Genomic DNA, 115,343 nt, shown 5'->3' on the forward strand with positions numbered 1-115,343 from the left:
ATATCTACAGATTTTGATAGTTATGTTTTATTGTCTAAGACTGGAAAAATTGAGGCATTTTCCGAAAAGTATGATAAGTCATTTGAATTTTTTAAAGAGGAAACTTCTACATGGACGGATGTGGTAAAGGCAGTAAACGGTAAATCATGCATTGTCGCATTAAAACGAGATGGCACTGTATATGTAGCAGATTATAATAAAAGATATGGCAGCAGTGAAATTACATATGACAAAGTAGAGGACTGGACGGATATAGTGGATATCGCTGATGATACAGGGGACTCAATAGTTGGATTGAAATCCGATGGAACAGTAATCTGTTCCAGATATGAAATAAAAGGCCCAGATGGCAATCTGGTTAAAAATCCCCATGCCTTTCATGTATCTGGGTGGAATGACATTATAGCCATTTCCCAAAGCGGTTACAGTCTGTTGGGATTAAAGCGTGACGGAAGTGTAGTTGCTACTGGAGGAAATGCACATAAGCAGCTAGATGTTTCCAGCTGGCACGACATTGTAGCAATTGCCGCTGGAGACTGGATTTCAGTCGGGTTAAAATCCGATGGAACAGTGGTGATTGCTGGAGACTGTGGCAAGCTTGATCCGAAGGATGTGGCGGATATGAATGATCTATATGTTCCTGCAGTTAAATACTGATAGGTTCACAGTGTAAGCAATGAAATGATAAAGACACTTTATATTTCACAATATATTGGAATATAAGGTGTCTTTTTTAAAAAAAATTATATAAATAAAAATGTCAAAAACTCTTTCAAAATGCAAGCTTTTAAATCCAAATAATACACTATAATAACAGAAATGTCAAAAATCCGAAAAAAATGCAAAAGCAAAGTGTTTGTTAAGCCAGCCATCCTTGGTTTCCAGTACTTGACGAAGCGGGGAATCCATGATAAACAATAAGAAGCATAACATTTGAGGAGCCTGTAGCGGAATCTGCAAGGCAGAATTTCAAAGGACTAGACATAAGAAGAACTGTTCCATTATGAAAAATACTTTATGAAAACGGGAGAGGATGTCATGAATTCTATATTAGAAATACTTTTGACTGGCTTAATAGATCCATTCATATGGATAAAATCCATGTCATCATTAGGCTGTAAAAAGAGCAAAGTAAAATATATAGGAGCTTTTTTAGGCTATTATTTATTGTTAGTGGGAAGAGACTTATTGGTAGATTGCTTGAATGTCGATATGGTAAGGTTGATAATGAGCTGTGCCTTGGCAGTGTATATATTTACGGCAACATATGTTCTTTTTCTAGGAAAATTATTTGAAAAGATTATGAGTGTATGCGTATTTTTCTGTATTTTGTTTCTATCTGAATTACTTACATATGAATTATATATAACACTTGTGCAGGAAAATTTTTATACATCAGATTATGCTAAAATCTTAAATGTTTTTTGTGGAATTTTTGTAAAAATGTTGCAAGTGGGATTATGTTACTGGGTATTTGGAAGTAAAAATATAGGAGTTCTTTTTGAAAAAAATAAGGATATAATAGCTTTTGTAATTATAGTAGCATCAATCTTGAGTAGTGTTTTAATGATGGATACGAGTAGAAAACAAAGTAGGAATGCAGCACTGCTATTTCAGCTAATTGAAATTTTGTTTATATGGTATTTAGTATGTTCATTAGTCGAATTTAGAAAAAAGGAAAAAAGTATTCAGATTTTAAATGATGAAGTCCGTGGAATGACAGGACGGCAGAAACATATTCGAGATGTAGATCGGTTTCGACATGATTATTCAACCAATGCATTTGTTATGAAAAATTTATGGAATTACAAAGAGTACAATAAGCTGGAAAAGTATATGGATAGTGTGTTTGAAGATGTTGCTAAAGTAAAAATTCAATTTGAGCATCCAAATTTTACAATTAGAATCATAATTAGCAACTTAATGGAAATTTCAAAAAAAATAGAAATTGCTTTTGAAGCTGAAATTAGTGTGAACGAATTTAAAATGAAAAATGAAGATATATGCACTATTTTTCACGATCTTGTGATAAATGCGTTAAGGGAATCTGTAATTGTTCCAAAAGGCAAGGCACATGTACTCTTACACGTATTGGAATCAAATAACGAATATAAAATACGATGTGTAAATAATTTTATTGCTGTGGATAATTTTGATAGTACGTTGGGGCAGGAGCAGGGAAAAGATAGTTTGGAGAACATATTTGTTGAAGAGATTGTAGAAAAGTATCACGGAGTTATTAAGAGGAAATGCATTAAGTGGGATAAGAAGTTATGGCAGAATGAAGTACTGATACAAATTCCTATTTTATAGTAAAATTTAAGCGAATAGAACAGGGTTTTGTTTTAAAGACATGTAACGATATTGTTTCAAAAAAGCTACGATGTTATAATGAAAATAAGTGATATATAAATTAGGTAAGTATCGTAGATTGGAGAAATTAGAATAATAATCAGGAGAGGGTGTCATGGAATCCATAATTGAAATTTTTTTGTCTGGTTTAATTGATCCAATTATATGGATAAAGTCAATGTCAACATTAGGTTGCAATAAGAGTAAAGTAAAATATTACGGAGCATTTGGGGGGTATTATTTGCTGCTAGTTGGAAGAGATTTGGTTGGGAGATACTGCGAAATGCAAAAAATACATGGATATCTGGGAGCTGTTTTGGCAGTCTATATTTTAGTATCTAGTTTTTTTCTTTTTGGCGAAGGCTTATATGAAAAAGTTATAAGTATATGTATCTTTTTTGGTGCTTTGTTTGCGTCTGAGCTGATTGCAACGGAGTTGTGTATGGCATTAACTCATAAGGATATAGATAGTCTTATGCATGATCAGTGGCTAAGCTTGAGCTGCTTCGTGATTATAAAGACATTGCAAATGTTAATGTGTTACTGGCTTTTTAGAAGCAAGAAAAGGGTGAATTACTTTTATAGGAACAAGGAAAAAATATCAGTTATTATGTTATTAGCTATTATGTTGAGTAATTTATTGATGAAGAGATATATTGATAAGTTAAGCACAGATGCTATTCTCTTATTTCAAATGATTGAAATATTTTTGCAATGGTATATTCTGAGCTCATTATTTGTATTCAAAAAGAAAGAGAAAACTGTTTGGGAATTGAGTCAGGAAGTGAATTGTAACTTGGAGAGGGAAGAACTTGTAAATGAGATAAAACGTTTTCAACATAATTACTCCCAAAATGGTCTTATTATGAAAAATATGCTTTATTACAAAAAATATGATGAGCTTGGAAAGTATATGGAGGAAGTTTTTAAAGATGTAGAGAAAGCGGAACTATTATTTAATCATCCGAATGCAGCGGTAAGGATACTTATTAGTGAATTGATTCAATTGGCTAAAGACATGAAAATTCTGTTTTCTGTACATGTACTAGTAAAAGAATTTGGAATGGAAGATGAGGATATTTGCTCTATTTTTCAAAATCTTGTGAAAAATGCATTTGAAGCAGCTCTTAGAGTACCTCATTACAACAAGCATGTATCTTTGCAAGTGCTAGATACAGATGATGGTTACGAAATTCGCTGTATTAATGATTGTATAGGCGCAGTTGATTTTGGTAAAACAGGTAAAAGAAATAAGAAAATACATGGGTTTGGTGTAGGGATTGTAGACAAAATTGTAGCGGATCATTATGGCATAATTCAGAGAGAATATGTTAAGATAGATAATGAGGAAATGGGGCATGTTGTTGTATCCATACAATTTTGTTTATTAAAGAAAAGCTAATTGTAGATTGGCAGAAGAACAAAAGATAAAAGTTTACAAGGGGGTGAAGGTATGAAAAAAATTGAAAAGGCAATTGCAAAAGTTGCTAGACATTATGCTGATAAGAGTGTGAATCAGTTGACCTGTACCTTTTGGTGGTATCAGCTTAAAGTAACTGAGCAATTAAAAACACGACTAAAAGAAACGAGAAAGAAAGCATGATTTTAAAAGGGAGTGGTTTTACTCCCTTTTATATATAGTATGCAGAGTAAGGGGAGAATATCATGAAACCATTAAGAGTATATGTGTGTGAAGATGAGGATATTAGTTTAGGGATTAATAAGGTAGTATTAGAGAAACTTCTAAATGAAAAGAATATTGTAGCAGAGATTACCTACAGTCATAGTTATAAAGAACAGGATGCTCCGTTTCTTGCAACCATAGAACTGGCAATTTTGGATATAGATTTAGAGGGGAGTAATTTGAATGGAATACAGTTAGCTAAGAGGATTCTGAAATTGAATCCTAGTACAGTTTTTATTTTTATTACTTCTCATCATGAATTTGCACATGAAGCAACCAAAATACATCTAAGTGGATTTTTGGACAAACCATTGAATCCATATGACTTTAAGGATGCATTAGGCAGAGCAATTATGCAAGTGAACGGTTATCGTATTAAATATTCTAATAATAAAATGGCAACATTTCAGAATGAGAAAATTCTTTTGAAAGAGAGAAGCATTATTTGTATTGAAAAATTAGCAAGAACTCACGAAGTTGAAATTTTTACAACAGAAAAGAAGCTTCAGGCATATGACAGTATAAAAGAAATAGAGAAACGTTTGTCAGGTAATTTCGTCAAGTTGAATTGTTCCGTAATAGTAAATTTGTCATATATATTTAATATTGAAGGAGATATCGTTATGATGCGAGGAGGGGGAAGATATAGTATTTCAGTACGGAATAGGGAAAAAGTAAGAAAAGCATACGAAGAATATACAACAAGAATGTTAATATAAAAAACAATTATGCAAAATACCCCATCAAAATGCAAAAAAGTTGCTTTAGATACATATATTCTTTAACAGAGATGCATTTTTTACTGGAAAGAATGGGATACCTTTTGCACTTCCCACCCATCTACAGTAAACTATTCTTGTAGATAACAGAGACAGCATTGAGAGGGCAAAGGAAGCCGGATTTGCACAAAGAAAGGTATCTATCCACCTGCTAATAAAAGTCTCATACTACACATTCGTAGCATGGGATTTTTTCTGTTTTAGAATACTTTTGTTTTCTGGAGCTGTGCTCCATGTACCTGTAACATAAAAGACAGGGTGCAGGATGCACATTTAGGAAAACGGATGTGTCCAGAATCTGGTTCGGAAAAGCATTTACGCATATATGCCAGAACTTTTGGGAGCAGAATATCTACAAAACGAAAGGTATCTTTCGTATCACGTGTAAAACGGACAGCAAATGTTGACTTTATAATGGACATCCTAAGTTGACATCAAAGCCGACAAGAATAGAATTGCCTTTCGGATGGGTTTTGTCCCATTCGGAACGATCTGTAAATCAAGTGGCATATCCAGAAGCCAGAGAGCGGAACGGTTTCCAAGGATATGCCGCTCCCCCAAGAGAAAACAGGCAGAGGAGTGAAAACATGGAGAGTGAAAACTTCGTTCTACATATAGCCATTTGTGAAAATGACCAGATTATTCAGGATATGCTCTCCAGTTATGCCGTTTCATTCAGTACAGAATTAGGGCTGTCAGTCAATGTACACCAGTTTACCACAATGCCACTCAATCCCCAGGCATTTATCAGCAGATGCAGTTACATGAACCTTATCATAATCAGTACAGAGTTTGACAAAAGGGAAACTTCCTTATGGGCAAGACTCTTAAACAAAAACAAGACATTGCCAGTTATTCTGGTTTCTGATGGAAAGCCAGTTATAGAACACAGCCAGCCCCTGATTGGAATCATAAAGATTCCAGTTGCCTGCGAAAGATTCCGTATCCTGTTCCATCGGGCAGTGGGACAGCTGTTATGCCAAAGGCAGATAAAAAAAAGACATCTGGATAACCAATAGGCAAGAATCCTTTGAATACGAATCAGGCAATTCACTTAGGAAAATGGGAGAGAAAGTAGAAAGAAATGTATTCAGGATTTTGTCCATCGGATATCCAGATGAATCTGGCAGATACCAGAAAAAGCGGCAGACAGAAAGGTGCAATGTATATCGAAAGCATCAATAGAATTCTAGGATTAGAAATGGAAGCGTCCAAGTCTTCCAAAACAGGAAAAACTTCTAAGAATGACAAATATCTTGAAACGGTAATTGGGTTAGAATTATCTGTATCAGCCTAGTAAGGAAAAAGGGAATGGTTCTTACATTATTCATGAAAAGAGATGTGCACGAACGGGTAAGGAAGTTAGTCGCTAAAAAACAGCAACACCCGTTCGGCATTGCAACCAAGGTTGCATTAGCAAAGTCTGAGTTCCCTCAAGTCAATATCAGCCATGAGGGCATGCGGAACTCAAACTTTCTTCTTAAGATAAGCCATTCAGAAAACCAGGATTTAACTTAGAATAGATATAAGTATCTTTCCAGATTGGATTTCCTTGTGAATCCTTTCTAAAGTAGATGTCTTGTTTTAAATGTCCTTCCCTTACGAATCCAAGTCGCTCTAACAGCTTCCAGAAAGCTGGATTTAATGGATCGCAATTGGCTTCTAGACGATGAACACCATTTTCAAATGCATGGGTGCAGATCTGGTTTGCAGCCTCGTATGCATATCCTTTTCCCCAGAAGGAAGCGTTGAACACATATCCTAATAAGGTTCAAATGCAACGATCTTTGGATCGGACAGATATTCATATAAGTCAGAAAGATCCTTTTTGATATAATGTCTTAAGTATAAACGCTCCATTTCAAAATTAGTAAATTCCATGTTCCCCTCCCTGAAATACTATTTCTCATTCCATTTTACTTGTGGTACAAATGTTTTTATCTTTCCGTATTTCTCTTTTTTTTCTTGTTTTGCTTCTTTCATTGCCTTTTGGCAGAATGAATCTTGAGCACACAAAGCTTCTTTGCCACGACGGTCTACTTTTTCGTAAGTCCCATCGCTTTTTAGCAGATGTGCTTTTAAAGTATCAGCCAGCTGGGTTTTTAATATATTGAAAGCTTCTTGTTTTAGTTCTTCCTGTTCCACTGGGAATAAGATTTCCACTCGCTTGTCAAGATTTCGTGGCATCCAGTCGGCGCTTCCCATATACACTTCTTCAAAGCCATCGTTGTAAAAATAAAAAATTCTCGCATGCTCTAAAAAGTTGCCAACAATGGAGCGGACAGTAATGTTATCACTGATGCCTGGAATTCCAGTTCTGAGGCAACAGATTCCACGGACAATTAACTCTATGGTTACACCAGCACTGGAGGCTTCGTATAAAGCGGCAATAATTCGCTGATCACATAAGGAATTCATTTTTGCAATGATGTGAGCTTTCTTTCCGTTTTTGGCGTGAATGATTTCTCGGTGTATCAAGGATAAAAATTTATCTCGCAGCCAAAGAGGAGCGATAGATAATTTGTTCCAGAACAAAGGCTCTGAATATCCTGAGAGCATGTTAAAGACTGCAGTTGCATCTTCTCCAATTGGCTTGGATGCTGTAAGCAGTCCTAAATCTGTATACAGTTTTGCTGTGGAATCGTTGTAATTGCCAGTACCCAAATGGACATATCTTCGTATGCCATCATCTTCTCGGCGGACTACCAAGGTGATTTTGCTATGGGTTTTTAAACCAACTAATCCATAGATAACATGGCATCCAGCTTTTTCAAGTTTTCTGGCCCATATAATATTGTTTTCTTCATCAAAACGGGCTTTTAGTTCTACTAAAACCGTCACCTGCTTGCCATTTTCTGCGGCCTGGGCAAGAGAAGCGATGATTGGTGAATTGCTGCTGACACGATACAAAGTCTGTTTGATGGCGAGAACATTAGGATCTTTGGCAGCCTGCCGTACAAATTCCACTACTGCATCAAATGTCTGATATGGATGATGGAGAAGGTAATCCTGTTTCCGTATCTGCTCAAATACATTGCTGTCTAAGCAAAGTCCCGGTACTGGCTGTGGTATATAGGCAGGAGTTTTTAAATCATCAAAACCATCTAATCCATAGACTTTCATTAAGAAGGTCAGATCAAGAGGACCATTTATCTTATATATGTTATCGTCTTTTACCTGCAGTTCCTGTTTTAAGATTTTCAGTAGCCGTTTATCAATGCCATCCTCTACTTCTAAACGGATGACCTCGCCCCACTGGCGTTTTTTTAACTGTTTTTCGATTTCCATTAATAAATCAGCGGCTTCGTCTTCATCTATATCCAGATCTGCATTTCGCATGATGCGGTAAGGAAATGCAGAGATAACTTCGTAATTTAAGAAAAGCTTGTTAATATTTTTTTCAATGATTTGCTCCATGAGGATAAACGTTCGAACTTCGCTTTTGCCTGAAGGAATTTCCACCATACGAGGAAGAACATCAGGCACTTGAACAGTGGCAAAATCACAGTCAATTTCACTTTTTTTATCATGAATCAGAGCTCCTATATTTAGTGTTTTATTGCGTAGTAACGGAAATGGGCGGGAAGAATCCACTGCCATTGGTGTCAGAACAGGATATACTTCTTTTTGAAAATACATATCTACATATTTGTTTTGGTCAGCCGTAAGCTGTTCATGTGCGTGAAGCAGTTTGATTCCCTTTTGCTTTAACTGTGGCAGGAAACTGCGGTTGTATGTAGCATACTGCAGTTCTACCAGATTGTGTGTTGCAAGGCAGATTTTTTCCAGCTGTTCTTCAGCAGTCATGCCTGCAATATCTTTTTTCTTGTACTTGGCATGAACCATATCCATCAAAGAAGCAACACGTATCATAAAAAACTCATCTAGATTAGATGCTGTGATGCTTAGAAATTTAAGTCGTTCCAATAAAGGATTGGTTTTGTCTTTGGCTTCTTTTAAAATTCTTATGTTAAATTCCAGCCAGCTTAATTCCCGGTTAATGAAATATTCCGCTTTTTTAAAATTGGATTCCATTAGCTAAATCTCCTTTTTTGTTTGATATAAGGCTTTATTCCATATACCTCTTCAAAAAAAGAGGCTTTTTCCTGAAATAAGCCAGATTCTAATGTGATATCTTCCACAGTATCTGTGGTTATGGTTAATACATTTTGTCTGTATGAAATTTTTACATTTGAAAATTTTTGTTTATGGCTTTTATCAAGTGCATTTGCTATGACGAATATAGCAAAGAGCTTGGAAAGCTTAATATAGTTTTCTTTACTGGTACTGTCCATATTAAGAGAAAAGCTTGGAAAAGTCTTGGGAGTATAGCGCACTAGTTCTGCAATCATTTCTCTTTCTTTATGAGATAGTCCGATGATTTCCGTTGACAGAATAATATGATAAGAGTTTTCTCTGGAATGGGTTAAATCAATGAAATCACCACAGCTATGAAGAATAATTGCAATTTCTAAGAGAAGCCGCTCTCGCTTTCCTAAACCATGAAGTTTTCGAATACTGTCGAAAATGCTTAATGCAAGAGAATTGACATTTTCAATATGTGCCTGATTGCAATGGTAGCGGCTGGCAATTTTTCTGGCGGAACACAAAATATCGTTGGCAAAATCGTGTTCACTTTGTATTTTCTCTTTCCTCTGTGCATATTCTGCTGCAATTCCATCACACAAAGTAATCTCTGTCAGATAAATTTCTTTTGCCCGAATCTGCTTAAAGAGTTTTAGATAAATCATGGCAGTAGGAATTAATAAAGAGACTTGTTCCTTTGGAAATGAAACATGTCTTGTCAGTTCTTCTAAAGGCCTGCTTAACAAGGATTCAAATACCTGGTTAAGGGATTTGGCATTTATAGGGGCACTGCCTGCTTTTTGTGAGGTAATATGCAGAAAAAGGTTTAGCTGGTCACCAGTAGCAATGACTTGTTCTATCTTTTGTTCCTGAAGAAATAATTCTTGAAAGGTAATTAGTTCATTATCGATATATTCACTGATTAGTTTATGGAAGTTATCCGTTTTGTCTTCCATGGAAGATAAAAGTTCTTGTATGCGAAGAGAACCTAATTTAATATTATGTGTCTGGGACAGACAACCATCCTGAAATAAGGAGATCTGGATACTTCCGGAACCAACATCCACAATGGCAGTTCCATTTTGAATTATTTTTTGAAATGCTTCTACCTTTAAAGCGATTGCTTTATAACAAAGAAAGCGCTGTTCGGAGTTGCTAAGAATTTTTACTTTTATGCCAGTCCGTAATTTGATCTGATCAAGAATCAGCACGCTATTGGAAGCTTCTCGAATTGCACTAGTGGCATATGCAACATAATCTGTTATCTGGTATTCTTCCATTTTCTTCTGGAATTGTTCAAGTACTTCACATATTTCATTCACTAATTCGCTGCAGATTTTTTTGTGCTTATAGGAATAGGAGCCAAGATAAGTTGCGTGCCTAATATATTCTAATTCTTCAATGCCGTTTTTCTTTGATATCTGAAACAGTTTTAAGGATAATTCATTGGAGCCAACATCAATTGCTGCAAAAGTCGTAAACGCCATAGATTAACCTCCTTTTCATTATATTTTACTATTTTTAAGAAAAAAACACTAGGGTTTTTGAAAAAAGTATGTATAATAGGAGTTGGACAAAATTTTATTGGAGTGAAAGATATGAAAACATCAGATTTTTATTTTGATTTGCCAGAAGAACTGATTGCACAGGATCCATTAGAGGATCGTTCCAGTTCAAAACTGTTAGTTTTAAAGAAAGAAACCGGAGCTATTACCCATAAGGTATTTAAGGATATAAAAGAATATTTAAAAGCAGGAGACTGTCTGGTTCTTAATAACACAAAGGTTATTCCAGCCCGTCTGATTGGAGAAAAAGAAGGAACAGGTGCTAAAATTGAATTGTTATTGTTAAAGCGTTTTGAAGGTGATGTGTGGGAAACTCTTGTAAAGCCAGGCAAGAAAGCAAAACCGGGAACCCGTGTTATATTTGGCGGCGGCCTGCTGACTGGAGAAATTATAGAGATAGCAGAAGAAGGAAACCGTCATGTGAAATTTCATTATGAAGGGATTTTTGAGGAAATTCTTGATCAGTTAGGACAGATGCCGCTTCCTCCATATATTACGCACCAGTTACAGGACAAGAACCGTTATCAGACCGTATATGCGAAATATGAGGGTTCTGCGGCGGCACCTACAGCTGGACTTCATTTTACGAAGGAACTGTTACAGGAATTAAAGGATATGGGCGTTGAGATTGCAAGTGTTACTTTGCATGTTGGCCTTGGAACGTTCCGTCCTGTAAAAGTAGATGATGTGACCAGGCATCATATGCATTCTGAGTTTTATCAGGTATTGCCAGAGGAGGCTGAGAAAATCAATCGTGCAAAACGGGAAGGCAGAAGAATAATCTGTGTTGGAACCACAAGCTGCCGTACCATTGAATCAGCAGCCGATGAAAATGGAGTAGTACAGGCGGGCAGTGGAGATACGGAAATCTTTATTTACCCAGGATACCAGTTTAAGGTACTGGACTGTCTGATTACCAACTTCCATTTGCCAGAATCTACGTTGTTAATGCTGGTTTCTGCATTGGCTGGAAAAGAGCATATTATGGATGCGTATAAGAAAGCTGTGGAGCTTAAATATCGGTTCTTTAGTTTTGGGGATGCGATGTTTATAGAGTAGGGAATATTGAGTTTAGTGGGAAGCACCTTGTTTTTGGCAAGGTGCTTTTAAAATGGATTGTTTTAAAGGTGAGTTTTCTTAAGTTATCATTGAATATGTACAAAAAAATATTATATTATTACATTAATAGGGAAAAAGATGCATGGTAAATTAGGTTGTAGATATTGAATTGCATAATTTTAACAAAAAAAGAGACAGGTAAAATATAATGATCGTCTAGCGATTCGTAATATATTTTACGTGCCTCCACTATCTAAACATATCTTAAACCTTATTTAGTAGGAAGTCAAGAGGAAAATTATGATAAAAGGGTGTAACAATATAGATTTAGAGCGGTATGGAATAGAACCGAAATATTATTTATTCTATCAGGTTTGGAAAGAATTAACGGAACGAAAAACTTTAGATTCTTATCAGTATCATATAATGAATTCATTAGAAATATTAAATGAGCTGAACACGGTTATTGGATTAAAATTAAATGGTATTCATAATTCAGAACACAATGTGATGGATTGTAAAAGCGAGGCACAGGAAATCATTGTAGTGGTCAAGCATTATTTTTTATACTCATGCTGATAAATTAGTTCATTTTTCAATGTGTTGTAATAACGTTCCATTGGTGCATTATCATAAGGATAACCTGCCTTACTCATGATCTGAGCCACTCCCACAGATTCACAATAGCTGGTAAATGCATGAGATGTGTATTGAGATCCTTGATCGCTATGAAGAATTAGTTCCCCTTTTAGTTTGGATTGTGACTGGAGAACCTTCTTTAAAGTTCTAATTGCCAGGTCGCTTGTGATTTCTTTGTCGGTAATGCTGGAAATGATATTGCGGTCATGCAGCTCTAAAATGGCACAGTTATAACGCACGCTTCCGTCCTTTAAGAATAGGTATGTAAAATCTGTACACCAGCGTTGGTTTGCATCCGGTGCGGAGAAATTCTGGCTAATAAGATTTGGAAATACCTTATGTGCTTTATGTTTCTGGTATCCTGGCATTTTTTTGTTTCTAACTCATAATTTTTTCTTATAATAATATCCTCTCTTCCTTTGTAAGATTATATCTTATTAGGTAGAGGTGATATAACTTTAGTTTACCACAACAAAAACAGGAAGTAAGAATGTAGTAGCCAAATTATAGGAAGCATGATATGATAAGTGTATTATATTGGATGTTTTCTTAACTAAATTTTAAGATTAGAGTTAAATTATTGTGAAATATAAATATATTCATTTGTAGGAAGGTGATGTAGTATGTTTTATTCTCCATTGAGATATCCTGGAGGTAAAGGAAAATTAGAACCATTTATGGAAATTCTTATTAAGCAAACAGGGCATATTGGAGGAACATATATTGAGCCATTTGCTGGTGGGGCTGGTATAGCATTAGAGCTGTTAGAAAAAAATATTGTTAAAGAAATAGTTATTAATGATTTAGATAAAGGTATTTACTCTTTTTGGAAAGCAATATTAACTGAGACAGATAGGTTTATTGAAGATATAGGAAATGTTCCACTAAATATTGATGAGTGGAATAGGCAAAAGTCGATTCTGAAAAACAACATTAAATACAGCTATGAGTTAGGTTTTGCTACATTTTATTTAAATCGAACAAATAGATCGGGAATAATTAAAGGCGGGTTAATAGGTGGGGTTGAACAAAATGGAAAGTGGAAAATGGACGCTAGATTTAATCGAAATGCGTTGATTGAGCGTATTTCAAAAATTGCTAAACGAAAGAAGAATATTCATATTTATAATAAAGACGTAAACTCATTTGTCCAGAATTATTTACCACGATATGAAGATAATGCATTTGTATATTTTGATCCACCTTATTTTGGAAAGGGAAAGCAATTGTACTTGAATTTTTTCTCATATGAAGATCATGTTCGTATTGAAAGAATGATAAATGAGCAGGTAAATTGTGATTGGGTTATAACATATGATGATGTTCAGGAAATTGCGGATATATATCAAAATCATATTTTGAGAAGATTTGATTTGAACTATAGTGCTGCTGTAAAAAGAAAAGCAAGTGAAATTATTATTTTCAGACGACTGGATATGATACCTGGTGTTGAACAATTGCAAGAAAAAAAGATATGTGTCAACTTACGATAGGGGGAAGCTCATGTATAAATTATTAACTATAAATGACTTTAGGCAATTTAAAGATAAGGAAATTTTTTTAGGGAGAAGATTAACAGTAATTGCTGGAAAAAATTCAACAGGAAAGTCAACAATATTAGGGATATTAGCGAATAGCGGTGAATTAAAGAAAAAAGATGGAACTACATATTCGAATAGACAATTCAGAGCAGAATTTGGTGAAATTTTTCACGGGAGCAGGAATTTTGATGCATCTGGTTCTGATAGGATTCAAATTGATATAGTTGATGATAACGATCAACAAATAGATTATAGAAAGTTTCGTACTGCTTGGCAAAATGATAATGGAAAGGATAGATTTAGGGTAATTCCGTTAAAAGTTTCAGAGGATGGAAAAAAGACAGAAGCTAAAATGCAAATACCAGTGATTTACTTAGGATTATCACGATTATTTCCTATTGGAGAGGCTAATGAAGACAATATTACTACAAATAAAATAAAGTTTATCGATGATGAACAGAAAAAATGGTTTGTTGAAAAATACACAGACATATTATCTATATATGACAATATTAATGTCGTTAATAACTACTCAATTGGAGAAACTGATAGAAAGAAAGGAGTAGGAATCGAAACTGACCAATATGATTATTTAACCAACTCTTCTGGACAAGATAATCTAGGGCAGATTCTAATGTCAATATTATCATTTAAGAAGCTAAGACAAACTAGGGAACACTGGACAGGAGGGTTACTCTTAATAGATGAGATTGATGCTACCTTACATCCAGCTGCACAAAAGAGACTTATTGATTTGTTGATTAAAGAAGCAAAGTTAAATAATATTCAGGTTGTAGTGACAACCCACAGTTCAGATCTGCTGAAGCATATTTGTACAAAGACTGCATATAATAATATTTGTAAGAATAATGATGTTGAATTGTACTATTTTACAAATGCCAATAGACGGTTGGAATTAATGCGCAATCCAGATTATTCTACAATAGAAAATGATTTATTGGTGGAGTCAATGTTGCAAAATTCAAATAAGGTAAAAGTGTATTCAGAAGATGCTGAGGGTAGATGGTTCATTAAAAAATTAGTACCAGAATATTTGCTTTATGTTGAAGTATTAGATGTTAAAATCGGTTGTGATCAATTACTAAGTCTTTATTCAGGAGATGTATCATATTTTGGGAATGTTCTTATTGTTCTTGATGGGGATGTCCAGAAAAAGGACTTGGAAGTAATACCTGAACAATTAAGAAAAAGACTGAATAACATAATTAAATTACCTGGAACAACAAGACCTGAGGAAGTAATATACCAGTATATTTTATCTTTAGAGCCAGAACATCCGTATTGGGAAAATGCTAGTAAAGTTTATATGAATTGGATGTATTTTAAGGAAAATGGACCAGATTCACAAAGGTATCAGCAGGAAAAAGAACGTGAGAGATATAAAAAATGGTTTATTGAACATCAAACAATTTTTGATTCTACAAAGTTGTTTGAATTTTGGGCAAACGATAATAAGGAAGCAGTAGAAAAATTTAAAAAGGAATTTATAACTGCATATAATGCAGTTGCGAGTAGAATATTTACAATCAAGATTTAAGAATAATATATTATACGGAAAGTAGAAGTCTGATGAGATGCTATTGTTCAAAAAAGAATAGATTTGAATGAACACAAGGCATGTGAAAAGGCTGACATATATTGTACCCTTTGTCAAGGACATTTTTGAAAAGTAAGTTACCTGTTATTTAGACAATCTCATAAATGTATGTGTCCTTATTTTAAGACAAAGGGTACTTTTGTTCTCTGTTATTAAACATATTCATTTCTAATATCCTTAATAATAGGTATTCTCTCAAAAATATCATAAGAATTTATATTTATTGTTAGTTTGTTTGCTCTTTAGGCTTGCGAGAAGATGAAGCTTTCCTACAAGTATAAAAACTTCTTCAAGAAACACCAGCTAAAGAGCATAGTTCTTTTACAGAAAGCCTTCGATAACTATGATGTTTTTAAAGAGTGTCTGGTAATCAGAGAATACCATAGAAAGTATGTCTTAATAGGTGGGTGCTTGACAAACTCCTGTCCAAACTTATGAGTGCATTATATCCACCACATCTCCCATCTCAAATTCCTTTGACTTCACAACCAAACACTTCTCCCCAATTACCTCATCAATCACCCGAAGTTCAATCCTCCTCCGGCACTCCAGATGCTTAATTAAATCCTCCCCATTCTGATATCCATGCCTTTTCCCATAAGGAGACTTAGTCAGATATTCCATCATAAGAGAAAACCAGATTTCATTTCCTCTGGTATCTGCTCTTTCTTTCCGAATCTGTGCAATATTTCCGGCAATATCACTAGAATCAATATAAATCATTCTGAAATTCTTATCCCGTAATATCTCATAAGCCTGTTTGTAGAATCCAACGATTTCATCCTCTGGCATTTCATAAAACAGCATCATACATTCAATGGAATTCTGAAAAAAAGAACACTCAAACAGGTTTCCATAAGAAGAAAACAGCTCATACCGTTTCATAATGGTGTCTCGAAAGAAAGGAAAATCCACCTGTCCATCGTAGATTTCATAACTTCCAAGATGATTATGGAAACCTTCATAATCTGTTAGAATACGAGTGTATGCAACAATATAGCGGTCCTCTTCAACTTTAGTATACCGTTTGATATCCTCTGCAATGTCTGGATATTTACTGAGAACCTCCTTATATTGTTTTTCATTAAGATATCCACACCAAGCCAGCTCAACAGGAGATATGCCACCTTCCTGATAGAAATGATAATCAGGAAGCTCTTTTGCAAGTTTATTGGCAAGGGTGCTTTTCCCGCTTCCCTGTAATCCCTCAATAAATATGTTTTTTTTGTTATGATTCATAATTCCCTCTTCAAAATGCAGTTTGTATGTTCTGGCATCAATAACGTATAAGAGAGATTATAACCATAACATTATAATCTCTCTTATCATATAACCATGAATTCTATTGTATCATATCTGTCTAAGAAATAAAATATCCTGTTGGTGCGCTTTTGTCCTGGCCAGTTGCAATAAAGTTAATCGTAATGGAGGCACCAGGTGCAAGTGTAGTATCCCAGGAAGGATGCTTTACTGTAACTTTGGTTCCACTTTGTCCTTCCAGTTCTGCACCCCATAGATTAGAAATTTCGCTATTGTATTGAAAAGAAAGTTTCCAGTCTGTTAATGCCTTGTCTGAATTGTTGGTAACGATCAGTTCTCCTTGCCAGCCATTTCCCCAGTCGCTTGCTACCTTATACTGAAAGTCAATATCCTTGGAGGCCGAAGGAGCAGAGGAAGGGACGGATGGGTTTTCGGAAGGTTTAGCAGATGGTATTGGAGAAGGTGAAACGCTTGGAGCTGTACTTGGTTCTGCCTCTGTAATTTTCTCGAAAATCCATTCTTGGTTATTGTTGCCTGTTAAAGTCCATTGGCATACATTGGTACCGTCTTCCTTGCCAAAATCATATACATCCAAAGCTTTTGTCTGGCTGCTTGCACATGTTGTAATAACAAAGGAATCTGCGGTTTTTCCTTTCTGAAGCACGAATTTCTGTGCGGTTCCGTTATATGCATGGTAAATCTGCACATTTGCACCATTTTCATCAGCACCATTGGCAATGTCTAAGTTGAATTCACCAAGGGCATTTTTTAAAGCAACTGTGCCATCTTCGTAGTTGGTTAAGTACCATTTTTGCCCTTTTACACCAGTGCCTGTTCCAATTTCAACATTTTTAGCAGCAGTTCCGTCGTTATCGGTTACTTGTAAGTATTTTTGTGCAAAAACGGATTTGATATAGTACCAGCCATTTTCTAAAACACTGGAAACAACTGGTTCACTGCTTGGAGCTGTGCTAGGTTCCACAGAAGGTTTATCAGATGGAGTAATGAAAGGAGTATCCTCTGTTGGAAGTGGATCAAAGCTTAGGTATTTAATTAAAATATAAGTAAAGTTAATGGCTTTGTCACTGGTTCGTGCATTGATGGTCAGGGAACCATCTGTTACTTTTACAGTACCCTTTACAACTGCACTGCCACTTACGGAAACATTACTTGCAATAGTGGACTGTTTTGCTGTTCCATAGTTGGCGTAAATAGTAGGATTGTTGGAACAGCTCCAAGGATTGTTTAATCCGATTTCTACGGAATAGGTTCCATTTGGCATTGTGAATCCATAGTCTAAGTGGCGGGCAATGTTATTTTCATACTGGTTCTTGGTGTAACGGAAGCTGGATGCTTTGTTGACATCATCTCCAGTGTTATATTCGTCAGGCCATGTGTTAGCAGTGTAAATGCCGCTGCTCTTAGAGGAACCATTGTATTTGTCTGTGGCATCATCAATTAAGCCCCATGTATAGCCTGTGACAGCATCTTCTTTGTAAAGCTGTTCCGTAACACTGTTAAACAAGCCCATTTTATCATTGCCAGAAGCAGTAGCAGGGTTGTGGTCTCCACAGTTTACATAGTATGCAAGGCTGGAATCTACAGAATAGCTGGTGGTAACAGCATTCATATAGATAAAGTCGCAGATTCTAGCGGAATCTTTGGTATCGTTAGAGGAAAAGGTAACCGTTGTGGTGCGGTAATCAATTCCATCTATTTTTACAGATTCTACAGCACCAGTTAAGGCGGAATCTGGAATCATTAGTTTTACCTGATAGGAGTCTTGTGTGCCCTGGTAATTTAATGTCTTAGCATAAAGAATAGTTTTGCCAACTTTAATTTTAATGGATTTGCCATTGTCCGCTTTTCTAAAGGTTACGGCAAGCATACGGTATTGTGCGGATTCATCAAGAGCCATGCGGTAAGCAAAAGAACCTCCAGCTTTTGCATAACGGTATGTACCATCAGAAGTCACTCCAACGGAATTATTATCTGCCATAGCATGCAGGCTATCACTTTCATACTGTCCATAGCCAGGCTGTACAGTATCGGTTGTCTCAACAGTAGCTTGGTCCTCAGGCTCCACAGAACTGATTCCATTGCTCTTATAGTAAAGGTAAATGGCATAACGCTGTTTGTACTGTCTATAATGTGGTGTAAAGGTTAATTTCTGATCCGTGCCAGTCAGCGTAAATGTTAAAGAACGGCTGTCTTTTACTAGGAACTTGCTGATATTTTTCATAAAAGAAGCTACAGAGCCATTGTTTGGCTGAATGGTTACCGTCTCTGTATTGATTGCCTTTTTTGCAGGAATGGATACATTCATACCAGTTGTAGTCTGTGTCATATTGCTTGTGCCAAGTTCTGCACTTAAAACAACAGGGCCGTATTTGAAAGCATAAGAACTGCTGTTATCTGGCAGAGGATAAGCAGTTACAGATTCAGGGATTTTAACCGTTATTACATCTCCATTTGCAAAGGTATCTTTTACACTTGCATATCCAGCAGTCTTTGTATAACTTATTACGGAACCATTTTTGGTGATGGTCATGTTGCCAGAACACCAGTCAGGAATACGGAAACGTAACTCTAGAAGTTTACTGCCATTTCCACGAATGGTAAAGGAAGAAGTATCCCCATCAGGAATCGTACTCTTCTGGGAAATGGTAACATTCTGAGCTTTCCAGGATAAGTCGGAACTCTGGTACAGATTTACATACAAAGTATTATCTTTATGCATGTAAATGGTATCTCCTAATTTGGTCATGTTCTCCATGCCACTTCCAGTACAGCACCAGAAACTGTTGAATGGGCTGCTGTAAACTTTAAAGTATCCAGATGCCATTGGCTGGAAATAGGTTGTCATTCCAGTTTCTGGATTTTGTGAAGAAAGAATAGAGTTGTAGTAAGCCGCTTCATAATAATGCATGTATTTCACATCACCAGTTATCTGGAATAATTCTCGGGACAGCTTCAGCATGTTATAAGTGTTACAGGTTTCACAGTTACAATTGGTACGTTCTTTATCTAGGATATAATCTTCTCCAAAATGCTCCCATTCACTGTTTCCACCAGTGACATAGGTATGTCTGGAAACAACGGTATCCCAGAAGGTTTCGGCATAGGTAAGGTAATCACTTGCATTTACCTTGTTTCCGCTAATGGTCTTTCCATCAAGGATAGAATATCGTTTTAATGCACCGATAAATTTTGGAATGGTTGTATTGGCATGCAGGTTGTTAAGAGAGTTTTTGCTTCCATTTTTCACTCTGTTAAACAAATTAGTTTCATCAAAATAATGGGCGGCGATTGCATGGTTTTCTTTACCTGTAATACGGTAAAGTTCGTATAGACAGTCATTCATTCCGCCATACTCAATGGAAAGCACACGATTATGGGTGTAGTCGCTCCATCCACGGCAGCGGTTGTAAACCCAGTCGCCCAAATTAGAAGAAACGGTTTTGGCATTGTCATAGCCAGTGAGCCAATAGACGTCGTTTAGGCCAGCCATTAACTTATGTAAGGTGTACCAGGGAACCCAGGATTCTGTGATAATATTGGTTTTTCCATTTTCCACGTTATCAAATTGGGATTCTACATAATTGCCTACTTTTGGAGCGGCCCAGATAAAACCAGCTTTCCCTTTGGAATTTTTCTGGCAGACTAAAAGACCATCCACTAGATCTTTCACTTTTGCATAAAGCTGCTGTTTCTGGGTGGCGTTTAAGCCTGGATTTTGATATGCCTGAGAGACAGCAGTAAGGTAATGTCCTAAGGTATGTCCAGCAATCAGGCAGTTTTCCCATCCGTCGTAACGTTTTGCACCATAAGTACTAAGGCCAGCATTTTCGCGGAAACCAGCTAGAAGACGATTGGTGTCAAAAGACAAAAGATAAGAGACCTCTTTGGTAAATGCATTGGTACAATAACTGTCTGTCATTGTTACATCTCCAATTGCAAATGTTTCAATGGAATAGTTAGCGGCTTGTACTTTAGAAACGCCAGTATTTCCAGTGAAACCAAAAGCAGTACTAGTTGCGGCTAATGTAAGTGCTAATGTGACAGAGCATGCTTTGTGTATAAATTTCTTTTTCATTGCATAACACCTCTTTTTAATTCGTATTTAGTTACTATTTCATTATCATATATTTATAAAAGGGGAACAATATAACTTTGTGCATAATCTTGTTTCCTATTAAGTTAAAGAACAAAGTCTGAGTTCCTCAGACTCTCGCAACTGGAATGTACTAGAAGGACTCGCAGAGGACTTTCTTATCAAATAAAAAAGCAGCCATTTTATGAAAAAGGACTGCTCTTTTGATAACATTGGGGATGAGAGAATATAGGTCATATGTTACTGGCTAAGTTTCTTTAAATCTTCATAGAAGCCAGGATAGGAAATTCTTACGCATTCACTTCCTAAAATTTCGGTTACGCCTTCTGCCTGTAAAGAGGCAACAGCAAAACTCATAGCGATACGGTGATCGGATTTACTGTCAATTACTGCACCATGAAGAGGTTTTCCACCGTGGATAATCATGCCGTCATCCGTAGCCTGTATATCCACACCCATTTTAGAAAGGTTTGATACCATAACATCAATACGGTTAGATTCCTTTACTTTTAATTCCTGGGCATCCTTAATGATGGTTTCCCCTTCTGCATAAGAAGCAAGAATTGCAATAATAGGAAGTTCATCAATTAAAGCAGGAATTAATTCGCCCCCAATTACAGTGCCGTGCAGGGAACTGGAACGGACGAAAAGGTCCGCAGAAGGCTCTCCCTTGGTACTGCTGGTATTTAACAAAGTAATGTCAGCACCCATCTGTTTACATACACGTAAAATTCCGTCTCTGGTAGGGTTGGTTCCAACATTTTTAATCAGTACTTCTGAGCCTGGTACAAGCAGTGCAGCAGCAATAAAATACGCAGCAGAGGAAATGTCACCAGGAACAGAGACTTTTTGTCCTGACAGTACAGGTTCAGGCAAAACTGTGGCAGTAGTACCTTCTGTTTTGATGGTTCCACCGAAATAGGAAAGCATCAGTTCTGAATGGTTACGGGACACATAAGGTTCTGTAACAGAGGTTTCTCCGTCAGCATATAAACCAGCAAATAGGATGCAGGATTTTACCTGTGCAGAAGCAACTTTTGACTGATAATGAATTCCCTTAAGAGGTTTTCCTACGATTCTAAGAGGGGCACATCCATTTCCTGCAAGACTTTCAATCTGTGCACCCATCAAAGATAACGGCTCCATAATACGTTTCATTGGACGTTTCTGAATGGAAGCATCACCGTTAAGACTGCTTTCAAAAGGCTGTGCAGCTAAAATACCAGACATTAATCTGGTAGTAGTTCCGCTGTTTCCTACATCCAGCATGGCTTCAGGTTTTGAAAGACCGTGTAATCCCTTTCCGTGAACGAGAACGGTATCTTTATTTCTAGTAATAGAAATTCCCATGCTTTGAAAGCAGGCCATAGAAGACAGACAGTCTGCTCCTTGCAGGAAATTGGTGATTTCTGTTGTTCCTTTTGCAAGAGATCCTAGCATAATGGCTCTATGGGAAATGGATTTATCGCCAGGAATCTGAAGTTCGCCTCTTAAATGATTGGCTTTCGTAAATTTCATGGTGGTGTTCATCCTTTCTATCAAAATTCAGTATAGGTATACAATAGGATACAAACATAATCAGCATAAGCTTGTTAGCGTTCGTATATAGTATAATGATATTGACGTAACAATGCAATGGCTTGGTTCATTGCAGCTTCTTCGTACAATTCAATTCTGAGAACACCTTCTTCGAATTCACGATTATGAATAATGCCGATATTTTTAATGCTGATTGCATTGGAAGCTAAGATGGTAGCGACGGTAGCAATAGCACCCGTTTCGTCTAGCAGATCCATATATACTTCATAAACTCTGGATATGACACCGTTGGAACGTGTTGGAACAGAATCACGGTATTCTTTTGCCTGACGGAAGAAATCTATTACAGCATCTTGTTCATTGGCTGTAAGTGCTAGTTCGAATTCTTTTAATAAGTCCTGAAAAGTGTGGATGAATTTTAAAATGCTGTCCCGATTGGAAAGGCATATGCTAAGCCACATTTCAGGAGAAGAGGAAGAAATTCTAGTGATATCTTTAAACCCTCCCGCAGCTAGGCTTTTCATAGTTCCGTCTAAATCCTTTGACTGTACCATATTTACAAGAGAAGCTGAAATAACATGAGGAACATGGCTGATGGCAGCAGTCATGTCGTCGTGTTTCTGACTATCCATAATAACTGGTATGGCAGTGGTACAGGTAACAAGTTCCTTTAGAAAAGAAAGCTGTTCTTCGGTGGTATCCTCAGTAGGAGTCAATATGTAGTAAGCATTTTCCAGAAGATGGGCACTGGCATTTTCATAGCCAGTTTTCTCAGAACCAGCCATAGGATGACCGCCAATAAAATGTCTGGTTAAGCCAAGTTTTTTAACGGCATCATGCATTGCACCTTTGACACTGCCCACATCTGTAATAATGGAGGCTGGCTTTATAATGGATTTTAATCGTGACAGGTAATTGATGTTATGAAGTACCGGGCCACATAATAGAATTAAATCGCACAAGGAAAAATCTTCTTCTAGGCTGTGTGTTATTTTGGATAATGTTCCATCTTGTAAAGCAAGTGAAAGATTTACATTAACAGAGTCTGTATGATGATCGTATGCAATTAATGTAAATCCTGGATGTTTTTCTTTTATGGCTTTTGCAATGGAACCTCCAATTAATCCAAAGCCGATAAAGCCAACTGTAATATCCTCCATTCTTCTATCCTCCTAATTAAAATGTACGGTTCATAACTTTTGCAATTGGTCTTAAGTCGTTGCAAAGGTCATCAAACTGTGGAAAGGTTAGTGACTGTGGTCCATCAGATAATGCAATGGCTGGGTTTGGATGGGTTTCAATCATCAAGCCATCGGCACCTGCAGCAATAGCGGACATAGCTAGTGGTTTCACATAACTGCGTACACCAGTTGCATGGCTTGGGTCAACAATAATAGGTAAATGGCTCTTTTCCTTGATAACTGGAACTGCGCTGATGTCTAGTGTGTTTCTTGTAGCAGTTTCAAATGTACGGATGCCACGTTCACATAACACTACATTTGGATTTCCTTCTGCCATAATATATTCAGCAGCATTTAACCATTCGTCTATTGTGGCAGATAATCCTCTTTTTAGCAAAATAGGAAGACCAGTTTTTCCAGCTTCCTTTAACAAATAGAAGTTCTGCATGTTTCTAGCACCAATCTGAAGCATATCTACATATTTTACTGCACTTTCTATGGCAGCAAGACTGGTTACTTCACATACAACAGATAATCCGGTTTCTTGTCTGGCAGTTTTCATGATTTTCAAGCCTTCTTCCTCTAAACCTTGGAAAGAGTAAGGAGAAGTTCTAGGTTTGTAAGCACCGCCTCTTAAAATCTGTGCGCCAGATTTCTTGATAGCACGGGCAGTTTCCATAACCTGTTCTTCATTTTCTACTGCACATGGACCAGACATAATAATAATTTCAGAACCTCCAATCTGGGTGCTGCCTGCTTTAATGACACTAGACTCTGGGTGGAATTTACGGTTGGATAATTTGTAACTTTCGGTTACCTCTACGATTTTATCTACACCCTCTGCGATTTCTAAATTGCAGCTGCAGATTTTTTGTTTGTCTCCAATAACTCCAATGATTGTTACCTCCTCGCCAGTAGAGACGTGGGTTTCAAGACCTCTTTGCTGAATAAGTCCTAACACATTTTTTACGGATTCTTCACTTGTATTTGGTTTCATTACTATAATCATAATTCATTCTCCATTCTTTTTTATTTTATCCACAACATACCAGATTCACAATGGAACTATGTGGAAAATTCGTTCTGATTTTTTTTACTGTATGTAGTTTATCACTTTAAAACAATAATGTCAATACTTTAAAACGTAAAACTTTAAACCGTTACGCTTTAAAGTGGAAAAGCATACAAAGCAAAGAAAAGGGACAGGCAAATTGGCCAGAATGACTAGATTCTTAACATATTTGTATGAGCAGAATCGTACAATGGAACAAGGATTAAATTTTACGCACGGAATTCAAATATCCTGATTCTTGTGCGAAGGAAAGGGGCCGCATATGGATAAATGGAAAACAGAAAATATTCGGAATGTTGCAATTTTAGGACATGGGAGCTGTGGAAAAACTACACTTGTGGAGGCACTTGCTTATACAGCGGGAGTAACAGAGCGTCTGGGGAGAGTGGAAGAGGGAAACACCATAAGCGATTATGACAAAGAAGAAATCAAACGTCTATTTTCCATTCATACATCAATCGTTCCGATTCAGTGGAAGTCAATGAAAATTAATCTGTTAGATACGCCAGGATATTTTGATTTTGCAGGAGAAGTGGAAGAAGCCATGTATGCTGCAGATGCGGCTATCATCGTAGTATCAGGTAAATCGGGAGTAGAAGTGGGTACAAGAAAGGCCTGGGATTTATGTGAGCGGCTAGCAATTCCAAGAATGTTTTTTGTTACGGATATGGACGATAGCCAGACTGATTTCGGTAAAATTGTGAGAGAGCTTACGGGACTATATGGGAAAAAAATTGCTCCGTTTCATTTGCCAATCCGAGAAAATGGAGAATTCACTGGTTTTGTCAATGTAGTGAAGAGGAAGGGAAGAACATTTATAAAAAATAGTGAGTATAAAGAGCGTGAAATTCCAGAAGAAGCAGAGGAAGAATTAAATCAGTACAGAGAACTTTTATTAGAAGCTGTGGCAGAAACGGATGAAGTTCTTTTAGAGAAGTATTTTAACGGGGAGGCATTTACCCAGGAAGAAATATCCCATGCATTACGTGCCAGTGTGCATGAAAATGCCATAGTTCCGATTCTAATGGGATCGGGGGTGAAAGTACAGGGAACTACCATGCTTTTGCAGGCCATTGAAAAATATTTTCCAAAACCAGAAGCTAACCCTGTTATAGGAATTGACCAAAAGAAAAGGGAAGAATTTATAGGTGATTTTGACAGTGAAAAGCCTATGACAGCACAAGTCTTTAAAACCATAGCAGATCCCTTTATTGGCAAGTTTTCTCTTGTTAAAGTATATTCTGGCATTTTGAAATCAGATACTTCCATTTTAAATGTCAGCAAAGGAGCAGAAGAGAAACTTTCCAGACTTTATGTATTAAGAGGCAAGGAACAAATCCAAGTAGATGCATTAGAAGCTGGTGATATTGGTGCCATAGCCAAAATGTCAAGTGTGGTTACTGGTGACAGTCTGGCAGCCAAAGAGGCTCCTGTCCTATATGAACCATTTACCTTTTCCAAACCATATACTTATGTGCGGTATGAAGCGGCGAAAGAAGGGGATGATGATAAGATATCACAGGCATTGCAGAAGCTATTAGAAGAAGATAAGACCTTGAAAATAGAACATGATGTAAGCAGCCACCAGACTCTTTTATATGGTATGGGGGATCAGCATATAGAGGTGGCATTGAGCAAGCTGTTTAACCGGTATAAGGTAGAATTGAATATTTCTAAGCCTAGAGTGCCTTACAGAGAAACCATTCGGAAAAGGGTAAGCGTTCAGGGAAAATACAAAAAACAGTCAGGAGGGCATGGACAGTACGCAGATGTGCATATGGATTTTGAGCCACTAAATGATCTGGAGCAGGCATATCAGTTTGATGAGTGCATTTTTGGTGGAGCAGTTCCGAAAAACTATTTTCCAGCAGTGGAAAAGGGTGTGGTGGAAAGTCTGGCGAAAGGGCCTCTTGCTGGATATCCAGTAGTGGGGATTCATGCAACCCTGACAGACGGTTCGTACCATCCAGTAGATTCCTCTGAACTTGCTTTTAAAATGGCGGCTATTCAGGCATTCAGACAAGGTTTTATGGAGGCATCACCAGTGCTGTTAGAGCCGGTAGTCAGTTTAAAGGTAGTGGTTCCGGATAAATTTACAGGGGATGTCATGGGAGATTTAAACAAGAGAAGAGGAAAAGTTCTTGGCATTTCGCCAGTGAAGAACAAGCAGGAGATTACGGCAGATATTCCGTTGTCAGAAGTTTTCGGATATTCTGTGGCACTGCGTTCCATGACAGGAGGATATGGAGAATTCTCTTATGAATTTGCCCGATATGAACAGGCATCACAGGAAGTACAGGAGAAAGTAGTAAAAGAATCTAAAGAACAGCATGCAGTGTAGTTTGGATTTTTAAGGATTTTAAGTTGCACCCAAATGTAAAGTGTACTAAAATGAACATAAAAAATAGTACATAACTAGGAAATGAGGTGCGGCATGGGATTAAATGATACCCCCAGAGGAGAACGTTTACATATTGCAGTATTTGGAAGGAGAAATGCTGGAAAATCCAGTTTAATCAATAGCATAACCGGACAGGAATTATCCATTGTTTCTAATGTGCGAGGAACTACAACAGATCCTGTGTATAAGGCAATGGAACTGCTTCCCCTTGGTCCGGTTATGATGATTGATACGCCTGGACTTGATGATGAGGGCGAGTTAGGGCAATTAAGAGTAGAGAAAACAAGAATGGTATTAAATAAGGCAGATGTTGCATTGGTTGTAGTAGATGGCGCTTCTGTTTGTGGATCGGAGACAGATTTTTCGGTTGAACTGGAATTGTTAAACCAGATAAGAGAACGAGAACTTCCTTATAAGATTGTTTTAAATAAGAAAGAAGTCTGTCTGGATGTAGATAAGGCGATTGCCTTAATTAAGAAGAAATTTGGTACAGAGGAAGTATTCTGTGCCAGTGCAAAAAATGCGGAAGGCATTCATGAATTAAAAGAAGCATTAAGTGCGATTATACAGACAGAGGATAGTGAAAGAAGAATTGTAGGAGATTTATTAGAGCCAAATGATTTTGTAGTGCTTGTAGTCCCCATTGATTCGGCGGCACCAAAGGGAAGACTTATTCTGCCACAGCAGCAGACCATACGGGATATTTTAGAAGCAGGAGCCAATGCCATTGTAGTAAGAGATCTGGAACTTGCAGAAACTCTAAAGAGTCTTGGCAAAAGGCCAAAACTAGTGATTACAGATTCTCAAGCATTTGAGAGCGTGTCAAAAGATACGCCAGAGGATATGTTACTCACGTCTTTTTCAATTCTATTCTCCCGTTATAAAGGAAATCTTACACAGCAGGTTCAAGGGGCGAAGGCAGTGGAAACCTTAAAAGACGGGGACTGTGTTTTAATGGCTGAGGGCTGCACCCATCACCGTCAATGTGATGATATTGGAACAGTAAAAATACCTAGATGGTTAAAACAGCATACAGGAAAAGAGATTGTGTTTGAAACATCAAGTGGGACAGGTTTTCCAAAAGATTTATCCAAGTATAAGCTGATTGTCCATTGCGGCGGCTGCACTTTAAATAAGAAGGAAATGCAGTACCGGTTAGGACAGGCTAAGGAACAAGGGGTGCCGGTTGTAAATTATGGGATTCTGATTGCGTATATGAAAGGAATTCTTGGGAGAAGTCTGGAGCCGTTTGGGGAAGCATTTTATAAGAAGGAATAGTTTGCATAGTATAAATAATTACAATTTGATTGTTTTGAATTTCTAATATATGGTATACTTGTAATAAAAGTGAAGTTTATGAGGAGAAAGAGGTATGAGTTATCAGTTAAATATTGAAATGTTTGGAAAAATTAAAAAGGCAAAAGTGGAAGTGTCTCCTCTGACCTTTTTTGTTGGAGATAATAACAGTGGGAAAAGTTATTTGCTTACTTTGTTATGGGGGTTACAAACGCAAAATCTAGTTTGGGTGCTTACAAGGAATATTGAGAAGATAGATAAAAAGCATTATCAGGATGTTTATCATAGAATTAAGAAGTTTATTACAGAGACAAAAAAAATGGGTGCTGAAATCTCGTTTGATGCAAAAGAATTTGAAGCACTAATCAATCAGCTTCTTATGGAGAATCGAAATATGTTTGTGCGAAAGCTTTTTAATAGCGAAAGTATGTCAATAGGGAAATTAAGCATTGAAATAATAAAACAAAATAAGATTATTTTAAGAATGCATGAAGTTGAGCATGAAACAAGTTGTTTGGTGGATTATAAAGGTTCCAGTGCAGGGGTACGAGCACAAGGAAACGAACCGTTTGTTAATGTACTTTTGGCATTTATAGTTCAAAGAATTCTAAATGGGGGATTAAATTTTCTGTATAGAAATATATATTTTCCTGCTTCCAGAACAGGATTTTTTTTAGCAAAGGATTCTATCAATCAGACAGGACGCGAAAAGACCTTTACTCTTCAATTAGATGATGAAGAGGAGAAAATAGAGCCATTTACAATGCCAATATTGAATTTTATCAATAGACTAGATGCAGACAATATTGATAGAAAAGGGAAACGTTATGAGGAAATATGTGATTTTATTGAAAATGAGGTAGTACATGGTAAAGTCGTACGTGGTGATGATACACAAAACAAAGTCGAGTATATTCCATCATCACAGGATATTGCACTGCCTATGCGGACTTCATCTGCAATCGTTACAGAATTGGTGCCATTGCTTATAATTTTAAAGTCTTCAAGACAGATTAAGCAGTTATGTTACGAAGAACCGGAAATGTGCTTACATCCTGAATTGCAGTTACAAATGGCAAGGATTTTAATTCAATTGGCCAATCTTAAAACAAATGTTATTGCAACAACTCATAGTGATATTATTTTACAGCATGTAAACAATATGTGTCGCTTGGCAGAATTTAAGAAACCAGATGAATTAATGGAACGTTACGGACTTACAAAAAAAGACTGTATTCGTTTTAAGGATGTGTCTGTTTATCAGTTTACAAATGAGGGAGAGTACTCTTCTGTAAAAAAACTGGAACCAGATGAAGATGGTTTTCACATACCGACATTTACCAATGCATTGCTAAATATACTGGAGCAGACCACAGATATTCAAGAGTATGAAGAACAGGAGGATTAAAATGCTTCCTGTACATATAAAAGAAAAATTAAAAGATTTTTTCTTAGAAGGGGAATTTGCCATGATTGAGGCAAATGGCCAAATTACCCTGCGAGAAAAAAGCCAAGAAGGAAAAGCAGAATTAGTGTGTACTTTAGAGGAAGAAAGTATTGTGTTTTTTGGACCAGAGCGTAAAGTGCTGCCTTATCTTGATACACAAAAGTCTGGAGCAGCTTCTTGTGCTGATGCGTTTGTTTTCAAAAAGCAGAAAACAGGTGATAAATTTGACTTACATATGTTTGAATTTAAGAAGACGGTTAATACAGCCCATTATTCTAAAGCGAAACATCAATTTAAAATGGGCATATATAATGCGAGAGCGATTGCGGGTTTCTTGGGCATGGATTTAGGAGAAATTTATTTATACATCGGTTTTCGAAATGAAGATATGTTTCCAAGTAAAAATAGTTCTCTGATTGCACTGAGAGCGAACAATAATCGGCAGGGGACTGATAAGATAGAAGAATGGAAAACAGGGGAATGTTTGCTCGAAATTGATGGCAAGAAGAAAAAATTTCTTTTTAAAAAGGTGTGCTTAGACAATAATGGTTACGGCAATATAAAAGTAAATTCCTTGGAAAGATAGGACTAATGTTTACTTGACTTGCCGAATGCTTTCCCGTATAATGAGTTAGTATTTGAAAGGATAACGAAAGATTGGATTCTAGAAGAAAAGAGCGTGTAATAATGATTAAAAGCATGACTGGCTTTGGCAGATGCGAAATTGCTACAAATGAGAAAAAGATTCTGGTAGAAATAAAAGCAGTAAATCACAGGTATTGCGATATGTCTGTTAAGTTACCAAAGAAGCTGAATTTTTTGGAAGTGGCGATCAGAAATTTGATGAAAGAATATGTAGTGCGTGGCAAAGTTGACATTTTCATTACATATGAAGATTTCACCAAGGCAAAGGAATGTGTAAAATATAATGAGGATATTGCAAGAGACTACTACAACAATCTGGAAAAGATGGCAATTACCTTTAAATTGAAAAATGATTTATCAGCTCAGACATTGTCAAAGTATCCAGAGGTATTTACATTAGAAGAACAGGCCATTGATGAAGAGGAAATCTGGGGCCAGCTAGAAGAGGCAGTCCGAAAAGCTGCACAAAGCTTTCTTGACTCAAGAATAGCGGAAGGAGCTCATTTAAAACAAGACATTAATGGAAAGTTAGACAAAATGCATGAACTTGTAGAACGCATTGAGAACCGTTCTCCAAGTATAGTAGAGGAATACCGTACCCGTCTGGCTAATAAAGCAGCTGAACTGCTAGGGGATACAAAATTAGACGAAAGTGCACTTGCAACAGAAATTATTATTTATGCGGACAAAATATGTGTAGATGAAGAGACAGTTCGTTTAAAGAGCCATATAAAAAACATGAAAGCTACACTGGATTTGGAAGAAAGTGTTGGAAGAAAGCTGGATTTTATTGCACAGGAAATGAACCGTGAGGCAAATACGGTATTGTCAAAAGCGTCCGATTTGGAAATTTCCAATTATGCGATTGATTTAAAAACAGGAATTGAGAAAATCAGAGAGCAGATTCAGAATATTGAATAATTTATAGAGGCTTGGTAAAATGAGTAAATTAGTAAATATTGGATATGGCAATTTGGTAAACCTGGATAAGGTGATTGCTGTAGTAAGTCCAGATGCAGCACCAGTAAAACGCATGATACAGAGTGCAAAAGATGCTGGTTCTGCTATAGATGGTACATGCGGAAGAAAGACAAAAGCTGTTATTGTAATGGAAAACGGGAGTGTTGTCTTATCTGCTTTGCTGCCTGATACTATATGGAACCGAGTGAATAATGATATTGGTAAAGGTGAAGAATATGAGTCGTAGAGGTATTTTAACAGTTGTTTCCGGTTTTTCAGGAGCTGGAAAGGGTACAGTTATGAAGGAACTGGTAAAGAAACCTGACTATAAGCTTTCAATCTCTGCTACTACGAGACTTCCACGTGAAGGGGAAATAGATGGAAGAGAATATTTCTTTTTGACAAGAGAAAAATTTGAGAGTATGATAGAGACAGGGCAGTTTATAGAGCATGCTGAGTATGTGGGGAACTATTATGGAACTCCAAAACAATATGTAGAAGAACAGTTAGAAGCAGGATATAATGTAATTCTTGAAATTGAAATTCAAGGAGCACTGCATGTAAAGGAAGTATTTCCAGATGCACTTTTGCTTTTTATTGTGCCTCCAAGTGCAAAAACGTTAAAAGAACGTTTAATCAATCGTGGTACAGAGGATGAAGCAGCTGTTCAGAAACGAATGAACCGTGCAGTAGAAGAATCACAGTTCATGGAAAAGTATGATTACTTAGTTGTGAATGATAAGCTTAACGAATGTGTGGAAGCTGTTCATCATATCATTTTATCGCAGCGGGATAAAGTGAAATATAATACAGGATTTATATGTGAAATGCAGCGCCAGCTTAAGGCGGTCCAGGAAGGAGATTTATAATATGTTACATCCATCTTATACAGATTTAATGCAGGTTGTGAACAGTGATGTAGAACCGGGAGAACAGCCGGTTGTAAATAGCCGTTATTCTATCGTCCTTGCAACATCCAAAAGGGCGAGACAGATTATCGCAGGAGAAAGGCCTTTAGTAGATAATAAATGTCCTAAGCCTCTTTCAATTGCAGTTGAAGAACTTAATCAGGGTAAAGTTAAGATTGTCGGTGATGAAGAGGAAATTAGCGAGGATTAGTTAAAGTAAGCTGTTTCAGTATGCGCTGGAACAGCTTTTATAAAATACAAAATAATAATGGAGGTGGCGTTGTGGATAGTGAAGAACAAAAAGCAGGAGAATCAGTATCTGCAATAGATAGGAAAAAAAAGATAAAGGGGTATATCTTGGAAGGATTGTTTTATGCGGCACTGTTTTTTATTTGTGCATTTGTTTTGCCGACGTATGTTGTGCAGCGGGCAAAAGTTTCAGGACCATCCATGAAAAATACACTTCAAGATGAAGAAAATGTATTAGTAAGCAAGATTAGTTATGAGATACACAGTCCGGAGCGTTTTGATGTGGTTGTGTTCTATCCGTATAAAGGAAGAGAAGAATATAAAAATGATAAGGAAAAATTAAAAGAACATTATGTTAAAAGGGTAATTGGCATGCCAGGAGAAACCATTCAGATAAAGGGAAGTGACATTTATGTAAATGGCGAAATTCTGGAAGAACATTTTGGCAAAGACCCTATCGTTTATGCAGGAATTGCGGAAGAACCAGTTACATTAGGAAAAGATGAATATTTCTTAATGGGAGATAACAGGACAGAAAGCTTTGACTGCAGATATGCCGAAATCGGACCGATACATAAGAATGCCATTGATGGTAAAGTTGTATTGCGTATCTGGCCACTAAAGAAATTTGGAACCATTGATTAATGGCAAGTTTCAAAGAACGTACACTAAGCTGAGGATAGTACAATAAGGGAGATAGTATATGAGAGATAGTCATAGCAGAGATTTAGAAGAAAATTTTGACAAATCAAAAAACCGGGCTGATAGAATAAAAGTGGCTTTGGGGGAACTGATGATCTACGCTGTAATTTTTATACTATGCTTGTTTTTAGTACCGAAATTCATATGTTGTAAGTATACCGTAGAAGGAAAATCTATGGAGAGTAATCTTAAGCAGGGTCAACAGCTGTTAGGAGAGAAAATTTCCTATCTGGTAACAGAACCGAAGCGTTTTGATGTGGCTGTGATACAGCCATATGAAGAACAGAAAGATAATTATTTTGTTAAGCGTGTGATAGGCTTGCCAGGAGAAACGATTGAAATCCAAGGGGATGAACTGAAAATTGATGGCAAAGTCATAGAAGATGCTTATAAAAAAGAACCTATGCATGAGAACCAGTCATTTGGTCCATACAAATTAGGAAAAGATGAATATTTTGTATTGGGAGATAACCGAAACTGCAGTATAGACAGCAGGCAAGAAGATATTGGACCTATCCCGAAAGACAGATTTATAGCGAAAATCTTTATTAGAGTCTGGCCATTAGATCATTTAAATCTGATTCGCTAGAATACGCTGTGAAAAAGCACCGTATATATAATATATGGTGCTTTTTCAGTAATAGAAAATTAAGCTGCGTTCCATTGAATAACGTATTTGGAAATGGCTATGATTTGACAGTATATTTGGATTGCTTTATAATAAGTAAAAACTTTAAGTGAGACTGTTGCAAAAGGAGAGAAAGAATGAAATTTACAAAAATGCATGGCTGTGGAAATGATTATATATATGTAAACTGTATGGAAGAAGAAGTACCTAATCCAAGTAAAGTGGCACAGGTTCTAAGTGACAGGCATTTTGGAATTGGTTCTGACGGACTGATTCTGATTAAGCCATCAGAAAAAGCGGATTTTCAGATGGAAATGTATAATGCAGATGGTTCTGAAAGCCAAATGTGTGGAAACGGTGTTCGCTGCATCGCAAAATATGTGTATGACTACGGTTTGACAGATAAAACAAAAGTTGAATTAGAGACTAAGGCAGGCATTAAGCATTTAGATCTGAAAATCGAAAATGGAAAGGTTGCCATGGTAACAGTAGATATGGGATCTCCGATTTTAGAAGGGAAAAAGGTGCCAGTTGCCCTTGATATGGAAAAGGTAGTAGCAGAGCCTATTACAGTTGGCGGAAAGGAATATGAATTTACAGCGGTTTCTATGGGCAATCCACATGCTGTAGTATTTGTTGACAGCACAGAAGACGTGGAGATTGAAGAGATTGGTCCGCAATTTGAATTTCATAATATGTTCCCAGAGCGAGTAAATACAGAATTTATTCAGATTTTAGATCGGAAACGAGTAAATATGCGTGTTTGGGAAAGAGGAACTGGAGAAACTCTTGCATGTGGAACAGGTGCATGTGCAAGTGTTGTGGCATGCGTATTAAACGGTTTGACAGATAACGAAGTATTTGTTCACCTGTTAGGCGGAGAACTGCTTATAAAATACGACCAGAAGCAGAATAAAGTATTTATGACAGGGCCAGCAGCCACAGTGTTTGATGGAGAAGCCGATATTACAAATATGAAATAAGTTGACGGAATGGAAATGTGAGGTTAAGAATATGCTTTTATCAAATTTAATTCAGACAGTATCTTACGAAGTGTTGCAAAGCGATGCATCTGTGGAGATAAATCATCTGGTATATGATTCCAGAAAAGTAAACCAGGGGGATGTGTTTGTGTGCGTCAGTGGTGCAGTTTGTGATGGACACAGTTTTATTCCGCAAGTAATCGAAAAAGGTGCTAAGGCTATTATAGTAGAAAAAGAATTAGAATCTTTGGAACTTGGGGATAATAAGGAGATTGCAGTAATTCGTGTGGAAGATACAAGAGAAGCACTGGCACATATGTCAGCTGCATATTTTGGTCATCCAGCAGAAAATTTAAAGGTAATTGGGATTACTGGAACAAAAGGAAAAACCACAACTACCTACATGATTAAATCCATTTTGGAAAATGCGGGGTTTAAAACAGGATTGATTGGCACGATTGAAACTATTATTGGCAAAGAATGCATTCCAGCAAGCAATACCACTCCGGAATCCTATGTGGTACAGGAAACATTTCGTAAAATGGTGGATGCAGGATGCCAGTGTGCTGTTATGGAAGTTTCTTCACAGGGGCTTATGCTTCACCGAGTAAGTGGATTTACATTTGATTATGGTATTTTTACCAATTTAGAACCTGACCATATTGGACCAAATGAGCATAAAGATATGGAGGATTATATTGCATGTAAGAGCAAGTTGTTTTCTAAGTGTAGAGTAGGGATCTTAAATGCGGATGACAGCCATTTAGAGCAGATTCTTAGAAATCATACTTGTCAAGTTGAAACATTTGGCATGTCTGAAAATGCAGATTTACGTGCTACTGGCCTTCAATTGTGGAGAGAACAGGGAAGCTTAGGAATTGCTTATCAGTTAAGCGGTCTCTTAAATATGGATATTTCCATTGATATCCCAGGTAAATTCAGTGTATATAATTCAATGGCTGCCATTGCAATCTGCCGTCACTTTGGCGTAACGGAAGAAAATATTGCAAAGGCACTTCAGAATATCAGGGTAAAAGGAAGAGTAGAGCTTATCAAAGTATCGGACCAGTTTACCTTAATGATTGATTATGCCCATAACGCTATGGCATTAGAGAGCCTATTGACTACATTAAAAGAGTATGAGCCCAAAAGACTTGTATGTCTGTTTGGATGTGGCGGTAACCGTTCTAAGCTTCGCCGTTATGAAATGGGCGAGGTTTCTTCCAAGCTGGCAGATGTAACGGTAATTACTTCTGATAATCCAAGGGATGAAGAACCTATGGATATTATAGAAGACATTTTAACTGGTGTGAAAAAGGCAGATGGTGCCTATGTAACCATTCCAGACAGAAAAGAAGCCATTCGTTACTGCATTGAAAACGGAAAAGAAGGCGATATTATCATATTAGCTGGAAAAGGCCATGAAGATTATCAGGAGATTAAAGGGAAGAAATACAAAATGGATGAACGTGATTTAATTGCCCAGATCCTAAAGGAAAGATAGTAAAGTTAGGAGGTATAGCATATATGTATGCGGACATCATAGTGGATATTTCTCATGAGAATCTAGATAAAACATATCAGTATGCTATACCGGATTCTTTGCTGAATAAAGTAAAAGTGGGGACTTTAGTAAAAGTTCCTTTCGGAAAAGGAAACCGGTTTTTAAAGGGTTATGTGGTTGGGCTTTCGGATATTCCTAGCTGGGACCCGGAACGTATCAAACCCGTTGCTGAAGTAGAAGAAAAAGGACTTATGATAGAGTCCCAGCTGATTCAGCTGGCATACTGGATAAAGGATAATTATGGTTCTACCATGAATGATGCTTTAAAAACTGTAATTCCAGTAAAGAAAAAGGTAAAAGCAAAAGAAAAGAAACAGATAGAACTTGTAGCAGATCATAGAGTGGCTAGTCAGTATCTGGGTGAATTCAGAAGAAAGAAATATTCTGGAAAGGTACGTTTACTGGAAGCATTGCTTGAGTTTGGCATACTGGATCAGGAAATTGTAAAAAATAAGCTTTCAGTGGGAAGAGAAACGGTAAAGAGTCTGGAACGTGATGGTTTAATTCGAGTGGTAACAGAGCAGCTGTATCGTAATCCGGTAAAAAATCTTGTGCAAAGCGTGTCTCATGTCCGTTTAAATGAAACGCAGCAGCAGATTGCAGATGCAGTCATTAACGAGTACCAGAATGGAATCCGAAAGACTTATTACATTCATGGAATAACAGGAAGTGGAAAGACGGAAGTGTATATGGAGATTATTGCAAAAGTAGTTGCTGAGGGAAAACAGGTAATCATGCTGATTCCTGAAATCTCCTTAACCTATCAGACTGTGATGCGGTTTTACAGCCGTTTTGGTGACAGGGTATCTTTTCTTCATTCGAAACTATCTGGTGGAGAACGATATGACCAGTATTTTCGTGCTAAAAACGGAGAAATAGATATTATGATTGGCCCACGCTCTGCATTGTTTACACCATTTCAGAATCTTGGCTTTATTATAATTGATGAGGAACATGAAGGAAGTTATAAAAGCGAAAGTCCACCCAAATACCACGCAAGGGAAGCTGCCTTAGAACGTGCCAGACTAACGGGGAGCAGTGTGCTTCTTGGGTCTGCTACTCCATCAGTAGAGAGTTATCAAAAGGCACTATCTGGTGAATATAAGCTGTTTACTATGGACAAGAGAGCGGGGCATGCAAAACTTCCAAAGGTCTGGATTGTGGATTTACGGGAAGAACTGAAGAAACAGAATAAATCTATTTTCAGCTATAAGCTGAAAGAATTAATGGAAGACCGGCTTCTTCATAAGCAGCAGATTATGCTCTTTTTAAACCGCAGGGGCTATGCAGGTTTTGTTTCCTGCAGAAGCTGTGGGCATGTTATGAAGTGTCCTCATTGTGATGTGTCCTTAACTTCTCATAATAATGGAGCTCTCATCTGTCATTATTGTGGATATGAGGAAGTTATGCCAAAAGCATGTCCATCATGTGGTTCTAAGTTTATTGCTTCCTTTGGGACAGGAACTCAAAAGGTCGAAGAATTAGTTAGAAGAGAGTTTCCAATGGCGAGAGTTCTTAGAATGGACACAGATACTACTTCCAAGAAAGGTGGACATGAAGAAATTTTATCTGCCTTTAAAAATCAGGAAGCAGATATCTTAATTGGAACCCAGATGATTGTAAAGGGACATGATTTCCCTAATGTAACTCTGGTAGGGGTACTGGCGGCAGATTTATCTTTGTTTTCATCGGATTACCGTTCTGGGGAGCGGACGTTCCAGCTTCTTGCACAGGCTGCAGGAAGGGCAGGACGAGGTGAATTGGATGGGGAAGTTGTGATTCAGACTTACCAGCCAGAACATTATAGTATTGTAGCTGCGGCCACGGAAAATTATCAGCAGTTTTATGAACAGGAAATTGCTTACCGTACGCTGATGTCGTATCCGCCAGCGGAACATATGGTAGCAGTTATGATTGCTTCAAAAGAGGAGGAGAAAGCAAGGATTGCATCCAAAGTACTTTATAACCGTCTGGAGTATACGCAAAATGATGCAGCAGATACAGAACAAAATAAAGATGCAATTGTGAAAATAATCGGACCTGTAAAAGCTTCGGTTAGTAAAATAAATGATATCTACCGTTGGGTCATTTATCTAAAATGCAAAGAGTATGAAAAACTGAAAGAACTGAAAAATATGTTACAAGTTTATATGGAACAGGAAGAATTTTTTAAGAAATGTTCCGTCCAGTTTGATTTTGACCCAATTCATAGTTATTAGAGAGGCAAAAAGCTTCGGAAAGAGAGGAAAAGTATGGCATTAAGAAATATTAGGCAAATGGGAGATCCTGTATTATCAAAAAAATCAAAAGAAATCAAAGAGATGACGCTGAGAATTGAAGAATTAATTGAAGATATGTTTGATACAATGTATGAAGCTGGTGGGGTTGGTCTGGCTGCACCGCAGGTAGGAATCTTAAAGAGATTAGTTGTAATTGACTGTTCCCCAGAAGGAGATGAGCCTATTGTTTTAATTAATCCAGAGATCATTGAAACAAGCGGTGAACAGACAGGATATGAAGGATGCCTAAGTCTCCCAGGAAAATCAGGCATTGTTACTAGACCTAGTTATGTTAAGGTAAGAGCATTAAATGAAAATATGGAAGAAGTGGAATTAGAAGGTACAGAACTTCTTGCAAGAGCATTCTGTCATGAAATCGAACATTTAGATGGCCATATGTATGTGGAAAAAGTAGAAGGAGAATTGGTGGATGCTAGTTCTATTAAAGAGGAATTAGAAGAAGAACAGTAAAAAGGAGGATTCTGATGAAAGTTGTATTTATGGGGACACCGGATTTTTCCGTTCCTACTCTACAGAAACTGATAGAGGAAAAACATGAAGTAGCTGCTGTTGTAACACAGCCGGATAAGCCAAAGGGCAGAGGAAAAGCAGTTCAGTTTACACCAGTGAAAGAGATTGCTGTGAAATATGATATACCAGTATATCAGCCTCAAAGAATTAAGCAGAACAAAGAATTTTATGAGCAGATGAAACAGATAAATCCTGATGTAATGGTAGTTGTTGCATTTGGCCAGATTCTTCCAAAAGAGATTTTAGATTTGCCTAAGTACGGATGTGTCAATGTGCACGCTTCTCTGCTGCCAAGGTACCGTGGTGCGGCTCCAATTCAATGGGTAATCCTGGATGGAGAAAAAGAGACAGGCGTTACTACAATGATGATGGATGTAGGCCTTGATACAGGAGATATGCTTTTAAAAGAAATGATTCCTCTTGATGAAAAAGAGACAGGTGGAAGCCTGCATGATAAGCTTTCCACAATTGGAGGCGATCTTCTGATTGAAACATTAAAACAGTTAGAAGCTGGTACAATAACAAGAACTCCTCAGGGCGATGCAGAAAGCAATTATGCCAAAATGCTGACAAAAGAACTAGGTCATATTGACTTTACAAAATCAGCAGAAGAACTGGAACGATTAATCCGTGGTTTAAATCCATGGCCAAGTGCATATACTTCATTACAAGGAAAGACTTTAAAAATCTGGGATGCCAATGTTGTGGAAGGTTCACAGGATGCAAAGCCAGGTGAAGTTTTTGCAGTAGGGAAAAACAGTTTTACTGTTATGACAGGTGATAAAGCACTTGAAATTATGGAAATGCAGTTAGAAGGAAAAAAACGTATGACAACAGAAGCCTTTTTACGGGGTTATACCGTAGAAAAAGGCGAAGTACTTGCTTAGGAGGGATTGATATGTACTATCCTTATTACCGTTATTATGATCCGACATATATTCTGATTTTAGCAGGTATGGTGCTTTCTTTAATGGCATCAGGCTATGTAAGATCCACTTATGCAAAATACTCCCGTGTGTTAAGCCGTTCAGGTCTTACGGGAGCACAAGTTGCAGAACAGATTCTAAGACAGTCAGGTATATATGATGTTCGGATTGAACATGTTTCTGGCAACTTGACCGATCATTATGATCCACGTGGAAAAGCAGTTCGATTATCAGATGCTGTTTATGGTTCCACTTCAGTAGCGGCACAGGCAGTAGCAGCACATGAGTGTGGACATGTGATTCAGCATGCTACGGGGTATAGTCCTCTTGGTTTTCGGAATCTGCTAGTTCCAGTTGCGCAGTTTGGTGCAAACATTTCCTGGCCGCTTATCCTGATTGGATTTTTCTTAAATGGCCAGTTTTTAATCACGATTGGTATCTTGCTATTTTCCCTTGCAGTTTTATTTCAGGTGGTAACACTGCCAGTAGAGTTTAATGCATCTAGCCGTGCGCTGAAAATATTAGAGCAGAATGGCATTTTAGGAAATGATGAATTAAGAAGTTCTAGAAAAGTGTTAAAGGCAGCCGCCTTAACGTATGTAGCCGCTGCAGCCGCATCAATATTACAGCTTCTTAGACTGCTTCTTTTATTTAATAGAAGAAACAATGACTAAGGGCAATTTGGAGGATTTTTTATGTCAAAAGAAACCAGTACAGTAAATATTCGGGAACTAGCCATGCAGGCATTAATCATGGTTCTGGAAGAGAATAAAACAAGTAGTGAAGTTTTAAGTGGAGTACTGGAGAAATATCAATACTTGCCAAAACAAGACCGTGCCTTTTTTACAAGGCTGTGTGAAGGTACAATGGAACGTGCCATTGAATTGGATTATGTAATCAATCAGTTTTCCAGAACGAAAACAAAGAAAATGAAACCAGTCATTCGCACAATTTTAAGAATGGGAACGTATCAGATTCTTTATATGAATCAGGTTCCCGACAGTGCGACATGCAACGAGTCCGTAAAACTTGCAAAAAAGAAGGGGTTTCATACACTGACAGGATTCGTAAATGGAATTCTTCGTAATATTGGCAGAAACAAAAAAAACCTTGTTTATCCAGATAAGGAAAAAGACTTTTTGTCTTATCTAAATATCGTGTATTCCATGCCAATGTGGATTTTAGAGAAATGGAGCAAAATCTATACCAATGAGCAATTAGAAACGATGGCAGAGTATTTTGCAAAAGAGAGTAAAACCACGATTCGTGTGAATACACAGAAGATTGAGAAAAAAACATATGTCCAGCTATTGGAAGAAGCCAATATATATGTAAAAGATGGAATCTATTATGAAAATGCTTTAGTAATTAGTGGATATAACACCATTCAAGGACTTCCAGGTTATAAGGAAGGGTATTTTACTGTACAGGATGAAAGTTCCATGCTGGCAGTCCTTTGTGGAGGAATAAAACCAGGGATGCAGATTCTTGATGTATGTGCAGCACCAGGTGGAAAAACAATGTTTGCGGCTGCTTTATTAAATGGAAGTGGAAAAATAATTGCCTGTGATGTATCAGAACATAAAGTGGAAAGAATCCAAGAAAATGTATCCAGACTGGGACTTACTAACGTAGAGGCAAACGTATGGGATGCAGTGGAATTTGAACCAGAGTGGAAAGAGCAGATGGATATTGTTATTGCGGATGTTCCGTGTTCAGGATTGGGCGTCATTGGTAAAAAAAGTGATATTAAGTATAATTGCTCCCAAGAAGGAATCCATAATCTGAGAGATATACAGCGGAAAATACTTGCAAATGTATCACAGTATGTGAAACCAGGTGGTGTTCTGCTGTTTAGCACTTGTACGGTTGTCGAGGAAGAGAATAAAGAAAATGCGGAATGGTTCTCAAAGAATTTTGACTTCCAGTACGAATCGTTAGAACCATACCTGCCAGAACAACTAAAAGAATCTACCGCCAAAGACGGCTATCTGCAGTTATTACCTGGAATTCACCAGACAGATGGCTTCTTTATGGCGAGATTCAGAAAGAGATAGAGTATGAATGAAAAGAAAGATTTAAAATCCTGCAGTTACGAAGAAATTGCACAAGAGATGAAAGACATGGGGGAAAAAGCCTTTCGGGGAAAACAGATTTATGAGTGGCTTCATAAGAAATTAGTCACCGATTTTGATGAGATGAGCAATCTGTCAAAGGATCTTCGTGAAACACTAAAAGAACATTACGTTCTTTCTGGCGTTCAAATGGCAGACAGCAGGACTTCAAAGGATGGAGAAACTACAAAGTATCTGTTTCGTCTCTCGGATGACCGAGTTATCGAGAGTGTATGGATGAAATACCATCACGGAAATAGTGTCTGTATTTCATCACAAGTAGGCTGCCGAATGGGCTGTCAGTTCTGTGCCTCTACTTTAGGAGGACTAGAGCGTAATCTGTCTGCATCAGAAATGCTTAGCCAGATATATGAAATTCAAAGATTAAGTGGAGAACGAGTATCCAATGTGGTAGTTATGGGGACTGGAGAACCTCTTGACAATTACGATAATCTTGTGAAATTTATTCAGATTCTGACAGATGAACATGGGTTAAATATCAGTCAGCGGAATATTACGGTTTCTACCTGTGGACTTGTTCCTAAAATAAAAGAACTGGCAGAGAAACAGCTGCAGATTACTCTCGCAATTTCTCTCCATGCACCAAATGATGAATTAAGAAGGACATTAATGCCAGTTGCCAACAAGTATTCGGTCAAAGATGTGATGGAAGCATGTTTTTACTATTACCAGAAGACAGGCAGGAGAATAACATTTGAATATAGTTTAGTAGAAGGCATAAATGATGGAGAGCATGAAGCAAATCAGTTATGCCAGCTGATAAAGGGATTAAACTGTCATGTGAATTTGATTCCAGTGAATTCCATAAAAGAACGAAATTTCAGGCATTCTTCTATTCAGTTTATACAAAAATTTAAAAACATACTTGAAAAAAATAGAATTAATGTTACTATAAGAAGGGAAATGGGTGCGGATATTGATGCTGCCTGTGGTCAGCTAAGAAAAAGCTATATGGATGATATGCAAAAGGGGGATTGACAGTGAAGGCATTTTCCATAACAGATATTGGAATGCAAAGAAAAGTAAATCAGGATTATGTATATTGTAGCGAAGCAGCAGTAGGAAGCCTCCCGAACCTCTATATTGTAGCAGATGGCATGGGGGGGCATAAGGCTGGAGATTATGCTTCAAGGTGTTGCGTAGAATCCATGATTCGTTCAGTTACAAGCGAGGTATTAAAATCGCCAGTCAGTATACTGGAACATGCGATTCAGAATGCCAATGCTTATGTATTAGAACAATCAAAGACAAGCAAAGAGTATGAAGGAATGGGGACAACAGTTGTTGCTGCAACAATTGTTGATAATATTTTACATGTCGGAAACATAGGGGATTCACGTTTGTATTTGATAAGAGATAAGATAGAGCAGATTACAGAAGACCACTCTCTTGTAGAGACGATGGTCAGGACTGGTGAACTTATGCCAGAGGATGCCAGATTTCATCCCAACAAGAACATAATTACAAGAGCATTAGGAACGAATAAGGAAGTAAAAGCTGATTTCTTTGAAGTAAAACTGGAGAAAGCAGATACCATTCTTCTTTGTTCTGATGGATTATCCAATATGGTAGAAGATGAGGAAATCGAAAGAATAGTGAAACAGATGGATAATATAAAAGAAACATCGGAAACGCTAGTGGATCTGGCAAATAAAAATGGCGGTGCAGATAACATAGCGATTGTAATGGTACGTATATAGAACTGAAAGACACAAAGGATGACACAAGGTAATATAGTAAAAGGAGGAAAGCTATGGTTAGACCGGGGATGCTCATTAGTGACAGATATGAGATTATTGAAAAAGTCGGAACAGGTGGAATGGCTGATGTCTACAAAGCAAAATGTCACCGTCTAAACCGATTCGTCGCAATTAAGGTTTTAAAGGCAGAATATAGTGAGGATGAAAACTTTGTTGAAAAGTTTCGTGGCGAAGCCCAATCCGCTGCAGGATTATCACATCCAAATATCGTAAATGTATATGATGTTGGTGATGATGATGGATTACACTATATTGTGATGGAATTAGTTGAAGGCATTACATTAAAGAGTTTTATTGAGCGAAAAGGCAAGCTGGATGTAAAAGAAGTGCTTGGAATATCCATTCAGATAGCACAGGGCATGGAAGCCGCCCATGCAAACCATATTGTACACCGTGATATAAAACCACAGAATATTATTATTTCCAGGGAAGGAAAAGTAAAAGTTACTGACTTCGGTATTGCTAAGGCAGCAACATCCAATACCATTACTTCCAATGCAATGGGATCGGTACATTACATTTCACCAGAACAGGCAAGAGGTGGATACAGTGATGATAAAAGTGATATTTACTCATTAGGCATTACCATGTATGAAATGCTGTCAGGAAGAGTTCCATTTACTGGAGAGAATACGATTTCCGTAGCACTTCTGCATATACAGGGCGAAGCAGCATCACTAAGGGATTTAGATCCGACGATTCCTATCAGTATTGATAAAATTGTACAGAAATGCATGCAGAAAAAGCCGGAACGAAGATATCCAAATGTTTCAGAATTAATTAAGGATTTAAGATTGGCTATTACAAATCCAAATGATGATTTTGTAAAGATTCCACCGATGGTGATTGTGGATTCTCCGACGATTCATATATCTGATGACGAGATTAACCATATTAAGAGTGCGTCAAAGGAAAACCAAAACATCTATCATGATTTAGATGAGCCTGAAGAGGCAGAGGATGATAAAGAGGATGACGAGGACGATGAAGAGGATATTGATCCAAAAGTGGAAAAAATGCTGCATATTGGTGGAGCTGTGGTAGGTGTCGTTTTAGTAGGCCTGATTGTTTTTATCATATTTAAAGTGTTTATTGGGGGAAGTGGAAGCGACAAGCCTGTTCTTCCAAGTGCAGAACCTTCTGTTACACAGGAAGCAGCGCCATCCCCAGCGACAAGTGAAGCACCTTCTGTAAATGTCCCAGATGTAGTGGGCAAAAGCTTAGAAGAGGCGAAAACTTTGTTAGAAGAAGCTAAAGTGAAATACACGATTGAAAATGAATACAGTTCTTTTGTGAAAGCAGGAAATGTCATTTCCACAGATCCAAAAGCAGGTGAAGAAATTCCTTCGGACAAAGAGGTTGTAGTTACAGTAAGCAGAGGAACCCAGAAGCTGGAAGTTCCTAATGTTGCAGGCAAATCTGTAGAAGATGCAGTCCGTGAACTGGAAGCAGCTGGTTTTGCTGTAAAGAAAGATACTGCCAATAGTGATTCAGTAGAAGAAGGTAAAGTAGTTTATACAGAACCAAAAGCCGGAAGTGAAACAGAAAAAGGCGCAACAATAACTGTTTTTGAGAGTTTAGGGGCAGAAGTGAAATATGTCTATGTTCCGGATTTGACAAATCAGACACAGGCAGATGCGGAAAGCAGATTAAAGAGTTCGAATCTTGTACTTGGCAAGGTAAGATATAAAAATTCAGACACTTATAAAGAGGGAAAAGTCATTGACCAGACATACTCAGTGAATTCCAAAGTGGAAGAAGGAACTGCTATTGGTGTTACCATTAGTTTAGGACCAAAAAAGAAAGCAGTTTATAAATATTATGGCGATGCTGTGGTAACTTACAATCCATTTGATTTTGAGGATGAAAGTGGAAAAGTTGAAATAATCCTTTCTCAAAGTGGACATAGTAAGACGGTATATAGTGAGGAATGTACGTATGGTGATTTCCCGCTGCCATTATCCGATATTGAAGGATATGATGAATCAAATGGAACGCTGACGATGTATGTGGATGGGGAACAAAGAGGTGACTCTATATCCATATCGTTTACGAAAGTGGAGCAGTAAGCAGATGATTGGAAAGATAATAAAAGGAATTGCGGGCTTTTATTATGTTCATACGCCACATAATGTGGTGTATGAATGTAAGGCCAAAGGTGCATTCCGCAATAAAAAAGTAAAGCCATTGGTTGGTGATGATGTAGAAATTGATGTGCTTAGCGAAGAAATGGCTACAGGAAATATAGCAAAAGTACTGGAAAGGCATAATCAGTTAATCCGTCCAGCAGTGGCTAATGTTGATCAGGCAGTTATTATTTTTGCTGCAGCAAAGCCAGAACCAAATTTTAATTTGCTGGATCGTTTTCTTGTAATGATGGTAAGACAGGAGATTCCTTGTGTTATTTGTTTCAATAAGCAGGATGTTGCCAATGACGAGCAGCTTAGGCTGCTGGAAGAAACCTATGTAAGGTGCGGTTATAAAGTAGTGTTTACCAGTACCATTACAGGGCAGGGAATGGAAGAGTTTAAAGAACTTTTAAACAATAAAACGACTGTGCTGGCAGGACCTTCCGGTGTAGGAAAGTCCTCTATTATTAATGTCATAAAACCAGAAGCGAATATGGAGACAGGAGAAATAAGCCAGAAGATTGAGCGTGGCAGACACACGACAAGACATTCTGAACTGTTTCATGTAGCGGGAAGCACTTATATTATGGATACACCTGGATTTACTTCCTTATATATTGAAGGAATGGAAAAAGAAGAATTAAAAGATTACTTTCTGGAATTTGAAGAATATGAACCCTACTGCAGGTTTAATGGGTGTGTTCATATGGATGAGCCCGCATGTGGTGTAAAAGATGCTCTTGCAGAGGGAAAAATAAGCAAGATCCGTTATGAGAATTATAAATTCTTATATGAAGAACTAAAACAGCAGAAAAAATATTAAGGACGGGATAACATGTATAAATTAGCACCTTCGCTGCTGGCTGCGGATTTTAAGCAGCTGCACAACCAGATTGAAGCAGTGGACAAGGCAGGAGCCCATATGCTTCATATTGATGTAATGGATGGTATTTTTGTGCCAAGCATTTCTTTTGGAATGCCATTGATACAGTCTATTAGAGAAGTAACAAAGATACCTTTTGATGTACATTTAATGATTGAAGAACCTTCAAGATATGTTGAAGAATTTAAAAAATGTGGAGCAGATATTTTAACAGTTCATGCAGAGGCCTGTAAACATCTGAACCGAACTGTAATGGCAATTAAAGATGCAGGAATGAAAGCAAGTGTGGCTTTGAATCCGGCAACGCCGCTTAATGTTCTGGATTATGTATTAGAAGAACTGGATATGGTACTTATTATGAGTGTAAATCCTGGATTTGGAGGACAAACATTTATACCGAATACCTTAGCGAAGATAGAACAGTTACGTAAGATGGTGGAATTAAGAGGTCTTGCAACAGATATCCAGGTAGACGGTGGTGTCAGCATGAAAAATGCAAAGACGGTATTAGCTGCAGGAGCTAATGTACTCGTTGCAGGAACAGCCGTCTATAAGGGTGATGTGGAAAAAAACATACAAGGTTTTAAAGAGGTGTTTGCCAGTGCAGAATAATAGCAGGCATACAGAAGAAAATAAGGCGGGCCAGCTGGCTTTTGGAAAATGTAAAAATGTCTGTATTTTATCAGGTGGAGATGTGAACCATGAATTTCTTCTGGAATTTTTACAGGAGGAACCTTGTGAACAGATGATCTGTGTAGACGGAGGTCTGGCACATGCCTATGCACTTGGCTTAAAAGTGGATTATATTGTAGGAGACTTTGATACGATAGATGTTAAAGTGCTGGAATATTATAAAAAACATTCCAAAGTGCCAATCAGGGAATTTCAGCCGGAAAAGGATTATACGGATACGGATATTGCACTGGATATGGCATTATCTTTAAAGCCAAAGATTATTTATATTCTGGGAGGCATAGGGAGCCGCATGGATCATACTCTTGGGAATATCCATATACTGAAAAAAGCATTATGTTCACAGGCAAAGACGTTTCTATTAAATGAACATAACCGCATTTCTATGGCAGACCATTCATTTGCCGTAGAGCGGTCAAAAGCATTTGGGGATTATATATCCTTTTTGCCATTTACAGAAACAGTTAAGAATCTTACATTAAAGGGGTTTAAATATCCACTAGAACATTGTACAATGGTAAATGGCGAAAGTTTAGGAATCAGTAATGAAATTGTAAATGAGACAGCGTATGTTGAATTTCAAGAAGGAATTTTATTAATGATAGAGGCTAGAGATTAAAGATGCGAGAATATGAAAAGGAAAGAGGAAGAATATGAAATTAGGAATTGTTGGACTGCCTAACGTAGGCAAAAGTACATTATTTAATTCATTAACAAAAGCAGGAGCAGAATCGGCAAACTATCCATTCTGTACAATTGATCCGAATATAGGAATCGTTACTGTTCCAGATAAGAGGCTTCAGGTACTTACTGATATGTACAGCTCTCAGAAAACAGTACCAGCAACAATTGAATTCGTAGATATTGCGGGACTTGTAAAAGGTGCTTCTAAAGGAGAAGGTCTTGGTAACCAGTTCCTTGCAAATATCCGCGAAGTAGATGCAATTGTACATGTAGTACGCTGCTTTGAAGATACAAATATTATTCATGTAGATGGTTCTATTAATCCATTACGTGATATTGAAACCATTAACTTAGAGTTAGTATTTTCGGATATGGAAATGATTGAACGCCGTATTGCCCGTGCTTCTAAAGGTGCTAGAAATGATAAGACACTTGCAAAAGAAGTTGAATTCTTAAAACGCATTCAGGCGCATCTTGAAGCTGGCAATATGGCAAAGAGCTTTGAAGTAGAAGAGGAAGACGAAGCTGAATGGTTAAAAGGCTATCAGCTTTTAACAACAAAACCTGTTATTTATGCTGCAAATGTAAGTGAAGATGAGTTAGCAGATGATGCGGCTAATAATGCTCATGTTCAGAAAGTACGGGAATTTGCTGCTGGAGAAAATTCAGAAGTATTTGTTATCTGTGCTCAGATTGAACAGGAAATTGCGGAATTAGATGACGATGAAAAGGCAGAGTTTTTACAAGATTTAGGTTTAGAGGAATCAGGTCTGGAAAAATTAATTCGTGCAAGTTATCATTTATTAGGACTGATTAGTTATTTAACAGCGGGTGAAACAGAGACCAGAGCATGGACAATTACAAAAGGTACAAAAGCTCCAGGTGCTGCTGGAAAAATCCATAGTGATTTCGAAAGAGGATTTATCCGTGCAGAAGTAGTAAGTTATGATAATTTAGTAGAATGCGGTTCCATGAATGCTGCCAAAGAAAAAGGCCTTGTCCGTTCAGAAGGAAAAGAATATGTTGTACAAGACGGAGATGTTATTTTATTCCGCTTTAATGTTTAATCCTAATAGAATAAGAGGTGAATGGCTTGGCGGGATGTGAAGTGAGTTTTCCGAATCTGGGAATCTATTTTGAGAATGTTGGAAAATCTATCAGTGTATTTGGGTTTCAAATTGCTTTTTATGGAATGGTTATTACTTTAGGAATGATTTGTGGTTATCTGGCTGCAGAGTGGCAGGCGAAGAGGACTGGACAAAATCCAGAACTTTATTTGGATTTTGCCATCTATGCCATAATCTTTTCCGTAATAGGTGCTAGAATTTATTATGTAATCTTTGCCTGGGATGAATTTCGAGACAGGCCTTTTCAGGCCTTTAATATCAGGACTGGCGGATTGGCGATTTATGGTGGAGTCATTGCAGGTGTCCTGACAGCGGCTGTTTACTCCAAGATAAAGAAAGTGAATTTCTGGATGCTCACAGATACTGCAATTACAGGGTTATTGACAGGACAGATTATTGGACGCTGGGGGAATTTTTTTAACAAAGAGGCATTTGGTGCATATACTAACAATCTTTTTGCAATGAGACTTCCTTGGGACGTTGCCAGATACCATGTTTCTGCTTCATCTGTGGAAGAACTTTTGCCTCATGTAAAAGATGGATATATACAAGTGCATCCTACTTTTCTCTATGAATCAGTATGGAATCTGGTTTTGCTTGTTTTGATTCTTCTCTATACAAAGCACAAGAAATTTGATGGGGAGTTGTTCCTTCTCTATTTAGGCGGATATGGTCTGGGACGAATCTGGATTGAAGCACTTCGGACAGATCAGCTTCTTTTATGGGGAACAAATATTGCAGTTTCCCAGCTGTTAGCATTCTGCATGTTAATTTTTTCAGCCGGTGCAATTTTTTATAATCGTCGAAAGATAGTAAATAGGAACTAAATAAAGATGAAATAGTAAATAAATGTAAAAGAAATAGCAAAAGTTGCCAAATATTGGCGCAATTTATTGCTATTTTTTTTATGTTTAACTTGATCATTTTGCTTAAAAGGGTTAAAATTATTACACATGTGGCATAGAGTGGTGGAAAGTGGTGAATGAAACCTGAAAAGTGGTGCATGCTAAAAGGCAGGTGAAATCCATGTTCATGGGTGAGTATAATCATACAATTGACGCAAAAGGCAGAATCATCATGCCGTCTAAATTCAGGGCAGATTTAGGAGAACAGTTCGTTATGACTTTGGGTTTGGATGGGTGTCTATTTGTGTACCCTAATGAAGAGTGGATGAACTTTGTTGAAGAATTGAAAAAGCTTCCTGGAAGCAAAGAAGCCAGACAATTGCAACGTTACTTTATGGCAGGTGCTATTGCATGTGAAGTAGACAAGCAGGGCCGTGTTCTGATTCCTTCAAAATTAAGAGGCCATGCAGGGTTAGAAAAGGATGTAGTATTTGTGGGCGTTTTGAGCAAAATAGAAGTGTGGAGTAAAGAACGTTGGGATGAAAACAATACTTATGACAATATGGATGAAATTGCAGACCATATGTCATCGTTTGGCTTAAGTTTCTAGGAAAGAAGGTAGACATAAGAAAATGGAATTCAATCACGTATCGGTATTATTAGAAGAAACAGTAGATAATTTAAATGTTCGAGAAGGAAAAATATATGTAGATGGCACACTTGGAGGTGGCGGACATTCCTATGAGATTCTAAAAAGAATGAATGGGAATGGCAGGCTTATCGGAATAGACCAAGATGCAGCGGCGATAGAAGCAGCTGGAAAGAGGCTGGAAAAATATCAGGATGCGGTTACCATTGTTAGGGACAATTACTGTAATATGAAACATGTAATGTCTAGTATTGGAATAGATAAAGTGGATGGGATAGTTTTAGATCTTGGAGTATCCTCCTACCAGTTAGATACCATTGACAGAGGTTTTTCTTATCGGGAAGATGCAACATTAGATATGCGTATGGATCAAAGACAGCTGCAGACTGCAAAAGATGTTGTGAATCAGTATTCGGAGATGGAGCTGTTTAAGATAATAAGAGATTATGGTGAAGACCGATTTGCAAAAAATATTGCAAAACATATTGTTAGAGCGAGAGAAGAAAAAGAAATAGAGACTACTTTAGAATTAGCTGAAATCATAAAAAATGCAATACCGGCTAAAGTGCGTGCAACAGGCGGGCATCCGGCTAAAAGAACCTTTCAGGCAATCCGGATCGAATTAAACCACGAATTGGATGTGCTTAGAAATACGTTAGATGATATGATGGATCTTTTAAATGATAAAGGAAGGCTATGTATCATTACATTCCATTCTTTAGAGGACAGGATTGTAAAAAACAGTTTCCGGGATGCAGAAAATCCATGTATCTGTCCACCGGATTTCCCAGTATGTGTCTGTGGAAAAAAGCCAAAAGGGCAAGTGGTATCCAGAAAGCCTATTTTGCCTAGTGAGGGAGAATTAGCTGTGAATAAACGTTCAAAAAGTGCTAAGTTAAGAGTGTTTGAACGAAAAATAAACAGAGGATGAATATGAAGAAAGTGAGGGAGAGCGTTCATGAAGGAAAGAAATTATGCGAATAACAGATATGTTATTGAAGGAAGCAGTGTGAGAAAACTACATGGGAATACGAGCCGTCCATCCTATGAGGAATCTATGAATGAATGGCTTGAACGCCGTGAGAGGAAGCAGCGGCAAAGAAGAAGTGAGGAAGCTCGGAAAAGACGGTTACAGAGAGAACAAGAGACGAGGATGGATTTAATTACTTTTATTTTCCTGACAGGTGCTGTTATTTGTACATTTTATGTTTGTGCGTCCTATATTGGAGTAAGAAGTCAAGTTACAAATACAAGCAAAAAAATTGCCGCAATTGAAAGTGAAATAATATCAATTAAAAACACAAATCAGATAGAGCTAGAGAAAGTCCAGGATTCCCCTGATTTAGCCTATGTCTACAAGGTTGCTACCAAAGAATTAGGCATGGTACATCCAAAATCTAACCAAGTAATTGAATACCAGCAGGTAAAAAGTGATTACTTGAAACAGTATGAAGATATTCCGGAACAAAAAGAAGAAAACATAGTAAAAAAAATTGTGAAAAAGTTAAAGAAGAACTAGGGTGTTTGATACACTAGTTACACGAACTTAGATAAGTAGGTGGGTAAGATGGGTGAAAGACAGCCTGTTAAGAAAAAGAAGAAAAAATTCGGTTTATTTATGCAACAGAACTTACTTGCTGTTTTTTTAATAGTATTGCTTGCGTTTGTTGGGCTAATTGTCCGTTTGGTATATTTAAACTATAGTGTTGGTGATAAGTATGAGAAAAGGGTACTTTCCCAGCAGACATACATGAGCAATGCGATTGCCTTTAAAAGAGGATCCATTTTAGATCGAAATGGTACAGTATTAGCAGAGAGTATTCGAGTTTACAATCTTATATTAGATCCCCTTAAGATGCAGTCACAGAATGGCGAGTATGTGGAACCCACTTTAAAAGCGTTGATGAAATGTTTTGAGGTAAAAGAAGAAGAGGTACGGACTATTTTGAAAGAGAAGGCCAAGTCACAGTACGTTGTATTTCAGAAATTAATTGAAGCTGAAAAAGTAGAGGCGTTTAAGGCAATACAGGAAAACGATAAAAACGTACAAGGTGTCTGGTTTGAAGATGCTTATAAGCGTGTCTATCCATTAAAAAGCCTGGCTTGTGATGTAGTAGGATTTAATACAGGGGGGACTAGTACAGGAATAGAATCTTATTACAATGATGAGCTGACAGGTGAGGACGGCAGAGAGTATGGTTATTTTGACTCAGATTTGAATTTAGAACGAGTTGTAAAAGAAGCAACGAATGGCAATACTGTTGTTTCTGCTATTGATGCAAACATTCAGCAGATTGTTGAAAAGCATGTAGCGAAATTTAATAAGGAAACTGGGAGCAAGAATACAGCAGTCCTTGTTATGGACCCAAGAAATGGTGAAGTTTTAGCCATGACTTCGGGAAAACAGTACGATTTAAACCAGCCACAGGATTTATCAGGTATTTACTCAAAGAAAAAGCTTGCAAAAATGACAGAAGAGCAAAAGCTGGAAGCATTAAATAATATGTGGAGAAACTTTATTGTAAGTGATACATTTGAACCAGGTTCTACTTTTAAGCCGGTTACTGTGGCAGCGGGACTAGAGGAGGCATTCGTAAAAGAGAAGACTACATTTTACTGTGGAGGTTCAAAAAGGGTAGCTGACAGAAATATTCACTGTGCTGTTCGGGCAGGACATGGTACTATCACATTATCACAGGCACTTATGTATTCCTGTAACGTAGCACTTATGGAAATTGCGGAGAAGTTAGGACCGTCTAGAATGTATCATTTCCAGACGAACCTGATGTTTGGTTCTAGAACAGGAATCGACCTGCCAGCAGAAGCAACAGGTATTATCTTTCAGAAAGATAAGATAGGACCGACAGAATTAGCAACTCTTTCTTTCGGACAAGGGTTTAACACTTCCATGATTCAGATTGCGTCAGCATTTTCTTCTTTAATAAATGGTGGAAACTATTTCGAACCACATGTATTAAAAGAAACAAGAAGTGATTCTGGTGCAACCATTCGTAAAAAGGGAACGAATCTAATCAAGAAGAGTGTTTCAGATACAACCAGTGGCTTAATCCGTAAGTTCCTCCATGAAACAGTTGAAGATGGAACAGCTACGGCGGCAAAGATAGATGGCTATACCATTGGCGGCAAAACAGGTACAGCGGAAAAATATCCCCGTGGAAGCAAGAAGTATCTGGTTTCCTTTATTGGGTTTGCACCTGCAGACAATCCAGAAGCAGTTATTTACTGTGTTGTAGATGAGCCGGATGTAGCGGATCAGGCTCATAGTACATTTGCTTCACAGCTTTTCCATGATATTGCACAAGAGGTTTACCCATTCTTAGGGATTTCTAAAACGCCAGAAGCCTTAAAACAGGAAGAAAAAGAACAGGCTGAAAAAGAAAAAGAAGAGAAGAAGAAAAAGCAGGAAAAATCAGAAGCGAAAAAACCAGAAGCTGAGGATGGAAAAACACCTTCAGGAACCGTTTTGGAAAGTGTTGGAGATGAAGAAGCAGGTGTACAGGATGATGTAGATTTGCCGATTGCTGATGAAACAACAGGTGCTTCCGATTTGATTCGTTAAAAAACAGGCATAATTTGTACTTCCCTATAATAAAATGAATTGATAAGTATAAAGGGATGTACATCATGCAAAACAAAACTTTTAATAAGAGAAATTTAACCAGCGTTGTTGTCTTTGTCATGATAATATCGCTGGTTCTTACAGGTAGATTGGCGTATCTTATGATTTGCCAGGCAGACCATTATGGAGTTCTGGCAAGACAGATACATGAAAGAGAAAGAAGCATTAAAGCAGAACGGGGGAAGATACTTGACCGGAATGGTGTAGAACTTGCTAATAATAAACCAGTGTGTACCATATCGGTAATTCATTCCCAGATTAAAGATCCTGAAAAAGTAATAGCCATCTTATCACAACAGCTAGAACTGCCAGAAGATAAGGTGCGAAAACGAGTAGAAAAAGTATCTTCTATCGAAAGAATAAAATCAAATGTTCCAAAAGAACTGGCCGATAAAATCAGAGAATCTGATTTAGACGGTGTTATGATAGATGAAGATTATAAGAGGTTTTACCCTTTAGGTTCTCTTGCTTCTAAGGTGATTGGCTTTACAGGAAGCGATAATCAGGGAATCATAGGATTAGAAGTAGAGTATGAAGAATATCTGCATGGAATGAATGGAACCATCCTTACGCTGACAACAGCCAGAGGAGTTGAAATAGAAAATGCTGCAGAAAACAGGACAGAGCCTGTAGCTGGAAACAGTTTAACACTGAGTATAGATGTTAATATCCAAAAGTATGCAGAGCAGGCTGCCAAAAAAGTGTTTGAAGCAAAGCAAGCCAATAATGTAAAACTGATTGCTATGAATCCTCAAAATGGCGAGATTTATGCAATGGTAAATTATCCAGAGTTTGATCTAAACGATCCATATTCCTTAGGTGCATTAAGTGCAAATGGCCTGACTCAGAAACAGAAAAATGATGCATTAAATGGAATGTGGAGAAACAGCTGCATAAGTGATACCTATGAACCCGGTTCAACCTTTAAAGTAGTCACAGCAACAGCGGCACTTGAAGAAGGGGCAGTTAAGTTAAATGATACGTTTAACTGTCCTGGGTTTAAAATTGTGGAGGATAGAAAAATCCGATGCCATAAAACAGCTGGCCACGGAATGCAGACATTTGTCCAGGGAATCCAGAATTCCTGTAATCCTGTTTTTATGGAGATTGGGGGAAGAGTTGGATCTAAGAAAATGTATGACAACTTCAGGAAACTTGCTTTGTTCAAAAAAACTGGCATTGATGTGCCTGGTGAAGCAGGTTCCATTATGCACAAGCTAGAAGCAGTAAAACCAGTCGAACTGGCGACTATGTCATTCGGCCAAGGTTTTCAGATTACCCCTTTACAGCTTTTACGTGCAGAAAGTGCTGTAATTAATGGTGGGACACTGGTAACGCCACATTTTGGAGTATCCATCACCAATGCGGACGGTACCGTAACAAAAAAAATAAAGTATCCCGTTGAAGAAAATGTTATAAAGAAGGAAACTTCGGATACAATGAAAATGTTACTAGAATCCGTAGTTTCGCAAGGAAGTGGAAAAAATGCCTACATAGAAGGGTATGAAATCGGCGGAAAAACTGCGACATCGGAAAAACTTCCCAGGAGCAGCAATAAATACATTTCCTCATTTATGGGATTTGCACCAGCCGATGACCCGAAAATAATTGCGATTGTGCTAATAGATGAACCTGTTGGCACATATTATGGAGGAACAATAGCAGCACCTGTAGTAAAGGAGTTATTTGCCAATGTACTGCCTTATCTAGGAGTTGCAGAAAAACCAATAAAGACAGAAGATGATAAAACAAAGACAGTGGAAGAGTAGGAAATAAAATAGTGAGAAAGATAATTTCTAAGAAATGTATTTTGGAGAAATCTCTCTTGATAATGAAAAAGCAATAGAATATAATAGTGTAGTTAAACAATACCTAAGATAATTACGAGGTGAAAGTAATGGAGTCAAAAGTTATTATAGCAGTATTAATATCATTTGCTATTAGTGTGGTATTAAGTCCAGTTTTTATTCCTTTTTTGAAGAAACTGAAATTTGGTCAGTTTGTACGAGATGAAGGACCAGAGTCACATTTGAAAAAGGCAGGAACCCCGACTATGGGCGGTCTTATTATTTTGTGTAGTATCGTTGTAACATCCTTATTTTATGTAAGAGAAGATAAGGAAATTATTCCAGTTCTGTTTGCAACATTAGGATTTGGATTAGTAGGTTTTTTAGATGACTATATAAAAGTAGTTATGAAACGTTCATTAGGGTTGCGTCCATGGCAGAAATTCCTTGCACAGGTTGTGGTTACCGCTGTGTTTTATTTATATACCAGCAGTAAATGCAATCTTGGAACAGATACGATTATTCCGTTTTACGGATTGGTTACACTGCCATCCTGGCTGTACGTTACGCTTATGTTTTTTGTGATTATAGGAACTGTAAATGGAGCAAACTTCACAGATGGATTAGACGGTCTCGCATCAAGCGTAACTGTTTGCATTGCTACATTCTTTGCTGTAATTGCAATTGGAACAGGCAATGGGATTGCGCCAATTACATGCGCAGTAACAGGAAGCCTGCTAGGATTTCTAGTATATAATGTATATCCAGCCCGAGTGTTTATGGGGGACACAGGTTCCTTGGCTTTAGGCGGTTTTGTAGCAGCAGCAGCTTACATGTTAAAGATGCCATTCTTTATTTTAATTGTAGCATTTATATATTTGGCAGAAGTATTATCAGTTATGATACAGGTGTCTTACTTTAAAATATCACATGGAAAAAGAATTTTTAAAATGGCACCAATTCATCATCATTTTGAATTATGTGGATGGTCAGAGACGCGCGTTGTGGCAATCTTTTCGATTGTTACTGGACTTTTATGTCTGATCGCATACCTGGCAATATAAAATGATGGTTTGGAGGAGAATGAGATGAATTTAGCGGGAAAAAATGTACTTGTAATTGGAACAGGAAAAAGTGGAGTTGCGGCATCTGGTCTTTTAGTGAGCCAGGGAGCTGATGTAATTTTATTTGATGGAAATAAAGAACTTGATAAGGAAGCCATCCAGAGTAAAACAGATAAGAAAGTCCAGATTGTTCTGGGTGCTTTAACCAAGGAACAAGAAGAAAATGTAGAGCTTCTTGTGCTTAGTCCAGGAGTGCCAATAGATATTCCTATGGTGGAAAGTTTCCAAAAGAAGAATATTCCTATCTGGGGCGAGATAGAACTTGCGTACCAGTTTGCGAAAGGAAGAATAGCAGCTATTACGGGTACCAACGGGAAAACAACAACTACTTCACTGGCTGGTGAAATTATGAAAGCTTATTATGAGTCTGTATTCGTAGTTGGCAATATTGGAAATCCATATACGGATGTGGCATTAGAAACCAGAGAGGATACAGTAGTGGTTGCAGAAATCAGTAGTTTTCAGCTGGAAACAATTGATCAGTTCCATCCAGCTGTTAGTGCAATCTTAAATATTACTCCAGACCATTTGAACCGTCATCATACTATGGAGTGTTATATTGATACCAAATTTAATATTACAAAAAACCAGACGGAAAAGGAATACTGTGTTCTGAATTATGAGGACGAAGTACTTCGCCAAAGAGCAGAATCATTGGGTGTTAATGTAATCTATTTTAGCAGCCAGCGGATACTGGAAAAGGGAATCTATTTAGACGAGAATCAGGATATCATCTGGAAAGAAGATTCCTTAATAAAGGTCTGCAATGTACATGATTTAAAACTATTAGGGACACATAATTATGAAAATGTCATGGCAGCTGTTGCCATAGCAGTCAAAATAGGAGTTCCTATGGATGTAATCCGCAAAGCAGTCTGTGATTTTGTGGCAGTAGAGCATCGTATTGAGTTTGTAGCAGAAAAAAATGGGGTTGCTTTTTATAATGACTCCAAGGGAACCAATCCTGATGCAGCAATTAAAGGAATCCAGGCAATGGTACGTCCAACATTATTAATTGGTGGCGGATACGACAAAGGAGGGGACTTTACTGAGTGGATCGAAGCATTTGATGGTAAAGTAAAATTACTAGTGCTTATAGGGCAGACAAGAGAAAAGATTGCCGAAACAGCAAAAAAATGTGGATTTGATAAAATCGTGTTTGCTGAGAGTCTGGAAGAAGCAGTAAATGTCTGCTGGCAGAATGCAGAAAGTGGCGATGCCATTCTTCTGTCACCAGCATGTGCGAGCTGGGGTATGTTCCCTAATTATGAAGTAAGAGGCGAGATGTTTAAAGAACTTGCCAAAGGAATATAAGATTTTAGAGTAGGAGTGTTTAACTGTGGCTAAAAGTAGCAGGGAGAAAATGAATCGAAATAAAAAATATAATAATTACTATGATTACAGTCTATTGTTCCTGACCGTATTTCTCTCTTGTTTTGGGCTGGTTATGATATACAGTACAAGTGCTTACACGGCACAGGTGAAATTTTCAGACGAAGCATATTTTCTGAAAAAACAGCTTGTAGCTGTTATTGCAGGTGTAATTGCCATGGTTGCAGTTTCTAAAATGGATTATCATATTCTTATGAAAAAATTACCGGTTTTACCAGTTAAGCTTGTGACAGCTGGCTATTTTATAGCCATCGGCCTGCAGGTGTTTGTATTGCTTTTTGGCAAGGAAGTAAATGGAGCAAAGAGATGGATTAATCTTGGACCGCTTGGAACATTTCAGCCTTCCGAGGTGTCTAAGGTCGTGACGATTGTATTTGTTGCTTATATTGTTAATCTGCTTCCAAGAAGCCTTAACCGTATGGGGGGGTTTATTCGTGTCATGGTATTTCTGCTGCCCGTCATTGGACTGATTGCAGCAGAAAATTTAAGTACCGCTTTAGTTGTATCTGCGATTTCTGTGGGGATCTGTTTTGTAGCTAGCAAAAAGAAATGGTATTATCTGGTATTTGGAATAGTTTTTATAGCGGCTGTTGCGGCATACATAGCATTTGGAGATGCTTTCCGAAGTATTCGTATCCAGGTCTGGCTTGATGTAGAAAACCATACTCAGGGCTTTCAGATCTTACAGGGGCTTTATGCCATTGCATCTGGCGGACTATTTGGTACTGGGCTTGGAAACAGCATGCAGAAGCTGGGCTTTATCCCAGAATCCCATAATGATATGATTTTTTCGATTATCTGCGAAGAACTTGGCTTATTTGGAGCGGTCGCAGTCATTCTGCTGTTTGTATTGCTAATCTGGCGTTTGTTTATAATTTCTATTAACGCACCCGATTTATATGGAGGCCTCATTTGTACGGGAATCTTAATTCATATTGCCGTACAGGTTATTATAAATGTAGCTGTGGTATCGAACTCTATTCCATCTACAGGGATTCCTCTTCCATTTATTAGTTATGGTGGAACTTCCATAGCAATTCTGCTGGCAGAAATGGGGCTGGCACTTAGTGTTTCCAATCAAATTCGTACTGAGCGTGGATAGATGTTCACGAAGTTGCATGGAATTCATATAATGTAGTATAGTTCAAAGCTTTATGGGGTGTGTACCCAATGGCAGTTCTCAAAATTAAGGGTGGAAAGAAGTTAAGCGGCGAAGTGAATGTGCAAGGTTCCAAAAATGCGATACTGCCTATGCTGGCGGCATGTATTTTGTGTAAAGACTTCGTCCGTATTCGCCATTGTCCGAAGATTAGTGATGTTTATGCCATGATACATCTTCTCGAAACATTAGGCTGTGATGTAACATGGGAGGACGATGCAGTTGTGGTTGATGCCAGAACGATACAGTCTGCGAAATTAGTGGAACAGCAAGCAAGAGTTATGAGGTCATCAATTATTTTAGCAGGAGCTATGCTGGGCAGGGAAGGAAAAATTGAAATTTCTTACCCAGGAGGTTGTTCTATTGGAACACGTCCGATAAATCTTCATTTGAAAGCATTTCGAAAAATGAATGTGCAGATTACAGAGACTGAGGAAAATATGATATGCACCACTAGCCGGTTAACTGGAGAGGACATAGAATTAGACTTTCCGAGTGTTGGAGCAACAGAAAATGTTATTCTGGCGGCTGTATTGGCCGATGGAATGACTACATTAAGAAATGCAGCACGGGAGCCTGAAATTGTAGAACTGTGCAAGTTTCTTAGAAAAATGGGAGCATCAATTACTGGAGAGGGAAGTGAAAGGATTGTTATTAAAGGTGTGACGTCACTTCATGGAGCAGATTATCAGGTAATGTGTGATCGAATTGTGCTAGGTACTTATATTGCCGCAATTGCAGGTGCAGGTGGTGAGGCTGATATAAAAGTAAATTGCGTATCACAGCTTGGAGAAGTCTGTAAAGTATATGAACAGATGGGAGTTACCATTGAAAAAACGGATAGTGGATTGTATGTACAATCACCAGGAAAGCTAAATAAAGTAGATTTAATCCGAACCAGGCCTTATCCAGGGTTTCCGACAGATATGCAGTCTCAGACTATGGCAGTTTTAACCAAAGCACAGGGAACCAGTATTATTATTGAAAACCTGTTTGAAGGCCGATATAAGACGGTAAGTGAATTACGAAAGATGGGAGCCTCTATTACAGTGGAAGGCAGAGCCGCCATTATCAAAGGTGTCAAAGCTTTGACAGGTGCCAATGTCGAAGCAAAAGATTTAAGGGGCGGAGCAGCTCTGATTATTGCTGGCTGTATGGCAGAAGGCTGCACAACGATAGCTGATATTCAGTATATTGAACGTGGTTACGAAAATATCGTAGATTGTTACAAAAAACTTAATGTAAATATTACATTAGCATAATCATATTGTAGGAGCATGATAGAATGAGTATAGTGAGGAAGAATGAAAATAAGGTACAAAAGAATATCCGTATCGTTATCACAACAGTCTCTGTCATGCTAGTGTGTATTTTTTTTATTAGTCTAAGTGGCTTTTTTAAAATGAAAGAACTGCAGATTACAGGATGTGGTTACTATACGGAGGAAGAAATCACAGACAGGTTTCAACATTCCGTATTTGATAAAAACACGATTATCTTTTATATAAAGTATAAGTTCTTTAGAAATGTATCAATACCTTTTGTAGATGGGTATGATATGGATTTTGTCAGCCAGAATAAAATCCATATTAATATATATGAAAAATCAATCAAATCATGCATGAAATATATGGGAGAATATTTCTATTTAGATAAAGATGGTACCATTGTGGAAGTATCAGAAGAAAAAGTTGATGGGGTACCACTTGTGACAGGAATTCACTTCCAGACTTTGGATCTGCATGAAAAATTACAAATAGACGATCCGTCTTTATTCCGTACGATACTAGCAATATCGAATCTTATAGAACGCTATAAGTTAGATATTGATAAAATATATTTTAACTATAGATATGAAGTAACTCTTTATTCAGGACAGGTCAAAATTCTTCTAGGAAAGAAAAAATACTATGATATGCAGATAGCTGACCTTACTAATATACTTCCAATTGCAAAAGAGAAGAACTTAAAAGGTGTCTTAGACATGGTGGAATATACAGGAGATCAGAACAAAATAATTTTTAGGGAAGATTAAATTTCTTATCAGAAAGGGTTGATTATTTATTGGAAAAAATATATTATATAATATAGGTTTTATATGCTTATATTATATGAATAATGGGATATTAGGGATTTTTTAATATATAAAAGGAGGAAGTACCTTGCTTGAAATAAGAACAAACGAGTCTGAATCAGCTGCAAAGATTCTTGTAGTTGGAGTCGGTGGAGCAGGAAATAATGCCGTAAACCGAATGATTGAAGAGAGCATTGCAGGGGTTGAATTTGTCTGTGTCAATACGGACAAGCAGCATTTAAAAACCTGCAAGGCACCAACGTGTATTCAAATTGGAGAAAAACTGACAAAGGGGTTAGGAGCAGGTGCTCAGCCAGAGGTTGGCCAGAAAGCTGCTGAAGAGAGCCGTGATGAACTGGCTGAAGTGATTAAAGGATGCGATATGGTATTTGTTACCTGTGGAATGGGTGGCGGTACTGGAACAGGTGCTGCTCCTGTAGTAGCACAGATTTCCAAGGAACTGGGGATCCTGACAGTAGGCATAGTAACAAAGCCATTTAAATTTGAAGCAAAAACACGTATGAATAATGCTGTCAGTGGAATTGAAAGATTAAAGCAGAATGTAGATACTTTAATTGTAATTCCTAATGATAAGTTATTAGAAATAGTAGACCGCCGTACTACTATGCCAGATGCACTGCGTAAAGCAGATGAAGTACTGCAGCAAGGTGTGCAAGGAATTACGGATTTAATTAATGTACCCGGTCTTATTAACTTGGACTTTGCAGATGTACAGACTGTAATGAAGGACAAAGGTATTGCACATATTGGAATTGGTGTCGGACATGGAGATGAGAAATGCGTGGATGCTGTAAAGCAGGCTATTTCAAGTCCGCTTCTTGAAACAACAATTGAGGGTGCATCTCATGTTATTATAAATGTTTCAGGAGATGTAAGTCTGTTTGAAGCCAATGAAGCTGCCACTTTTGTACAGGAATTAGCTGGAGAAACAGCGAATATCATTTTTGGTGCAATGTATGATGAAACAACACCAGATCAGGCAACTATAACCGTAATTGCAACAGGTTTAGAACAGCAGGGAAATCCGATTGCAGCTCCATCTTTTGTAAATGCTACAGCACCAAAGGCAAATGCACATGGATTTGCACAACAGGCTCAGCAGGAAACGCCAGTGTACCACAGGGTACAGTCCAGTGCAGTTGCTGCAAAGCAGGCACCTACACAAAGGCCGATTGTATCTCAAGGAACTATGAATAGTTCTTTTGCTTCTGCACAGTCTGTAAAGCCGGTTTTAAAGACTGAGTCAGAGCATGGAGGAATTAAAATTCCTGAGTTTCTGCAAAGAAATCGTAAATAAGCAATTATAGATATAAAATATAATTATATATTGCAATAGGAAAAGCATCTGTTGATAGAATACTGTCTTGCAGTGGATAAACTTCACACTAGACATAACTTGAGACGGAATGCTTTTTTTATATAAAAATAATGTAAAAAAAAGGAAATGAAAAATATGAATAAGATTCCATATTTTGACATATTAAAAACAAGTTTTGATTTATAATAGCTTTTGTAATTTAGAGAGAAAGTGGAGGTGAATATTGGAGCTCATTGTATACATGGATCTCGTCTTTTTAGTAAGTGTAGTCATGGATTTCATTATACTCTTTATTATGAAAGAGCTGCTCCATGAAACTGCAGCAATGCTAAGATTGAGTCTGGCAGCAATAATTGCTTCTTTCGGAAGCTGTATTCTTATCATGTTCTCAATACCAGTGGCATTCAGATTTATATGCTTATATGGAATCGTAAGTACTGTTATTCTAAAAATTGCATTTTCCATAAAAAATAAGAAGGACTATATAATCAAGTTATTTACTTTCTTTGGAGTTGCATTTTTCGTAGATGGATTTCTGGATTTTTTTCGGAATCATCTATCTATGGAGCGGTATTATGGTGCTTTGCTCCAAGGCACTATTTTTGAGCGTATTTCGGTTATTCGCCTAATTGCGGGAATTGGATGTCTAATTGTATGTTATCCAATTGTGGCTTTTCTGGTGTGTCTGGTGAAAGAGAAGGTTCTGCTGCTTCGAAATGTAAAGATGGTACATCACGGCCTGCAGATAAAAGCAACAGCATTGTTAGATACTGGTAATATGCTGTTTGACCCGCTGAGTGGTGAACCTGTGATTATAGCAGAATTTAGTCTGGTAAGAAAACTTTTTACTCCTAAGCAGCAGTTAAAGCTGGTGTCATACATGGAAATGAATCGGGCTATGCAAGAGGGTTATAAGTATAATGAACTTTCAGAAGAGGAGCCAGTCCGTTTTAGGATGATACCATTTCATTCTGTTGGAAAGGAATCTGGCATGCTGGTTGCAGTGCGGCTTGATTTAATTATGATAGGTGAACAGTCTGGATGGAAACGTAGGGAAAAAGTTCTGATTGGCTTGTATCCTGGCAGATTATCAGCCAAAGAATCATATCAAGTAATATTACATAGCGATTTAATTTAGTAAAGAATTCGTAAATGAAACAGGGGGAACGTCATGCTTCTTAAAATATCATTGCCAAATAAATTTCAATTTCGTGTAATACCTGATTTAAAACAGATATTAATGGGTCAAAGAGGAGATATTCATTACATAGGAGGTGCCGAGGTTTTGCCTGCGCCATTGGATGCAGAAGAGGAAAGTGCAGTTATCCGCTGTCTTAGAACAGATAAAGATACGGAAGCAAAAGCAATTTTAGTAGAACATAATTTAAGATTAGTAGTTTATATCGCCAAGAAATTTGATAATACAGGAATCGGCGTGGAAGATTTGATTTCTATTGGAACAATAGGACTTATTAAAGCGATTAATACATTTAATCCAGAGAAGAATATTAAACTGGCAACATATGCCTCACGATGTATTGAAAACGAAATCTTAATGTATCTAAGGAGAAACAGCAAAACAAAGATGGAGGTGTCCATTGATGAACCTTTAAATGTGGACTGGGATGGAAATGAACTGCTTCTGTCAGATATTCTGGGGACGGATGAAGATATTATCTATCGGAATTTAGAAGATGAAGTAGACAGAAAACTGTTGAATAAAGCATTAAATAAGTTAAGTGATAGAGAAAGAATGATTGTGCAGCTTCGTTTTGGACTGAATACAGAGGATGGAAATGAGCGGACACAAAAAGAAGTCGCTGACTTGCTTGGAATTTCACAGTCTTATATATCAAGATTGGAAAAAAAGATAATAAAGAGATTGAAAAAGGAAATGCTAAAGCTGGAGTAGGAGTATATGTGTATATGAGAGGCTTCTGTAAGGCAGCCTTTTTATTTGATAAGAAAGTTCTCTGCGACTCCTTCCCTATCAAATAAAAAGTGCCCTAAAAAAGAAGGGCACAGGATGTACACAGATGGGTAAGGAAGATAGTCGCTAAAAAACAGCGACAGCTAAAAAACAGCGACAGCTAAAAAACAGCGACAGCTAAAAAACAGCGACACCCATCTGGCACGGCAAAGTCTGAGTTCCTTCGAGTACATTCCAGTTGCGAGAGTCTGAGGAACTCACACTTTGTTCTGGAACAGATATAGCATGGAAATGTGTTATAAATGTAGCAATAACAGATTGAAATATAGCAACTATTGTAAGGAAAGAGTAAAAAAAAGGAGTTATACTTGTATAGCGACGATAATACTAATATGAAGGAGGTTATATGGTATGAAATGCAAAAAAATGATATCAAGTATTATGTCACTTGTAATGGTAGCATGTTTAGCCACAGGCTGTGGTGGTGCGGCTAGTACATCTTCAGATGGCTCAAAGTCGGCGAATGGGGTGAAAGAAATTTCGTGGATGTTCTGGGATGACCTTGATGCTACAGAGGATTTAATGTCAAAAGGTTATGCACAGGTAATTGATCGCTTCAATGAAGAGTATAAGGGGGTTTATCATTGTACGCCAATAACAACAAATTTAGACGAATACGACACAAAACTGAATGCTTTAGTTGCGGCAGGAAATGCACCAGATGTATTTATCTGTAACCCTGGACCAAATCTTACACAGTATGTAGAAGGTGGTCAGGCAGCTGACTTAACGGACATTTTAACAAATAAGGAAAAAGAATGGTATGATACTTTTTCAGATGGTATCTTTGAACAGTTGACTTATGATGGAAAAATATATGCAGTGCCAACCAATTTTGCTGCTGCTTTAGTATTCTATAATACGGAGATTTTTGAAAAAGTGGGAGTTTCGGTTCCTGCAACTTTCGATGAGTGGATTGACACTTGCAAGAAGATAAAAGATGCAGGTTACACCCCAATTGCTTGTTCAGCAGGAACAGCCTGGTGTCTTTCTATGATAGCAGGATATTTATGTGATCGTGCAGGTGGTCCTGACAATCTGCAGGGAATTAAAGATGGTACCTTAGACTGGACTAGTGAAACATTTATTAATGCAGGTAATAAGTTGAAAGAATTGTCAAAATACTTCCAGGAAACAGCTGCAGGTGATTCAAATGATCAGGCAACTGCAGAGTTTTACAATGAAGAAGCTGCAATGCTTGTACAAGGTTCATGGGTAATCGGACAGATGAATGGTGCTAGGCCAGAAATTGAAGAAAAATGTGGAGTATTTAATTTCCCAGAAATTCCTGGAGGAGCAGATCCGAATCGTATGATTGTAAAGACAGATAATCTTATTATGAGTTCTACTACCAAAAATCAGGATGCATGTATAGCATTAATGAAGATGTTTACAGATGAGACTGCACAGAAATATACAGCTGAAGTAAGTGGAAAAATACCTATCATTGATATTGATTATGACAAGGACAAAGCACCTAAGCAATTAAGTTATGTTTCTGAGATTTTGAAAAAATCCACAGGTACTTTGGGATTTTATAATGAATCCTTGGCATCTGTTGAAGCAGGAGATGCATTTGACAATGAGATGGTAGATATCTTCCTTGGAACAACTTCCGTAGAAAAGGCTTTCCAGAATGTTCAGGATTGGTATGACAAAAACGTCAGGAAAAAATAAGAGTTATTGGGGGATAAGTTATGGATAAAATATTTCGTGATAAGAAGGCTATAATTCTATTCATAGCTCCAGGTATTCTTTTGTTTACAGCAATTTTACTGGTACCAATTTGCCAAGCCTTTTTCTATTCGCTGTGTGATTGGAATGCACTGACAAAACCAGAATTTGTTGGTTTTGATAATTACATAAAATTATTTGCAGATGACGAAATTATGAGAATAGCCATTAAGAATTCCGTGTTCTTTACATTGTTTTCGGCAGTCACGCAGCAGATTTTAGGGCTGGCTTTGGCTGCTGTACTAACGAATGTGAAGAAAGGCAGAAATATATTTAAAAATATATATTATCTGCCAGTGGTATTATCTTCAGCTGCCCTTGGATTGTTATGGTCTTTCCTGTTTAATCCTAAGATGGGAATTAATCAGATATTAAAATTAATGGGAATTAAAGGTCCGCTGTGGCTTATGGATACAAAAGGATTTATTGTTTTGCCGATGTGGATGATAGCAGTTGTTGCGTTATGGCAATATGCAGGTTCTACCATGATGCTTTATATGGCTAGAATATCAGGAATTTCCAAATCATTATATGAAGCTGCTTACATTGATGGAGCAACAAGATTTCAGGCGTTTAAAAAGCTTACGCTGCCACTAGTGAAACCGATGGTTGCAACAACGCTATCCTTGAATTGTATTGGTTCCTTAAAATTTTTCGATCTGGTTTATAACATGACACAAGGTGGACCAAATCATAGAACGGAAGTGTTAGCCACTCATCTATACGACCAAGGTTTTAAGTATTTTAAATACGGGTACGCCAGTGCAATCGGAATTGTTCTTTTGATTATGTGCTTATCGGTTACCTTGGTGATTAGCAAATGCTTTAAGTCGGAAGATTATGAAATGTAAGGGGGAGAGAGGATGGGTAAAGTCAAAAGCAGAAACAAAAGAAAAGTCAAACCAAGCACAGTTATCGTGTATATAATTTTAACTTTACTGGCTGTAATCTATGTGGCTCCCTTAATTTGGATGGTAAGCGTTTCACTGAAGACAAATACAGAAATATTCCAGAATCCGTTTAAGTTACCAGCAGTATTTCAGTTTGAGAATTACAAGGTGGCTTGGACAACTGGTAAACTTGGAATTGCAAGTTTGAACTCTGTGATTGTCTGTGGAATATCTTTAATAATAACCATGCTGATTGGTTCAATGGCTGCATTTGCAATTGGACGAATGAAGTGGAAACTTGCGAATCATGTGCTGGCTTATTTCCTTTTAGGAATGATGATACCAGTTCATTGTGTATTAATTCCGTTATTCGTACATTTTTCGAATTTAGGATTAACGAACAGTTTAATCGGTCTTATTTTACCATATGTAACATTTTCTTTACCAATGTCAATCTTTATTATGGTAAACTTTTACCGGAATCTGCCGACGGAATTAATGGAAGCTGCCTGTATAGATGGCTGTTCTATCTATCAGGTTTTCTTCAAGATTGCATTACCGCTGGCTAAGACTGGATTATTTGTTACAGGTTTGATGACGTTCGTAAATAACTGGAATGAACTGTTACTTGCTATGGTATTTATATCTGATGTAACGAAGAAGACATTGCCAGTAACCTTAACCTACTTTGTTGGACCGTATCAGACCAATTATGTTCAGATGTTTGCGGCTATTGTGATTGCAATTGCTCCTTCTATTCTCGTGTATTCCTGTTTTAGTAATCAGATTGTAGAAGGATTAACTGCTGGAGCCGTGAAAGGCTGATTTAGAATTATAAGAAAAGAGCTGAAATGGTTAATATTTACATAAATTAAACTGAATAAATAAGAGCTGTATAGTAAATCCTTGTATATGTGACTGAAGAATAAAATGGCAGATTTGGGAGGTACTATATGGCTCTTTTTAAAGTTGAGATTTGTGGTGTAAATACGTCAAAATTACCATTACTTAAAAATGCGGAAAAGGAAGTGTTATTTAAACGCATCCAGAGTGGAGATAAGGAGGCAAGAGAACTTTATATAAAAGGAAATTTGCGATTAGTACTTAGCATTATACAGAGATTTTCCAATAGCAATGAAAATGTAGATGATCTATTTCAGATCGGGTGCATTGGCTTGATGAAAGCCATTGATAATTTTGATTTGACACAGAATGTAAAATTTTCAACCTACGCTGTCCCTATGATAATTGGTGAAATCCGAAGATATCTAAGGGACAACAATAGTATTCGAGTAAGTCGTTCATTAAGGGACACAGCGTATAAAGCAATTTATGCAAAAGAAGCTTTAACGAAAAAAAATGATAAGGAGCCTACCGTTAATGAAATTGCCAATGAAATAGGCATAAATTCAAAAGATATTATTTTTGCACTTGATGCAATTCAGAACCCAGTGTCTTTATTTGAACCTGTTTATTCAGAAGGCGGAGATACGCTGTTTATTATGGATCAGATAAGTGATAAAAAAAACAAGGAAGAGAACTGGGTAGAAGAAATATCATTGAAAGAAGCGATGGAAAGACTGCCTGACAGGGAAAACAATATTATTAAGCTTCGCTTTTTTCAAGGAAAAACACAGATGGAAGTTGCAGATGAAATTCATATTAGCCAAGCACAAGTAAGCCGTTTGGAGAAGTCGGCTTTAAAAAACATGAAAAGTTATTTATCAGAAAAATAAGGATGAATTTTTAATCTTTCTCATATAATACAAATAAGAAACTTCTTACGGGGTGAGTTTTCTGAGACTTTGGGAACTAAGGCAAAAAGAAGTCATCAATGTTGTAGATGGGCAGAAACTTGGATATGTATGTGATTTGGACTTTGACTTAGCATGTGGTGCTATCAACTGTATCATTGTGCCAGGTCCATGCAAAGTATTCGGGTTCATTGGAAGAGAAAGTGAATTCGTAATAGATCTCTGCGATATTGAAAAGGTTGGTGGGGATGTCATACTAGTTGACATTGATCCAGAGAAATGCTTAAAGAAGTGTTTATAGCCATAAGGAGAAACTCGGTTAGGGTTTCTCCTTTCTCTTGCGGATTTTTAAATTCTTGCGAATTTTTAAAACTTTGTTATAATAATTACATAATGCCATAAAAGAGGTGAATTGCCATGAAATGTCCGTATTGTGGAGAAGATAATACACGTGTAATTGATTCAAGGCCAGCAGAAGATAATAGTATTATCCGCAGAAGAAGACAATGTGACAGCTGCACCAAAAGATTTACCACATATGAAAAAGTGGAAGCTATCTCGCTGGTTGTCATAAAAAAAGATTTGAATAGAGAACCTTATGACAGAACAAAAATAGAAGCCGGTATTTTCCGTTCTTGTCACAAAAGACCGATTTCGGTGGACCAGATAAATGGAGTTGTAGATGAAATTGAAACAGCTATATTTAATATGGAAGAAAAAGAAATTCCAAGTTCTGAAATTGGTGAAATTGTAATGGATAAACTGAAAAATTTAGATGCAGTAGCATATGTAAGATTTGCTTCGGTATACCGTGAGTTCAAAGATGTTGCGACATTTATGGATGAAATTAAGAAAATTCTGGATAATTAAAAGTTTTATTTTGCTAGGAAACGTGATATACTGAACGGGATGAAGTGCTTTCATTGGAGTACAATGAAAGGAGTTATATGTTTAGTAAATCATATTGTGCAGCACTGCAAGGCGTGCATGTAAGTCTGGTGCAGGTCGAAGTGGATATGAGCGATGGCTTGCCGGTCTTTCAGTTAGTTGGATATTTAGGTTCACAGGTGAAAGAAGCGAGAGAACGGGTAAGAATTGCATTAAAGAATTCAGGGTACAAGCTTCCTGTGAAAAAAATTACAGTAAATTTGTCCCCTGCCGATATACGCAAGGAGGGTACAGCATTTGATCTGGCAATTGCCATATCGTTATTATGCAGTATGGGTGCAGTTTCGGCAGAGCGTCTGAAAAATATTCTGTTAGTAGGCGAATTGGGTTTAGACGGAACTGTTCACGATGTCAATGGTATTTTGCCAATTGTATATGAAGCACAAAGGCAAGGATATGAATGCTGTTATGTTCCTAAAGGAAATGAGGCAGAAGGAGCTGTGGTTAAGGGGATAAAAGTATATGGTGTAGAATCTCTCCAGCAGTTAGTGCGTTACTTGAATGGAGAAAATGAGATTATACAAGTTGTACAGTATTCAGAGAAAATAGTTAAGGAAGAATATACATATGATTTTAGCGAAGTAGCGGGACAGAAATTTTTAAAGAGAGCAATCGAAATTGCAGCAGCAGGACAGCATAATATTTTAATTGCAGGGCCGCCTGGAAGCGGGAAAACTATGCTTGCAAAGTGCATTCCCAGTATTATGCCAGAACTCTCTTTTGAAGAAGCATTAGAAATATCGAAAATATATAGTATTTCAGGATTATTGGATGAACATCATTCTTTTATTACACATCGGCCATTTCGTGCCCCACATCACACAATTACAGCAACAGCACTGGTTGGAGGCGGAATAATTCCAAAACCAGGAGAAATCAGCTATGCATCAGGCGGAGTCCTGTTTTTAGATGAATTAGCAGAGTTCAAAAGAAGCACCATAGAGGCTTTGCGCCAGCCTATGGAAGATGGGAGCATAACTTTATCAAGATTAAATATAAACTATCAGTATCCATCTGATTTTATGCTTGTAGGGGCAACGAACCTGTGCCCATGTGGATTTTATCCAAACCTGCATAAATGTAAGTGTACACAGCACCAGATACAGCGGTATTTAGGAAAGATAAGTAAGGCAATCCTGGATCGCATTGATATATGTGCAGAATCTATGGAAGTTCCATATAAAGAATTAAGCAGAGTGTCTGAAGAATCCTCTGCGGCTATAAAAAAACGTGTTAAGAGAGCAAGACAAATACAGAAAGACAGGTATAGGAAGCTGGATATCCAGTTTAATGGACAGCTTACGCCAAAACTAATAAAAGAGGCTATGGTGTTAAAAAGTGCAGAGGATGGATTTATGGAAGAAATGTATCAGAGGATGCATATGACAGCAAGATCCTATCACAGAATGTTAAAAGTCGCAAGAACCATTGCAGACTTAGAAGGAGAAGAAACAGTTGGAATGTCTCACCTAAAGGAAGCATTGTTTTATAGGGGAATGGACTCTGTTCTAAATGGAGGTGGCTGTGATGACTCGCAATGAATTATGGTTCTGGCTTTCTAATGCCAGTGGCATAGGATTAAAAAAGATAGAGTACCTCCTTGGACATTTTCAGCAGATTGAAGCAATATATGAGGCGTCATCAAAAGAATTATGTGCGGTAAAAGGAATTTCTGAAAAAGATGCTCTTGCACTAAAAAGGGAAAAGGAAGATTATAAAAGAAAATATCAGCGGATGAAGAAGCTTGGAATAGAATTTGTAGCAAAGGAAGATAAGAAATATCCTAAAAAACTGCATAATCTTTTGGATTCGCCATATGGAATATATGTAAGAGGTAATAATCCTGATGAGGAGAAAAAGAGCATAGCCATTATTGGGGCCAGAGATTGTTCGGTATATGGAAAGGAAATGGCGATCTGGTTTGCGAAAGAACTGTCTTTGTCTGGAATCCAGATAATAAGTGGCATGGCAAGGGGCATAGATGGATATGCGCATACAGGCGTTCTGACGCATGGCAAAGAAGAAGGAGCTGCTACATTTGCAGTACTTGGATCCGGGATTGATGTCTGTTATCCAAAAGAACACTACTGGATGTATAGGCGGATGCAGGAAGAAGGAGGAATTATCTCGGAATATGGTTTGGGAGTTGCGGCAAAGCCAGGGCAGTTTCCGATGCGTAACAGGCTCATTAGTGGCTTGTCCGATGGAATTCTTATTATCGAAGCAAAAGAGAGAAGCGGGTCCCTTATAACCGCTGATTTAGGTTTGGAACAAGGCAAAGATATTTTTTCTGTTCCAGGAAGAATAGGAGATGACTTAAGTTTTGGATGCAATAACCTTATAAAGATGGGGGCTTTCCTGGTCCAGTCCCCAAAAGATATTTTACAGCATTATCATTTTTCTATTGTGCCTCAGGGAAAAGTTCAGAAAAAAAGTAATTATATGCTTGAAACAAAGGAAAAAATAGTGTATGCTAATTTGAGTTATAATCCAAAGCACATTAATGAATTGATAGTGGATACGAAATTTTGTTTGAGCGAATTGATGGAAATTTTAGTTGCATTAGAGCTTAAGGGTTATATCAGGCAAGCTATGAAAAATTTTTATATCGTATGTAGCGATTAATATAAGGGAGTGGTAGAATGCCTAAGTATTTAGTGATTGTGGAATCACCTGCCAAGGCAAAAACGATTAAGAAGTTTTTAGGTACAAACTATGAAGTAGTTGCATCTAATGGTCATGTTCGAGACCTTCCCAAGAGCAAATTAGGTTTTGATGTAGAAAATGATTTTGAACCTCACTACATCACAATTCGGGGAAAGGGAGAATTGCTGGCTAAACTTCGGAAAGAAGTAAAAAAAGCGGATAAAGTGTATCTGGCAACTGACCCTGATCGTGAGGGAGAAGCTATATCATGGCATTTATCACAAGCTCTGAAACTGGAAGAAACCAAACATAATCGAATAACATTTAACGAAATAACGAAAAATGCCGTAAAGGCATCTATCAAGCAGGCCAGAGATATTGATATGAATATGGTGGATTCCCAGCAGGCCAGAAGAATGATAGACAGGATGGTTGGTTATGGCATAAGTCCGCTTTTATGGGCAAAAGTCAAGAGAGGATTAAGTGCGGGGCGTGTACAGTCAGTAGCGCTTAGGATTATTTGTGACCGAGAAGAAGAAATCAATGCATTTGTGCCAGAAGAATACTGGACGCTGGAGGGCGACTTTAAAGTGGAAGGACAGAAAAAGCCTTTGCACGCAAAGTTTTATGGTACAAAGTCATCAAAATTGACCATTGAAAATGAAGAACAGTTACGAGGCATTTTGTCGGAGCTGGAACATACAGAATTTCATATAGCAGATGTAAAAAAAGGAGAACGAAGCAAAAAGCCTCCGATTCCGTTTACAACAAGTACATTGCAGCAGGAAGCTGCGAAACTTTTAAATTATTCCACACAAAAGACTATGCGTATAGCACAGCAGCTTTATGAAGGAATTGATATAAAAGGAAAAGGCACAGTCGGTTTAATTACTTATCTGCGTACAGATTCAACCCGTATTTCAGCAGAAGCCGATGAAGAGGCGAAAAAATACATTGCAAAGCACTATGGCGAAGAGAATGTGCTTAAGTCTGGCGGACAGAAAGAAAGCAAGAAAAAAATCCAGGATGCACATGAGGCCATTCGGCCTACTTATGTAGATTTAACGCCTACAGTAGTAAAAGAATCTTTAGCAAGAGATCAGTTCCGTTTGTATCAGCTGATTTGGAAACGTTTTATTGCAAGCCGAATGGAAAATGCTAAGTATGAAACAACCTCAATTAAAATTGATGGTGGTGATTACCGCTTTACTGCTTCAGCATCTAAGCTGGTATTCGATGGTTTTTTAAATGTATATGGTACAGATGAAGAAAAGGAAGAAAGTGCAGCAGTATCAGGGACGATTACGGCAGATTCCAGAATAGAAGTGCTGCAATTCGAAGAAGGACAGCATTTTACACAGCCTCCTGCACATTTTACAGAGGCATCACTGGTTAAGACATTAGAAGAACTGGGCATTGGACGTCCAAGTACCTATGCACCAACCATTACAACTATCATTGCAAGAAGATATGTTGCAAAGGAAAATAAAAATCTATACGTAACAGAAATTGGCGAAGTAGTGAATGCCATTATGAAAACATCCTTCCCAAGCATCGTTGATGTGAATTTTACAGCAAATCTGGAAGGGCTGCTGGACTGCGTAGAAGATGGTACCGTTGCATGGAAAACGGTTGTAAGTAATTTTTATCCTGATTTACATGATGCCGTGTTACAGGCGGAAAGGGAAATCCAGCAGATAAAGATAGAAGATGAAGTAAGTGATGTCATATGTGAACAATGTGGCCGTAATATGGTCGTGAAATATGGTCCTCATGGAAAATTCCTGGCGTGTCCAGGTTTCCCTGACTGCAGAAATACGAAACCATATTTTGAGAAAATAGGGATACCATGTCCTTCATGTGGCAAGGAAGTGGTGATTCGCAAGACCAAAAAAGGCCGTAAATATTATGGCTGTGAAAATAACCCTGATTGTGATTTTATGTCCTGGCAGAAGCCTACTAAAGAGAAATGTCCAGACTGTAACGGGTACATGGTGGAGAAAGGTGCCCGTATCGTGTGTGCAGATCCAAAGTGCGGATTTGTAATCGAAAAAGACAGACTAAAGGAACTAGTCCAGGAAAGTACGGAAGATGAAGAAAATAAGTAAAAGCAATTAGGCAGTTTCACATGCAATGCGAGTAGTATTGATGCGTTTGTGTAAAAAGGAAGCTGTCCGGATAACAGCTTCCTTTTTACATTTTAGCAGAGAAAAACACTTTTTATGTGGGCGTTTTCCATTAAGTGGATAAGGTATATGACGAAATTACTATTGTTTTTGTAAAATTCTTATGATAAAATAATTGGGAAAATTGCATTAGTTAATTTGTGCAATTTGCAAGGAGGTTGGATATGGGAGTTGAACTTCTCGATAATACCCGAAAAATAAAAAAGTTATTACATTATAGCCATTCTCAGAAAGTTGTATTTAATGATATTTGCAATGTATTAAGCGATACCTTGCATTCCAATGTCCTTGTAATAAGTAAAAAGGGTAAGATTCTTGGGATACATAATAGAGAAGATACAATGGAGATTACTCAGTTTATCCAGGGAAATGTTGGTGGATATATTGATGGATTATTAAATGAAAGGTTCTTGAATGTTCTTTCAACAAAAGAAAATGTGAATCTTATGACATTTGGTTTTGTTTTTGAACAGATGGACATGTATTCTTCCATTATTACTCCGATTGATATGGCAGGAGAACGGCTTGGCACATTATTTATCTATAAATATGGTGGAGCATATGATATTGATGATATTATTCTAAGTGAATATGGAACAACGGTAGTTGGTTTGGAAATGCTTCGGGCAGTAAGTGAAGAAAATGCAGAAGAAACACGAAAAGAACAGATTGTCCAGTCAGCTTTGGGAACATTAACATTTTCGGAAATGGAAGCAGTTACCCATGTGCTGGAGGAATTAGAGGGCAATGAAGGAATACTGGTAGCCAGTAAGATTGCTGATAAAGCGGGTATTACAAGATCTGTGATTGTTAATGCCTTGCGGAAGCTTGAAAGTGCCGGTGTTATTGAGACAAAGTCATCAGGCATGAAGGGAACCTATATTAAAGTGCTGAATGATGTGGTGTTTCGCAAATTAAAGGATAGTTCAAAAGCAGTTTAATCAGCTTTTTTGAAGATTAATAAATGGAATAGATTCAATACTGTAATATAAAGCGACATAATTATACTAAATGATAGTAAATATTTCTTGTTTTTTGAGCTTTTTTTAGTATAATATTATAGAAAGGATGTGAGTTTATGGCTAACATGTTTAGTTATGTAGATGTCCTTGGGAAAACGGCTGATGCGAGCTGGACCCGTATGGAAGTGATTCAAGATAATATTGCGAATGTCAGTACACCAAAATATAAAAGAAAAGATGTACAGTTCGAATCTTATTTGGCTGCACAGATTTGTGATGGTGATAACCTGAATGAATGTGTAGATAATATCGATTTAAATTCTTTACAAGCAACAACATATGTTGATAATTCTCAATACAGTTATCGATATGACGGTAATAACGTAGATATTGATACCGAAAATTCTGAAATGGCTAAGACACAAATCAGATATCAGACGTTAATGGAATCCCTTACAAGTGAGTATAGCAGAATAAAGACGGCCTTGTCTAAAAGCTGATTAATTAAGTGTTTAGATTATAAATGGAAGCAGTTGAAAGGAGAATAGATATGTCGGTCTTTGGTGGATTGAATATGAGTGCTAGCGGTTTAACAGCACAAAGGCTTCGTATGGATGTTATTTCCCAGAATGTTGCAAATGTAAATACAACAAGAGATGAGAACGGGCAGGTATACAGGCGGAAAATAGTTGTATTTGCAGAAAAGAAAGATTTTTCTTTTTCAGATTCCCTGAATGCGGCTTCTGGCTTGAAGAGCAGTGGGGTTAAAGTTGTAAAAGTGCTCAAAGACAGGAAAACAGATTTGAATATGGTTTATGACCCGTCACATCCTGATGCTGATGAAAACGGTTATGTATCCTATCCAAATGTTAATACTGTTACAGAAATGACAAACCTGATAGATGCCAGCAGAGCATATGAAGCAAATGTAACAGCATTTAATGCTTCAAAGAATATGCTGCTTCAGACATTGGAAATGGGAAAATAGGGAGGTAAGATATGGAGATTACGGGGGTTAAAGCCATTGAAGGCATTACGCCAAAATATGATTATGGAAATACAGAAAAAGTTAAGGGCAATCATAATAATCAGGCGTTTGAATCATTTTTTAAATCTGCACTTGATAATGTGAATCAAACAAATTCTTATATTGACAAGGCAAATGAAGAACAGATAAAATTTGCTTTAGGACAATCTGACAGCTTAGTGGACTTACGCAATGCACAACTCAAAGCAAACATATCTTTACAATATACAGTTGCGATAAAAAATTCCCTGGTAGATGCGTATAAAGAGATAATGAATTTATCATTTTAGAGAAATATGAAAATAACATTGCAGTGGGGGCTGTGATGTAATGGAAAGAGGATTATATGGTAGAGAGACTAAAGCAAATACCGAGCCAGATTATGACAATGTGGAAAGAACTGTCTAAAAAGCAGAAAGTGCTTATAATAAGTGTAGTTGCTGCAGTGTTTTTGACGCTTCTAGTATTGTATTTTATCCTATCCAGAGTAGAATATACCACATTATATAAATTTGAAGATACGAAGAGTGCCAGCGAAACAGTAAACTTGCTTAAAGAAAATAACATAGACTGCAGGCTGGAAAGTGACAATTTAACTGTAAGCGTAAACAGTAAATCATATGAAGATGCAGTTGTTGTAATGGGAACAAACGATATTCCGGCAACAGGCATGTCTTGGGATAAGGCCCTTAATAATTCGCTTTCCACAAGCCAGACGGAAAAGGATCAGAAAATTAATCTGGCATTCCAAAATGACATAAGAAGCAACCTGATAAAATTAGATTATGTTAAGGATGCAGCGGTATATATAAAAAGGACTGCTTCAGATAAGACTGTTTTTGATGATGAAGTCGAGACATCTGTAAGTGTCATGCTTACTTTAAAAGAAGCTATATCTGCCGAGACAGCCAATGGCATTGCTAAAATGTTAGCAGGTGCAGTAGGAAATGCTACAACAGAGAAAATTACTATTGTAGACAGTACTGGCAATGTTTTATTTGCCGGTGATGAAGAAGATACTCTTGGCGGCAGCATACATTCGGCAGCGGAGTATAAGGAGAAGCTAAGAAACACATTCCGGAAAAACGTAAAAGAAATTCTTTTGGCATGTGATTACGACGATGTTGAGGTAAGCGGTGAAAATCTTCAGTTTAACATGGATAAGATCACGGAAATGTCAAAAGAGTATACAGCAGCGGAAGGACAGGAACAGGGGTTATATGACAGTTCCTATGAGTATAAAGCTACTGGGAATAATGCGGTAGCAGGAGTTCCAGGTACAGACTCCAATGATGAATCTGTTGATTACGAAATTGATACCAATGGAACATCTAACTCTGAAGTGATACTTAACAAGTATGATTATTTACCAAACGAAAAAGTAAAAAATATTGATTATGAGATTGGTGCTGTTGATACTAGTAAATCTTCTATAGGTGTAGTATTAACCAAATATCATATTTATAATCAGAAAACAGCTGAAGAAGATGGAACTTTAGGGGATTTGTCATGGAAACAGTTTATAGAACAGAATAACCGCAGAAAACAGATTGAACTGGAAGATGGAATTTTAAATCTTATTTCACAGGTAACGGGGGTTTCTGAGAATAAGATTGCGGTTACTGTTTGGGAACAGCCGATTTTTAATGATACAGTGAAAGCGGAAAGAGGCTACACGAATGTTGTAATGATTGTCTTAATCATTCTGATTATTGCATTGTTGGCATTTGTAGTGATTCGTTCCATGGCACCAGTTCAAGTTACTGAAACAGAACCTGAATTGTCAGTTGAAGAGCTGTTAGCTACTACAAAAGAAGGCCAGGAATTAGATGATATTGAAATTACTGAAAAATCAGAAACAAGAAGGCTGATTGAGAAGTTTGTGGATGAAAATCCAGAAGCGGTTGCCCAGTTATTAAGGAACTGGCTAAATGACGATTGGGGGTAAGCTAAGTGGATAATAGAGAAGATATTAGTGGATTGCAAAAGGCGGCGATATTGTTAATTGCATTAGGTCCCGAAAAGTCAGCCAGTATATTTAAGCATTTAAAAGAGGATGAAATTGAGCAGCTGACGCTGGAGATTGCCAATACGCGCAGTGTTCCAACAGATACAAAGGATCAGGTATTAGATGAGTTTTATGACATCTGCCTTGCTCAGAAATATATTTCAGAGGGTGGCATTAATTATGCGAAAGAGTTACTTGAAAAGGCACTTGGCCATGACAAGGCTATGGATGTGATTGGCAAGCTTACAGCATCCTTGCAAGTCCGTCCTTTTGAATTTGTTCGTAAAACAGACGCAAGCCAGTTATTAAACTTTATTCAGGATGAACATCCTCAGACGATAGCATTGATTTTAGCGTATCTGTCTTCCAGTCAGGCATCTGCTATTATTTCATCGCTGTCTCCGGATAAACAGGCAGACGTTGCAAAACGTATTGCACAGATGGATAGAACTTCACCAGATGTAATCAAAGAAGTTGAAAAGATTTTAGAGAAGAAGCTGTCTTCACTTGTAAATCAGGATTATACAATTGTTGGTGGCGTGGATTCCATCGTAGATATCTTAAATACAGTGGATAGAGGTACTGAAAAACATATTATGGAATCTCTTGAAATTGAAGAACCTGAATTGGCAGATGAAATCCGTAAGAAGATGTTTGTATTTGAAGACATTCTTTCACTTGATGATAAATCCATTCAGAGAGTTCTTCGTGAAGTGGATAACAATGAACTTGCTGTTGCACTTAAAGGTTCCAATGAAGAGGTGCAGAATGCTATCTTTAACAACTTGTCCAAGCGTCTTGTAACAATGATTAAAGAAGATATGGAATACATGGGACCTGTTCGTATGAAAGATGTTGAAGAAGCACAGCAGAAGATTGTTAATATAATTAGAAAATTAGAGGATGCAGGGGAAATCATTATTTCCAGAGGTGGAGGTGATGAGATAGTTGTCTAATCTTATTAAGGGGAATTATATTCGGTTTGACCAGTCTAATAGAATTGTTATCGATTCAAATTTCCCAACAGAACAGTTTAATCCATTATCTTTCATGAAAGTAGAAGAAGAGCCTGCTTTTGAGGAAGAAAAGTTACAGGAAGAATTAGAAGCAGAAGAGGAAGCAATGCCAGATTTGGAAGAAGTTACTCATTATGCTGAAAATATTATAATAGAAGCACAAGCCGAGGCAGAGAAAATAATATCTTCTGCCAAAGCACAGGCTTTAGAAGTCTTAAATTCTGCGAGAGAACAAGGGGAGGCAGAAGGACTCCAATCTGGTTTAGCACAGATTGAAGAAAAAAAAATACAGATGGAAGAACAGCTAAGTGAACAGCTAAAACGCCAGGAAGAAGAATGTGAGCGTGCAAAAAAGCAGCTAGAACCCATGTTTGCAGATTTAACGATTAAGCTATTAGAAAATCTTACAGGTGTGATTGCAGAAGAAAAAAGGGACTTGATTGTTTATCTGATTTCAAAGGCTTTAAAACCGATTCGTGGACCAAAGCAGTTTCTGATTCGCGTGTCGGAAGAAGATGCCCTGGCAGTTACACAGCAAAAAGAAGTTCTTTTAGGATTGCTTACACAGGATTGTACTTTGGAGGTTTTTGAAGATCCGACTTTAGAAAGAAACCAGTGTTTTATCGAAACAGAAGACAGGCTGCTGGATGTGGGTTTAGACACGCAGCTATTAAATCTGTCTGAACATTTAAGATTGTTAGCAAATGCCTAGAAGCTTGGTTTAATATATTGTCTTAGCAAAAAAGGGAAAGAAAGAGGAATAGAATTGGCTTCAGATAACTTTGAAAAATATTATAGTTTGCTGGATCGTACATACGAAAAGAAACTAGGAAAAGTAGTTAAAGTTGTTGGTTTGACAATTGAGTCAATCGGTCCAGAAGCCAAACTAAATGATTTGTGCAATATTATCTCAAAGGATAAAAAAACAATTGTCAGAGCGGAGGTAGTAGGCTTTCGTGATAATCGAGTACTTCTTATGCCTTATGATAATGTTGAAGGGGTTGGTCTTGGCAGCAGTGTTGAGAACACGGGATTTCCGCTAAAAGTAAGAGTTGGAGATGATTTATTAGGTAAGGTTGTGGATGGCTTAGGCGTTCTGCTAGATGGCAGCCAGATAGCAGATGGAGAATATTATTCAGTAGAGGCAGCACCTCCAGATCCTTTAGAAAGAAAATTAATTGACTCTGTGCTTCCATTAGGTGTAAAGGCTGTAGATGGTCTGATAACCATTGGAAAGGGGCAGAGAATTGGTATTTTTGCAGGCAGTGGTGTAGGAAAAAGCACATTGCTTGGTATGTTTGCAAGAAATACAAAAGCAGATATTAATGTAATCGCCTTGATTGGAGAACGTGGAAGGGAAGTAAGAGAATTCCTTGAGCGTGATTTAGGTGAAGAAGGAATGAAACGTTCGGTTATTGTAGTTGCTACATCAGATAAGCCAGCGTTAATTCGTAATAAAGCTGCAAAGACAGCTACTTCTATTGCTGAATATTTTCGGGATCAAGGGAAAGATGTGTTATTAATGATGGATTCCCTAACCAGATTTTCAATGGCACAAAGAGAAATAGGTCTGGCTTCAGGAGAACCGCCAGTTTCCAGAGGCTATCCGCCTAGTGTTTACTCAGAGATGCCAAAGCTTTTAGAACGAGCTGGTTATTCAGATAAAGGCTCTATTACAGGGCTATATACCGTATTAGTAGATGGTGATGACTTTAATGAACCGATTACGGATACTGCCAGAGGTATTTTGGATGGTCATATTATATTATCCCGTAAACTAGGGCATAAAAACCATTATCCATCCATTGATGTACTGCAAAGCATATCGCGTGTTATGTCAAGTATTGCAAGTGATGGCCATAAGGCACTGGCAGGTAAACTTAAAAGTGTACTGGCAACTTATAATGAAGCAGAGGATCTGATTAATATCGGTGCATACAAGAAAGGGTCAAATCCTGATATTGATTATGCAATTGAAAAAATTGATGCGATTAATGGCTTTTTGCGTCAAGGAGTTCATGATAAATATTCATTCGAGGAAGTTGTGGATTTATTGGAAGGAATTTTTGAAGAGTGATTCTGGTAAACTGCAGTGATGAGGTATTAAATTATGGCTAAATTTATTTATAGTATGCAAAACCTTCTGAATTTGAAAGAAAAGCTGGAAGAACAGAAAAAAGCTGCATTTGGGGCAGCAAAGGCAAAACTTGATGCAGAGGAAGAAAAACTGCAGGCACTATTAGCGAGAAAAGAATTCTATCAGAATGAGCTGAAGAATTGTTATGCTTCCAGACTGGATTTAATGGCAATTAAAAAAAACCAGGAGGCTCTTAAAGTGTTACAGATACATATAGAATATCAGCATATACTGATTCAGCAGGCAAAAAGTCAAGTAGAATTGGCCAGAATACAATTAACAGAGGCACTAAAAGAAAGAAAAATCCATGAAAAATTACGGGAAAAAGCTTTTGAAGCCTTTAAGAAAGAATTGCTTTATGAAGAGGGCAAGGAAGTAGATGAACTTGTTAGTTTTAAGTATGGGAAAGCAAAGGGTGAGTAATTAGGTATGGCAAAGAAAAAGAATGAAGATCTTTTAGAAAACGAATTAGAAGAACAAGAAGAAAAAAAAGGTGGATTTTTTACATCAGTTTTATTTATACTGCTTGTTATTTTGGTTGTTTTAGCAACGCTTGCTGCTTTAATCAAGCTGGATGCTGGAGGGCTAGGCAGTGAAGTGTTAAGGCCGTTATTGAAAGATGTACCAGTTATTAATCGCATATTACCTGCTTATACGGATGAAGAATTTTTTGAAGAGTATAATACAAAATATTCAACTTTAGAAAGTGCAGTTGCAAAAATTAAAGAGTTAGAATTACAGCTTGCAGATTATCAGGATCAGGATGAAAGCGATAGCGGCACAATTGCAGATTTAAAAGCAGAAATTAATCGATTAAAGGTATATGAAGATGAATATAACGATTTTCAGAATAGAGTAAAAGCATTTGATGAAAAAGTCGTATTTGCAGAGGAAGCACCTTCCATTGAAGAGTATAGGCAGTATTATGCAGAGATTCAGCCAGAAAATGCAGAAGAAATTTACCGGCAGGTTGTGGAACAGCTCCAATATGACGAAAAAGTAAAAGAGGAAGCAAAACGCTATGCGGCGATGGACCCGGCATCAGCTGCAGAAGTTTTAGAAATTATGTGTGCAGACGACTTAGATACCGTCTGTGGAATTGTTTCTTCAATGGGTAACAAAAGTGCTTCTGCAATTATGAATGAACTGGATCCAGCTACTGCAGCGAAGATAACCAAAAAGCTTACTACAATTGATGAATAACAGAATAACAGTTTCTAAGAACCGAAAGGTCTTAGCATAAATAGGATATGAAAGGAGGAAATTATGGCACAAGTAAACAAAATTAATCCTGTGGAATTAGGCAGTCTTATGGCTTCTAATGTGAACAGGAGTGTATCTGCAAAAGGTGGTTTTGCTCAAGTCATGTCATCCAGTCAGGGGAACATAAATCACCCACAGAAAAATGACATAGCAATACAATCTGTTCACACTACCAAGGAAAAACTTCAAGAGGGAGCTTCTGCAGCTAAAACGTTACATCAGGCTGACAGTGCAGAGGTAAAGGATGCCAATGGCATGAATCAAGTTCAAATGACTAAGGAAACCGAACAGATCTGCAGTGAAATGGCAGAACAGGTTACTGAACTGAAAAAGCAGATTTCAGAGATATTAGGAATATCTGTTGATGAATTTGAGGAAGTTATGGCAGAGCTGGGATTAACTGTTTTAGACTTGCTTAATCCAGATGTGTTACAGAATATTTTATTTGAAGTAAATGAGATAACTGACCAGACAGAACTTTTAACAGACGAAACATTATGCAGGCAGATGACCGATTTATTAGATGCAGGACAGAAGTTTGAAGATTCTGTTAATGTGGAGGATTTGGCAATGTATGCAAAAGATCTGTTGGAAAAAGGTTCCATGGAGAATTCCTTACAAAAGCCAGATGCAGAATCTGCGAAAGCAAATCAAGAGGAAGAGCCTGCTAAAGTTTTGAGTGATGTAAAGGAAGAAGCTGTTTCTGTGAAAGAACCAGTTATCACAGTAGAGAAAGACAATATGCCAAACAGTGGTGAAGATGGATCCCGAAAGGGAAAAGGCCAAGAAGCTGATATGCAGAATGTACAGCTCAATCAGTTTGTTCAGAATTTAAGTGATTCCATTCAGAAAACCGGTGAAGTACAGATGGAGAATTTTGAGCGTCTTGAGCAGATGCAGGAAATTGTAAACCAGGTTGTGGAACGAATTAAAGTAACACTTTCTGTAGATGCCACTAGCATGGAAATGCAGCTAAATCCTGAAAACCTAGGCAAAGTGAATTTTTCTGTTGTTTCAAAAAATGGTGAAATGACAGCAGCTTTTGTGGTAGAAAGCCAAGTAGCGAAGGAAGCATTGGAAAGCCAGCTGGTTGTTTTAAAAGAGAATCTTGGTGAACAGGGAATAAAGGTGGAAGCTATCGAAGTTATGGTTGCGGAACAAGGTCTTTCACAGGATCAGTTTGACAATCAGAATGGACAGAATTTCCAGAATCGAAACAAACAGCGTAATGCCCAAGGAAAATTACGTGGCATGGAAGACAGCTTAGAAGAATCAGAAGAAGAAGTTAAGCCGGTTTTAAGAACTGGGACAGTTGATTTTTCAGCGTAAAGGAGGAAAAGCATGGGTGCTAATTTAAGTGCTCCAGTAAAAGATGGAGTTGTTCAGCAATATACCAGTGATGTAATGAAAAAGAAAGAGACAAGAGGAACCAGTGCACTAGGCAAGGATGCATTTTTGCAGTTATTGTGTACACAGATGCAGTATCAGGATCCATTGAATCCGGCATCAGATACGGAATTTATTTCGCAGCTTGCTTCTTTCTCATCTTTAGAGCAGATGCAGAATCTGAATAATTCATTTGCACAGACACAGGCATTCACTATGATTGGGCAGGAAGTTCAGGTGAAAGCAGATAACAAAGAGGGATTTATTCAGGGAGTAGTTGATTATGTAACTGTTTCTGAGGGAAAAGCTAATTTTTCTATTGATGGAGTTCTATATCCTTCTGATAAACTGATTTCTGTAATTTCTCCATTATATAGTGCAAAACAGAATGCACCTTCTGTTCCAGAACAGAAATTTGAATTTAATCATGAAAAGCCATCGGATCTAAATATCAAAATGGATTTAGGCAAAGATACAGGTGCTGCTTCCAGTTTTGCGGTTGTTTTAAATGGAAAAGCAGTTGACAAAAGCATGATGGGTTTTGATGCAGAATCAAATACTGTGACAATCTCAAAGGATGCGCTAAAAGATTTACAAGACGGAAGCTATAAGATTATGATTGTGTTCAATGATCAGCTAGAGACTTCTGTAACGGACAAAGTCAGTGTTACTGTCAGCGGGAAGCCTAAAACAGATGAGGGATCAGAAACAGCAGATACAGAGAAAAAAGAGGATGCAGTAACAGATAAAGAGTAAGGAAAGGCTTGTTATTCAATTTCGGTAATAGGCTGTAATCCCTTAAAGTGATTCGGTACATGGAGGTAGATATGAATCATATAACCAATAATAAGGCGTCTATTGAACAGATGGCTGGGAAACTCTTTTCAAACAGTAATGCGGAAGTAAAGAAACAGACCAGTACAGGAAAAACCTTTCAGCAGATACTGCTACAGAAACAGAGAACTGCAGAATCTGTCAAGGATTTAAAATTTTCAAAACATGCTAGCTTGCGGCTTCAGAACCGGAATATTTCTATTTCCAAAGAGCAGATGAAAAGGTTACAGGATGGAGCGGTAAAGGCAAAAGCAAAAGGAATACAGGAATCATTGGTAATGGTAGATGATTTGGCATTTATCATAAATACAAAAAGCAATACAGTGATTACTGCAGTAAATGAATTAGAAAATGCCGTCTTTACTAATATTGACGGAGCAGTTATTAATTAGTCCAAAGAAGCGCTGGACCTTATAAGGGGGCGTACATTCCTGAATGACAGATGGAATGGAAGGACACCAATAGGAGGTAAATGATTATGATGAGATCAATGTATTCTGGTGTAGCTGGCTTAAAAGCACATCAGACAAAAATGGATGTTATAGGAAACAACATTGCCAATGTAAATACCGTTGGATTTAAGTCAAGCAGTGTTACATTTTCTGATGTGCTGTATCAGACAACACAGTCTGCATCAGGACCAAATCCTGAAACAGGTGCTGCTGGTAAGAATGCCAAGCAGATCGGTCTTGGCTCTGTTGTAAATGGCATTGCAGCCAATGTTTCCGTAGCAGGTGGAACGCAGACAACAGACAATCCGTTTGACATTATGATAAATGGAGATGGTTTCTTTATTGTAAACCAGGGTGGAACAAATTATTTTACCAAGGCAGGTGCGTTTAAGATTGATGCTGCAGGTACGCTTTGTACTTCAGCAGGAGCAACTGTAATGGGGTGGCAGGCAACTGCTGATGGAACAGGAATTACAAAAGACACCGTTTCTGCTTTAAATGTTATGTCAGCTGACAAAATGTTTGCAGAGCCTGAAGCAACTGGTGCTGCCTTGGTTACTGGAAATATTGATACAAAGGATAAGCAGGCAAGCGGGACTGGAGCAGGCCTTCCTGTATCGTATTCTGTATATGACAATAAAGGGGATAAGTATACAGTTAAGTTACTGTTTAAAGAATCTGGTACGTCAGGAACATATAATGTTTCAGTAGGAGATGTTATGGATTCGGAGGGACAGTCGTTATTTAGCAGATACGATGATACAGCGAAGAAGTATGTTGCAAAGAGTCCACAGCCAGTAATAAATTTTGGTGCATCAGCGTTTTCAACAACGGATGCAGGCATTGATCCTGAAACAGGTGCGGTAACTAGCATGACAACAGGTACTGCAATAGGCCTGGTGTTTGATCAGGCAACAGGCAAATTCAAATCTATGGGTACTGCAACGGATGGAATTGCCAAATTAACGATTAATACAGGTGTTACAGGACTGTTTAATGATATTGATGTTGATTTTTCGCAGATGACGAATTTTGCATCAGGTGGAACATCAACTGCAGCAGCTAACAGGGGAGATAAAGAAGGAAAAAAAGCTGGTAAGCAAGTTGGTGAGATGCAGTCCATTCGTGTAGATGGTTCTGGTAAGATTATCGGTTCTTATTCCAATGGTACTAGCAAATACTTAGGTCAGCTTGCGCTAGCTGAGTTTGCCAACCCATCAGGTCTTGAAGCAGTTGGCGGAAACCTGTTTGCAGAGACAAAGAACTCTGGAGAGTTTGATGGAATCGGTGTTGATCCATCATCAGGAAGTTCTTCCTTAACAACAGGTGCTCTTGAAATGTCAAATGTTGATTTATCTGCACAGTTTACAGATATGATTGTAACCCAGAGAGGTTTCCAGGCGAACTCAAGAATCATTACAACAACGGACACAATGTTAGAAGAACTGATTAATTTGAAACGATAGTAATACTTGTGGGCAGTAAATAAAGTTTTACCAAAACTTGTTGTATGGGAATTTTCCCATACAGCAAAAGTTTGGAGAGGAGCAAGTTTGATTGAATTAACAAGAATGAATGGGAAAAAATTCACGTTAAATTGTGAAATGATTGAAAAAATTGAAGATACGCCAGATACGGTGGTAACGCTGGGATCTGGAAAAATGTATATTGTGCAGGAAAGCAGACAGGATGTAACAGATCTTGTTTTATTATATAAAAAAGAAATATTTAGTAAAAATTAAAGGTGGTGAGAGGTTATGGATTTAGCTTCGATATTGGGTATTGTTTTAAGTTTTACTTTGATGATTTTCGGTATGGTATTTGGCGATGACGGCATTGATTTTGGGAAAACCGCAACATTTATTCATGTGCCTTCCATGTTGATTACTTTTGGTGGTTCTTTCATGGCAATTCTGGCACAATCCGAGTCATTAGGTGCATTTGCTGGAAGCTTAAAAAGTATTACTTTGATTATGAAGGTAACATTAGCTTCTGAGAGTGAGATAATACATAAGATTATCGATTTATCTAATGTAGCTAGAAAGGAAGGGCTGCTTGCCTTAGAAGAAGCAGCAAATGAAGTAGAAGATGAATTTTTAAAAAAAGGAATTCTTCTTATCGTAGATGGAACAGATCCTGAACTGGTTCGGAGTATTTTAGAATCTGAATTAACTGCCATTGAAGATAGACATGGTTCAACAATTGGATTCTGGGAAAATATTGCTTCCATGGGTCCTGCCTGGGGTATGATTGGTACGCTGATTGGTCTTATTAACATGTTAAAAGAGCTGGATGATCCTTCTAACATAGGTGCTCCTATGTCAACAGCGCTGATTACAACATTTTATGGTTCTGTCTTAGCGAACTGGATTGCAACACCTGTTGCATTGAAATTAAAGGCAAAAAGTGCAAAAGAAATCCGCATGAAAGAAGTTATAGTAGAAGGTTTGCTATCCATTCAGGCTGGAGAGAATCCTCGTGTTATTGAGGAAAAATTAAAATCATTTTTAGCACCAGCGGAACGTGCAAGCTTTTCAGAAGGACAAGAAGGCGGTGAGGCATAATGGCTAAAAGGCAGAAAAAGCAAGAGAGTGCACCAGGTTCACCAGCATGGATGGCAACATTTAGTGATTTGATGAATTTACTGCTCTGTTTCTTTGTACTTCTGTTTTCCATGTCTTCTGTAGATGTTTCAAAATATGAAGAGGTTGCGGCTTCTTTATCTAAGAGTTTCAGCATATTCAATGGTGGCAAATCATCCGTCAGTGAAGGCCAGATGATTAGTACAGGTGTTACCCAGCTGAAAGATTTAGGTGAGCAGACAACGGAAGTTGGAAAAGCAAGTGAAGAAGACAGGATAGAAAATGCGGATCCGCTAAAAGAAGCAAAAAAGCAGCTGGAAGAGGAAAGAAAATCGGAACTGGATCAGATTTATGAGCAGGTGACAGGTGCTACCGAAAGAAATAAAATTGAACAGTATGTAAATGTTTCGATTGATGATGCATATAACTATGTATGCTTGACTTTAAGCGGTTCAGTACTCTTTGATTCGGGAAGTGCTGAAATTGTCAGCGATAGTATACCAATTCTGTATAGAGTTGGAAAAATACTAAAAACCTATGATGACCATTTGATTTATATCGAAGGCCATACAGATAATGTTCCGATTCACAATAGTAAATTTTCAGGCAATAATGAGCTTTCCTGGGCGAGAGCAGACAGTGTATGGAAGTTTATGGTGAATAAGATAAAATTAGAACCAGTTACTTTAGTTAGTGCTGGGAGAAGCGAATATGAGCCGGTTGCTACAAATAAAACAGCAGAAGGCAGAGCGAAAAACCGCCGTGTTACGATTAAGATTTATGGCGACAGCGGTTTATCCTCATAAGCTATATTAAGAATAGGAAGTGAAATCATGAAAAAAAATATGTTAACGGTTATTGCCATTGCATTAAGTGCAATCAATGTAATTTTGTCTGTGGTGCTTGTATTTGCAGTTGTACCTGCATCTAACAGAACAACAAAGCTGGTGAATCAAGTGGCTTCTATTATCAATTTAGAATTAGAAGCATCAGCTGACGAAGTTTCAGATACAGTCGATCCTGGTAATATTGAAACTTATAAAATTGAATCCAAAATGGCATTCAATATGAAGAGAAGCCTTAACGGTTCCGATCATTTTGCAGCAGTTGATTCTATCACATTATCCATTAACAAAGCTTCAAAGGACTATGAAAAATTAAGCAAGACCATTGAGGCAAATGAAAATTTCATAACGGATATTGTTTCAGAAGTAGTGTCAAGTTATACTTACGACGATGCAATTTCCAGCAAAGAGGAAATGAAGGCTGCAATATTGGAAAAAGTTCAAGAACATTTTAAATCAGAGTTTATTTTTTCTGTTTCTTTAAATAATTTATGTTTTCAGTAATAATTACTAGTCGAAACTTGTGATTTATTACATTTTATAGTATAATAAATGTGGTTTTTCCTTATTAAAGCCACTTAGGATTGCGAGGTGAGAAGGAATGGGCGATGTCTTGTCCCAAAGTGAGATTGATAATTTGCTTGCAGCTTTAAGCAGTGGGGAATTGGATGCTGATGAGATAAAGGATACTGGAGAGAAACAGGTCAAGAACTATGATTTCGCCAGACCTTCTAAATTTTCAAAAGAACATTTGAGAACACTAATTATTATATTCGAGCATTATGGGAGATTATTGTCAACGAATTTGCCTGCTTACCTTCGTAAGAATGTTCAAGTAGAAGTTATGAATGCAGAAGCAATAACGTATTCGGAATTTTCCAATGCGTTATCAAATCCAGTACTTTTAGGTGTAGTTAATTTCACACCTTTGGATGGGAATATCATCATTGAGTTAGATAATGGGTTAGGTTATGCAATTATCGACCGAATGCTCGGTGGCAGTGGGCAGCCAATGGATAAGATAAGGGATTTTTCGGAAATTGAATTAACAATTATTGAAAGAATAATGACTATTTGCACAAATCTTTTGATCGAACCTTGGTCTAGTGTTATTCAGTTAGAGCCAAAACTTGAGCGGATTGAAACAAATTCACAATTTGCTCAGATTATTTCGCCAAGTGAAATGACATCTATTATAACAATTCATATAAAAATTGGATCCGTAGAAGGTCTGATGAATATCTGTATACCATTTGAATGTGTTGAAGCTGTAATAGATAGGTTGAATACGAAGTACTGGTATTCAACAATGAAAGAAAGAGATGATAAAGTCTATCAGGATGTTATCGAAAGCACGATTGAAAAAGCTAAAATCCCAATTCGTGCGGTACTCGGAAAAAGTACAATTTCGTTTAATGATTTTGCAACTATGCAGGTAGGGGATATTATTCGTTTAAATAGAAAAGTAGACGAAGAAATGGATATATTTGTTGGCAATCTCAAAAAGTTTACCGCATTACCTGGAGCATCATCTGATGCTTATGCAGTAAGAATAACATCAATTATAAGGGAGGAATCATAAGGATGGATGGTATGTTATCCCAAGAGGAAATTAATGCTCTATTAAATGGAATCGATGATAGTACCGTTGAATCAACGGAGGATACGCATTCCTCAACTTTAACTGATGAGGAAAAAGATGCGCTTGGTGAGATTTCGAACATCAGCATGGGTTCAGCTGCTACGACGCTGTCTACTCTTGTAAATAGTAAGGTTGTTATTACAACGCCGGTTGTATCATATGCTACGATGGAAGAATTATCAAAAAATTATGATAAACCATGTGTATTTATTCAGATTTCTTATAAAGAAGGTCTGGATGGAAACAATGTTTTAATAATGAAAGAGGCAGACGTAAAAGTTATTACTGACCTGATGATGGGGGGAGACGGTACTAATATTGAAAATGATTTAACCGAACTCCATCTAAGTGCTATTAGTGAAGCAATGAACCAGATGATGGGGGCAGCTGCAACTTCGCTTTCATCTATGCTGGAGAAGAAAGTGGACATTAGTCCACCTTCCGCAAGTCTGATTGACTTAAATGATACGATGGACTCTGAAACAATGTTTTCTTTCTTAGAGAAAGAATTTGTTGTAGTAAAATTTAAAATGGAGATTGAGGGATTAGTTGATAGCCAGATTATGCAGCTTTATCCATTTAATTTTGCCAGAGACATTTATCAGAAATTTATTAGTGAAAGTAATGGAAATGGTCAAAAAGTTACAGAAAATCAGCCAAATCCAGTACAGGCACCGGTTGAACCACAGGCAGCAGCTCAGCCACAGCCACAGGCAGCAGCTCAGCCACAGCCACAGGCAGCAGCTCAGTCACAGCCACAGGCTATGGAACAGAACATGGCCATGAATCAGGGCATGCCAATGAATCAGGGAATGCCAATGCAGATGGGAATGCCATATATGGCAATGAACCAGGGGATGCCAATGCAGATGGGAGGAGATGCTGTCCAGTATACTGCACCAATGCAGAATGTAAATGTTCAGCCAGCCCAATTCCAGACATTTAGTAATAATGTTGCACCAATGATGCAGCAGGAAAACATCGACTTGATTATGGATGTACCTTTAGAGGTAACAGTGGAATTAGGCCGAACAAGTAAATCAATTAAAGAAATATTAGATTTTTCACCAGGAACTATTATTGAATTGGATAAGCTTGCAGGTGAGCCAATCGATGTGCTTGTAAATGGAAAGTTTGTAGCAAAAGGTGAGGTTGTTGTAATCGAGGAGAATTTTGGTATAAGGGTTACAGAGATAATAAAATAAGATGCAATAGATAGGAGAGAAAAATATGGCGAAAAATATTTTAATTTGCGATGATGCAGCATTTATGAGAATGATGATTAAGGATATCCTTACAAAGAATGGTTATAACGTTGCTGGTGAGGCTGAGAATGGCTTAAAGGCTGTTGAAAAATATAATGAATTAAAACCAGACTTAGTAATGATGGATATCACAATGCCTGAAATGGATGGTATTGAGGCATTAAAGAAAATTAAAGCGTCTGATCCAAATGCTACTGTAATTATGTGTTCTGCTATGGGTCAGCAGGCTATGGTTATTGAGTCCATTCAGTCAGGTGCGAAAGACTTTATCGTAAAGCCTTTCCAGGCAGACAGGGTTTTAGAAGCGGTCAAAAAAGTGGTGGGATAATATGTTTCTCTTAGCAGGTTCTAATGGTAATGATTTTTTTGAATTGCTTGGCATTATGTTAATATTTGTACTAATCATTGTGGCATGTTATTATACTACAAAATGGATAGGTAAAACGAACTTAGTGAACAGGTCCGCAAAAAATATTACTGTTTTGGAAACTTATCACAATGCTCCAGGTAAAGTAATCCAAGTAGTTAAGGCTGGTAAAAAGTATATTGTTATCGGCGTGACAAAGGAGCATATGGAAATGCTTACTGAGTTAAGCGAGGATGAGTATGAAGAACAGCAGGTAAGCGAGGCAATTGAGGAATTTAAGTTTCAGGATGTGCTATTGAAGATTAAAAATGAGACATTCGGGAGAAAAAATAAAAAGGACGAAAAGTAAGGAATGATAAAATGAATACTTACTATAAAGTATTTAAAAGACTGCTGGCTCGGATTTTTAGTGTGTTATTAATAATTGGCATAGGGTTTTCTATCCAGTCAATGACGGTGCATGCTACTGTGACAGACGAGATTGAAAAGAGTACTGCATTAGGAGATACAAGAACTCCATTTGAACTGAATATATCCTCTAATGCAGGAAATACCAGTTTGTCAAGTTCATTAGAAATAGTGCTTTTAATTACACTTATATCATTGGCACCATCTCTAATCATAATGTTAACGTCATTTACCCGGATTTTGGTTGTTCTCCACTTTGTACGTTCAGCCATAGGAACACAGACAACTCCACCTAACCAGGTTCTGGTTGGGTTAGCGCTGTTTCTTACTTTTTTTATTATGTCACCTGTCTTTACTAAAATTAATACAGAGGCATTAAAACCGCTTCAGGCAGGAAAAATAACACAGGAACAGGCAATTGAAACAGGCTTAAAGCCGCTTCGGAAATTTATGTTTGAGCAGACACGAAAAGAAGATGTAAAGTTATTTTTAGACATAGCAGATTATTCTGCAGAAGATATTTCAAAAGTGGAAGATATTCCTACTACTGTATTGATTCCGGCATTTATTATTAGTGAACTTCGTGCAGCATTTATAATTGGTTTTATTATTTATCTTCCATTTATTGTTATTGATATGGTTGTTTCATCAACGCTTATGTCAATGGGCATGATGATGCTGCCACCGACTACAATTTCCATGCCATTTAAGGTTCTGTTATTTGTTTTAGTAGATGGATGGAATCTGGTTATTGGCCAGGTTGTAAAAACATTTTATACATAATTACAGATTGGTTGTGATAGGAGGTTATCATGACAGTAGATACCGTCGTTGACATTGCTAGAGAAACCCTTTGGGTCATAGTAAAAGTATCAGCACCCATGTTAGGCATATCGCTTATCGTGGGTCTAATCATTAGTATTTTTCAAACTATAACATCAATTAATGAGCAGACTCTGACATTTTTGCCAAAGTTACTTGCTATATTTACAGTGTTAATTCTGGCAGGTTCGTGGATTTTAAATAGCATTACATCCTATACGACAGAGTTATTTACGAATTTTGCAAGGTATTTAGGTTGATATTATGAATTTGACATTTGAAAAATTAGAGTTTTTCTTTGCGGTTTTAGTTCGGATTAGTGCATTTATCATGGCAGCACCATTTTTTAGCCAGCGGAATATACCTGTCAGGGTAAAAGCTGCGCTGTCGTTTTTTCTGTCTGTTATTGTATTTAATATGACAGAGTATACACCTATAGGGGAAGGATTCTCGACGGGTTATGCTGTTATTATCATAGAAGAAATGCTTATTGGGGCTACGCTTGGGTATACAGCTAATCTTTGTATGTATGTGCTGGATCTTGCAGGAAGATTAATTGATACAGAGATAGGATTTTCTATGGTTAATGTATTAAATCCTGCATCCAATATACAGACTTCGATAACTGGCTCAATGCTCACGTATTTTGTAATGCTTATCATGCTGGTTTCCAGAATGTATTACTTTATCATATCCGCCATTGCAGATACATTTGAGTTCCTTCCTGTAGGGAGAGTTCGGCTGCCATCTAATATTTATCTGGTGGTGGTAAAATTTATTAAGGAATATTTCATATTGGGTTTTCGGATTGTGTTACCTGTATTTGCGACAATATTAGTTGTAAATATTGTATTAGGAGTACTTGCGAAGGTGGCACCGCAAATGAATATGTTCGTAATTGGCATGCAGCTTAAACTGTTAGTAGGTCTTATTGTATTGCTTCTTTTGATAGGAATGCTTCCATCTATTGCAGATTTCATATATTCGGAGATGAAGTATGTGTTAAGCGATATGGTTAAAGTAATGACGCCTAAGTAATTTCTGTTTGTTGTATTTTGAAGGGATAAGTAAAATTGAATAAATATCTGTTATCATATAATCTTCAATTATTTGCGAAAGAAGGAGTAGGTGGAGAAAAGACAGAAGAAGCTACTCCAAAAAAATTGGAAGATGCAAGAAAAAAAGGGCAGGTTGCGAAAAGTACTGATATCGTAGCAGCTTTTGTATTGCTTGCATTTTTTCTTGCATTAAGATTATTTGTGGGCTGGATGGGAAACTCATTTATGAGTGTTTATTACGAACAGTATCATAGCATTGCTGAAATCGTAAAAGATGGTTTTACCATTAATAGAGCAGTTGTTGAACTTCGTGATTCCATGTTAAAAATTTTGCTGATTGGATTACCCATCTTTCTGGTTTCGTATGTGCTAGCAGTTTTTGTGAATATATGGCAAGTTAAATGGAAAATATCGGCGGAGCCGTTAAAGCCAAAATTAAATAAAATCAATCCAATTACTGGATTTAAGAAAATTTTTTCGAAAGAAAAGATCTTTGAATTTATAAAATCCCTTGTGAAACTTTTGATTTTGGGAAGTGTTGTATATTCCAATTTGAAAAAAAAGTGGGGGTATATCCTGCAGTTTTATGATTATACTTTGCAACAGGCATTAAGTGCCATTGGAAGTGTAATCATAGAGATTGGACTGGAAATTAGCATTTGGTTTCTTATTTTATCATTTGCAGATTTGTTTTATCAGAAACGTAAGTTTGCCAAAGAGATGCGAATGACAAAACAGGAAATTAAAGATGAATATAAAAATACAGAAGGTGATCCACAGATTAAGGGTAAGATCAGGCAGAAAATGCGGGAAGTGTCCCGTCAGCGTATGATGCAGGCGGTTCCGGATGCGGATGTTGTTATTACGAACCCGACTCACCTTGCTGTAGCAATTAAGTATGACAAAGACACGAATAGTGCTCCAGTTGTAGTTGCTAAAGGTGCTGATTACGTAGCTGGAAAAATTAAAGAAATTGCGAGAGAAAATGAAGTTGAAATTGTTGAAAATAAGCCGTTAGCTCGTATGATTTACTTTAATGTTGAGTTAGGCGATGAAATTCCACAGGAAATGTATCAGATGGTTGCGGAAGTGCTTGCTTATGTATACCGTCTAAAGAATAAACAATAGGGGAGGAACTGCTCTATGAAAAAAGCGGATTTGGGATTGGGATTATATATTCTTGTTGCGATTGTTTTCTTTATTGTGCCAATGCCATCCACATTACTTGATGTATTATTGGCATTTAACATATCTATAGCAATGATAATCCTGTTTAATGCAATGTTTTCAAAAGAAGCATTGGATATGTCATTTTTCCCAACAATCTTATTATTTACAACAATTTTTCGGATTTCATTGAATGTGTCTTCTACTAAATTGATTTTAGTAAGCGGGAATCCAGGAAATGTAGTAAGGACATTTGGCGGATTCGTTGGTGGAGGTAATCTTGTAACTGGTACGATTGTATTTATTATTTTAGTTTTGATTCAGTTTATGGTCATTAATAAAGGATCTGAAAGGGTGTCAGAAGTAACTGCCCGTTTTACATTGGATGCTATGCCAGGTAAACAGATGGCTATTGATGCGGATTTAAATACAGGGGCGATTACAGATGTAGAAGCACAGCAGAGACGACAGAAAATTCAGGATGAAGCCGGATTTTTCGGAGCTATGGATGGTGCTACAAAGTATGTAAAAGGTGATGCCATAGCTGGCCTGATTATTACAATAATCAACTTTGCTGGTGGTATGGCAATGGGTGTGGTTTATCAAGGAATGCAGCTGCAGGAAGCCTTGGATAAATATACAATTTTGACAATTGGTGATGGTCTTGTCAGTCAGATTCCATCCCTGATGATTTCTCTTTCCACTGGTATTTTAGTAACGAAGGCATCAAAAGAAGCGGACATGAGTGATGCACTTTTGAAACAGCTTTTTTCCATTCCAAAAGTACTTTATATGGTGGGGGGAAGCATGGCATTTTTAGGAATTGTTACACCGCTTAATCCATTTATCTTTATAGCATATGGAGCATGTTTTGCAGCCGCAGGTTATATAATTAGCCAGAAACTTGGCATTGAGGAAATTGAAAATGAAGTGAATGAAGAAGAAGCGGATGCTGAAGAAATCAGAAGACCTGAAAATGTTACGTCACTTCTTCAAGTGGATCCAATTGAACTGGAATTTGGTTATGGAATTATTCCATTAGCGGATGTAAATCAAGGTGGTGATTTGTTAGATCGTGTTGTTATGATTCGTAGGCAGATTGCTCTTGAACTTGGATGCGTTGTTCCAATTATTCGTTTAAGAGACAACATCCAGTTAAATCCAAATCAGTATTTAATTAAAATTAAAGGGGTGCCAGTCAGCGAAGGAGAAATTCTATTTGATCACTATATGGCTATGAATCCTGGATATGTTGAAGAAGAAATAACAGGTATTCCAACATTTGAACCGTCGTTCCATTTGCCAGCTATCTGGATTAATGAGAACCAGAGAGAAAGAGCAGAGACACTAGGATATACAGTAGTGGATCCGCCTTCTATTATTGCAACTCACCTGACGGAAGTAATTCGTACTCATTTAGATGAACTTCTTACAAGACAAGATGTTCAAAACCTGATTAATAATGTTAAAGATGCAAATACAACTTTAGTCGACGAACTGGTACCGAAACTATTAAGTGTCGGTGAGATACAGAAAGTTTTACAGAATTTATTAAATGAAGGAATATCTATTCGAGATTTAATTACTATTTTTGAGACTCTTGCAGATTATGCACCGACAACAAGAGATACGGATGTATTAACGGAATATGCGAGACAAAGTTTGAAGCGTGCAATTTCCAACAAATTCTTTCCACAGAATGAAACAACTAGTGTGGTTACTCTTGATCCGAAAATTGAACAGGACATTATGGATTCTGTTAAACAGACAGAACAGGGAGCGTATTTAACTTTAGATCCAGAAACCTCTCAGAATATCATCAATGCGGTTAATGAAGAAATCGTGAAGCTTCAGAACTTGGGAAAAAATCCAATTATTATTACGTCACCTATTGTAAGAATGTATTTTAAGAAACTGACGGAAGATTATTTTAAAGATCTAGTTGTAATATCATATAATGAAATAGATTCTAATGTAGAATTACAATCAGTTGGGATGGTGACTATATAATGATTATAAAAAAATATGAAGCAGAAACAGAAAAGGAAGCAATTTTATTGGCAAAGAGTGAATTAGGAAAAGATGCAATTGTCATGAATATAAAAACGGTGAAGCCGAAAGGAATCTACCGTTTTTTTCGCAAATCTACGGTTGAGATAACGGCAGCAGTTGATGAAAATGGCAAGAAAGCAGAGGAAAAGAAGGAGCAGACTGTTTTAACTAAAGGTTTTGGGCTGACTCAGGGTGAAACAGAAAAAGAAACCGACGAGGCTGGTTTCCGTCTGGAAATAAAAGAAACGGCAATTGAGAAAAGGTTAGATAATTTACAGGATTTACTTGAAAAACAGTTAAGTACCCAGAATGTGGAAGAAGACAAGCAGGAAGAACTTACCCAGAATGAAGAGTATCTGCTTCTTATTTTTAATCAGCTTGTAGAAAATGAAGTTGATGAAATCTATGCAAAACAGATTATTGACGAAATTAAAAAGTCACTGAAAAAGGATGCACCTGTTGATCATATTCTGACCAATGTTTATCAGAAACTTGTATTAAAACTTGGAGAACCTAAATTTATAGACTTGCAGAATAAAGAAAAAAAGTTTATATTTTTTATAGGACCAACAGGAGTTGGAAAGACAACAACAATTGCAAAAATTGCTTCGAATTTAAAATTGAAGGAAAATGCAAAAACTGCGCTTATAACTTCGGATACTTACCGTATTGCAGCTGTTGAACAGCTAAGGACGTATGCTAGTATTTTAGATATTCCGCTTAGTGTTGTTTATACAAAAGAGGAACTTGAACAAGAGAAGGACAAGTATCAGGATTATGATGTTGTTCTGATTGATACGGCAGGACGTTCGCATCGAAATGAAGAACAGAAAAAGGATTTGTTAGAACTGATTGATACTGTAGATGAGGAGTGCAGAGAAGTATTTCTTGTGCTAAGTGCTACTACTAAGTATAAGGATTTGATCCGGATTACAGAGACTTATCGTATCATTGATGATTTTGGGATTATTTTTACTAAACTAGATGAAACAACTTGTATTGGAAATATCCTTAATGTGAAACTAATGACCAATGCACCGCTTTCGTATACTACTTGGGGACAGAATGTTCCAGATGATTTTGGCTGCATGGATGCACAAAGTATTGCGAAAAAGCTGTTAGGAGGAAACCGCTAATGGATCAAGCTACGAGTCTTAGAAATCTGGTAAGAGGTCATGAAGTACGGAAGAATGTAGCAACTGTGATTACCGTTACTAGTGGAAAAGGCGGTGTCGGAAAGTCAAATATGTCTGTGAATTTGGCCATACAGCTTCAGAATTTGGGAAAAAGGGTTATTATTCTGGATGCAGATTTTGGCTTGGCAAATGTTGAGGTAATGTTTGGAATCCGTCCGAAATATAGTCTTGCAGATCTGATGTTTAAGAACAAAGGGTTAAGAGAAATTATCTGTTCAGGTCCAAGAGGAATTGGTGTTATTTCAGGAGGGTCTGGAATACAGGAAATGGCGAATCTTACAAAGTACCAGATTGGTAATTTAACTTCAAAGCTATATGAACTGGATGATCTGGCGGATGTAATCATTATTGATACAGGAGCAGGAATTTCAGATGCAGTTTTGGAATTTGTAACACATAGTACCCAAGTTGTACTTGTTGCAACACCGGAACCTACATCCATCACAGATGCTTATGCATTGCTGAAATCAGTAAATAAAAGAGAGGATTTTGATAAAGCCAAATCAATTCAGATGATAACTAACCGGGTAGGCTCTACAAAAGAAGGAAAAGAGTTATTTGGAAAATTGGAAGTAGTGGTGAAGCGTTTTCTGGATGTGAGTATTGAATTCTTAGGGGCGGTTCCACAAGATGCGAACGTGTCAAAAGCAGTTATGCGTCAAGTACCTTTTTCCATTGCTTATCCTAATACACAGGCAACAGCAGCAGTATATGATATTGCCAATAAGCTCCTAGGCAATTCGGTACATGTGCAGAAGGACAAAAAAGGCATTGCATATCTATTTTCGAAGCTTATGCATAAATAGAGAGAAAGAGAATAATAGAGGGGAGAAAGCGTATGCTTAATGATATTGCTCAAATAGGAGATAGAATACATATAATTTTTATTGATGGGGAAGAAAAGAGAGAGAGAGAGGTCTGTCTAAACAGCAGGTTAGCTGAAATAATGGGGACAAATATAATAAAAGCTCCTATGCCTATTGTAAATGGAAAATATGTAGTTCTAGATTCGCTAAGACCCTATAATTTGGAATTTATAACGAAAAAGGGCATGTTTGAATGCCATGCCAGAATTATTCGGCATTTTAAAGAAAAGGCAAAATTTTTTGCTGTTTTTGAACTGACGTCAGAACTGGAAAAGATACAGCGAAGGGAATATTACCGGCTGCAATGTGTATTTGATATTAAATACAAACGTTCCATGGAGGGAAATATATACGAAAAGGATGATAAAGAGAAAGTCAGGAGAGTTGTTTACAAAGTGGGAGATGAGGAGAAAGAGCTGGTTTATGAGAAAAAGCAGGCTCCCTGGCATTCCGCTATTGTAACCAATATAAGTGGAGGTGGTGTACGCTTCAATTCAAGAGAAGCTTTGAGAAAAGGTGAAAATGTGTTACTGCAAATGCACCTAAAATTTGACGATGGCGAAGAAGAGTTTGAAGTGCCGGCCAAAGTCATTTTCTCGGGGGAAGTACAAGAACGATCTGATATTTTTGAAGCTCGAGTACAGTTTAGGGATATAACTCATCGAGAAAGAGAGTCCATTATCCGTTTTGTATTTGATGAAGAAAGAAGAATCAGACGTAGAAAAAAAGGATTGGTATAATTTGAAAAAAAATATTTTGATAATAGATGACTCTGCACTTATGAGAAGAGTGCTATCTGATATAATAAATAGTGTTTCAGATTATCAAGTTACTGGATTAGCAGTAAATGGATTAGAAGGACTTGACTGTCTGATTAAGAATTCCTATGATGCTGTGGTTCTGGACATTAATATGCCTAAGATGAATGGCCTGGAACTGATGGAGCAGATTAAGAAACACAGAATTAGAACGAATGTGGTCATTGTAAGCACAGTTGCCAAGGAGGGTGCTTATGAGACGATTCGTGCTTTGGAACTAGGAGCATTCGACTTTGTTACAAAGCCAGAAAGCTTCTATGAAACAAAATCAGACTCTTTTCGTGCAAAGTTATTACAAACAATTCACTACGCTACTCGCAGCACTAAACTGGAAAAAAATAATGATTTCAGTAACTCTATACATAAAAACAGAACAGATAGGGCATCAGATACAGTTCTCGAAAGAAAGACTAAAGAAGTCCGTAAGCCAAAACGTTCCCCTGTTAAGAATAATAAGCTGATTGCATTAGCTTGTTCAACTGGAGGACCAAAGGCATTACAGTCTGTTATACCGCAATTGCCCAAAAACTTAAATGCGCCTCTTCTTATTGTTCAGCATATGCCAGCAGGTTTTACACGTTCTTTGGCAGAGAGGCTAGATGAATTAAGTGAACTGGAAGTAAAAGAAGCAGAGGCTGGAGATGTTCTGGAAAAAGGAAAAGTTTATATTGCAAAGGGTGGCAATCATATGAGAATACAGCATCAGGGCAGCAGGGCAATAATTTCATTAGATAATGATCCGCCAAGAAGCGGATTAAGGCCATGTGCAGATTTTATGTATGATTCTTTGTGTGATTCTGCTTATGATGAAATCGTATGTGTTGTTTTAACAGGTATGGGCAGCGATGGAACAAAAGGGATATCAAAACTAAACGAAACCAAAAATATTTATGTAATAGCACAGGACATGGAAACATCAACTGTCTACGGGATGCCAAAGGCAATTGCCAAAGCTGGAATTGTTGATGAAGTATTGCCATTGGAAGAGATAAAAACAGCTATTACAAATTACGTGGGGGTGCAATAGAATGGATGTAAGCCAATATTTAGAGATTTTTATTGATGAAACAACAGAACATTTGCAAAGTTTGAATGAGCAGCTTTTAATTCTTGAAAAGGAACCTGACAATACGGATACAATTAATGAAATTTTTCGTGCCGCCCATTCATTAAAGGGTATGGCTGGTACCATGGGATACAAGCGTATGCAGCGCTTGACCCATGACATGGAAAATGTATTTTCAGAAATACGAAATGGCAAGATGAATGTAACTGCTTATCTGGTCGATACGTTATTCCAAGGCTTAGATGCACTTGAATCTTATTTAGCATGCATTCAGGAAACTGCTGATGAAGGAACAGAAGAACATCAGGATATTATTGATGCATTGAACAGTGTGTTAGCGGAAGGCCTTGGTGCAGAAAAGAAAGAAGAATCCAAAACAGAAAATTCCAATGTTGAAAAAGAAGCAGAGCCAGCTGGAGAAACTAAGTCATTAACCAAATATAAGGAATTAACTTTTGCTGATTATGAAAGACATGCCATGACAAAAGCAGTGCAGGAAGGCCAGAATGTTTTCGGCTTAACAGTTGAAATAGCAGAAAGCTGTCTGTTAAAAGCAGCACGTGCATTTCTTGTGTTTAAGGCATTAGAAGAAATCGGTGAAATTATTAAGTCTGTACCGGATGTACAGGATATTGAAGATGAGAAGTTTGAGTTGGATTTCAGCTTAATACTGTTGACCCGTAAGAGTATGGATGAGGTAAAACAGGCAGTTATGGCAGTATCTGAAATCAAAGATCTAGGCATCGGAAAAGTAGAGTTTGAAGCAGTTGAGGAAACTGTTTTAGAGAATAAGACAGTAGCAAAAGAAACATCTAAGGCTGTTAAGAAAACAGACAGTAAGAAAGAGAAGCCGGCAGGAGCCCAGGGCAAACAGGCAGGCAAGCCGGTCGTGAACCGTTCTGTACGTGTTGATATTGAAAAACTGGATGTATTAATGAATTTAGTAAGTGAGCTTATTATTGCGAAAAACGGTTTAGTTTCCATTGGCTCATCTGAAGGAGATAATCGTAATGATGCAAGCTTTAACGAGCAGATTGAATACTTAGAAAGAGTGACAACGAACTTACATGAATCTGTTATGAAAGTTCGTATGATGCCGATTGAGAGTGTAGTAAACAAATTCCCACGTATGATTCGTGACTTAAACAAGAAGCTGAATAAGAAAATGGAATTATACATGACAGGTGAGGATACAGAGTTAGACCGTACGGTTATTGATGAAATCGGAGATCCTTTGATGCACTTGCTTAGAAATGCTGCGGATCATGGACTTGAAAGCAACGAAGAACGTGTTGCTATGGGAAAACCAGAGGTAGGTTCTATTTTCTTAAATGCTTATCAGGACGGTAACAACGTTGTGATTGAAGTACGAGATGATGGTGGCGGAATCAATGTTGAAAAAGTTAAAAATAAAGCCATTGAAAAAGGCACAATTACGCCAGAACAGGCAGAGACAATGACAGATCAGGATGTAATTGATTTATTATTCCGTCCAAGCTTCTCAACAGCAGAAAAGATTTCTGATGTATCAGGAAGAGGAGTTGGCCTTGATGTTGTTAAAAACAAAATTGAAGGCCTTGGTGGAGACATTGAATGCAGAACCGTATTAGGGGAAGGAAGTAACTTTATTATCCGTTTGCCATTAACATTAGCTATTATTCAGGCATTAATGGTAGAATTAAGCAATGAGAAGTATGCAATTGCATTGGGAAGCATTCAGACAATTGAAGATATTCCTGTAAATGAAATTAAATATGTACAGCAGAGGGAAGTTATTAATTTACGTGACAAAGTAATACCATTGATTCGCCTTCGAAATGTTCTTGATGTTGAACCAGCTGAGACTGAACCAGAGAGCCTGACAGTTGTAATTGTAGCAAAAGGAGATAAACTGGCTGGCCTTGTTGTAGATAACTTGATTGGACAGCAGGAAATCGTTATTAAGTCTATTGGCAAGTATATTAATAATAATAAGATTATCAGTGGTGCAACGATTCTTGGTGATGGTGAAGTTGCATTAATTATTGATGCAAATGCATTAGTTTAGGAGGTGGCTTTTTATGGATACAAATAAAGTTAATACTGCTGAAGGGAAACAGTATATTGTTGTCAGGCTAGGCTCAGAACAGTATGGCATTGATATAAAATATGTTGATAATATTGTCAGAATGCAAAGAATCACTCGTGTGCCCAAAGCGCAGAAATACTTTAAAGGTGTAATTAACCTTCGCGGTGAAATTATTCCGGTTATGAGTCTTCGTTTGAAATTTGGCCTGGAAGATGATGAGTATACGAATGCAACAAGAATAATTATTATCAAATTAGAGGCGCAATATGCAGTAGGCATTATCGTAGACGAAGTAAAAGAAGTTGTTACGTTAGAAGAGAGCAGCATTGAAAAGCCAAATTACGATAATAATGATGACAAAGCAGTATACTTAAACGGTATTGGCAAGCATGGAGACAGCTTGATTTCTCTGTTAAATATTTCAGGTGTGATTGTGGAAAAGGAAGCTCAATAAAGAGGTGGAATAGTGTCTAAATTAGATTTGGAACATATGGGGTCGATGGAATATGATGTTCTTCGTGAAATAGGAAATATAGGTGCTGGTAATGCGACTACTGCATTATCGCAAATGGTAAATTTAAAGATCGACATGAAAGTACCTAAAGTAGAATTGCTGGAGTTTAAAGAGTTATCAGACATTGTAGGTGGTGCTGAAAGTCTTGTTGTAGGAATTTTACTGACACTAGAAGGCGATATTGATGGCATGATGATGTTTATGATGGATAAATGTTCGGCAAGGCATATTGTAAATCTTCTTATGAATTTGGATTTGGAAGAACTGGAAGTTGAGGATTTTTCAGAGATGGATTTATCAGCTTTGCAAGAGATTGGGAATATTATTGCAGGTGCTTATTTATCTTCGTTATCACAGTTGACGAATATGACTATCATGTCTTCTGTTCCTTACTTGTCAATTGATATGGCTGGTGCTATTTTAAGTGTGCCTGCGATTGAATTTGGAAAGGTTGGAGACAAAGCTTTGCTGATCCAAAGTCAATTTGGTGAAAAGGAAAAAGAAGTGAATGGCTACTTTATCTTAATACCGTCGATGAACTCTTATGAAAAAATAATGTCGTCATTAGGATTATAGGAGAGAGTTATGAAAAAAATGATTAGGGTAGGTATGGCGGACCTTAATATATGTACAGCTCCAAATGCAATTACGACACTAGGTCTTGGGTCATGTGTAGGAATTGTCCTATATGACCCAAGTAAAAAAATGGCAGGGCTGGCACATATCATGCTACCTGATAGTACTAAGATAAAGATGAATGAAAATAAAGCAAAATTTGCAGATACAGGCATAGAGTTGCTTTTACAGGAACTTGAAAAAGCAGGTGCAAACCGGCGGAATTTACTAGCTAAGATTGCAGGTGGTTCACAGATGTTTGCATTCCGTTCCAATAATGACATGTTAAGGATTGGAGAACGTAATGTAGAAGCCACGAAGGAAAAGCTAAAACAGCTAGGAATTCGTATAGTGGCAGAAGATACCGGTCGCAACTATGGAAGAACAATAGAGTTTTATCCTGAGACAAATGAACTGATAATTAAAGCAGTAGGAAAACAAATTCGGGTGATTTAGTTTGAAATATGCGAGACAGGAGTTCAGATTATGAAAACAAGATATATTCCAGCAGGAGTTATGCTGACTGCAGGTATTGTCACGTGTGTAGTCAGTATTGTACAGAAGCAGGAAGTCATAAGAAGTCTGGTTACTTTGCTGACTGTTCTGATTCTCTTCTATATTATTGGTCTTATTGCAAAATTCTTTATTGACCGAATATTAAAGGATTTAAAGAAAACAGAAAATAATGATGCTGTAGAAGCTGATGATATTGCAGAAGAAGCTGAGGATAGTGAGAATATATCATCAGATGTTGAAAATAGTTCCGACAGCCATGGCAAAAATAGACTATAATTGTTATAGGAGGGTATCATGACCGAAGAGGAAAGATTAAAATTGTGGGAGCAGTATTCCAAAACAAAAGATACAAATATTAGGGAACAATTAATCATAGAATATGCTGGACTTGTAAAAATTGTTGCTGGCCGGCTTAATATGTATCTTGGCTATGCCGTAGAACAGGACGATTTAGTTGGATACGGCACATTTGGCCTTATAGATGCAATTGATAAATTTGATTGCTTAAAAGGAATAAAGTTTGAAACTTATGCTAGTCTTCGAATCAGAGGTTCCATTTTGGATCAGATTAGGAAAATGGATTGGATTCCTCGTACACTCAGACAAAAACAAAAAAAGATAAATCAGGCAATGCAGAAGCTAGAGACATATAATGGGCGAAGAGTTACAGACGAAGAAATTGCTAATGAACTGGAAATTACAGTTGAAGAATATGAAAAATGGCAAAGCCAGATGAAGGTAACAAATCTTGTTTCATTGGATGAGTTTTTGGAACAGGGTTCTGAGATACAGCAGCCAAGTAATTCCAGTTCACATTTCGAGCAGCCGGAAAAGGTGCTTGAAAAGCAGGAAGTGAAACAGATTTTGTTAGAAGTATTAGAGACATTGACCGAAAATGAAAGAAAAGTAATTACACTGTATTACTTTGAAGAACTTACATTAAAGGAAATTAGCTATATACTGGAGGTTTCAGAATCGCGTATCTCTCAGCTGCATACGAAAGCACTGCAGAAGATGAAAAAGAAGTTGGGAAATATTGAATTTTTTTAGAAAGACAAGAAAGCAAGTTAGCAGGTGAAGGTATGAATAGTATAAATGGTTATTTTCAAGTTGTGCCTAAAGAGGATGGTACATATTTAAAAATGTTTCCACCAGTAAATGGCGGAGAACAGATTCAAACAGATGAATTGAAGAAATATCTGGATAACTGTGGAGTGAAGGAATATGATCTTCATGAAGTTATGAATTACTTGTGTAGCAATGAAGTTCATGAAGTAAAAATTTCAGCAAAAGTCTGCTGGGCTATTTTAGAACGTATGGAACTTTTATATGACAAAAGCCGCAGAGTGGGTGTAGTTAGATTCTACCCGCCTTCAGCGAATGGGAAAAACCTGAATAAGAAAGAAATTCTCGATGAACTAAAACAGAAAGGTGTTGTACACGGTATTGTTGAAGAAAGCATCGATCAGTATTTACGTCATCGAGTTTATTGTACAAATATAGTTGTTGCAAGAGCTACTTTGCCAGTAGAGGGAAAGGATGCAAAAATAGAATATTTTTTTAACACAGAAATTACATCAAAGCCAAAATTAAATGAAGATGGAAGTGTGGATTTTCATAGACTGGATAACATGAGCAAGGTAAAGGAAGGGGAACTGCTTGCCAGGCTTACAGTAGCTGACAGAGGAACTCCAGGTACTGATATTATGGGGGGGACTATTTCACCAAAACGTGTGAAAGCAAAAATCCTGAAAAAGACCCAGTATACGATTCTGTCAGATGACGGTTTGGAACTGTTCAGTGCTGTATCAGGCCATGTTACATTGGTAGATGACAAAGTGTTTGTTTCTGATGTTTATGAAGTTCCTGCAGATGTAGATGCTTCAACGGGAGATATTGATTACGATGGCAATGTTCTGGTTAGAGGAAATGTAAGGACTGGTTATATAGTCAGGGCAAAAGGCAATATTGTAGTAAACGGTGTAGTAGAAGGTGCTACTCTGGTTGCTGATGGTGAAATTGTATTAAAACGAGGCATTCAAGGAATGAATCGAGGCATTTTACAGGCAAATGGAAATATTGTTACAAAGTTTATTGAGAATTCTACTGTAAAATCAGGAGGAACGATTTCAACCGAAGCTATTCTGCATAGCAGTATTGAGGCAAAGAATGAGATAATAGTTGGAGGAAAAAGAGGCTTAGTAACAGGTGGAGAATTAAAAGCAGGTTCTAAGATTTCCTTGAAAGTAGCAGGTTCCACTATGGGAACTGCAACAGTGCTTGAAGTAGGGATTGATCCAGCTATCAGTGAACGTTACCGTGAAGTAGAAAAGCGTATTGATGATTTGAAAAGAGAACAGACACAGTTAGAGCAGGCTTTTCAATTACTGAAAAAGAAGGTAATGCAAGGTGCAAAATTGCCAGCGGATAAAATTATGTTTATTAAATCCATTCCTTCCAAAATAAAAGCGGATGAAACAGAAATGGAGTATTTATTGGACGAGTATCTTGCATTAAAGGAAGTTTTGGATGAAATGAACAAAGGTACAATCGAAGTGCAGAACATGATTTATCCTGGAGTAAAATTATTGATTTCCAACTTAGCTTATTTTATACGGACGGAGGAACATCATTGCAGGTATTTAAAGGTTGATGGAGAAGTGAAGAGCGTTTATTTATAATTTAAGAAAGAAGGAATTATATGCCGATTAATCCTATAGATGTGTTTACTATGCCTCCAAAATCACAGGAGACTTCCCATTTGCAAAAAAACAGTCTGGATCGTGCAGTGAATGGGGAACATGTAGCCAGTCAGCAGTTTCAAGATAAGGTAAACCGGAATATGCAGAAAACAGTCCATGCAAAAGACAAAGAAGAAAATGGGTTTCGGTTTGATGCAAAGGAAAAAGGGCAGAATGAATATCAGGATAACCGGAGGCGCAGGAATGGAAAAACAGCACCAGAGGAACCAAAGACTAGGCTTCCTAGAATGAACGGAAGCTCATTCGACATTTCTATTTAGCCAAAGGACAAAATTAGAAATATTGGAGTAAAAAGATGCAGGGATTTTATATTGTATTAATTATTCTGGGGATCATTTGCGTGATCCTCAGCTTTATGTTAGCAGAAAGACTGGAAGGCAGAAGCAGTGAAAATGAATTTCACATTTCAGAAGATATGTTTAATCTCTTTATAAAAAAGAATGAAGAAAGTCTGGAAAGTGCTTTGAGGGCACATGCAGATACGATAAAAGAGGACACATTAGAAGACGTGAAAAAGGAATTAAACCGTATGGCCAATGAAAAAATAATGGCGGTAGATGAGTTTTCTGACAGTGTGCTTGAGAAAATAAACCAGAATCATTCAGAAGTTATTTTCCTATATAACATGTTAAATGAAAAGGAAAGAGAGCTGAAAGAACTAGTGGCTGATGTAAACAAGGCGGCTAATAAAGGTGTTGCAAAGAGTGAAAGTCCATCAGAAAATGCAGGGGGCAAAGAGACGAAGAAAGCCCGCAAGGCCAGCAACAGAGAAAAAAATAATATGAAACCCGCTAGTCAGGGACAGGTGGAGAAAGCAGATAAGCTAGTGCTTTCTGAGGAAGAGAAAAAGTCTGAGGCTGATTCCAGAGAGGAAGTTTTAAGACTGTACCAGCAGGGGCTTTCGGCTACTGAGATTGCCAGACAGCTGCAGATGGGCCAAGGAGAAATCAAGCTGATTATAGATTTGTATCAAGGAGCAAGATAATGAAAGTAAAGTATTTTTTAAGAGGATTAGGAATCGGAATTCTTGTTACCACTTTGCTTTTATTTGCAGGTACAAGAAAAAATGAAAATGCAAAACTGACAGATAAACAGATAATTGAGCGTGCTAAGGAACTGGGCATGCTAACCAAAGATGAAGTAAGTGATTATAAAATGGATAAGAATCTTGAAGATATTAAAACATCGTTAAGTGATATAAGCAGTCCGGCACCTTCCAAGAAGGCAGAGGTTAAACAAGATAAGGCATTGAAAAGAGAAACCTCAGACAGTACAAAGAGTCCTGATCCATCAAAGAAAGCAGAGAAAGAGAACAGGCATATGGCTTCTGTAAAAATTGAAACTGGCATGACTTCACAGTCTGTTGCCAGATACTTGTATCAGGTAAATGTGATAGGAAATGCTTCTGATTTTAATGAGTATATGAAGGAGCATAATGTCAGCCAGAAAATACGTGCAGGAGAGTATGAGATCCCTACGGATGCCACCTATGCAGAAATTGTTGAAATCATTACTTAATCGAAAATAGGACTTGCTTTTCATTTGGTGTTATAGTATAATTTCTAATTGTGAGAAAATTACACGTGTGTGGATTTTTATGCCTGTGCCCTTGCGGTTGCATAAGAATAGGAAACATGCGGAAGTATAACAAAATGGAGGTATAACGATGAGCGTTATTTCAATGAAACAATTATTGGAAGCTGGTGTACATTTTGGACATCAGACAAGAAGATGGAACCCTAAGATGGCTCCTTACATTTACACAGAAAGAAATGGTATCTACATTATTGATTTACAGAAATCTGTAGGTAAAGTTGATGAAGCTTACAATGCTATCAAGGATATCGTTGCGGATGGCGGTACTGTACTTTTCGTTGGTACGAAAAAACAGGCTCAGGATTCTGTTAAGTCTGAAGCTGAAAGATGTGGAATGTACTACGTTAACGAAAGATGGTTAGGTGGTATGTTAACAAACTTCAAAACGATCCAGGGTAGAATCAATAGATTAAAACAAATCGAAACAATGTCTGAAGATGGTACATTTGATGTATTGCCTAAGAAAGAAGTTATCGAATTAAAGAAAGAATGGGCTAAGCTTGAAAAGAACCTTGGCGGCATTAAAAACATGAAGAAGATCCCAGATGCTATTTTCGTTGTTGATCCTAAGAAAGAAAGAATCTGTATCCAGGAAGCACACTCTTTAGGAATTCCTCTAATCGGTATCGCTGATACAAACTGTGATCCAGAAGAATTAGACTATGTAATCCCAGGTAACGATGATGCTATCCGTGCGGTAAAATTAATCGTTGCTAAAATGGCTGACGCTGTTATCGAAGCAAATCAGGGTTCATCTATGGATGGAGCTGACGTTGCTGCTGCTGAAACAGCAGAAGAAACTGCAGAATAATTTCTAAACATTCGAGTATACAGTATTTGAATAAAGAATATCGGAGGGAATAGATATGGCTATCACAGCTTCAATGGTGAAAGAACTAAGAGAAATGACTGGCGCAGGTATGATGGATTGTAAAAAAGCATTATCTGCAACAGATGGGGATATGGACAAAGCAGTAGAATTCTTAAGAGAGAACGGTCTTGCTAAAGCTGAAAAGAAAGCTGGCAGAATTGCTGCTGAAGGTATTGTAACTACTAACATTTCTGCTGATGGCAAAGTTGCTGCTATTGTAGAAGTTAATAGCGAAACAGACTTTGTTGCTAAGAATGAAACATTCAGAAATTATGTAGCTGACGTTGCTGCACAGATTGCTGCTAATGACTATGCTGATATTGAGGCATTTTTAGCTGCTCCTTGGGCTAAAGATACTTCTAAGACTGTAAAAGAGGAGCTGGCTTCCATGGTTGCAACAATTGGTGAAAACATGAACATCAGAAGATTTGCAAAAATCTCTACAGATGGTGTTGTTGCTTCTTACATCCATGCGGGTGGTAAAATTGGTGTTATTGTAGAAGCTGCTGCTTCTGAAAACAACGCTGCTGTTCAAGAATGCTTAAAGAATGTTGCAATGCAGGTTGCAGCTTTAAATGCGAAATATACAAGCGATGCAGAAGTGGATCAGGAATATATTGAGCATGAAAAAGAAATCTTGAAAGTACAGGCTAAGAATGAAAAACCAGATGCGAACGATAAGATTATCGACGGTATGGTTATGGGCCGTATCAAGAAACAGTTAAAAGAAATCTGTCTGTTAGATCAGGTTTATGTAAAAGCGGAAGACGGAAAACAGTCAGTTGGAAAATATGTTGAATCTGTGGCAAAAGCCAACGGAATCGACTTAACAATCAAATCTTTTGTACGTTTTGAAACAGGCGAAGGTTTAGAGAAAAAAGAAGAAAACTTCGCAGAAGAAGTTGCAAAACAAATGGGTATGTAATACTCAGCATTCGAAACAATTTAAGTATCGAAGGGCAAATTTATCGAAAGTTGAATTTAGCTTGTTGCAAAGTTTAACATGGTCGGAAAAATCAATATAATCAAACATCAAACAATTAAGGACAGTTAGGCATTTGCCTACCTGTCCTTTTTCGCAATAAGAAAGGAGCTGGAGCTTTGCGAAGAATGAAGCGGACGATATTAATAATACTGGCATGTTTAGCAATTGGAGCAGGAGCGGCAGTTATTGCTTTGGTTGCTGGCAAGCAGGAAACATCAGGAGGGATTTCTCTTATTACTGGAAATGCAAGGGAACATGATATGGATGTCATCTATATAAATGCTGGTAAAGCTGATTCTATGCTTTTAAAGATTGACGGACAAGCCTTTTTGATTGATACAGGGTTAAAAAAGTCCGTTAAAATGATAAAGAAAGTATTAGGTAAATATGGAGTATCTTCCTTAGAAGCTGTTTTTTTGTCTCATAGACATTCGGATCATGTTGGCGGATTAGAAAAAATTGCGAAGAGTTATCCTATAAAGAAACTGTATTCACCAGCGATATCCAATTGTTCAGAGGAAGCAGAAAATAGTATTGATAGAAAAGCAGATGAATTAAATATTTCTTTAAAAAAACTTTCAGCAGGTGACAGGGTGCCATTAGTAGAGGATGTAACTATGGAAGTATTAGGACCTTTAGAGGAGAATAAAGAAGATGATAATGATAATTCGCTGGTATTAAGAATATTTGTAAATAAGAGAGTTTTTCTGTTTACAGGAGACATGCAGTTCTCAGAAGAAAAGACGCTGCTGGATGCAGGAGTAGACGTTTCAGCAGATATTTATAAAGTGGGAAACCATGGAAATCCAGATGCAACTTCCGAAAAATTTGCGAAAGCGGTATCTCCTGAAATTGCAATAATTACAACTGACACAGAGAAGGATCAGGATTCTGCTAATAAAAGAGTAATTTCTTCTTTTAAAAAGGCAAAAGTGTTACTTACGCAGGATTATGATTTAGGGATTCGGATAACAGTTGATGGAAACGGTAAAATAGCAGCAGGTCAGGCTTAGGAAGGAGCGCAGAATGAAATTAACTGCTTTGTGTTACATTGAGAAAGAGGAGCAGTATTTAATGCTTCACAGAGTATCTAAAAAACATGATCCCAATAAGGATAAATGGATTGGTGTTGGAGGCAGATTTGAAGAAAATGAGAGCCCAGAAGAGTGTATGCTAAGAGAAGTAAAAGAGGAAACAGGTCTTGAGCTGACAAAATACAGATATCGAGGGCTTATTACATTTGTGTCGGACCAATGGGAAACGGAGTATATGCACTTATTCACTGGCACCGATTTTGAAGGAGCAATAAAAAAGTGCGAAGAAGGAAAACTGGAATGGATTCCTAAAAATGAACTTCTTTCACTAAATATATGGGAAGGGGATAAAATTTTTTTAGAATTATTGCAGAAAGAAAACCGTTTTTTTACTGTTAAATTGGAGTATATTGGAGAAATATTGCATAGTTCTTCGGTAAAAGTCTGGTGAGTGAAAAAAAAATCATGAAATTACTTGTATAGGAGTTGTTTCAGTGATAAAATAAGGGAAATTGAACTATATTAATTAGTAATTTTAGGAGAGTAAGATGGATAATGAAAGTACTGATGGAATGCAGTTAGATTTGCTACAAGCTGTCAGAGCTGTTCTGAAAAAATGGCCCATCATATTGTGTTTAGCATGTATCGCCAGTTCTTTGTCATATTTCTATTATATGAAACATAACAGTTCTTATTATACCAGCTATGGAAAAATATACATTATAGATCGGGATGAGACAGGATTAAATCTGTCCATTGATGATTTGAACATAGGCAGTCAGCTTGTGGAAGATTATAAAGAACTGATACGCAGCCGTTTTGTATTAGAGCGTGTGATAAAGAAATTAGGACTTGAAATTACATATGAAGAGTTAGCGGCTTGTGTAAGTGTAGAGAGTCCGCTTGAGACTCGTATCATTCAAGTAGCAATGCAATACGATGACAGGGTCAAAACACAGCATATATTAAATGCTATTGAGTATGTTACATGCAATGATTTAGCTAGTAAGCTTGGCACTGAGCATCCTACAATAGTTGAAAAAGCTTGTGAGCCAGAGATGCATATTAAGTATTCGCCGCTTGTTAAGGCTGCTGAAATCTTTTTTGTTGTTTCGTTTCTTATAGCAGGAGTCATCGCTGGTGCCGATATCTTTAATAGGAATGTTCGACGCAAAAATGACATAGTAAATGGCCTTAATATAGAAATGCTTGGGGATGTACCTTATGTGCTGGTTCACAGAATACCTATAAAAATCAGAAAATAAACAGTAAATATAGTTGAAAATAGAGAGGATATTATGGATGATTCAGAAATTGTGCTAGATATTGGAAAAGGCTTGCAGAAATACTTGGATAAGAAGATAATAGAATTTAGTGCTAATCTGCAATTGCAAGAAGAAAAGAATACAGCAGTATTATTTACAAGTACATACGAAGGAGAAGGAAAAACTACGCTGTCTCTTTTACTGGCTATAGAACTTGCAGAAAGTGGAAAGAAGGTAATCTGGCTAGACTGCGATTTTCATAAGAGGAGGAATGCGTATAAGTTAAACCCAGCGAGGACAGA

General features: G+C 37.4%; 113 protein-coding genes and 1 pseudogene (1 of these 114 cut by a window edge). 105 read left to right on the forward strand and 9 right to left on the reverse strand.

Features of this window, described 5'->3' with window-relative positions; genetic code table 11:
* The 7 genes from BMY85_RS00010 to BMY85_RS00040 form a co-directional block, all read left to right on the forward strand.
* A partial coding sequence (locus BMY85_RS00010; RefSeq protein WP_207646520.1) for an RCC1 domain-containing protein occupies positions 1–657 on the forward strand: 657 nt, incomplete at its 5' end.
* Between the two features lie 381 nt (positions 658–1,038).
* Positions 1,039–2,313 carry an ATP-binding protein gene (locus BMY85_RS00015; RefSeq protein WP_092474625.1) on the forward strand — a complete coding sequence of 425 codons (1,275 nt, stop codon included), beginning with the start codon at positions 1,039–1,041 and terminating at the stop codon, positions 2,311–2,313.
* Positions 2,314–2,467: 154 nt separating this feature from the next.
* Positions 2,468–3,754: a GHKL domain-containing protein gene (locus BMY85_RS00020; protein ID WP_092474629.1), complete on the forward strand. Its 1,287-nt coding sequence runs from the start codon at positions 2,468–2,470 to the stop codon at positions 3,752–3,754.
* 51 nt (positions 3,755–3,805) lie between these two features.
* Positions 3,806–3,955, forward strand: a complete 150-nt coding sequence (locus tag BMY85_RS15390; RefSeq protein WP_177180552.1) for a hypothetical protein — start codon at positions 3,806–3,808, stop codon at positions 3,953–3,955.
* A gap of 62 nt (positions 3,956–4,017) precedes the next feature.
* Positions 4,018–4,755, forward strand: coding sequence for a LytR/AlgR family response regulator transcription factor (locus tag BMY85_RS00025; RefSeq protein WP_092474632.1), 738 nt, complete (start codon positions 4,018–4,020; stop codon positions 4,753–4,755).
* 488 nt (positions 4,756–5,243) lie between these two features.
* Positions 5,244–5,834 (forward strand): hypothetical protein, encoded by a 591-nt coding sequence (locus BMY85_RS00035; protein WP_143066293.1) that lies wholly within the window; start codon positions 5,244–5,246, stop codon positions 5,832–5,834.
* 65 nt (positions 5,835–5,899) lie between these two features.
* Complete coding sequence (locus tag BMY85_RS00040) at positions 5,900–6,112, forward strand: hypothetical protein (protein WP_092474640.1); 213 nt, start codon at positions 5,900–5,902, stop codon at positions 6,110–6,112.
* A 183-nt stretch (positions 6,113–6,295) separates the two neighbouring features.
* On the opposite strand, the gene BMY85_RS00050 is transcribed toward BMY85_RS00040, so the two are convergent.
* The 3 genes from BMY85_RS00050 to BMY85_RS00060 all read right to left on the reverse strand — a co-directional run bounded on the left by BMY85_RS00050 (position 6,296) and on the right by BMY85_RS00060 (position 10,388).
* Entirely contained in the window at positions 6,296–6,571 is a 276-nt protein-coding gene (locus BMY85_RS00050) for a GNAT family N-acetyltransferase (RefSeq protein WP_330387151.1), read from the reverse strand.
* Between the two features lie 143 nt (positions 6,572–6,714).
* The gene (locus tag BMY85_RS00055) at positions 6,715–8,850 is read right to left on the reverse strand and encodes an RNA degradosome polyphosphate kinase (protein WP_092474646.1); all 2,136 of its coding nucleotides are present in this window, start codon (positions 8,848–8,850) and stop codon (positions 6,715–6,717) included.
* A complete protein-coding gene (locus tag BMY85_RS00060; RefSeq protein ID WP_092474649.1) occupies positions 8,850–10,388 on the reverse strand; it encodes a Ppx/GppA phosphatase family protein in 1,539 nt (512 codons plus the stop codon). The genes BMY85_RS00055 and BMY85_RS00060 overlap by 1 nt, the downstream gene beginning before the upstream one ends.
* 111 nt (positions 10,389–10,499) lie before the next feature.
* Here BMY85_RS00060 and queA point away from each other — a divergent pair, with 111 nt between their 5' ends.
* Positions 10,500–11,525 carry a tRNA preQ1(34) S-adenosylmethionine ribosyltransferase-isomerase QueA gene (gene queA / locus BMY85_RS00065; RefSeq protein ID WP_092474651.1) on the forward strand — a complete coding sequence of 342 codons (1,026 nt, stop codon included), beginning with the start codon at positions 10,500–10,502 and terminating at the stop codon, positions 11,523–11,525.
* Positions 11,526–11,825: 300 nt separating this feature from the next.
* Positions 11,826–12,104, forward strand: a complete 279-nt coding sequence (locus tag BMY85_RS00070) for a hypothetical protein (RefSeq protein WP_092474654.1) — start codon at positions 11,826–11,828, stop codon at positions 12,102–12,104.
* On the opposite strand, the pseudogene BMY85_RS00075 reads toward BMY85_RS00070, so the two are convergent.
* Positions 12,089–12,547 (reverse strand): annotated as a pseudogene (locus BMY85_RS00075) (DDE-type integrase/transposase/recombinase); the annotation flags it as partial. The gene BMY85_RS00070 and the pseudogene BMY85_RS00075 overlap by 16 nt on opposite strands.
* A 240-nt stretch (positions 12,548–12,787) precedes the next feature.
* Here BMY85_RS00075 and BMY85_RS00080 point away from each other — a divergent pair.
* Positions 12,788–13,657 (forward strand): DNA adenine methylase, encoded by an 870-nt coding sequence (locus BMY85_RS00080; RefSeq protein ID WP_092474660.1) that lies wholly within the window; start codon positions 12,788–12,790, stop codon positions 13,655–13,657.
* 10 nt (positions 13,658–13,667) lie between these two features.
* Entirely contained in the window at positions 13,668–15,263 is a 1,596-nt protein-coding gene (locus BMY85_RS00085; protein WP_092474663.1) for an ATP-binding protein, read from the forward strand.
* A gap of 492 nt (positions 15,264–15,755) precedes the next feature.
* Here BMY85_RS00085 and BMY85_RS00090 read toward each other — a convergent pair whose 3' ends face one another.
* The 5 genes from BMY85_RS00090 to aroF form a co-directional block, all read right to left on the reverse strand.
* Positions 15,756–16,562, reverse strand: a complete 807-nt coding sequence (locus BMY85_RS00090) for a P-loop NTPase family protein (protein ID WP_092474666.1) — start codon at positions 16,560–16,562, stop codon at positions 15,756–15,758.
* Positions 16,563–16,683: 121 nt separating this feature from the next.
* Positions 16,684–20,679, reverse strand: coding sequence for a beta-L-arabinofuranosidase domain-containing protein (locus tag BMY85_RS00095; RefSeq protein WP_092474669.1), 3,996 nt, complete (start codon positions 20,677–20,679; stop codon positions 16,684–16,686).
* 258 nt (positions 20,680–20,937) lie between these two features.
* Complete coding sequence (gene aroA / locus BMY85_RS00100; RefSeq protein WP_092474672.1) at positions 20,938–22,215, reverse strand: 3-phosphoshikimate 1-carboxyvinyltransferase; 1,278 nt, start codon at positions 22,213–22,215, stop codon at positions 20,938–20,940.
* Positions 22,216–22,289: 74 nt separating this feature from the next.
* Positions 22,290–23,396, reverse strand: a complete 1,107-nt coding sequence (locus tag BMY85_RS00105; protein ID WP_092474675.1) for a prephenate dehydrogenase — start codon at positions 23,394–23,396, stop codon at positions 22,290–22,292.
* Between the two features lie 16 nt (positions 23,397–23,412).
* Positions 23,413–24,426 (reverse strand): 3-deoxy-7-phosphoheptulonate synthase, encoded by a 1,014-nt coding sequence (gene aroF / locus BMY85_RS00110; protein ID WP_092474678.1) that lies wholly within the window; start codon positions 24,424–24,426, stop codon positions 23,413–23,415.
* A 325-nt stretch (positions 24,427–24,751) separates the two neighbouring features.
* Between aroF and fusA the strand changes: the two genes are divergently transcribed.
* From fusA to BMY85_RS00580, 94 genes are all read left to right on the forward strand, one after another.
* Positions 24,752–26,830, forward strand: coding sequence for an elongation factor G (gene fusA / locus BMY85_RS00115; protein ID WP_092474681.1), 2,079 nt, complete (start codon positions 24,752–24,754; stop codon positions 26,828–26,830).
* A gap of 93 nt (positions 26,831–26,923) precedes the next feature.
* The gene (gene hydF, locus BMY85_RS00120) at positions 26,924–28,168 is read left to right on the forward strand and encodes a [FeFe] hydrogenase H-cluster maturation GTPase HydF (RefSeq protein WP_092474684.1); all 1,245 of its coding nucleotides are present in this window, start codon (positions 26,924–26,926) and stop codon (positions 28,166–28,168) included.
* Between the two features lie 94 nt (positions 28,169–28,262).
* The gene (locus BMY85_RS00125) at positions 28,263–29,594 is read left to right on the forward strand and encodes an AAA family ATPase (RefSeq protein ID WP_092474687.1); all 1,332 of its coding nucleotides are present in this window, start codon (positions 28,263–28,265) and stop codon (positions 29,592–29,594) included.
* 1 nt (position 29,595) lies between these two features.
* Positions 29,596–30,219 carry a hypothetical protein gene (locus BMY85_RS00130; protein ID WP_092474690.1) on the forward strand — a complete coding sequence of 208 codons (624 nt, stop codon included), beginning with the start codon at positions 29,596–29,598 and terminating at the stop codon, positions 30,217–30,219.
* A 101-nt stretch (positions 30,220–30,320) separates the two neighbouring features.
* The gene (locus BMY85_RS00135; protein WP_092474693.1) at positions 30,321–31,199 is read left to right on the forward strand and encodes a YicC/YloC family endoribonuclease; all 879 of its coding nucleotides are present in this window, start codon (positions 30,321–30,323) and stop codon (positions 31,197–31,199) included.
* A 19-nt stretch (positions 31,200–31,218) separates the two neighbouring features.
* On the forward strand, positions 31,219–31,485 hold the full coding sequence (locus BMY85_RS00140) for a DUF370 domain-containing protein (RefSeq protein ID WP_092474695.1): 267 nt from the start codon (positions 31,219–31,221) through the stop codon (positions 31,483–31,485).
* Entirely contained in the window at positions 31,475–32,107 is a 633-nt protein-coding gene (gene gmk, locus BMY85_RS00145) for a guanylate kinase (protein WP_092474698.1), read from the forward strand. Before BMY85_RS00140 ends, gmk begins: the two co-directional genes overlap by 11 nt.
* 1 nt (position 32,108) lies before the next feature.
* Complete coding sequence (gene rpoZ, locus BMY85_RS00150; RefSeq protein ID WP_092474702.1) at positions 32,109–32,357, forward strand: DNA-directed RNA polymerase subunit omega; 249 nt, start codon at positions 32,109–32,111, stop codon at positions 32,355–32,357.
* 71 nt (positions 32,358–32,428) lie between these two features.
* The gene (gene lepB / locus BMY85_RS00155) at positions 32,429–33,040 is read left to right on the forward strand and encodes a signal peptidase I (protein ID WP_177180553.1); all 612 of its coding nucleotides are present in this window, start codon (positions 32,429–32,431) and stop codon (positions 33,038–33,040) included.
* A gap of 58 nt (positions 33,041–33,098) precedes the next feature.
* Entirely contained in the window at positions 33,099–33,686 is a 588-nt protein-coding gene (lepB, locus tag BMY85_RS00160) for a signal peptidase I (protein ID WP_092474708.1), read from the forward strand.
* Between the two features lie 176 nt (positions 33,687–33,862).
* Positions 33,863–34,708, forward strand: coding sequence for a diaminopimelate epimerase (gene dapF, locus BMY85_RS00165; RefSeq protein WP_092474710.1), 846 nt, complete (start codon positions 33,863–33,865; stop codon positions 34,706–34,708).
* A gap of 31 nt (positions 34,709–34,739) precedes the next feature.
* Complete coding sequence (locus tag BMY85_RS00170) at positions 34,740–36,212, forward strand: UDP-N-acetylmuramoyl-L-alanyl-D-glutamate--2,6-diaminopimelate ligase (RefSeq protein ID WP_092475245.1); 1,473 nt, start codon at positions 34,740–34,742, stop codon at positions 36,210–36,212.
* 23 nt (positions 36,213–36,235) lie between these two features.
* Entirely contained in the window at positions 36,236–38,491 is a 2,256-nt protein-coding gene (gene priA / locus BMY85_RS00175; protein WP_177180554.1) for a replication restart helicase PriA, read from the forward strand.
* 33 nt (positions 38,492–38,524) lie between these two features.
* Positions 38,525–39,022 carry a peptide deformylase gene (gene def, locus BMY85_RS00180; RefSeq protein ID WP_092474715.1) on the forward strand — a complete coding sequence of 166 codons (498 nt, stop codon included), beginning with the start codon at positions 38,525–38,527 and terminating at the stop codon, positions 39,020–39,022.
* Between the two features lie 14 nt (positions 39,023–39,036).
* Positions 39,037–39,969, forward strand: coding sequence for a methionyl-tRNA formyltransferase (fmt, locus tag BMY85_RS00185; RefSeq protein WP_092474718.1), 933 nt, complete (start codon positions 39,037–39,039; stop codon positions 39,967–39,969).
* Between the two features lie 11 nt (positions 39,970–39,980).
* The gene (locus BMY85_RS00190; RefSeq protein ID WP_092474721.1) at positions 39,981–40,682 is read left to right on the forward strand and encodes a zinc metallopeptidase; all 702 of its coding nucleotides are present in this window, start codon (positions 39,981–39,983) and stop codon (positions 40,680–40,682) included.
* A gap of 21 nt (positions 40,683–40,703) precedes the next feature.
* Entirely contained in the window at positions 40,704–42,065 is a 1,362-nt protein-coding gene (gene rsmB / locus BMY85_RS00195) for a 16S rRNA (cytosine(967)-C(5))-methyltransferase RsmB (RefSeq protein ID WP_092474723.1), read from the forward strand.
* A gap of 3 nt (positions 42,066–42,068) precedes the next feature.
* On the forward strand, positions 42,069–43,121 hold the full coding sequence (rlmN, locus tag BMY85_RS00200; protein ID WP_092474726.1) for a 23S rRNA (adenine(2503)-C(2))-methyltransferase RlmN: 1,053 nt from the start codon (positions 42,069–42,071) through the stop codon (positions 43,119–43,121).
* A gap of 2 nt (positions 43,122–43,123) precedes the next feature.
* Complete coding sequence (locus tag BMY85_RS00205; RefSeq protein WP_092474729.1) at positions 43,124–43,843, forward strand: Stp1/IreP family PP2C-type Ser/Thr phosphatase; 720 nt, start codon at positions 43,124–43,126, stop codon at positions 43,841–43,843.
* Between the two features lie 53 nt (positions 43,844–43,896).
* Positions 43,897–45,972, forward strand: coding sequence for a Stk1 family PASTA domain-containing Ser/Thr kinase (gene pknB / locus BMY85_RS00210; protein ID WP_092474732.1), 2,076 nt, complete (start codon positions 43,897–43,899; stop codon positions 45,970–45,972).
* Positions 45,973–45,976: 4 nt separating this feature from the next.
* Positions 45,977–46,855, forward strand: a complete 879-nt coding sequence (rsgA, locus tag BMY85_RS00215; protein ID WP_092474735.1) for a ribosome small subunit-dependent GTPase A — start codon at positions 45,977–45,979, stop codon at positions 46,853–46,855.
* Positions 46,856–46,867: 12 nt separating this feature from the next.
* Positions 46,868–47,527 (forward strand): ribulose-phosphate 3-epimerase, encoded by a 660-nt coding sequence (gene rpe / locus BMY85_RS00220; protein ID WP_092474738.1) that lies wholly within the window; start codon positions 46,868–46,870, stop codon positions 47,525–47,527.
* Positions 47,517–48,227 carry a thiamine diphosphokinase gene (locus BMY85_RS00225; protein WP_177180555.1) on the forward strand — a complete coding sequence of 237 codons (711 nt, stop codon included), beginning with the start codon at positions 47,517–47,519 and terminating at the stop codon, positions 48,225–48,227. The genes rpe and BMY85_RS00225 overlap by 11 nt, the downstream gene beginning before the upstream one ends.
* A gap of 34 nt (positions 48,228–48,261) precedes the next feature.
* The gene (gene ychF / locus BMY85_RS00230; protein ID WP_092474745.1) at positions 48,262–49,359 is read left to right on the forward strand and encodes a redox-regulated ATPase YchF; all 1,098 of its coding nucleotides are present in this window, start codon (positions 48,262–48,264) and stop codon (positions 49,357–49,359) included.
* 26 nt (positions 49,360–49,385) lie between these two features.
* On the forward strand, positions 49,386–50,246 hold the full coding sequence (gene lgt / locus BMY85_RS00235; RefSeq protein ID WP_092474747.1) for a prolipoprotein diacylglyceryl transferase: 861 nt from the start codon (positions 49,386–49,388) through the stop codon (positions 50,244–50,246).
* A 199-nt stretch (positions 50,247–50,445) separates the two neighbouring features.
* The gene (gene mraZ / locus BMY85_RS00240; RefSeq protein WP_092474750.1) at positions 50,446–50,874 is read left to right on the forward strand and encodes a division/cell wall cluster transcriptional repressor MraZ; all 429 of its coding nucleotides are present in this window, start codon (positions 50,446–50,448) and stop codon (positions 50,872–50,874) included.
* Between the two features lie 22 nt (positions 50,875–50,896).
* On the forward strand, positions 50,897–51,844 hold the full coding sequence (gene rsmH, locus BMY85_RS00245) for a 16S rRNA (cytosine(1402)-N(4))-methyltransferase RsmH (protein ID WP_092474753.1): 948 nt from the start codon (positions 50,897–50,899) through the stop codon (positions 51,842–51,844).
* Between the two features lie 27 nt (positions 51,845–51,871).
* Positions 51,872–52,432, forward strand: a complete 561-nt coding sequence (locus BMY85_RS00250; RefSeq protein ID WP_092474754.1) for a hypothetical protein — start codon at positions 51,872–51,874, stop codon at positions 52,430–52,432.
* A 48-nt stretch (positions 52,433–52,480) separates the two neighbouring features.
* Positions 52,481–54,493, forward strand: coding sequence for a peptidoglycan D,D-transpeptidase FtsI family protein (locus BMY85_RS00255; RefSeq protein WP_092474757.1), 2,013 nt, complete (start codon positions 52,481–52,483; stop codon positions 54,491–54,493).
* 65 nt (positions 54,494–54,558) lie between these two features.
* Entirely contained in the window at positions 54,559–56,322 is a 1,764-nt protein-coding gene (locus BMY85_RS00260) for a peptidoglycan D,D-transpeptidase FtsI family protein (RefSeq protein WP_092474761.1), read from the forward strand.
* A gap of 128 nt (positions 56,323–56,450) precedes the next feature.
* Positions 56,451–57,404, forward strand: coding sequence for a phospho-N-acetylmuramoyl-pentapeptide-transferase (mraY, locus tag BMY85_RS00265; protein WP_092474763.1), 954 nt, complete (start codon positions 56,451–56,453; stop codon positions 57,402–57,404).
* A gap of 24 nt (positions 57,405–57,428) precedes the next feature.
* On the forward strand, positions 57,429–58,778 hold the full coding sequence (murD, locus tag BMY85_RS00270) for a UDP-N-acetylmuramoyl-L-alanine--D-glutamate ligase (RefSeq protein WP_092474766.1): 1,350 nt from the start codon (positions 57,429–57,431) through the stop codon (positions 58,776–58,778).
* Between the two features lie 49 nt (positions 58,779–58,827).
* Positions 58,828–59,958, forward strand: a complete 1,131-nt coding sequence (locus BMY85_RS00275; RefSeq protein WP_092475247.1) for an FtsW/RodA/SpoVE family cell cycle protein — start codon at positions 58,828–58,830, stop codon at positions 59,956–59,958.
* Positions 59,959–60,026: 68 nt separating this feature from the next.
* Entirely contained in the window at positions 60,027–61,277 is a 1,251-nt protein-coding gene (gene murA, locus BMY85_RS00280) for a UDP-N-acetylglucosamine 1-carboxyvinyltransferase (protein ID WP_092474768.1), read from the forward strand.
* 23 nt (positions 61,278–61,300) lie between these two features.
* On the forward strand, positions 61,301–62,050 hold the full coding sequence (locus BMY85_RS00285) for a cell division protein FtsQ/DivIB (RefSeq protein WP_092474771.1): 750 nt from the start codon (positions 61,301–61,303) through the stop codon (positions 62,048–62,050).
* Positions 62,051–62,177: 127 nt separating this feature from the next.
* Positions 62,178–63,407 (forward strand): cell division protein FtsZ, encoded by a 1,230-nt coding sequence (gene ftsZ, locus BMY85_RS00290; RefSeq protein WP_092474774.1) that lies wholly within the window; start codon positions 62,178–62,180, stop codon positions 63,405–63,407.
* A gap of 244 nt (positions 63,408–63,651) precedes the next feature.
* Positions 63,652–64,566, forward strand: a complete 915-nt coding sequence (locus tag BMY85_RS00295; RefSeq protein WP_092474777.1) for a sigma-E processing peptidase SpoIIGA — start codon at positions 63,652–63,654, stop codon at positions 64,564–64,566.
* A gap of 33 nt (positions 64,567–64,599) precedes the next feature.
* A complete protein-coding gene (gene sigE / locus BMY85_RS00300; protein WP_092474780.1) occupies positions 64,600–65,340 on the forward strand; it encodes an RNA polymerase sporulation sigma factor SigE in 741 nt (246 codons plus the stop codon).
* Positions 65,341–65,769: 429 nt separating this feature from the next.
* Positions 65,770–67,095 carry an ABC transporter substrate-binding protein gene (locus BMY85_RS00305; RefSeq protein WP_092474783.1) on the forward strand — a complete coding sequence of 442 codons (1,326 nt, stop codon included), beginning with the start codon at positions 65,770–65,772 and terminating at the stop codon, positions 67,093–67,095.
* 20 nt (positions 67,096–67,115) lie between these two features.
* Positions 67,116–68,003: a carbohydrate ABC transporter permease gene (locus tag BMY85_RS00310; RefSeq protein ID WP_092474788.1), complete on the forward strand. Its 888-nt coding sequence runs from the start codon at positions 67,116–67,118 to the stop codon at positions 68,001–68,003.
* A gap of 12 nt (positions 68,004–68,015) precedes the next feature.
* Complete coding sequence (locus BMY85_RS00315; protein WP_092474791.1) at positions 68,016–68,867, forward strand: carbohydrate ABC transporter permease; 852 nt, start codon at positions 68,016–68,018, stop codon at positions 68,865–68,867.
* A 128-nt stretch (positions 68,868–68,995) separates the two neighbouring features.
* Complete coding sequence (gene sigG, locus BMY85_RS00320) at positions 68,996–69,778, forward strand: RNA polymerase sporulation sigma factor SigG (protein ID WP_092474794.1); 783 nt, start codon at positions 68,996–68,998, stop codon at positions 69,776–69,778.
* 52 nt (positions 69,779–69,830) lie between these two features.
* Positions 69,831–70,097, forward strand: a complete 267-nt coding sequence (locus tag BMY85_RS00325; protein ID WP_330387159.1) for a YlmC/YmxH family sporulation protein — start codon at positions 69,831–69,833, stop codon at positions 70,095–70,097.
* A gap of 116 nt (positions 70,098–70,213) precedes the next feature.
* Positions 70,214–70,666: a transcriptional regulator NrdR gene (nrdR, locus tag BMY85_RS00330; RefSeq protein WP_092474797.1), complete on the forward strand. Its 453-nt coding sequence runs from the start codon at positions 70,214–70,216 to the stop codon at positions 70,664–70,666.
* A 77-nt stretch (positions 70,667–70,743) separates the two neighbouring features.
* Positions 70,744–72,285: a YifB family Mg chelatase-like AAA ATPase gene (locus tag BMY85_RS00335; RefSeq protein WP_092474800.1), complete on the forward strand. Its 1,542-nt coding sequence runs from the start codon at positions 70,744–70,746 to the stop codon at positions 72,283–72,285.
* Positions 72,272–73,369 carry a DNA-processing protein DprA gene (gene dprA / locus BMY85_RS00340; protein ID WP_177180556.1) on the forward strand — a complete coding sequence of 366 codons (1,098 nt, stop codon included), beginning with the start codon at positions 72,272–72,274 and terminating at the stop codon, positions 73,367–73,369. Before BMY85_RS00335 ends, dprA begins: the two co-directional genes overlap by 14 nt.
* 17 nt (positions 73,370–73,386) lie before the next feature.
* The gene (topA, locus tag BMY85_RS00345) at positions 73,387–75,498 is read left to right on the forward strand and encodes a type I DNA topoisomerase (protein ID WP_092474806.1); all 2,112 of its coding nucleotides are present in this window, start codon (positions 73,387–73,389) and stop codon (positions 75,496–75,498) included.
* 242 nt (positions 75,499–75,740) lie between these two features.
* Entirely contained in the window at positions 75,741–76,517 is a 777-nt protein-coding gene (gene codY / locus BMY85_RS00350) for a GTP-sensing pleiotropic transcriptional regulator CodY (protein ID WP_092474809.1), read from the forward strand.
* A gap of 137 nt (positions 76,518–76,654) precedes the next feature.
* Positions 76,655–77,038, forward strand: a complete 384-nt coding sequence (gene flgB / locus BMY85_RS00355) for a flagellar basal body rod protein FlgB (protein WP_092474812.1) — start codon at positions 76,655–76,657, stop codon at positions 77,036–77,038.
* Between the two features lie 50 nt (positions 77,039–77,088).
* Positions 77,089–77,526 (forward strand): flagellar basal body rod protein FlgC, encoded by a 438-nt coding sequence (gene flgC, locus BMY85_RS00360; protein ID WP_092474815.1) that lies wholly within the window; start codon positions 77,089–77,091, stop codon positions 77,524–77,526.
* 11 nt (positions 77,527–77,537) lie between these two features.
* Positions 77,538–77,855 carry a flagellar hook-basal body complex protein FliE gene (locus tag BMY85_RS00365; protein ID WP_092474818.1) on the forward strand — a complete coding sequence of 106 codons (318 nt, stop codon included), beginning with the start codon at positions 77,538–77,540 and terminating at the stop codon, positions 77,853–77,855.
* A gap of 56 nt (positions 77,856–77,911) precedes the next feature.
* Positions 77,912–79,513, forward strand: a complete 1,602-nt coding sequence (locus BMY85_RS00370) for a hypothetical protein (protein ID WP_092474821.1) — start codon at positions 77,912–77,914, stop codon at positions 79,511–79,513.
* A 5-nt stretch (positions 79,514–79,518) separates the two neighbouring features.
* Positions 79,519–80,529 carry a flagellar motor switch protein FliG gene (gene fliG / locus BMY85_RS00375; RefSeq protein WP_092474824.1) on the forward strand — a complete coding sequence of 337 codons (1,011 nt, stop codon included), beginning with the start codon at positions 79,519–79,521 and terminating at the stop codon, positions 80,527–80,529.
* A complete protein-coding gene (locus BMY85_RS00380) occupies positions 80,522–81,301 on the forward strand; it encodes a FliH/SctL family protein (protein ID WP_092474826.1) in 780 nt (259 codons plus the stop codon). The genes fliG and BMY85_RS00380 overlap by 8 nt, the downstream gene beginning before the upstream one ends.
* 54 nt (positions 81,302–81,355) lie before the next feature.
* Positions 81,356–82,666 (forward strand): flagellar protein export ATPase FliI, encoded by a 1,311-nt coding sequence (gene fliI, locus BMY85_RS00385; protein ID WP_092474829.1) that lies wholly within the window; start codon positions 81,356–81,358, stop codon positions 82,664–82,666.
* 33 nt (positions 82,667–82,699) lie between these two features.
* A complete protein-coding gene (gene fliJ / locus BMY85_RS00390; protein ID WP_092474832.1) occupies positions 82,700–83,149 on the forward strand; it encodes a flagellar export protein FliJ in 450 nt (149 codons plus the stop codon).
* Between the two features lie 6 nt (positions 83,150–83,155).
* Complete coding sequence (locus tag BMY85_RS00395) at positions 83,156–83,929, forward strand: MotE family protein (protein ID WP_092474834.1); 774 nt, start codon at positions 83,156–83,158, stop codon at positions 83,927–83,929.
* Between the two features lie 63 nt (positions 83,930–83,992).
* Complete coding sequence (locus BMY85_RS00400; RefSeq protein ID WP_092474836.1) at positions 83,993–85,318, forward strand: flagellar hook-length control protein FliK; 1,326 nt, start codon at positions 83,993–83,995, stop codon at positions 85,316–85,318.
* Between the two features lie 12 nt (positions 85,319–85,330).
* Positions 85,331–86,131: a flagellar hook capping FlgD N-terminal domain-containing protein gene (locus tag BMY85_RS00405; RefSeq protein ID WP_092474839.1), complete on the forward strand. Its 801-nt coding sequence runs from the start codon at positions 85,331–85,333 to the stop codon at positions 86,129–86,131.
* A gap of 71 nt (positions 86,132–86,202) precedes the next feature.
* Positions 86,203–86,601, forward strand: coding sequence for a TIGR02530 family flagellar biosynthesis protein (locus BMY85_RS00410; protein WP_092474842.1), 399 nt, complete (start codon positions 86,203–86,205; stop codon positions 86,599–86,601).
* 86 nt (positions 86,602–86,687) lie between these two features.
* A complete protein-coding gene (locus tag BMY85_RS00415) occupies positions 86,688–88,127 on the forward strand; it encodes a flagellar hook protein FlgE (protein WP_092474845.1) in 1,440 nt (479 codons plus the stop codon).
* 87 nt (positions 88,128–88,214) lie between these two features.
* Positions 88,215–88,403: a flagellar FlbD family protein gene (locus tag BMY85_RS00420; RefSeq protein WP_092475249.1), complete on the forward strand. Its 189-nt coding sequence runs from the start codon at positions 88,215–88,217 to the stop codon at positions 88,401–88,403.
* A 15-nt stretch (positions 88,404–88,418) separates the two neighbouring features.
* Positions 88,419–89,225 carry a motility protein A gene (locus BMY85_RS00425; RefSeq protein ID WP_092474848.1) on the forward strand — a complete coding sequence of 269 codons (807 nt, stop codon included), beginning with the start codon at positions 88,419–88,421 and terminating at the stop codon, positions 89,223–89,225.
* Complete coding sequence (locus BMY85_RS00430) at positions 89,225–90,049, forward strand: OmpA/MotB family protein (RefSeq protein WP_092474851.1); 825 nt, start codon at positions 89,225–89,227, stop codon at positions 90,047–90,049. Before BMY85_RS00425 ends, BMY85_RS00430 begins: the two co-directional genes overlap by 1 nt.
* Before the next feature lie 27 nt (positions 90,050–90,076).
* The gene (locus tag BMY85_RS00435) at positions 90,077–90,592 is read left to right on the forward strand and encodes a flagellar basal body-associated FliL family protein (RefSeq protein WP_092474854.1); all 516 of its coding nucleotides are present in this window, start codon (positions 90,077–90,079) and stop codon (positions 90,590–90,592) included.
* A gap of 97 nt (positions 90,593–90,689) precedes the next feature.
* The gene (gene fliM, locus BMY85_RS00440; RefSeq protein ID WP_092474857.1) at positions 90,690–91,670 is read left to right on the forward strand and encodes a flagellar motor switch protein FliM; all 981 of its coding nucleotides are present in this window, start codon (positions 90,690–90,692) and stop codon (positions 91,668–91,670) included.
* Between the two features lie 2 nt (positions 91,671–91,672).
* Positions 91,673–92,935, forward strand: a complete 1,263-nt coding sequence (gene fliY / locus BMY85_RS00445; protein WP_092474862.1) for a flagellar motor switch phosphatase FliY — start codon at positions 91,673–91,675, stop codon at positions 92,933–92,935.
* 25 nt (positions 92,936–92,960) lie between these two features.
* Positions 92,961–93,323: a response regulator gene (locus tag BMY85_RS00450; RefSeq protein ID WP_092474865.1), complete on the forward strand. Its 363-nt coding sequence runs from the start codon at positions 92,961–92,963 to the stop codon at positions 93,321–93,323.
* A gap of 1 nt (position 93,324) precedes the next feature.
* On the forward strand, positions 93,325–93,711 hold the full coding sequence (locus BMY85_RS00455) for a flagellar biosynthetic protein FliO (protein WP_092474868.1): 387 nt from the start codon (positions 93,325–93,327) through the stop codon (positions 93,709–93,711).
* A gap of 11 nt (positions 93,712–93,722) precedes the next feature.
* Complete coding sequence (fliP, locus tag BMY85_RS00460; protein WP_092474871.1) at positions 93,723–94,553, forward strand: flagellar type III secretion system pore protein FliP; 831 nt, start codon at positions 93,723–93,725, stop codon at positions 94,551–94,553.
* A 29-nt stretch (positions 94,554–94,582) separates the two neighbouring features.
* Positions 94,583–94,852, forward strand: a complete 270-nt coding sequence (gene fliQ, locus BMY85_RS00465; protein WP_092474873.1) for a flagellar biosynthesis protein FliQ — start codon at positions 94,583–94,585, stop codon at positions 94,850–94,852.
* Between the two features lie 4 nt (positions 94,853–94,856).
* Positions 94,857–95,630, forward strand: a complete 774-nt coding sequence (gene fliR, locus BMY85_RS00470; protein WP_092474876.1) for a flagellar biosynthetic protein FliR — start codon at positions 94,857–94,859, stop codon at positions 95,628–95,630.
* Between the two features lie 35 nt (positions 95,631–95,665).
* A complete protein-coding gene (gene flhB / locus BMY85_RS00475) occupies positions 95,666–96,778 on the forward strand; it encodes a flagellar biosynthesis protein FlhB (protein WP_242939641.1) in 1,113 nt (370 codons plus the stop codon).
* Between the two features lie 15 nt (positions 96,779–96,793).
* On the forward strand, positions 96,794–98,827 hold the full coding sequence (flhA, locus tag BMY85_RS00480; RefSeq protein WP_092474878.1) for a flagellar biosynthesis protein FlhA: 2,034 nt from the start codon (positions 96,794–96,796) through the stop codon (positions 98,825–98,827).
* Positions 98,827–100,005: a flagellar biosynthesis protein FlhF gene (flhF, locus tag BMY85_RS00485; RefSeq protein ID WP_092474881.1), complete on the forward strand. Its 1,179-nt coding sequence runs from the start codon at positions 98,827–98,829 to the stop codon at positions 100,003–100,005. Before flhA ends, flhF begins: the two co-directional genes overlap by 1 nt.
* Positions 100,005–100,871 carry a MinD/ParA family protein gene (locus BMY85_RS00490; protein ID WP_092474884.1) on the forward strand — a complete coding sequence of 289 codons (867 nt, stop codon included), beginning with the start codon at positions 100,005–100,007 and terminating at the stop codon, positions 100,869–100,871. The genes flhF and BMY85_RS00490 overlap by 1 nt, the downstream gene beginning before the upstream one ends.
* Positions 100,872–100,903: 32 nt before the next feature.
* Positions 100,904–101,671, forward strand: coding sequence for a flagellar brake protein (locus BMY85_RS00495; RefSeq protein ID WP_092474885.1), 768 nt, complete (start codon positions 100,904–100,906; stop codon positions 101,669–101,671).
* Position 101,672: 1 nt separating this feature from the next.
* Positions 101,673–102,776: a protein-glutamate methylesterase/protein-glutamine glutaminase gene (locus BMY85_RS00500; protein ID WP_092475256.1), complete on the forward strand. Its 1,104-nt coding sequence runs from the start codon at positions 101,673–101,675 to the stop codon at positions 102,774–102,776.
* Between the two features lies 1 nt (position 102,777).
* Entirely contained in the window at positions 102,778–104,862 is a 2,085-nt protein-coding gene (locus BMY85_RS00505; protein ID WP_092474888.1) for a chemotaxis protein CheA, read from the forward strand.
* A gap of 13 nt (positions 104,863–104,875) precedes the next feature.
* Positions 104,876–105,337, forward strand: coding sequence for a chemotaxis protein CheW (locus tag BMY85_RS00510; protein ID WP_092474890.1), 462 nt, complete (start codon positions 104,876–104,878; stop codon positions 105,335–105,337).
* 12 nt (positions 105,338–105,349) lie between these two features.
* Positions 105,350–105,973, forward strand: a complete 624-nt coding sequence (locus tag BMY85_RS00515) for a chemotaxis protein CheC (RefSeq protein ID WP_242939642.1) — start codon at positions 105,350–105,352, stop codon at positions 105,971–105,973.
* Between the two features lie 9 nt (positions 105,974–105,982).
* On the forward strand, positions 105,983–106,468 hold the full coding sequence (locus tag BMY85_RS00520; protein WP_092474893.1) for a chemotaxis protein CheD: 486 nt from the start codon (positions 105,983–105,985) through the stop codon (positions 106,466–106,468).
* 30 nt (positions 106,469–106,498) lie between these two features.
* Positions 106,499–106,804, forward strand: coding sequence for a hypothetical protein (locus tag BMY85_RS00525; RefSeq protein WP_092474896.1), 306 nt, complete (start codon positions 106,499–106,501; stop codon positions 106,802–106,804).
* A gap of 18 nt (positions 106,805–106,822) precedes the next feature.
* Positions 106,823–107,578, forward strand: a complete 756-nt coding sequence (locus tag BMY85_RS00530) for a FliA/WhiG family RNA polymerase sigma factor (RefSeq protein ID WP_092474899.1) — start codon at positions 106,823–106,825, stop codon at positions 107,576–107,578.
* Positions 107,579–107,610: 32 nt separating this feature from the next.
* Entirely contained in the window at positions 107,611–109,209 is a 1,599-nt protein-coding gene (locus tag BMY85_RS00535) for a DUF342 domain-containing protein (protein WP_092474901.1), read from the forward strand.
* A 20-nt stretch (positions 109,210–109,229) separates the two neighbouring features.
* Positions 109,230–109,550, forward strand: a complete 321-nt coding sequence (locus BMY85_RS00540; RefSeq protein WP_092474902.1) for a hypothetical protein — start codon at positions 109,230–109,232, stop codon at positions 109,548–109,550.
* Between the two features lie 35 nt (positions 109,551–109,585).
* Entirely contained in the window at positions 109,586–110,275 is a 690-nt protein-coding gene (locus BMY85_RS00545) for a DUF6115 domain-containing protein (protein ID WP_092474905.1), read from the forward strand.
* Entirely contained in the window at positions 110,275–110,808 is a 534-nt protein-coding gene (locus tag BMY85_RS00550) for an MltG/YceG/YrrL family protein (protein ID WP_092474914.1), read from the forward strand. Before BMY85_RS00545 ends, BMY85_RS00550 begins: the two co-directional genes overlap by 1 nt.
* A gap of 148 nt (positions 110,809–110,956) precedes the next feature.
* Positions 110,957–111,697 carry a 30S ribosomal protein S2 gene (rpsB, locus tag BMY85_RS00555; protein ID WP_092474917.1) on the forward strand — a complete coding sequence of 247 codons (741 nt, stop codon included), beginning with the start codon at positions 110,957–110,959 and terminating at the stop codon, positions 111,695–111,697.
* A 55-nt stretch (positions 111,698–111,752) separates the two neighbouring features.
* Complete coding sequence (tsf, locus tag BMY85_RS00560) at positions 111,753–112,682, forward strand: translation elongation factor Ts (RefSeq protein ID WP_092474920.1); 930 nt, start codon at positions 111,753–111,755, stop codon at positions 112,680–112,682.
* A gap of 185 nt (positions 112,683–112,867) precedes the next feature.
* Positions 112,868–113,755, forward strand: coding sequence for a ComEC/Rec2 family competence protein (locus BMY85_RS00565; RefSeq protein WP_092474923.1), 888 nt, complete (start codon positions 112,868–112,870; stop codon positions 113,753–113,755).
* A gap of 13 nt (positions 113,756–113,768) precedes the next feature.
* Positions 113,769–114,227 (forward strand): NUDIX hydrolase, encoded by a 459-nt coding sequence (locus tag BMY85_RS00570; protein ID WP_092474926.1) that lies wholly within the window; start codon positions 113,769–113,771, stop codon positions 114,225–114,227.
* Positions 114,228–114,324: 97 nt separating this feature from the next.
* A complete protein-coding gene (locus tag BMY85_RS00575; RefSeq protein ID WP_092474928.1) occupies positions 114,325–115,041 on the forward strand; it encodes a YveK family protein in 717 nt (238 codons plus the stop codon).
* A gap of 33 nt (positions 115,042–115,074) precedes the next feature.
* Positions 115,075–115,343, forward strand: the start of a protein-coding gene (locus tag BMY85_RS00580) for a CpsD/CapB family tyrosine-protein kinase (RefSeq protein WP_092474931.1). Its footprint extends 385 nt past the window's final position; only the first 269 of its 654 coding nucleotides appear in the window; the start codon lies at positions 115,075–115,077; the stop codon falls past the right edge of the window.

It is taken from the genome of [Clostridium] polysaccharolyticum, assembly GCF_900111595.1.
In the GTDB taxonomy this organism is placed as follows: Bacteria; Bacillota; Clostridia; order Lachnospirales; family Lachnospiraceae; genus Clostridium_AI; species Clostridium_AI polysaccharolyticum.

Bases quoted from the DNA above. Each gene is read 5' to 3' on its own strand.
- BMY85_RS00015 (WP_092474625.1), top strand. From the start codon at position 1,039: ATGAATTCTATATTAGAAATACTTTTGACTGGCTTAATAGATCCATTC.
- BMY85_RS00020 (WP_092474629.1), top strand. From the start codon at position 2,468: ATGGAATCCATAATTGAAATTTTTTTGTCTGGTTTAATTGATCCAATT.
- BMY85_RS15390 (WP_177180552.1), top strand. From the start codon at position 3,806: ATGAAAAAAATTGAAAAGGCAATTGCAAAAGTTGCTAGACATTATGCT.
- BMY85_RS00025 (WP_092474632.1), top strand. From the start codon at position 4,018: ATGAAACCATTAAGAGTATATGTGTGTGAAGATGAGGATATTAGTTTA.
- BMY85_RS00040 (WP_092474640.1), top strand. From the start codon at position 5,900: ATGTATTCAGGATTTTGTCCATCGGATATCCAGATGAATCTGGCAGAT.
- BMY85_RS00055 (WP_092474646.1), bottom strand. From the start codon at position 8,850: ATGGAATCCAATTTTAAAAAAGCGGAATATTTCATTAACCGGGAATTA.
- BMY85_RS00060 (WP_092474649.1), bottom strand. From the start codon at position 10,388: ATGGCGTTTACGACTTTTGCAGCAATTGATGTTGGCTCCAATGAATTA.
- queA (WP_092474651.1), top strand. From the start codon at position 10,500: ATGAAAACATCAGATTTTTATTTTGATTTGCCAGAAGAACTGATTGCA.
- BMY85_RS00070 (WP_092474654.1), top strand. From the start codon at position 11,826: ATGATAAAAGGGTGTAACAATATAGATTTAGAGCGGTATGGAATAGAA.
- BMY85_RS00080 (WP_092474660.1), top strand. From the start codon at position 12,788: ATGTTTTATTCTCCATTGAGATATCCTGGAGGTAAAGGAAAATTAGAA.
- BMY85_RS00085 (WP_092474663.1), top strand. From the start codon at position 13,668: ATGTATAAATTATTAACTATAAATGACTTTAGGCAATTTAAAGATAAG.
- BMY85_RS00090 (WP_092474666.1), bottom strand. From the start codon at position 16,562: ATGAATCATAACAAAAAAAACATATTTATTGAGGGATTACAGGGAAGC.
- BMY85_RS00095 (WP_092474669.1), bottom strand. From the start codon at position 20,679: ATGAAAAAGAAATTTATACACAAAGCATGCTCTGTCACATTAGCACTT.
- aroA (WP_092474672.1), bottom strand. From the start codon at position 22,215: ATGAAATTTACGAAAGCCAATCATTTAAGAGGCGAACTTCAGATTCCT.
- BMY85_RS00105 (WP_092474675.1), bottom strand. From the start codon at position 23,396: ATGGAGGATATTACAGTTGGCTTTATCGGCTTTGGATTAATTGGAGGT.
- aroF (WP_092474678.1), bottom strand. From the start codon at position 24,426: ATGATTATAGTAATGAAACCAAATACAAGTGAAGAATCCGTAAAAAAT.
- fusA (WP_092474681.1), top strand. From the start codon at position 24,752: ATGGATAAATGGAAAACAGAAAATATTCGGAATGTTGCAATTTTAGGA.
- hydF (WP_092474684.1), top strand. From the start codon at position 26,924: ATGGGATTAAATGATACCCCCAGAGGAGAACGTTTACATATTGCAGTA.
- BMY85_RS00125 (WP_092474687.1), top strand. From the start codon at position 28,263: ATGAGTTATCAGTTAAATATTGAAATGTTTGGAAAAATTAAAAAGGCA.
- BMY85_RS00130 (WP_092474690.1), top strand. From the start codon at position 29,596: ATGCTTCCTGTACATATAAAAGAAAAATTAAAAGATTTTTTCTTAGAA.
- BMY85_RS00135 (WP_092474693.1), top strand. From the start codon at position 30,321: ATGATTAAAAGCATGACTGGCTTTGGCAGATGCGAAATTGCTACAAAT.
- BMY85_RS00140 (WP_092474695.1), top strand. From the start codon at position 31,219: ATGAGTAAATTAGTAAATATTGGATATGGCAATTTGGTAAACCTGGAT.
- gmk (WP_092474698.1), top strand. From the start codon at position 31,475: ATGAGTCGTAGAGGTATTTTAACAGTTGTTTCCGGTTTTTCAGGAGCT.
- rpoZ (WP_092474702.1), top strand. From the start codon at position 32,109: ATGTTACATCCATCTTATACAGATTTAATGCAGGTTGTGAACAGTGAT.
- lepB (WP_092474708.1), top strand. From the start codon at position 33,099: ATGAGAGATAGTCATAGCAGAGATTTAGAAGAAAATTTTGACAAATCA.
- dapF (WP_092474710.1), top strand. From the start codon at position 33,863: ATGAAATTTACAAAAATGCATGGCTGTGGAAATGATTATATATATGTA.
- BMY85_RS00170 (WP_092475245.1), top strand. From the start codon at position 34,740: ATGCTTTTATCAAATTTAATTCAGACAGTATCTTACGAAGTGTTGCAA.
- priA (WP_177180554.1), top strand. From the start codon at position 36,236: ATGTATGCGGACATCATAGTGGATATTTCTCATGAGAATCTAGATAAA.
- def (WP_092474715.1), top strand. From the start codon at position 38,525: ATGGCATTAAGAAATATTAGGCAAATGGGAGATCCTGTATTATCAAAA.
- fmt (WP_092474718.1), top strand. From the start codon at position 39,037: ATGAAAGTTGTATTTATGGGGACACCGGATTTTTCCGTTCCTACTCTA.
- BMY85_RS00190 (WP_092474721.1), top strand. From the start codon at position 39,981: ATGTACTATCCTTATTACCGTTATTATGATCCGACATATATTCTGATT.
- rsmB (WP_092474723.1), top strand. From the start codon at position 40,704: ATGTCAAAAGAAACCAGTACAGTAAATATTCGGGAACTAGCCATGCAG.
- rlmN (WP_092474726.1), top strand. From the start codon at position 42,069: ATGAATGAAAAGAAAGATTTAAAATCCTGCAGTTACGAAGAAATTGCA.
- pknB (WP_092474732.1), top strand. From the start codon at position 43,897: ATGGTTAGACCGGGGATGCTCATTAGTGACAGATATGAGATTATTGAA.
- rsgA (WP_092474735.1), top strand. From the start codon at position 45,977: ATGATTGGAAAGATAATAAAAGGAATTGCGGGCTTTTATTATGTTCAT.
- rpe (WP_092474738.1), top strand. From the start codon at position 46,868: ATGTATAAATTAGCACCTTCGCTGCTGGCTGCGGATTTTAAGCAGCTG.
- ychF (WP_092474745.1), top strand. From the start codon at position 48,262: ATGAAATTAGGAATTGTTGGACTGCCTAACGTAGGCAAAAGTACATTA.
- mraZ (WP_092474750.1), top strand. From the start codon at position 50,446: ATGTTCATGGGTGAGTATAATCATACAATTGACGCAAAAGGCAGAATC.
- rsmH (WP_092474753.1), top strand. From the start codon at position 50,897: ATGGAATTCAATCACGTATCGGTATTATTAGAAGAAACAGTAGATAAT.
- BMY85_RS00250 (WP_092474754.1), top strand. From the start codon at position 51,872: ATGAAGGAAAGAAATTATGCGAATAACAGATATGTTATTGAAGGAAGC.
- BMY85_RS00255 (WP_092474757.1), top strand. From the start codon at position 52,481: ATGGGTGAAAGACAGCCTGTTAAGAAAAAGAAGAAAAAATTCGGTTTA.
- BMY85_RS00260 (WP_092474761.1), top strand. From the start codon at position 54,559: ATGCAAAACAAAACTTTTAATAAGAGAAATTTAACCAGCGTTGTTGTC.
- mraY (WP_092474763.1), top strand. From the start codon at position 56,451: ATGGAGTCAAAAGTTATTATAGCAGTATTAATATCATTTGCTATTAGT.
- murD (WP_092474766.1), top strand. From the start codon at position 57,429: ATGAATTTAGCGGGAAAAAATGTACTTGTAATTGGAACAGGAAAAAGT.
- BMY85_RS00275 (WP_092475247.1), top strand. From the start codon at position 58,828: ATGAATCGAAATAAAAAATATAATAATTACTATGATTACAGTCTATTG.
- murA (WP_092474768.1), top strand. From the start codon at position 60,027: ATGGCAGTTCTCAAAATTAAGGGTGGAAAGAAGTTAAGCGGCGAAGTG.
- BMY85_RS00285 (WP_092474771.1), top strand. From the start codon at position 61,301: ATGAGTATAGTGAGGAAGAATGAAAATAAGGTACAAAAGAATATCCGT.
- sigE (WP_092474780.1), top strand. From the start codon at position 64,600: ATGCTTCTTAAAATATCATTGCCAAATAAATTTCAATTTCGTGTAATA.
- BMY85_RS00305 (WP_092474783.1), top strand. From the start codon at position 65,770: ATGAAATGCAAAAAAATGATATCAAGTATTATGTCACTTGTAATGGTA.
- BMY85_RS00310 (WP_092474788.1), top strand. From the start codon at position 67,116: ATGGATAAAATATTTCGTGATAAGAAGGCTATAATTCTATTCATAGCT.
- BMY85_RS00315 (WP_092474791.1), top strand. From the start codon at position 68,016: ATGGGTAAAGTCAAAAGCAGAAACAAAAGAAAAGTCAAACCAAGCACA.
- sigG (WP_092474794.1), top strand. From the start codon at position 68,996: ATGGCTCTTTTTAAAGTTGAGATTTGTGGTGTAAATACGTCAAAATTA.
- nrdR (WP_092474797.1), top strand. From the start codon at position 70,214: ATGAAATGTCCGTATTGTGGAGAAGATAATACACGTGTAATTGATTCA.
- BMY85_RS00335 (WP_092474800.1), top strand. From the start codon at position 70,744: ATGTTTAGTAAATCATATTGTGCAGCACTGCAAGGCGTGCATGTAAGT.
- dprA (WP_177180556.1), top strand. From the start codon at position 72,272: ATGACTCGCAATGAATTATGGTTCTGGCTTTCTAATGCCAGTGGCATA.
- topA (WP_092474806.1), top strand. From the start codon at position 73,387: ATGCCTAAGTATTTAGTGATTGTGGAATCACCTGCCAAGGCAAAAACG.
- codY (WP_092474809.1), top strand. From the start codon at position 75,741: ATGGGAGTTGAACTTCTCGATAATACCCGAAAAATAAAAAAGTTATTA.
- flgB (WP_092474812.1), top strand. From the start codon at position 76,655: ATGGCTAACATGTTTAGTTATGTAGATGTCCTTGGGAAAACGGCTGAT.
- flgC (WP_092474815.1), top strand. From the start codon at position 77,089: ATGTCGGTCTTTGGTGGATTGAATATGAGTGCTAGCGGTTTAACAGCA.
- BMY85_RS00365 (WP_092474818.1), top strand. From the start codon at position 77,538: ATGGAGATTACGGGGGTTAAAGCCATTGAAGGCATTACGCCAAAATAT.
- BMY85_RS00370 (WP_092474821.1), top strand. From the start codon at position 77,912: ATGGTAGAGAGACTAAAGCAAATACCGAGCCAGATTATGACAATGTGG.
- fliJ (WP_092474832.1), top strand. From the start codon at position 82,700: ATGGCTAAATTTATTTATAGTATGCAAAACCTTCTGAATTTGAAAGAA.
- BMY85_RS00395 (WP_092474834.1), top strand. From the start codon at position 83,156: ATGGCAAAGAAAAAGAATGAAGATCTTTTAGAAAACGAATTAGAAGAA.
- BMY85_RS00400 (WP_092474836.1), top strand. From the start codon at position 83,993: ATGGCACAAGTAAACAAAATTAATCCTGTGGAATTAGGCAGTCTTATG.
- BMY85_RS00405 (WP_092474839.1), top strand. From the start codon at position 85,331: ATGGGTGCTAATTTAAGTGCTCCAGTAAAAGATGGAGTTGTTCAGCAA.
- BMY85_RS00410 (WP_092474842.1), top strand. From the start codon at position 86,203: ATGAATCATATAACCAATAATAAGGCGTCTATTGAACAGATGGCTGGG.
- BMY85_RS00415 (WP_092474845.1), top strand. From the start codon at position 86,688: ATGATGAGATCAATGTATTCTGGTGTAGCTGGCTTAAAAGCACATCAG.
- BMY85_RS00425 (WP_092474848.1), top strand. From the start codon at position 88,419: ATGGATTTAGCTTCGATATTGGGTATTGTTTTAAGTTTTACTTTGATG.
- BMY85_RS00430 (WP_092474851.1), top strand. From the start codon at position 89,225: ATGGCTAAAAGGCAGAAAAAGCAAGAGAGTGCACCAGGTTCACCAGCA.
- BMY85_RS00435 (WP_092474854.1), top strand. From the start codon at position 90,077: ATGAAAAAAAATATGTTAACGGTTATTGCCATTGCATTAAGTGCAATC.
- fliM (WP_092474857.1), top strand. From the start codon at position 90,690: ATGGGCGATGTCTTGTCCCAAAGTGAGATTGATAATTTGCTTGCAGCT.
- fliY (WP_092474862.1), top strand. From the start codon at position 91,673: ATGGATGGTATGTTATCCCAAGAGGAAATTAATGCTCTATTAAATGGA.
- BMY85_RS00450 (WP_092474865.1), top strand. From the start codon at position 92,961: ATGGCGAAAAATATTTTAATTTGCGATGATGCAGCATTTATGAGAATG.
- BMY85_RS00455 (WP_092474868.1), top strand. From the start codon at position 93,325: ATGTTTCTCTTAGCAGGTTCTAATGGTAATGATTTTTTTGAATTGCTT.
- fliP (WP_092474871.1), top strand. From the start codon at position 93,723: ATGAATACTTACTATAAAGTATTTAAAAGACTGCTGGCTCGGATTTTT.
- fliQ (WP_092474873.1), top strand. From the start codon at position 94,583: ATGACAGTAGATACCGTCGTTGACATTGCTAGAGAAACCCTTTGGGTC.
- fliR (WP_092474876.1), top strand. From the start codon at position 94,857: ATGAATTTGACATTTGAAAAATTAGAGTTTTTCTTTGCGGTTTTAGTT.
- flhA (WP_092474878.1), top strand. From the start codon at position 96,794: ATGAAAAAAGCGGATTTGGGATTGGGATTATATATTCTTGTTGCGATT.
- flhF (WP_092474881.1), top strand. From the start codon at position 98,827: ATGATTATAAAAAAATATGAAGCAGAAACAGAAAAGGAAGCAATTTTA.
- BMY85_RS00490 (WP_092474884.1), top strand. From the start codon at position 100,005: ATGGATCAAGCTACGAGTCTTAGAAATCTGGTAAGAGGTCATGAAGTA.
- BMY85_RS00495 (WP_092474885.1), top strand. From the start codon at position 100,904: ATGCTTAATGATATTGCTCAAATAGGAGATAGAATACATATAATTTTT.
- BMY85_RS00505 (WP_092474888.1), top strand. From the start codon at position 102,778: ATGGATGTAAGCCAATATTTAGAGATTTTTATTGATGAAACAACAGAA.
- BMY85_RS00510 (WP_092474890.1), top strand. From the start codon at position 104,876: ATGGATACAAATAAAGTTAATACTGCTGAAGGGAAACAGTATATTGTT.
- BMY85_RS00520 (WP_092474893.1), top strand. From the start codon at position 105,983: ATGAAAAAAATGATTAGGGTAGGTATGGCGGACCTTAATATATGTACA.
- BMY85_RS00525 (WP_092474896.1), top strand. From the start codon at position 106,499: ATGAAAACAAGATATATTCCAGCAGGAGTTATGCTGACTGCAGGTATT.
- BMY85_RS00530 (WP_092474899.1), top strand. From the start codon at position 106,823: ATGACCGAAGAGGAAAGATTAAAATTGTGGGAGCAGTATTCCAAAACA.
- BMY85_RS00535 (WP_092474901.1), top strand. From the start codon at position 107,611: ATGAATAGTATAAATGGTTATTTTCAAGTTGTGCCTAAAGAGGATGGT.
- BMY85_RS00540 (WP_092474902.1), top strand. From the start codon at position 109,230: ATGCCGATTAATCCTATAGATGTGTTTACTATGCCTCCAAAATCACAG.
- BMY85_RS00545 (WP_092474905.1), top strand. From the start codon at position 109,586: ATGCAGGGATTTTATATTGTATTAATTATTCTGGGGATCATTTGCGTG.
- BMY85_RS00550 (WP_092474914.1), top strand. From the start codon at position 110,275: ATGAAAGTAAAGTATTTTTTAAGAGGATTAGGAATCGGAATTCTTGTT.
- rpsB (WP_092474917.1), top strand. From the start codon at position 110,957: ATGAGCGTTATTTCAATGAAACAATTATTGGAAGCTGGTGTACATTTT.
- tsf (WP_092474920.1), top strand. From the start codon at position 111,753: ATGGCTATCACAGCTTCAATGGTGAAAGAACTAAGAGAAATGACTGGC.
- BMY85_RS00565 (WP_092474923.1), top strand. From the start codon at position 112,868: ATGAAGCGGACGATATTAATAATACTGGCATGTTTAGCAATTGGAGCA.
- BMY85_RS00570 (WP_092474926.1), top strand. From the start codon at position 113,769: ATGAAATTAACTGCTTTGTGTTACATTGAGAAAGAGGAGCAGTATTTA.
- BMY85_RS00575 (WP_092474928.1), top strand. From the start codon at position 114,325: ATGGATAATGAAAGTACTGATGGAATGCAGTTAGATTTGCTACAAGCT.